Origin of the sequence: Microcoleus sp. MON2_D5, from assembly GCF_036701905.1 — a bacterium.
Classification (GTDB): domain Bacteria; phylum Cyanobacteriota; class Cyanobacteriia; order Cyanobacteriales; family Microcoleaceae; genus Microcoleus.
This window is the reverse complement of sequence record NZ_JAUBRM010000020.1, coordinates 1-86,506: the sequence shown is the minus strand read 5'-3', so window position 1 is coordinate 86,506 and position 86,506 is coordinate 1. Positions and strand designations below refer to the sequence as shown.

Here is an 86,506-nt window from a genome sequence, read left to right as displayed (position 1 = left end):
ACCATTGCCGTTCTTGATAACTGTTCGCTAGTCTCACAGCGATCGCACTTTTTGACCTGCTTAGTCTAAACTCCAATGCAATAGAGATTTGCCGCTTTTTGGCTGTTCTGGAATTTCCATTTTTTCGCCACGAAACCACAATTCATCAAAACTGGTGTCTATTCTGCCGTTATTTTTTTCCAGTATCGCCAAAGCTTCTTGGGCGGGAGCGTAATCTTGCAACATCATTCGCTTTTCATTGATTTCGGCGGGAGTTAGTATCGGTTCCATATTATCAATCGCCCGTAAGTTACTCAAACAATTTTGATGTAATATTATACCAGTCATGACTTGCGCGCTCCGCCAAAAGAAACCGGGTTTTTTTGAGAATCTGCGGCTCGCAGCGAAGGATTTCGGAAAAACCCGGTTTCTGGGCCACCAACTACGCGCTCCGACAATCTATAAGATCGCGTTCGATCGAGATTTATCGTTGGGTGGGGTTTGTGTGTATTTAATTAGGGTCGATCGAACTCGCTTTCTGAATAGCTGAAAACCAGTGTTCCGGGCACTCATCACCCGTAAGCTCTCGCCAAATTATCTTAAACTGACTGTCTCCCAACTGTTTGATCATCCGCCCTAAATCTGTAATATCCGAGTCCACCCATTCTTCATTATGATCGATGTCAATGGCTAAGGCGTGGAGGTAAATTTTCGCGGCTTCAGTCCAATTCGATCGGGCTTCGAGAGTTTCGCCCCATGCAGCTAGGGTAGAGGATGCTTTGCGCCAATCATTTGCTGCTCTTCTGGCTTCAAATGCTGTTTGGAAACAGGCAACAGCAGTCTCAAAATCTCCTTGCTCTTTGGCAATTTTTCCTAGTCCTTGATACTCGTCGGCAGCACTGTAGAAATCCCCCGCATCTTCATAAATTTGGAGAGCTTTATTGTAGAAGGTGATCGCACCGTCAAACCGCCGTTGCAATTGGGCTACTATTCCTAGTTGGTGATACTCCCTAGCAGCACTGTAGAAATCTCCCGCATCTTCATAAATTTGGAGAGCTTTATTGTAAAAGGCGATCGCATCGTCAAACTGCCTTTGCTCTTGGGCTACCCCTCCTAGATGGTGATAGTCGCTAGCAGCACTGTAGAAATCTCCCGTATCTTCATAAATTTTGAGAGCTTGATTGTAAAAGGCGATCGCATCGTCAAACTGCCGTTGCTCTTGGGCTACCATTCCTAGATGGTGATAGTCGCTAGCAGCACTGTAGAAATCCCCCGCATCTTCATACATTTGGAGAGCTTTGTTGTAAAAGGCGATCGCATCGTCAAACTGCCGTTGCTCTTGGGCTAACGTTCCTAGATGGTGATACTCCCTAGCAGCACTGTAGAAATCCCCCGCATCTTCTTTAATTTGGAGAGCTTTATTGTAAAAGGCGATCGCATCGTCAAACTGCCGTTGCTTTTGGGCTACCCATCCTAGATGGTGATACTCCGTAGCAGCACTGTAGAAATCCCCCGCATCTTCAAAAATTTTGAGAGCTTTGTTGTAGAAGGCGATCGCATCGTCAAACCGCCGTTGCTCTTCGGCTACGATTCCTAGATGGTGATAGTTGCCAGCAGCAGTGTAGAAATCCCCCGCATCTTCATAAATTTGGAGAGCTCTATTGTAAAAGGCGATCGCATCGTCAAACTGCCGTTGCTTTTGGGCTACCCTTCCTAGTTCGTGATAGCCGCTAGCAGCACTGTAGAAATCCCCCGCATCTTCATAAATTTTGAGAGCTTGATTGTAAGAGGCGATCGCATGGTCAAACCGCCGTTGGTCTTGGGCTACCATTCCTAGATGGTGATACACCCTAGCAGCACTGTAGAAATCCCCCGCATCTTCATAAATTTGGAGAGCTTTATTGTAAAAGGCGATCGCATCCTCAAACTGCCGTTGCTCTTGGGCTACCCATCCTAGGTGGTGATACTCCCTAGCAGCACTGTAGAAATCCCCCGCATCTTCATAAATTTGGAGAGCTTTATTGTAAAAGGCGATCGCATCGTCAAACTGCCGTTGCTCTTGGGCTACAATTCCTAGATTGTGATAAGTAGCAGCAATACTGCCATTCACGGAGGGGTCATTTAAGGCTGTCAATTCATCCCGAATTTCTTGATAAACGGCTCTTGCTGTTTCCAAGTCAGCACTTTGAGCAGCTTCATTTGCATATACTAACCGCAGATACATCCAAAAATTAAAGGCATCTTGGCCCTTTGCCTTTGCTTGTACCAAGTCGATGCCAATTTGGTTCAGCGCCCTTTCTCGCAGGGACTTAAATTCCGGTTTGCGCCCCCATCGATCGTATACCTCACCCAAGGCTTCCAGAATGAATTGAGCATTACCCCAATCCTGCTGCTGTTCTGCTATTCGTAAGTGTTGCAATAAATTCGGTTCTTCCACTCGCAGCACAAAGGTTGCCAATTCCGCATTGCTGATAAGTTCTTTATGGTAGTAATTCGCCAACCTTGCGTAGAAAACCAGCAACTTTTTTTCTAGGGTATTGATTACCTCCTGCGAACCTTTTGTATCTAGCTGTTGTCGCAAATACCAAGGCAGTGCCGGATGAATTTTGTATATACTTTCTCGCAGATATTCCACAATTCCTGCGGCGGCAGCTTCGTTGAGCAATCCTATCCAATCGGATTTCTGCAAGTTTTCTCCAAACACCGCCCGATATGCTTGTCCATATCCATCATCAGGACTTTCCGATAAAAGATGAAGCCAATGTGCATTAACTCGATCGCAAAATAGCCCTAAAAACGGCAAATGCTGCCGCGCCCGTTCCGACAAATTCGCAAACGAATAATCCAGCGACACCGTGAGAGATTTCTCTCTCCCTTCCTCCTGTGCACCCTTAAAAGTATCCAATCCCCGCCGCAGCGCCTCAATCAACTGCACCGGAGATTGCCTTTTCAAATGCCGCAACACCACCCTCAGCGACAGCGGATGTCCGCCCAACAGTTTCAGCAACTCCAGATATTCACCAGGCAATTTCGCCCTATCAACCCCCGCTTCCTGCAAAATCCGCGCCGCCAACTCTTCCGCATCCGGCTTTACCAATCCCTTTAACTCCCGCAGCGCGTAACCGCAATCCAACCAATTTTCCTCGCGCCGGCTGGTAATCAAAACCCAAGATTGTCCCCCGCGCAACTCTTTAAGAAATTGCTTCAAGCTGTCTCTTTCCGCAGCCGGTAAAAGCGGCTGATTCCCCTGGGGAAACCCATTCACCGGTTCAAAATTATCCCAAATCAGCAAACAAGGATTAGTTTGCAGATACTCCAGCACATCTTCTCTTTGATCTTCTAATAAATCCTTAGAGAAATCGTCGCCCCAAACTTCCCTACCCACTTGATTCACAACATTACTCAGCGGCGCACCTTGTTCAAAGGAAGTGAAGAAAACCCCTCCCGCACGGCCCTGAGTATCAGCCAACCACCGCGCAAACCCGTTGACCAACTCAGTTTTCCCGACACCACCCATGCCTTGCAACAGCACGATCTTGTTTTGGCGAAACGCCCGTTCCAAAAGCAAAATATCGTAATCTCGCCCAATAAAGCCGTAGCTTCCTTCCTGTGGTAGATTGCTCAGGCGGCATTTAGCTCGCTGTATTGGTTTGCCTCTCTCCTTACGGCTTGTGGGAAGTGTGCTAGGAGTAAACGGCTGATAAGGTTCCTGCTGGTACAATACCGGCACCAGCCAATCTTGCAGCGGTAACAGCCCTTTGGGACTGGGGCGCTGTTTGTCTATCAACATAGATTTGCGCCCCGCAGCCACCGCAGAGGCGATGTCTTGTCCCCGCACCAATTCCCCGTACAGCCGTCCCATGAAGTGTTTCGCCCCTGTCGCGTAGACGGAATAAGCCATGGCGACAACGCCTTTCGCACCCAATTTCACCAACTGTCCCGCGACGGAAGAAAAGGCTTCTTCCCCAGCTTGTCCCGACTTGCAAGCATTGAGAACAAACACCGGCACGCGGCAATCATTCAAATATTGAGCAATTTCCCTAGCAGTAACAATTTCCGGGTTGCCATCAGCATCTTCAAAAACTAAAACGCCTTCACCCAATTGGCCGTACTGAGTTTGCACAATGTTGCTGTCAGCTTGAAAATCGCCGTGCCCGTCAAAATGAACGATATGATAAAAGCCTTTGCGGGCGTTAAGTTCAGCTTCAAACTGGTTTAAACTGGGGGGACGCAATACAGTAAGATTTACCTGTTTTTGAATCGGTTTGAGCGCCTCTAGCATCGGGCGGGCGATAGTTTGAAAATTAATATCGCGCTCTCCGTAGGGTCGAGCAATTACGAGTAAAATATTTAATTGTTTGTCAGACATCGTTCCCAATTCTGCCCGAACTGCATAGTTGCTAAGACTGCGATACATCCCCGCCAGCAAAGGTGCCAGAAATTGATAATCTGGGGAAAACAGCAATTCCCAGGGCAAATTGAGGACTGCCGGATCGTCGGAAATAATGCTAATTTCGCAGTTATCCAAGCCGGCGCTCGTCGCTTCCTGAAAAAACTCCCGCGCCTTGTCGCTGCTGCGAAATACTAAGTTAAATAGCTGCTGTCCCCAAGCTTGCAACTGCTGTTCAATTTTTTTAGCATTTTCCGGTTCGAGTCCGTAGGGAAAGCGCAGATACTCTTCGAGATACCACCGCAAATCGGCTAGAACTTTGCTGTCAAAGGGATGTTCAAAGGTAACGGGAGGGGCAAATCGGGGTGCTGAGTTTCTCCGCTGCCAGAATAGTTGGATTGAATCGTCAACATGGTTGATGCGTAGGGAGTTTTCTGCCATTTTTTTGCGGCTTGATTAACTTATAATTATATGAGGACTTACGCAGGAGTAGTCCGAAACCGGGTTTTTTCGAGAATACTTCGTTACAGTCGCAGAAACTGCCGAAAACCCGGTTTCTTGCGTTTTGATGCGTAACTATCTTATATATTTCCAAGGTGTTGCTATTGATTCCGGATCTTCTGTAACTGTATGGCGATCGCACTCAAACGTCAATTGGTTGCGAGACAGCCCCCATTGCTAAAATCCCCAAAATTTTATTCACATCTTTGAGGTAATATTCAGTCAGATCGATACTAATTACACTTCCTTCTAATTTCATAAATTTCCAAATACTCCCAGTTGTCACCGCCCCGTAAATTGTTGAAACTTCATTGCCTGCACGTTCGTTAAATATCCTTGCTGCTAACATTTGGGCCACGCATTCTCCCAAGCCAGCCGTGATATTTTCTTTTTTTGCTTCTTCCACGAGGGTAATTACGGGAGCGCTGACAAATAGTATTTCTGGTGAATAGCTGATAAGAAGATCGCAAATCCCATTTAATCCCTTTTCGCTATCCACGTCAAACTCTATTCCCGAAAATAAGTTAATTCGTTCCTTTAACTGTCGTCGGAGGTCGATTAAAATTGGGGAAACAATCATTTCCGAGCGAGCTTTGTCGCTGTTGCTGGCAAGGGCTAAAGGTACATTATAACGGAGAGTTTCTGTCAATAGGGCGCTGCCTTCTAAGTCGGGTACATCTCCAAATAAATCGACGGTTTATGAAGTTGTCAGTTGAAAGGTTCCCTTGACTTTTTCTCAACTAAAATCGCTGTAAGGCATTTTGCTTGTCTTGCGAGAATTTTCCAGATTAAACAGAATATAATTTAATTGTACTCCTTGTGAAGCAGACTGGATGAATCTCAAAGAACGCTTGCACAGCCATCTGATTCAAATTGTACGCGATCGCAACCCATACCTCGCATCCCAAGGGCATTTTTATGTCCAGCAATACATCCGCGAACAGTTGGCACAGTGGGGAAGTGTAGAAATTGACGATTTTGCGGTGCGCGGCCGAATTCATCACAATTTGATTTTGGATTTACCCCCCCTCAGTCCCCCCCTTGCTAAGGGGGGGAAGCAAGAAGAATCACCCCTTGCTAAGGGGGGGAAGCAAGACAATCTAGGTATTGAAAAGCAGATTAAGAAGCGGTTGCCGCCGATCGTAATTGGTGCTCATTACGATACTGTACCCGGATCACCTGGGGCCGATGATAATGCTACTGGTGTTGCTGTTTTGCTGGAACTCGCAAGGGATATCGCATCTGGGCCGCTCAAATATCCTGTGCAATTAGTCGCCTTCGATATGGAAGAATACGGTTATTTGGGAAGCAGTCATCATGCAGCTAAATACAAGCAACAGCAAGAGTCAATCCGGTTAATGATTTCTTTGGAAATGTTGGGTTATTGCAACCACAATCCTAATTCTCAAAGCTACCCCGCTGGCTTGAAATATTTTTATCCAGATAGTGGTAATTTTATTGCTTTAATTGGCACTTTGCGGACGGTGCCCGATTTGATTAATTTGAGTGGCAAAATTCGCAAATCTGGTCAGCCCTGCGAGTGGCTACCGGTGCCGAATCGAGGTTTAATTGTGCCGGATACTCGCCGCAGCGATCATGTTCCTTTTTGGGATAATGGTTATCCGGCTATCATGGTGACTGATACTGCTAATATGCGAAACCCCCATTATCATCGAGAAAGCGATAAGATTGAGACTTTGGATTTGGATTTTCTGACTGGTGTTTGTCAGGGATTGGTTGAGGCTATTCGATATATATAGCAGTTTTATTTTAACGAACCGCGAAGGCGCGAAGGGCGCGAAGGAAGAAAGAAGAAGATGAGATAAAAACATATATGATTTTTATGAGTTTGAATTTATGAATTTTATGAATTGACTTCCAGATAATTTTGTAGAATAATTTTTATGGATTCACATAACAAAATTTAGGAAAAATATATGAATGCTGATTTTCCCGATCGCACTCGCTGGCAATTTTGGATCGATCGCGGCGGTACTTTTACCGATATTGTCGCCCAGCGCCCCGACGGTAAATTAGTCATTCACAAGCTGCTGTCGGAAAACCCGGAACGCTACACCGACGCCGCAGTCCAAGGAATTCGCGATATTTTAGGAATTGGCGCAGATGTTCCCATACCCGCGGCACAAATTGAAGCGATTAAAATGGGCACGACGGTGGCGACAAATGCTTTGCTGGAACGAAAGGGCGATCGCACAATTCTGTTAATTACTAAAGGTTTCGGCGATGCGCTGAGAATTGGTTATCAAAACCGCCCGAATATTTTCGCCCGCCACATTGTTTTGCCCCAGATGCTGTACGATCGAGTTATTGAAGTTGCGGAACGCTACAGCGCTCAAGGTGAGGAGTTGACTGCTGTCAATCCTGATTTTATTCCGTCTTTGCAGCAAGCATACGATGAGGGAATTCGCAGTTGTGCGATCGTATTCATGCACGGCTACCGCTACTCGGAACATGAAAAACAAGTTGCTAAAATAGCGAGAGAAATTGGCTTTACTCAAATTTCAGTATCTCACGAAGTTAGCCCGCTGATGAAATTAGTTTCGCGGGGAGATACTGCGGTTGTCGATGCTTATTTATCTCCGATTTTACGTCGATACGTCGAACAAGTAACCAGTCAGTTATCTCCTGTAGGGGCGGTGTCCCCGTGCCCGCCCTCCCCGTGCCCACCCCCTAAATTAATGTTCATGCAGTCAAACGGCGGCTTAGTGGATGCGGCACAATTTCAAGGAAAAAACAGTATTTTATCGGGGCCTGCTGGGGGAATTGTCGGCGCAGTTCAAACGAGCAAAAAGGCAGGTTTTGATAAAATTATTACCTTTGATATGGGCGGAACTTCGACAGATGTTGCCCATTTTAACGGCGAATACGAACGCGAATTTGAGACGGAAATTGCTGGGGTGAGATTGCGATCGCCCGTGATGGCAATTCACACTGTAGCAGCAGGCGGCGGTTCAATTGTCTTTTTTGACGGGGCTCGCTACCGCGTCGGGCCGGAGTCTGCAGGGGCCAATCCTGGGCCTGCTTGCTATCGCAAAGGCGGCCCCTTGACGGTGACTGATTGCAATGTGATGTTGGGGAAAATTCAACCGGATTTTTTCCCGAAAGTATTTGGATTGAATGGAGATTTGCCGATCGCCCCTGAGGTAGTAAAGCAAAAATTTGGGCAACTAGCGGGGGAAATTGGGGGCGAGAGGACACCGGAACAGGTGGCGGAGGGTTTTTTGGCGATCGCGGTGGAAAAGATGGCAAATGCTGTCAAAAAAATCTCGCTTCAGCGCGGTTACGATGTTTCGGAGTATACATTGTGCTGTTTCGGCGGTGCGGGCGGCCAACACGCTTGTGCGATCGCCGATGCTTTGGGGATGAAACGGGTGTTTATTCACCCTTATGCGGGTGTGTTGTCGGCTTACGGTATGGGTTTGGCTGATGTGCGGGCTATTCGCGAAAGGGCGATCGAGCAACACTTAAATGCAGAATTATTAGCTGATTTGCATCATATTTTAACTGCATTGGAGGCTGATGGAAAGAGGGAATTGAACCGCCCAGACGCAGAGGACACAGAGAAAGAGTCAGAGGTTTTAGTTATTAGGAAGCTGCGCTTAAAATATCAGGGAAGTGACTCGGTTTTGGCGGTAGATTTTGCTGACAATATTGAGGTCATGCAGGCTGAATTTGAAGCAGCCCACCGACAGCGTTACAGTTTTATTATGCCAGAAAAACCGCTGATTGTGGAAGCGGTTTCGGTGGAAGTTGTAGAAAGAATGGATGTGCCGGAAGCATCCACAATTTCCCCCTCTTGTGGGACGGACATCTTGCCTGTGCAACCAATCTCAACGGTGCAAATGTATGTTGGTGGCGGGTGGCGGGCAACGCCTGTTTATCACAGAGACGATTTGCGATCGCACCACTGCATTAGCGGCCCTGCTATGATTGTTGAGGCAACGGGAACCAATATCATAGAACCGGGCTGGGAAGCGGAAATCACCGAAAATAATGATTTAATTTTGAACCGCCGATGCACGCCGATGGAGGCAGATAATATCCGCGTTCATTCGGGTTTATCTGCGGTTAAATCCGATCCGGTTTTGCTGGAAATTTTTAATAATTTGTTTCGGGCGATCGCCGAACAAATGGGCGTCACATTACAAAACACAAGTTCCTCCGTCAACATCAAGGAACGTCTCGACTTTTCCTGTGCAATTTTCGACAAAAACGGGCAATTAGTTGCCAACGCGCCGCACATTCCCGTGCATCTCGGCTCGATGAGCGAAAGCGTTGAAGCTTTAATTTTAGCACAAGGCAATGCGATTCAACCGGGCGATGTTTATGTTTCTAACAATCCCTACAACGGCGGCACACACTTGCCAGATATCACCGTTATTACTCCAGTATTCGATCGTGATTCCTCCCTTCCTTTGTTTTATGTGGCCTCGCGGGGACACCACGCTGACATCGGCGGCATCACTCCCGGTTCCATGCCTCCTAACAGTACAACAGTAACCGAAGAAGGTGTATTGCTTGACAATTTTCTGTTAGTAAGCGAGGGCAATTTTCGAGAAAAAGAATTACTAGAACTTTTGACAGTGGGGAATTTTCCTGTTCGCAATTACGCTCAAAATATAGCAGATTTGCAAGCACAAATTGCTGCTAACAAGCGCGGCGCAGAAGAGCTGATCAAGATGGTAGAACATTATGGATTAGAGACTGTGCAAGCTTATATGGGCTTCGTACAAGACAATGCTGAGGAGTCGGTGCGGCGGGTAATTGAGGTTTTGAGTGATGGCGAATTTACTTATCCGATGGATAGTGGCGGACAAATTAAGGTAGCGATTACAATTGACCAATCTGCGCGCAGTGTAAAAGTAGATTTTACTGGCACTTCAGGTCAACAAGCCAACAATTTTAATGCTCCCGCTGCGGTGTGCAAAGCGGCTGTTTTGTATGTTTTCCGCACCTTGGTAGATGACGATATTCCTCTAAATGCGGGCTGTTTGAAACCTCTCGAAATCATCAATCCCGAAGGCTGTATGCTGAATCCTCGCTATCCAGCAGCGGTGGTTGCAGGTAATGTGGAAACTTCGCAAAATATTACCGATGCTTTGTATTGCGCCTTGGGAGTGATGGCTGCTTCTCAGGGAACTATGAATAATTTTACCTTTGGGAATCAGCGCTATCAATATTATGAAACTATTTGCGGCGGTTCGGGCGCTGGTGCCGATTTTGAGGGTACTGATGCGGTGCAAACTCACATGACTAATTCGCGTTTAACCGATCCCGAAGTATTAGAATGGCGGTTTCCGGTGTTGTTAGAAAGTTTTGAAATTCGGGCTAATAGCGGGGGGAATGGATCTCATCGCGGCGGTAATGGAGTTGTGCGGCGAGTACGGTTTCGGGAGGCGATGACGGCGGGAATTTTATCGGGGCGGCGGGTGATTTCTCCTTGCGGTTTGAATGGGGGGGAACCGGGGAAAGTTGGGCGGAATTATGTTGAAAAAGTTGATGGAAAAGTTGAGGATTTGGCGAGTACGGCGACTGTGGAAATGCAGCCGGGGGAGGTGTTTGTAATTGAGACTCCTGGGGGCGGAGGATATGGTTTTCCTAGCGAGGTTCACCGTTGATAGCCTTCATCGGCTGGTAAGTTTTGTTGATTGGCTGCTTGTTTGGAAATATAATTGCAGCGTTGATACTCTTGGTTGCCCGCATATTGCTTAATTCTAATAAACTCAACGTCGTGTTGCGAACAGAATTGGAGTAGTTGCTCCCACAAATCTACGTTAGCAGTAGGTTTCTGTTCGCTATTCTTCCAGTTATTAGCTTGCCAGCGCAGCGCCCAATTGTTGGCAATAGCCTCTACAAGGTAGCCGTTGTTATTATATAGCGTCACTTTACATCTTGTTTTGAGTGCTTTCAGGCCTTCAATTGCAGCAATAATATCCATACGATTGTTTGTAGTTAAGTGAAATCCGCCGGATAGTTCCTTTCGATGATTTTCATACAGCAAGATTACCCCATATCCGCCAGCACCGCTCGCCGTAGTTATACCGCGAGTATAGATGCTAACTTGTTTCAAGGTGCTCATGCTTGTGGGAATCCTTCAGGAAATACAAACATTTTTGGAAATAGAATGGAGGTCATAAAATTAGAATAAAATGAGAAGGTCTTTACCCTTGATATAACAAATTAATTCAATTTTTAGTGGTGCTGAGCTAAGAGAGTTTATATGTACTACTTTACATTAAAATAGCGTCACATACAATTTCAATGAATTTCAATCATATAATTAATTGAGTTAATTATCAACATAATTTGCCAGCACTTGCATCAAATGTATATCGTGTTGTAGAATCGGGCTGCACCAGCATTTATTCTCAAAGCTATTCCATAACTATTGTGCAAACCCCTAATTTTTCCGAACTCAACCATCCTGTGGTCAAATCCCTGTTCCATCACAGCGACCAGGAATTATTGACTCTGTTTCAAAACCATCCCGATCAGGGTCGCTTCTTCACGGCGATTTTTTGCCGCTACGCTCAAATTGTACACTCCCTGATTCGCCATTCCGTGCGATCGCCCGTACAAGGCGATTACCTGTTTGCCCACACTTGGCTGCACATCTATCACGAACTGCGAGGCCTCGATTTGCGCCGCGAGATCCAAGAGTCTGATGGCGGAAATCTCAGTCTCCAAAACTGGCTGATTAATGTCACCGCAGTCTGCATAAATCAAGCTGAATTGCCCCCTGTTGAGTCGATTCACTACTCTTTGCAATCGGCTCCGCCTCCCCTGTGGTGTTACGTCAAACAAGCCTTGGAATTGTTAGCGCCGCTGCCGCGTTTAGTGGTGTTGATGGCTCAGACTTTCCGCTGGAGCGAAACTCGCATTGCAGCTTATTTGCAAGCAGAAGGCGAAGCTATTTCGCCCGCTCAGGTAAAGGCTTTGCTGCAAAAAGGATATCAAAGTTTAGAATCCAACTTGCCGGAGGATATTCGGGCTATTTATCTAGATGAAAATCTCGATTATCAAGAAGCGCTTGTCTAGTATAGCGATCGAGGTTGTGGTTTCTCAAAAACCCGGTGTTTTGAAAATACTGGGTTTTTTAGCTATCATGTATAGCGGAATGTGCTTCGTCCGCACCCTACATTTTGATTTTTTCTGTAAGTTGTAATCATCTATTTTAGTTGAATACCAGCAATCCAAATATAAGAGGTGGAAATGGCTGTTTATCAAGTTCGGTTGGTGAATGAGGCTCTCGCGCTCGATCGCACGATCGCAGTACCAGACGACCAGTATATCTTAGATATGGCAGAAGATGCCGGCATCCGCTTGCCGAATGGATGCAAGCAAGGCGAGTGTTCTGCTTGCCTTGCCAAATTGCTGAACGGTGAAATCGACCAAAGCGAACAAAAGTTTTTGAAGCCGTCAGAATTGCAAGCTGGCTACGCTGTTACTTGTGTGGCTTACCCGCTTTCTGACTGCACTTTGGTAACTCATCAAGAACAAGTTTTATATCAAGCCGCTCTTTATTTTAAGTAAGAGGAAATCAGTTTTTTACCATTTTTTCTTCTAGCCTCGCGGGGCGCGGAATTTGTTTGTAATACCAATTTTAAAAAAGAATGCAACAGTATTCTTGTTCCCCCCCTTTGCAAGGGGGGGCTAGGGGGGGTCGAAGAGTGTTGCAAGATTTTAGAGAAATGGTATAAAAGAGCGAATTATATTCGCCGAGCTAATCGTTATCAAAGCAGATTTTGCGTCATGTAAGGTGCGTGACTCTCCAGCATATCGCTGTTAATTGAGTAACTAAAAAGTCACGCACCCTAATGAGTATAGATAAACCCACCCTTATAAATTCAGCAATTGTAGAATCCGCTTCATCGGAATTTCCGCCCAATCCAAGCGGTAATTAAGTTCGTAGGCTAGCTCGCCAACCGCTTTTTCCAAAATGTAAGCATCCAACAAAACTTGTAGTTCCGGTATAGATTTGGGCAAGAAATTGGCATCGCCTGCTGTTACCAAATAGCTGTTAAGAAAAGTGAGGCTGACCCAGCGGTGCCAAACGTTCGCCCACTGCTCCATCTCCGGGAGATTTTCAGGGCGAATCATGCCACTTTCTACTTCATTGCGGAGTGCCAAAGTAACAGCGTAACTTATAGATTGCAGCATTCCCGCAACATCTCGCAGGGGCGACCTCTTCATCCGCCGCTCGCTTAACGGTCGATTCCGTTCTCCTCCGAAATCAATAATTACAAAGTCTTTGCCTGTATAAAGAACTTGCCCGAAATGAAAGTCCCCGTGACAGCGAATTCTATCGGCCGTGATTCTCAAGTTCAAAATAGACTTGAAACGTTCCATGATCAACTCTTCGCGGTTCAGGAGCTTTTGAGCCGATTTTTGTACTTCTGGCGGCAGTTTGGACATCCGTTTTTTCAGCTCCAGCAAAGTTCTTCCGGCCAGATTTCTCATGTATTGATAAATGGAACGCTGGTAAAAGGAAGTGAAGTTTTCTGGGGCAAAAGCGGGATTTTCTGTGTCAGCAGCTAAAGCGAGGTGAAGTTCGGCTGTCCGCTGACCTAAAAGTTCGGCTGATGCTAAGTAAGAGCCGATGAGTTCGCGAGCTAATGCCGGAATTTCTAGCGATAAATCGGCGACTAGCGAGTTTTGCTGCCGCTGCTGTCCGGTCAAAGCGTTCGGTAAATAACTTTCGGGGGCCGTAGATAAATTCTCACCGGAATGCTTTGCTTCTACTGTCATTACTTGCTCGAAATAGTCGCGCAGTGTGTCTAAGGTATAAGACCAAGCATCTACGCTGTCGGGGATTAATTTTTGTAGGATTCCGACTGTAAGGACTTGTTTTGCTGGTGTGTGATATTCCAAGGCTCCGGCAATTGGAGCGTAGTGTTGGATCGAGTTGCGCTCTGTTAAAAAGCGTCCGATTTCTAATTCGGGGTTGATTCCTTCCTCGACTTTTCGCAATATTTTCAGGACGAAGCGGTCGCCGTAACCTGCGGATGTATTGCTTTGTTCTTTTTTGAACAGGTGAGGGTCGAGGTTGGATAAATCTTCTTCTGAGCTGAATGCAGTGTCGGCAATTCCTAGTAGTTGGCCAGCAGTACCTCTGTAACTGCGAGAATTGGCGATCGCCCCCAGCAGCGCGCTCAGAAAACCTTTTTCCCCAGCAGCATCAAATAGTACCCCGATTTCCTTGTTGGTTTCTGGGAAGTGCAGGCGCGCGATCGCCCGCTCGTCTACATCGCCTTTCATCTCTTCCCAACCTAAAGGCAAAACGTAAGTTTCCGGCATACCTTCAGTATAATTTAACTGCAAAAACAGAATGTAAACTTGAGATTCCTCCCCGGCACTATCTTTACATTCAATCGGTACAATCTCACTTATTTCTAATGATTGAATTGCCCGATCTGTACCGCTAAACCAGCGATTGCGCCGCAGGTATCCCGGCAAAATATTAAGCAGCATATCCCTTAACTGACTTGTAGCAAAAGCAGTTTTCCAATTGCCTATCACCGCCAAAGTAGGCAAGTCTGTGGGAACACCGTGCAGCGAAAAATCTTCGTGTTTGACAGTAAGAGTAAACCAGTAAAAAGTGTGAGGACTCAAGCACAAAAAGTAAGGCGACTCGCCAACTGGAGGAAACTCCGTGCGGCCGAAAATCTCCACTGGAACAGCACCTTTAAAGGGCGCAAGGTCTAATTCTGCCGTCTGGACGAAGCGTGACAAATTAGCCACTACGAGGATGTGTTCGTCTTGATAAGTGCGTACAAAAGCTAAAACTTTGCGGTTTTCCGGGTACAGAAACTCGCAAGTTCCACGGCCGAATGCTTGGAAGCGCTGCCTAATTGCAATCAGGCGTTTCATCCACCACCACAGAGAACTTGGATTCGCCCGCTGCGCGTCCACGTTAATAGATTCGTAGTGATATTCAGGGTCAACAATTGGCGGTGCGTACAGCCGCTGCGGGTTAGCACGGCTGAAACCGGCATTGCGATCGCCACTCCACTGCATCGGAGTTCTCACCCCGTTGCGATCGCCCAAATAGATATTGTCTCCCATGCCAATTTCATCGCCGTAGTAAAGCACCGGCGTACCCGGAAGAGACAGCAGCAAAGCATTCATCAACTCAATGCGGCGGCGGTTATTTCCCATCAAAGGAGCCAAGCGGCGGCGGATGCCCAAATTAATTCTCGCCTGAGTGTCTTGAGCGTAAACCCGATACATATAATCTCGGTCTTCATCACTCACCATTTCCAGCGTCAATTCATCGTGATTCCGCAAAAATAATGCCCACTGACAGTTATTGGGAATCTGCGGAGTTTGCTGGAGAATGTCGCTAATTGGGAAGCTATCTTCCATATACAAAGCCATAAATAAACGTGGCATCAGCGGAAAATGAAAGTTCATGTGACATTCATCGCCAGCCGCGTAATATTCAACCGCATCTTCCGGCCACTGATTCGCCTCAGCAAGCAGCATCCGGTTGGGGAATTTCTCATCTACGTGCTTCCGCAATTGCTTCAAGAATACGTGAGTTTCGGGCAGGTTTTCGCAGTTAGTACCTTCGCGCTCGTACAGGTAAGGCACCGCATCCATTCGCAGTCCGTCTACTCCCAATGCCAACCAGAAATCTACCACATCTAAGATGGCTTGGCGGACGGCCGGATTGTCGTAATTCAAATCGGGTTGGTGGGAATAAAAACGGTGCCAGTAATAAGCTTTTGCTACCGGATCCCAAGCCCAATTAGATGTTTCAAAATCTTGGAAAATAATCCGAGCCTCTTGATATTTTTCCGGGGTGTCGTTCCACACATAAAAATCTCTTTCGTTACTTCCTTTCGGGGCGCGGCGCGCTCGCTGAAACCAAGCGTGCTGGTCGGAAGTGTGGTTAACAATTAACTCAATAATGACCCTAATTCCCCGCTGGTGCGCTGCTTCTAAAAGGTCTTTAAAGTCCTCTAATGTGCCGTAAATCGGGTTGACGGTAGTATAGTGAGATGTATCGTAGCCGTCGTCTCGGAGCGGCGAGGGAAAAAATGGCAGTACCCAAATTGCTGTTACTCCCAAGTTTTGCAGGTAATCCAGTTTTTCTGTCAGTCCTCTAAAGTCGCCTATCCCGTCTGCATTGCTGTCGGCAAAAGCCCGAACTGGTACTTCGTAAATAATCGCGTCTTTGAACCACAAGGGGTCGTCATTTAACATTGAGTTTGGCATGATTTTTAGCGATGATTGGTAATTGAGAATTTGTACTTAAATTTTGGTAATTGGGATTTGTTCGTTCAAATCCAAACTGATAAATCATAACTTATAATTTGACCGCGATCGTCCTGCCAGCGGCAGACTTTTAATCGTAATTTATTAACGCAAAACTTATAACTTCTTAACTATAAAATCTCAACAATCTGTTTTGCTATTTCGGATACAGTTCACAATCCGGGTACTGTGCTAGCTACCGATGCGCGGTAGTGTCCACCCTACCAAGGCGTGTCAACTTAAGCCTGAAACCCCTCTGTATCTCTCGCTGGTAGCCCAGTCTATATCCCCCTAAATCCCCCTTGATAAGGGGGACGAAAGAGAACACTCTTGTCCCCCCCTTATTAAGGGGGGCTAGGGGGGATCGAGCCCTTGTTGACACTAAGCACACCCTACAGACTCAGGATTAGGTGCGGTATTTACTACCTGCCGGACGGTTGCCACGACATTACAGTACCTTGACGTTTATTAATAATTTTCGTTACATTAGTTTACATAAAGCAACAAAAGTTAAGTAAAAAGCAAAAATGACTATTGTAATCGCTCTTTTAATCGTCGGTTGGGTCGCGGCCTCAGTAATTGGCACTCAAGCATATTTCCTCGGGGAACAGTCAAAGCCCATCCACGAGCGGAATTGGAACGATGAATCTTTTGAACAACTAGCAAAATCAGTGACGGGAACAGAAATTGATTACCGCGTTCGCGTTCCTGCCTACAGCATGGATGCCTATGGTAGCAGCACCATGTCTAATTCTTGATAATATATTTCACCATTTTTAATAACAGGCAGGATGCCTGCTCCCCAAGAAAAATTGATTGTTTGTGGAACAGGCATCTTGCCTGTTCCTAGCTGTTTGGCAACTACAAACTGTTACCTGTCAGCGCTGGGCGAGAATCTTTTTTGCGAAATTGCAAAGTGTTATTTTCACAGTCGATCGCAATTGTATCGCCCTCCACAAACGCATTTTCCAGAATCTTGTTTGCCAGCGGGTTTTCCAGCTCCCGCTGGATGGCGCGTTTCAAGGGACGAGCGCCGTAAACCGGGTCGTAACCGACATCTGTGATATGGTTTTTCGCCGCATCTGACAGTTCCAAAGTAATTTTTTGCTCGGCCAACAAACGCTCGATCCGCTTCACTTGAATGCTGACTATTTGCCGCAGTTCCGTCTTGCTCAAAGTGTGGAACAAAATTATCTCGTCCACCCGATTGAGAAATTCGGGCCGGAAGTGCGATCGCAGCGCTGTCATCACCCGTTTTAACATCTGTTCGTACTCTTGGTCTGTCTCCCGTTCTTGAGTCAATAAATTTTGATTTTCACTCTTCTCGGCAGTATCGACTCGCTCGGCCGACACCTCAACAGTACCGTCGGCAGCCACTTTATAATCGGTCTTTTGGCTTGACAAATCTTTCGTTTCCTGCTTGCGAGTAGCAGGTTTTTTGACGGTTTTTTCCTTCTTAGTAAACACGTCTAAAATGTGGTCGCTGCCGATATTGCTAGTCATCACAATTACGGTATTTCTAAAGTCAACCACTCGACCTTGAGAATCGGTAATTCTGCCGTCATCCAACACTTGCAGCAAAATGTTAAATACGTCGGGGTGCGCTTTTTCCACTTCGTCAAACAGCACTACCGAATAAGGATGTCTCCGCACTGCTTCCGAAAGTTGTCCCCCTTCATCGTAACCGACATATCCCGGAGGAGCTCCTACCAACCGGGAAACGCTGTGCTTCTCCATGTATTCCGACATATCGATGCGGACGATCGCATCATCGCTGTCAAACAAAAACTCCGCCAACGCCCGCGCTAACTCAGTTTTTCCGACGCCTGTCGGGCCCATAAACAAGAAAGAGCCGATCGGCCTTCCGGGGTCTTTCATGCCCGCCCGAGCGCGCCGAATTGCCGCCGCCACGGCTGTTACAGCTTCCTCTTGACCGATAACTTTTTGGTGCAAGTGTTTTTCCAATTGCAGCAATTTTTGGCGTTCGGATTCTAACAACCGGTTAACCGGAATGCCCGTCCATTTGGCGACAATTTCCGCAATATCGCCCTCAGTAACTTTTTCGCGCAGCAGGGAAGAACCTTGAGCTTGCTGTTTCAAAAGTTCCGCTTCTTTCGCTTCGCGATCGCGCACCGCCGTTTCCAACTTGCCGTACTTTAACTGTGCGGCTTTATTCAAATCGTAAGCCCTTTCTGCTTGTTCAATTTGCACTCGCAGTTGGTCTTCTTCTGCTTTCAATTTATTGATTGCATCCAACAACTGCTTTTCGCCCAACCACTGAGAGGACAATTTTTCCTGCTTGACTTTTAAGATGTCAATCTCAGATGTGATGCGTTCGACGCGGAAGCCGAGCCCAGGGGCTAGAGCACCTTTTCCTTCCCCTTCGATCGACAATTTTTCCATTTCCAACTGCATCACCCGGCGGTCAATGCCTTCCAATTCCACAGGTTTAGAGGTAATCTCCATTTTCAAGTGGGCGGCCGCTTCATCTACGAGGTCGATCGCCTTGTCCGGCAAAAAGCGATCGGAAATATAGCGGAAAGACAGAGTTGCAGCAGCTACCAGGGCCGAATCAGTAATTTTTACCCCGTGGTGGCGTTCGTAACGGTCTTTCAATCCGCGCAAAATCGAAACAGTATCTTCAACGCTGGGTTCGCCAACAAATACTTGTTGAAATCGGCGTTCTAGTGCAGGATCTTTTTCAATATTCTTGCGGAATTCGTCGAGAGTTGTAGCGCCGATGCAGCGCAGTTCGCCTCTGGCTAACATCGGTTTTAACAAGTTTCCCGCATCCATCCCCGAACCGGAACTGCCACCGCCGCCAGTACCGACAACGGTGTGCAATTCGTCAATAAATAGGACAATTTGCCCGTCGGAATCGATGACTTCCCGCAGAACAGACCGCAATCGTTCTTCAAATTCGCCCCGGAATTTGGCCCCAGCAATTAAACTGCCCATGTCGAGGCTAAATAGCTGGCGATTTTTCAAAGATTCCGGTACGTCGCCGTTGACAATTCGCTGGGCTAAACCTTCGGCGATCGCAGTTTTTCCAACTCCGGGATCGCCAATTAACACCGGATTGTTTTTTTGACGGCGGGAAAGAACTTGTACCACGCGGCGGATTTCCTCATCGCGGCCGATTACTGGGTCGAGTTTGCCGGCTTTGGCGGCTTCTGTCAAATCGCGGCCGTACTTGCTGAGGGCGTCGGAGCTAGCTTCGCCATCTTGCTCTTGGGCTTTAGCGCTGCTGCGGCTGGCTTTCCCAGTTTCGGAATTTTTTTCTTGGGCTTTAGTAGTGGCGCGGACTGATTTGATTGCTTCTTCGAGTTTTGGTCGATCGAGCGTACCGGCTGGGGGTTTGCGATCGTAACCGGGGCGGCCCGGCGGGCCGTCGCCTTTTGTCAGCAACCTGCGACCGACTCGTTCGTCTTCTACTAAACCAATTAATAAATGTTCAACGGCGATAAAATTATCTTGCCAAGCCGCCCTGGTGGCCTCGGCAACATCTAACATCACTTCTAAGCCGCGGCCGAGGTATAGTTGGTCAGCGTTGGCAACTCTGGGCTGTCGTTTGGCAAAAGCATCTAACTGCTGGGCAAAGCGGGCGGCATCGACTCCAGCTTTGCTGAGAATGCTGTTGGCCTGACCTTGCTGTTCGAGAAGGGCGATGGCTAAATGTTCAACCTCTAGCTGCTGATTGGCAAAGCGGCGGGCTACATCCTGGGATTTGACAATGGCTTCCCAGGCTTGATCTGTAAATTTGCTAGGGTCTGTTGGCTGCACGTTAGTTCCTCGCAATCAAGGGGATTCCTGTTGTTATCCGTTAATACATCGTCTCACAACCATCATAATCTTTAAACAGGATTGTGAATTTATGAGTGCGGTTAACTAGGGGGGAAGTTGTGACCTAATTGACCTCTTACAAAAGCTTACAGTCCGCAATCCACCCCGAAATTTGGTGCGGTCAGACCGACTCTGGCGATATCCTTCGGGATAGGTTGGCTGGCCGTACTTATAAAAATATTGCCACAAACAAGATTTTTTACCGGCTGAGATTTATGCTATTTCCCACTTACCAATTTTTAGTATTTTTCCTAATTATTTTTAGCCTGATCGTCTCTGTGAAACCCCAAGTCGATTTGTATAAAATTGTCTTGTTAGTTTCCAGTTTATTATTTTATTCCTTTTGGAGTTTCGACTTTCTCTTGCTCCTCGTTTTCTCTACAGCCTATAACTATATCACTCTTCGGGTTCTGTGCAACAGTAAGTATAAAAAACTTGCTTTAATCTCCGGCTTAGTTTTCAACATTGCCTATCTCGGCATCTTTAAATATTGCAACTTCTTTGTAACTTCTTTATTTGAGATACTGAACCACCTACAAATTCCAGCCAGCTTTCCAGTGTTGCAAATAATCGCCCCCGTCGGCGTGTCTTTCTACACTTTTAGAATAATTTCTCATTTGATCGACTGCTACCAGCAAAAAATACCCTGTCCAAAATTTATAGACTATGCCGCCTACATTACCTACTTTCCGCAAATTGCCTCCGGGCCAATCTCGCGAGCTCCCGAATTTTATTGGCAGCTAAATTCACCGAAAAAATACGACTATCAAATTGAAGAAGTTATAGTTTTGATTTTGTCGGGACTCTTCAAAAAATATACTTTAGCCAGCTTTTTGTTTAACTTCACTGACTTGCCATTCAAAGTCCCCCAGCAGTACAGCAGCATCGATTTAATCCTGGCGGCAATTTCCTATTCCTGTTTAATTTACGTAGATTTCAGCGGCTATTCAGATTTAGCCAACGGCATCTCCTGTTTGCTGGGTTTCCAACCCATTGCCAACTTTAATATGCCATACCGATCGCTCAGCCTGCAAGAATTTTGGAAAAGGTGGCACATCAGTCTTTCCGAGTGGCTGAGGGATTACCTTTACTTTTCCTTGGGCGGCAACAAATACGGCAAGTCGAGAAAGTACCTAAATCTATTTTTAACAATGGCGATCGGCGGATTTTGGCACGGCGCAGGTTTAAACTTTATTTTCTGGGGAGCAATTCACGGTTTAGGATTAATTGTCAACCATTTATGTAAAGATATCCCCCAAGCTATCCACTTTAAATTAGACTATGCCTTTCCCAGATTTGCTAAATTTTGCAGTTGGTTGTTAACATTTAGTTTTGTTACTTGTAGCTGGGTATTTTTCGGCACTCCAAACTGGGAAATTGCGGCGAGTTTTTTTGAAGGAATTGTCAATCCTGCGGTAGCCACTTTTCAATTTAACTTTTGGCAATTGTATTTAGTAATTGCAGTCATTGGCGCGATCAACTTGTGGGGCGATCGCATCGCGAAACTATTGCAAACCTTATTGTCATTAAAAAACATTTTCTTTCGGGTTGTCTTAGTTTCGCTGCTCGTGTATACTATCTTGATGTTGGGGCCTAGTACCGTTCCGCCTTTTATTTACTTTAATTTCTAAGAAATATGAAAGACCGGGAATTTTTGCTAATTGTTACTTCTGTCATTCTCACTTTAATATTTTCCAACTTATCATTATTTCTAAAAAGCTTTGCTTCAACTCCTTTCGCCAGTCCAGAAATCAAAGAAGCCGCGCGCCTGCTCGAAATAGACGGTTTCCGAAAATCCGAACAAGCTTTTTGGAGCCAAATTAAAGATATTAACTTCGATACCCTCCCCCAAGAACCAGAAATTCCTCCTGTCAAAACCGAAACCAAAGCGGCCGTTGAACCCCCAAAGCCTGCTACTGCTAAAAAACAAACCCCAGCTAAACCTAAACTGACCAGACCTTATCGCAGATTTTTATTTATTGGAGATTCCGTAATGTTCGACTTAGGAATTCAACTCCAGTACACTCTTAAGAAAAAATACAATATCGCCGATACGAAAATTGACTACAAGGTCTCGACCGGATTAAATCGGATAGATTATTATGATTGGTATGCCAGAACTCGCCAAATTATTAATAATTACCAGCCGGATGTAGTGATAGTTTTCTTTGGAGCCAATGACCGTCAAAACATCACTGATTTTCAAGGAAAAGCCTGGGTCGTCATGAGCAAACAATGGCAAAAAGCTTATCAAGAAAGAGTTGAAAAATATGCCAATTTACTTGATTCGTCATCGGTGAGAAAAGTGTATTGGATAGGTCAATCCATACCTAACAAATCTTCGTATATCAAAGCTTTTCCTATTATGAACGATATTTATAAAAATGCCAGCCAATCTTCATCAAAAATTGAATATATTTCGACCTGGGAGACTTTTGGACAAGCCGGAAAATTTGTTCCTGTAGTTGCTAATAAATCGGGTAAGCGAGGTTATGTAAAAAATAATGACGGCTTGCACTTTACCTCCCACGGGGCTCAAATTATCAGCGACTTAATCGTTGACCAAATGGTGAGCGACAAAATCTTAAAACTTCCGGCAAAAAAATAAATATAGTAGGTTGGGTGTCGTGACCCAACCTAAAATTTTGACATTTCACCGATCACTGCAAAATTATATATTTAGTTCGGGACGCACATTTGCCTTGCTCAAGCCGGTTTATAAGAAAAATAGGGGCTTTAGTTAGGAGCAATTTACCCGTGAAACCGGGTTTATAACTCCCTAGGCGTCCAGGACTAATATTGACAAAAAGCCCCAGTAGATGTAAAGTTGAATTCAGCATCAAAGAATGGCGTCCATATCTACCAATTGTCATGGCGACCAATTATGACGAGGAATCTGGGGAAAGTCGATCGCAGTAGCATCCCTGAGTCGATCGGGTGCAGCGGCACAGCGCTAATCTTCATTCTCAATAAATATACTCAACCCTGGCAAAGAATAAACATAGTTGAAAAAATCCTGCAACAGTGCGGCAGCGAGCCTTTTGCTGAAGTTGTGGGCGTAGCGAAAAGCGGAATATTCAGAGAAAATATACCCGAACCCGTCAGAAAACCGCATCCGAATTTGCTGTTTCGCGCTTTGGGGATTCAGGCATTGGGGAAGGTGCGAGATGAGCTGAGATCGAGTGAGAGAGAAGCTAGAGCAAGTGATTTTAGCAAAAATCTGCTGGCGGCGTTAGAACAGGAAGCGCGAGGGGGATCGACTCCTTTAATTCGGTGGTCTGCGGCTGTTAGTATTAAGTCCATTTGGTTGGATGAAGCAGGGCAAAGACAAGACAAGGAATGTGCTGTCAATGTCACAATCAATGCAGGGGAAATTGAGCGGCTGGTTGTAGAAGAGCAAATTAAACTGTTAGCAATCAACAAATTTGCTTTGGGCGACAGTAGAAATGATAGCAGTAAGGAATATGAGAATTGTCTAGATTTTTGGGTGTACGGCCCGAGCTGGCTGCTGCCGGGTATGCCAATGGATTGCGAAGAATATCTGTTTTGGATCGAGAGAGTATTTGCGGCGATCGCAGTTACGGGTTCGTACAAATTGAATCCCAAAAAGGATGCAGCAGTAACCAACTTTTTGGAAGCGGCAGAAAATAATTTTAATGACTTGGAATTCTCCAAAATACTTGCCAAAATTTTTGAGTTCCTGCACCACCCGGAAGCGAGAGTCAAAAATCTAGCTGCAATTATTTTAGAACCTTACAAAGACAAGCTTGACCGGAAATCGGCGCTGATTCTGACAGCCCTAGTATATAAATTTAATGTAGTAAAAAATCAGCCCTTAGAATGTCTGACTATTCCCGAAATAGAGGAGTGCAAAGCGTCACTGTATCGAGATAAAATCGAAATTGACAAGGTGTATAGTGAGGCTTTGTCGCTGTGCGGCGATCGGGATGTCGAGATGGCAAGTTTCTTGTCAGCTAAACAGAGTGAAGACCAAAATACGGTAGACGAGCAGATCAACAATCTCAGCAAGTTAGTTAAGTCGATCGTAGATTGCCAGAGCTTGTTAGATGCTAATAGGGAACTTTTGTATTTGACTATAGAGCGGCTGCAAAAATGGGATTACACCCTAGGCCATAAACTGTCTGTGCACCGCAAGAAACTCCAAAACCTCAGTTTTGACAAAAGCACCTCCGAGCAGTGCATAAACCTCGACAACGAGCTAAATTCTATCAGAGATTCTTTGCAATATACTTTGTATGAAGTCATATCCAAAATTAACAGCCTAATTAGAGATGTAGAAGTTTCAGTCTCTAAGAATAATAAGACGGCCACAGATATGTTTAAGTGGACATGGGTATTGTTGGGGGTGTGGTTTTCAGTAGGCCTGCTCTTGTATGTATCGGATTCAGTGATTAACTCAATGTTTACCGTCAGCTACACAAGCGAATTTGTAGTTTATTGGACTATTTTATTTATTGTGATGGTGGTATTTTTGTTAGTATTAGCTGTATTTTTTTCGGCGATCGCTGCTTTAGAAAAGCGCCGAGAATCTAAATTAATTCCTCAATTTGAGAGCTTAAGCCAAATAGGCACCAGTTTTTCTATTTTGTGGCAAAAGAGTTACTTGCAGCAGTTTGTACCGTCGGTGCGATCGAATTAAAAGTGTTGAAAACCCCTAAATCCCCTCAGTAGGGTGCGTCACAGAAAGAGTTTCAGCTTAACTCAAAAAGTTTGTTTCTGACGCACCCTACCAGGACTAGGAGGACGAACTCTAAGATGCGCTCGCCGCACTTACTTTCTGGGCATTGCTACCTTGATTTGCCAGTTGAATTAATTCAACTTTATATCCATCTGGGTCTTGCACAAAAGCGATGACTGTTGAACCGTGCTTCATCGGGCCGGGTTCGCGACTGACTTTACCGCCGCGAGCTTTAATTTCTTCGCAAGTACCGTAAATGTCGTCAACGCCGATCGCAATATGACCGTAAGCATCTCCCAAATTGTACTCTGTGACGCCCCAGTTGTATGTTAACTCCAAAACTGTAGTGTCTGATTCGTCGCCGTAACCGACAAAAGCCAGAGTAAATTTACCGTCTGGATAGTCCTTTTGCCGCAGCAATTTCATGCCCAGAACCTCGGTGTAAAATTTGAGGGATTCTTCCAGATTGCCGACTCGGAGCATCGTGTGTAGTAGTTTCATTTAGCTCACTCCAAATTTTTTAAGCTTCCTCAATTTTAGCGATATCTCGCTGGAAAAAACCGCGCCGGCAAAGTTTACCTGGTTTTAGCTTGCTTTTTACTGAACAAAAACCACCACAGTTCTAAACCAATTAATGTCAATCCGCCTGCTGTTACGCCAATTTTTAAACTTAACGGCTGTTCGATATGCCGAAATTGAGCGGTTGATTTGGCAGGATGGATTGATATTTGATTGGCTCGAACTCCCGATGCAATTCCGAGCATAATTCCTAAACTGCCGAGGCTTCCTAAGATTTGGCGTTGATTCAACATTTTTTAAATTTCTCCTAGTTTATGCAAGAGATGTGCGTTAATAAATCGCGGAATTGTGCGCCTTGCCTACCAGGAGGTTTGGGGAAACTCCTAATTTAGCCACTAGATTTGGCTTGAAAATTCCGCAATCGCAAAGCATTACTAACTACAGAGACTGAACTGAAAGTCATTGCTGCACCGGCGATAATTGGATTTAGCAGCCAGCCAAAAATGGGGAACAAAATGCCAGCCGCAATCGGTATTCCAGCGATGTTATAAATAAACGCAAAAAACAGATTTTCGCGGATGTTCCGCATGGTGGCGCGGGAAAGTTTAATTGCTGTAACTATGCCTTGCAAATCTCCTGAAATTAAGGTAATGTCGCTGGCTGCGATCGCCACATCGGTGCCGGTGCCGATCGCAATTCCCACGTCTGCTAAGGCCAAAGCCGGCGCGTCGTTAATCCCGTCTCCCACCATCGCCACAATGTTTCCTTCCCTTTGCAGGGCTTGAATTTGAGCTGCTTTTTGGTCGGGTCTAACTTCGGCAAAAACCCGAGTAATGCCCACGGATTGGGCGATCGACTCTGCAGTCGCGCGATTATCCCCCGTCAGCATCGCCACCTCCAAACCGAGCTTTTGAAGCGCTTTCACCGCCTGCGCTGACGACGGTTTGAGGGCATCCGCAATGCCAAGAATTGCCTCTATTTTGCCCTCGGAGGCCATCCAAACAACCGTTTTGCTCGCAGCTTCCAAAGCTCTCCCGCGCAGTTCCAGATATTCAGTATCGCAGCCTAGTTCCTGCATCCACCTCAGCGTTCCCAGGGCGATCGACTTTCCGCCTACAACCCCTCGAACACCACTTCCCGCGATCGCCTCAAAATCCTTAACATCCGTCAAATTCACCTCTTGAGATTGAGCGTACCTCACAACAGCTTCCCCCAAAGGATGCTCCGAATTTCGCTCTACAGACGCAGCCAATTGCAGCAACTTTAACTCATTGCTGTTCGCCGTTCCCCTAATTGTCACAAAATCAGTTACAGTCGGCTTGCCTTCGGTGAGAGTTCCTGTTTTATCTAACACGATAATTTGGATTTTGTGAGCCAATTCTAAACTCTCGGCTCCTTTAATTAAAATTCCATTTTCTGCACCTTTACCAGTTCCCACCATCACAGCAGTCGGAGTCGCCAAACCCAAAGCGCACGGACAGGCAATAATCAGCACTTCCACCATTGTTACCGTTGCAAAAGTGATGTTTCCAGTCGCGTTAAACCATATAATAAAAGTAGCTAAAGCGACGGCAATTACTGCGGGGACAAACCAAGCAGTCACTTGGTCGGCTAACTTTTGAATCGGTGCTTTTGAACCCTGTGCGTCCTGCACCATCTTGACAATTTGAGCTAAAAATGTATTTTTGCCAACTCTTGTCGCCCGAAACTTGAAACTGCCAGTTTTATTAATTGTGGCTCCGATAACTTCGTCGCCAAGCTGCTTTTTGACAGGCAAACTTTCTCCCGTAACCATTGCTTCGTCTACCGTCGAAGCACCCTCCATTACCTCTCCATCTACGGGGATTTGCTCTCCCGGCCGCACCTGCACGACATCGCCAATTTCCACTTGGGCGATCGGCACTTCCAACTCTTCCCCGTTGCGAATTATCCGAGCAGTTTTTGCTTGCAAACCCATGAGTTTGCGAATCGCTTCGGAAGTCTCTCCCTTCGCCCGATTTTCTAGGGTTTTCCCCAACAAAATTAAGGCGACAACGCTGGCGGCAACTTCGTAGTAAACGCTAGGAGTCAAACCTTGGGCAGTCAAGAAACCGGGAAAAAAGGTCACAAATACAGAATAAAAGTAAGCAGCACTCGTTCCCAAGGCAATCAAGGTGTCCATTGTCGCCACCCGCCGTTTTAGGGATTTCCAAGCTCCTACATAAAACGATTTGCCGCACCAAAATTGTACGGGGGATGTCAGCACTAATTGCAGCCAAAAATTGTGCAGCCATGCGGGAATAAATGGCAGGTGCAAGCCGGTCATCGCTGGAATAGCGCCCACAACCAGCAGGATGCTTATGATACCTGCTGTCCAGAGTTTCCGCTGCAAGTTTTGAGATTCCGATTTGCGATCGGCTTGTTCGGAATCATCCTCTACAGCCGCCATTTCTTGAAGTGGCAAAGCTTGGTATCCCGCATCATCAACCGCCGATTGAATTGTTTCTAAGTTGGTTTGCTTGGAGTCGTATTGGATGCTTGCTTGTTCCATCCCAAAATTGACATGACACTCCATTACGCCGGGAACAGATTGAATTGCTTGCTCGATAGAGGAAGCACAAGAAGCACAACTCATGCCCCGCAATTTAAGTGTGAGATTGTCCATATATGCCATCCTCAATGAGACATTTACCCTTTGTCTTTAAATAGTTGGATAGCCCGCCGATGCGATCGCTTTCCTAACTTCACTTTCCGACTTAGCGGTTTGAATCGTGAGCACTTTTGTCTTGAGATCCGCCTCAACCGTTGAGGCTGAGTCAATGGCTTGGACTGCTTTTGTGATTGTAGTCGCACAAGCAGAACAAGCCATCTTAGGAACTTTTAGCTTTAAAGTCATAATTTGAACCTCAGCAGAAACTACTCTGCTCAATCAATGAATTAACTCCATTGTAAAGTCTCCAGTAAACTGGAGAGTCAAGGGGAATTGCGAAATAAATCAGGAATTATGAAAAAACTGGTTTGACACGCTACCCCTAGGGGTAAGGTACGCACTGTGCACCCTACATAATTAGGTTCAAGTCAGTCCTGTAAATCTTAAATTTGAGTGCGATCGGCGGCACAGCAATAATTATTTACAATTGCGACTCATAAATTTCATCCTAATTTCATTTATATGTGGAAAGCTGAAGATAAATGGCAGTTTTCAGCATATAAAAATCTATGAAACCAATTTCATTAAAAACAGGCTTTGCAGCCCTGATATTGACCGCCGCAGCCGCTTTAACCAGCGGAGTGCTTGCAGCTTGTTCAAAAGCCCCTTCCAGCGAAACTCAAGCCCCAAATGTTACGGCTGCAACCGAAGCAAACAAGAAGCAAGACGTGGCACAAGGCGGCGGCATGGGTGGCATGAATCATGGCATGAATCATGGCATGAATCACAATATGTCAATGGATTTAGGCCCGGCTGATGCGGACTACGATGTGCGATTTATTGATGGCATGACAGTACACCATCAAGGTGCTGTAAACATGGCTAAAGAGGTACTCAATAAATCCAAACGTCCTGAAATGAAAAAACTAGCAAATAACATTATTGCTGCTCAGAACCGCGAAATCAATCAAATGAAAGAGTGGCGAAAAGCTTGGTATCCCAAAGCTAGCAGTACCCCGATGGCTTATCACGCTCCAATGGGTCACATGATGGCAATGACTCCCGAACAAATGCAAAGCATGATGATGAGCATGGATTTAGGGGCGGCTGACGACCAATTTGACTTGCGATTTATCAATGCGATGATTCCTCACCACGAGGGAGCTGTAGTGATGGCTGAAGATGCTTTGAAGAAATCGAAACGGTCAGAAATGACAAAATTATCTCAAGAGATTCTGAGTTCGCAAAAGCAAGAAATTGAGCAAATGAAACAGTGGCGGCAAGCTTGGTATAAACAGTAGAAAGTCGGCGCGGGAATTTAGCCTAATATCTGTAGGGCCGGGTTCACTCAAATATAAATCGTAAGTAAAAAAGATAAACCCGCCCCGCCCTGTTGGTAAACCCGTTTCAATCTGCGGTTTTTCGGGGTAGTTTATAACATCATATCGGGTGATATATTCCGCCTCGTGGCGGGTTTATGAATATCAAGGTTGTGATATTAAATATCTTGGTGAACTCGCCCTAGATAAACGATGTTGATTTAACCTATTTCATCCTGATTTCATATTTGTCTGCCAAACTGATCGGTGAGTTCAGATTCGCCCCTACTCAATCATGCACTCTTGCCACTATTTCGCCTCCCCAATAAAGCTCTGCCGCTTTTCTGGCTTACTCCTGAGCCTCGCGTTCCTAACTTCTCACGCCGCTGTTTTTGCCCACGCTGGCCACGGAGATGAATTTCACCAAAGCGGCGAAACAACTCAAACTCCTGCTGCTATTTCTGTTGATGCCGAAACAGCAAAACGATTAGGAATTAAAGTCTCCCCTGCAGCTCGCCAGCGACTAGATATCGGCATCAAAACCACAGGACAAATTGAAACTTTGCCCAACCAAAAAGTTGAAGTGACGGCTCCTGTTGCTGGGAAAGTAGTAGAGTTGCTGGTTAAGCCTGGGGACAAAGTGTCAAAAGGTCAAGCCCTTGCGGTTTTATCGAGTTCAGAATTAGGACAATTGCGGGTTGAATCTCTCTCGAAACGTGCCGAAGCTGAGGCAGATTTGCAGCAAGCGGAAGCGGATCTAAAACTAGCACGAGAAAATTACGATCGCCAACTTCAAATATCCGCAGCAGAAATCGCCCAAGCCAAAACTCAACTGACAGCAGCAACCAAGCAGTATCAGCAAGAGCAAGACTTGGTAAACAAGCGTTCAGTTGTGCAAGCCGCTAAAGAAAACTATCAGCGTCAAGTTGAAATAGCGCAAGCCGAAATAGCGCGGGCAGAAACAGAATTAACTGTTGCTAAAGAACAGTTCGCTCGCGACAAAGAATTAGTGGCATCAGGGGCGATCGCGCGGCGCACAATGCTGGAATCGCAAGCCCACTTCGCCGAAGCACAAGCCGCTGTTGCTAAGGCAAAAAGCCGTCCTGAAGTTATCAAAGCCGAAACCGAAATTAAACAAGCCGAAGTAGACCTCCCAATGCGGGAATTGCGGGAATCTCAAGGCAGAGTAGCAGAAGCAAAAGCTCAACTTACCAGAGCTCAGAGCCGCCGGGAAGTCCTAGAAGCCGAGAACCAACTCAAACGCGGCCAAACTGCCGTCGAAGTCGCTCAGTCGCGCATTCGCTTGGCTGACGCAGCCTATCAAGCGCGGCTGCAACAATTAGGAACTGCTGCCAACGATCGAGGACTCGTTACCGTAGTTGCTCCGATTTCCGGGACGGTAGCCGATCGCGAAATCACCCCAGGAGAGTCAGTAAACGCTGAAAAACCGTTGATGAGTCTCTTAAATGACAGCCGCGTTTTTGCCACAGCCAATATTTACGAAAAAGACCTGAATCAAGTAAAACAGGGTCAGGAAGTCAGGGTAAAAGTCGCTAATTTACCCGATCACACTTTCAATGGAAAAATCGCCTTGATTGGGTCATCCGTAGAAGGAGAAACGCGGGTTGTGCCGGTGAAAGCAGAACTAGATAATATTAACGGCGAATTAAAGCCCGGACTGTTTGCGGAGTTGGAGATTTTAACCGACAAAACTGCAACAAATATTTTAGCAATTCCGACTGCGGCGGTAGTGGATGTTAGCGGTAAAAAAACCGTTTATCTCCAAAATGGCAATGCTTATCAAGCGGTTGAAATTGAACTCGGTCAAACTGCCGGAGATTTAGTTGAAGTGAAGAGGGGTTTATTCGAGGGAGATTTGATAGTAACGCAGCGAGCACCTCAACTTTACGCACAATCTTTGCGGGGCGACAGCAAGCCCTCAAAAGACGAGGCAAAAAAAGAGACTTCTCCCAAGCTAACAGAGGTTAATTTTAATAATTTACCCGTGTCTTTATGGTGGGCGGGAATAGGGGGAGGAGTTGCGATCGCATCCCTGACTTTCACAGCCGGCGTGTTGTGGGGAAATCGGCGCAAATTGCCAGCAATAGCAGCGGATTCTGGAAACAATGCTACAAATAATGGTTTTTCCGCCTCAACATCGACCTGGGACGATGAATTGCTATTACACAATGACAACCATCACGTTAAAACTCAAGAGGCAGAAGTCAAGAGTTTAAAGTAACAGCACGACACGGAAGTCACGGATACACGGATAGCTGTTTTTATCAATGCCCAATGCCCAATTCCCAATGCCCAATTCCCAAATTATTAAATGTTCAGCACAATTCTCAGATGGGTAATTAACCGTCGCTGGCTAGTCGTTGTCGCCACCATTATTGTTAGTCTGTGGACATTTTCTATCATCCCCCAAATGTCGCTTGATGTCTTCCCTCCTTTTGCACCCCCGCAAGTCGAAATTCAAACCGAAGCACCGGGTCTCGCACCGGAAGAAATCGAGTCTTTGGTAACACTACCGATCGAAAGTGCAATTAACGGAACTCCTGGGGTAACAGCAGTGCGATCGTCTTCGGCTGTGGGCCTTTCTGCGGTTAAGGTAATCTTTGATTGGGGAACTGAAATTTATCAAGCGCGGCAGTTGATAACAGAACGGTTGCAGCAAGCGCAAAGCAAACTCCCCGCCGGAGTAGAAACACCGCAAATTTCTCCGACGACTTCTCCTGTCGGCACTGTTATTACCTATGCTTTTACATCAGAAACTACTCCTTTGATGGAAGTGCGCCGTCTAGTTGATTGGCAAGTCACAAATCGGCTTTTGGCAGTGACTGGGGTTGCTCAAGTCGTGGCTTACGGCGGCGAAGAAAGGCAGTATCAAGTATTAGTAGAACCTGCAAAGTTGAAAGCTTTTAATGTGTCCTTGCAGCAAGTTGCCGAAGCGGCGGCGGCTGCGAATGTTAACGCGCCGGGGGGGTATTTAATTACGCCGGATCGAGAAACTTTAATCCGGGGGGTGGGGCGGATTGAGTCTGTGGAAGATTTGCAGCAATCGGCGATCGACTCTCGCCACGGAACGCCCGTCAGAATTGGTGATGTGGCTGATGTCAAGATTGGTGCTGCTATCAAGCGGGGCGATGGCAGTTTTAACGGCAAAAAAGCTGTGATTGTGATGGTAAACAGACAGCCAGTTGCTGATACTCCGACGGTAACGAAAGCGGTTGAGGCAGCAATGGCTGAGGTGCAGCAAGCTCTGCCAAAAGATATTAAAGTTACTGTGACTTTCCGACAGGAAGAATATATTAATTCCTCGGTGGAGAATGTGCGATCGGCTTTAGTTGAAGGCAGTATTATCGTCACCCTTATTCTCATCCCGTTTTTGATGAATTGGCGCACTCTGGCGGTTGTTTTGCTGGATTTCTTTCTGACTTGGCTGTTGGCGCTGCTGGCGATGTATTGGCTGGGGCTGGGGCTGAATACGATGACTTTGGGGGGTTTGTCGGTGGCGATCGGCACTGCGATCGACGATGCGATCGTTTATGCGGAAAATACCTACCGCAATTTGAGAGAAAATACGTCTTCTCTGCATCCGCGCCCGGTGATGGATGTGATTTTTGACGGCAGTCAAGAGGTGCGCGATTCGTTAATTGGAGCGACTGTTATTGGGATTGTGGTGTTTTCGCCAATTTTTACTTTGCCCGGTGTAGAAGGTCGGATTTTTACGCCTATGGGGATTACTTATTTGGTAGTTGTTGTGATTTCTAGTCTGGAGTCGCTGTTAATATCTCCGGCCCTTTGCGCTATCTTGTTGCCTACCAAACGCATGAGTGCTGCGGAACCTTGGCTGCCAAGAATTTGCAAGAAAATATATCATTTTTTTATACAATTGTCAATGCGCTATTCGGGAATTATTTTAGCTTTAGCGGCTGCTAGCATGGTGGCGGCATTAATTATTTTGCCTTCCTTTGGACGGGTGTTTTTGCCGGAGTTTCAGGAGCAAACTTTGGTGAATACTATTCTGCTTTATCCGGGGGTGTCTTTGGAGACAACAGATAGCGCGGCTTTTGCTATTGAAGATGCACTTAAGGATGATACCAGGTTTGAATACGTGCAAGTGCGATCGGGCAGATCTCCGGGTGATGCTGATGCTGCGGGAGTCAATTTAGCTCACATCGATATCGGTTTGAGCGAGGCAGGGATGAAAAACAGGCCGAAAACTTTGGAGTCGCTGCGGCAGGAATTTGCTAAATTGCCGGGAGTTGCACCAAATATCGGGGGTTTTATTTCTCACCGGATGGATGAGGTTTTATCTGGTGTCAGAAGTCAGATTGCTGTCAAAATCTTTGGCCCGGATTTGGAGCAACTACGCAGCATCGGTGCCAAAGTTGAAGAGCAAATGAAAACAGTTGAGGGAATTGTGGATTTGCAACTCGAACCGCAGGTGCCAGTGCAACAAATTCAAATTAAGTTTAACCGTCAAGCGGCGGGTAGATACGGTTTGAAAATCGGAGAGCTTTCTGAAATAATTGAGACAGCTTTAAACGGCAAAGTTGTTTCTCAAGTTTTGGAGGTGCAGCAAACTTTTGACTTAGTGGTTTGGTTGCAGCCTGAAGCCAGAAACAACCTAGAAACTATTCAGAATTTGTTGGTTGATACTCCAAGCGGCAACAAGATTCCCCTCGCCCAAGTTGCGACTGTTAAATACGGTACGGGGCCCAATACGATTAACCGCGAGAATGTTTCCCGGTTGATTGTGGCGGCTGCTAATGCTAAAGGTAGGGATTTGCGATCGGTTGTGAATGAAATTCAAGCTAAAGTTAAACGAGAGGTGCAGTTGCCTTTTGGCTATTTTATCCAGTACGGCGGTCAATTTGAAGCCGAACAAAGGGCTTCGCAAAATATTATGATATTTAGCGCGATCGCCTTTTTGGTAATTACAGTATTGATGTACTTGTCCGTCAAGTCTATCGCTTCAACTGCTATGATTATGATTAATTTGCCGATCGGATTAGTGGGAGGAGTAATTGCGGTAGCTTTGACGGGCGGCATCGTCTCTGTAGCTTCCCTGGTTGGCTTTGTCACATTATTCGGCGTTGCTACCCGTAACGGCTTGCTTTTAGTAGACAACTACAACACTAAATTTGCTGAGGGAATGCCTTTTAAGGAAGCAATTATTAAAGGCTCGATGGAACGGCTCAACGCCATCTTGATGACCGCTTTAACTTCAGCTTTGGGTTTAGCACCTTTAGTCTTAGAAGGCGGGGCGGGCAAGGAAATTTTGCAACCGCTGTCAGTAGTAGTTTTAGGAGGATTATTTACTTCTACAGCCTTAACTCTGTTAGTTTTGCCAGCTTTGTATGATCAATTTGGGAAAATTTTACTACCTCAAGAACCTCAGGCAGTTATTGAAGAGGGGAAGAGAGTTAATGTGTGATATTTTCTAATTAGTGTCAGTCAGCAAGGAGTCAAACCAATGAAATCGCTCAAATCAAATTTAATTGTTCTAGGTAGTGTAGGATTGTTATTTTTGGTAGCCTGTAATAAAGGCGACCAAGCAAGCGATACAAATACCAGTCCAGCCTCCTCTCCTGTCGCCTCTCAACCTGCATCTTCGGCTCCCGCCACTGCTCCTGCAACAGCAACTCAAGGGGGGCAAGTTGTAAAGTCTGGAGCTTACTATTTAGAGTTTGTACCTGAAAAAGAAGCTACCGGAACTCATTTAGATGTTTTTTTGCAAAAAGGGGAGAAAAAGGAAGCAGTTCCTAACGCCAAAGTGACGGCTCAAGTGCAGTTGCCGAATGGAAAGCAGCAAACCCTAGCTCTCAAGTATGATGCTGAGGGCAAACATTACGCTGTGGTGTTTCCCGGCAAAGATGTAGGAAGTTATCCTGTGAAAGTGACTGCGGATATTAACGGAGAAAAAGTTGACGGTCGTTTTACCTTCAATCAATAGATAGCTGATTTCCTAATGCGCTCTAACTTATGGGCGCATTAGTTATTAGCAACAAACAACTGCCTCGTGCATTTCCACTAAAAAGCCGATCGTATTTCGATCGCACTTAATTTCCTATTTCGTTACCTGAGTTTTTTTTGAACGGGAAAAACACTCGACCTGCCAAACTTTGAAAGTAAATGCCGCCGACGGTAATTAAAAAGACGAAATAAGCGATCGCCTGCACGACATAGAGCTTATCCGTGTAGCCAAACAGCGCACTCAACAACAAACCTGGAAACTTGTCTTCGGGAAGCAGTTGCGAGGTATTCCAGACCATCGGCCCGAGAATGCAAGAGTGGATTTTAGTAAATCTTTCGTAATAGAAACACAGTGCTGCTGATTCGCGATTTGTTTGCGATAAAATATTCATCCCGCTGTCAAAAAGTCCCAAAGTAGATACCACTAAGCCTGCTACAATGAAGAGCAATAAAATGCCCATATATTTGAAAAACAGGCGGATATTAATTTTGACTCCCCATTTAAACAGCAGGACACCAAGTCCGGTGGCTGAGAGAATGCCGCCCAAAGCGCCGAGGGCTGGAATAATGCCTTGTTGAAACTTGGCGACGACAAACAAAACAGTTTCAAACCCTTCGCGCAAAACAGCAATAAAAACTAAACTAAATACGCCCCAACCGGCATGAGAGTTTTGCGTTAAAGCAGCACTTACAGCGCCTTCAACTTCGGCTTTCATAAATCGCGCTTGCTTGGTCATCCAAATCAGCATCCAGCTCAGCATTGCGATCGCTATCAGCCCAAAGATTGCTTCTAGCAGCAATTCCATAATCGGTGCAAAAGGCTGATTGGATGCGGACAAAATTTGCATCGTCCAGACCAACAGTACACCTATCAAAGCGCTGGCAATAAGTCCAAGCCCAACACCCCCAAAAACCCAAGGGCTTAAATAGCTTTGTCCCGACTTTTTGAGGCAAGCGAGAACGATTCCGACAACTAAGGCGGCTTCGACTCCTTCGCGGAGAGTAATTACAAATGTGGGCAATGCTTCGCTAAAATTCATCTTTTTAGTTGAGGTAATATCGGGAGGTAATTGGTATTTTTTTTACCAATTACCGTTGGCGGTTTCAGTTAACTTTTTTAAGAGGCTGGTTTGAGAACTTTTTGGCTGTCGTTCTCGATCGCTTTAACTAGCTGGTTGACTTGTTCCGTGGTTTTTACGGGGGCTGCTGGCGCGATCGCAGTTGGCCAATTTGCCTTAAGTTCATTCATGTTGGCAACAATTGCTTTGTCGGTTTCGGGGCTAGTTTTAGCCACTTGCTCGGCGATATCTTTGTACAGACTTTCCGCGTACATGACAAAACCCCGCGAATCTTGGTATTCAATAATTGCGGAAATTTTGCCGTTAGCAACTGCCGCTCCGTATTCGGAATTAGCTGTATCCAACAAGCCGTTAATCACTTGCAGCACGAATTTCGGATCTTTTCGCTGCGTTTCGGGAAGGGCGGCAATTGCTCCATCAACTGCTTGCATTGATGTGGTAAATTCCGCCTTCACTTGAGCCGGATCTTTTGCACCCGCTTTAACTAAATCCTGCAATTTAATTAAAGTAGCCTTAAATTCAGGAATTTTACGCTCGTTTAGCTGATCTTCCACATCGGCATAAATTTCTTCGACTGGATGCCCGATGTGCGGTTCTGCCTGGTCGGGTTTGCCTTGATCCAAGAGTTCTTGGGCTACGAAAAGATGCCCTTTCATCAAGCCAAGTTTAGTCATGTAATCTACATCTTTGGGTTCGCCTGTCAGCACCACATTTTCAATAGTTACCAAGTCTTTGATTTGGTCGAATTGCGCTTGAGTAATGACATTTTTTGAAACCAATTCTTCGACTTTTCCGTAAGGGCGGCTGGCTTGAATTTTGTTAGAAAGTGCCGGCACTCCTAACTTGGCTTCGAGTTTATCTAACTCTGAAAGAATGGCAGTATTGATGTTGATGCCGCCTTTGCCGCCGTGATGCCCGCTGTGACCGCTTGTGGATGCGGGACTGGCTGTGGCAGCGGGTGAGGGTGTGCTGTCGGTGTTGCTGGCTGTGGGGGAAGCGCAACCAGCAAGAGCAACGAGGATGGCTGTAGCAGTGACTGTAGGTAATAAACGAAATGTGGATAACATGGCAGTTGCTAATTTTTACGTTATGTGCATTTGGTCTCACAAGTTATTAAGAATAATTCTCAATTATTTGCGAGCTATTCATTCTACCTATTTGCGATCGAGCTTGTCAAATAATTTCATACTTTATTTGAATCGGCGCACCCTGGTAGCAGGATGTGGTTTAAGTGATGACTTCAAATACACCCATGCAGCCAGCTTCGGCGATCGCATCTTGATGGGGATGAAACATAAATTTTCCAGCGTAGCCGTAGGTAAATTCTAAAATATGCCGTTCAGCTACTCCCATTGTGATTACATCGGTTCTTTCACTGGGAGTCAAAGTCATTCCCGTGCGATATACGTCAAAAAAGTTGGCGTGCAGGTGAAAAGTCACTGCCGCTTCGTACTCAATCAGGTTGAGAACGTACAGCCGGATTAGCTGATTTCGGTAAATAGGTATCGGGTTGTTCATGTAATAATTGGGCAACCCGTTAAAAGCGTAAAGTTCGTTTTTTTTGTCGTCGTTTACGTCATATCCCCCCATGATTAACAGGATTTCATCGGCGGGAGGACGAGGTTTTGGTGGATCGATGATGAACATTCCATAGAGTCCTTTACCTATATGGCGAGTTACGGGCTCAATATGGCAGTGATATAGATGCACTCCGTAGGGATTGGCATCGAATTCATAAATAAATACCGAACCGTGTTTCACTGGTTTAACGCCATCCATTTCGCTGGTATGAACGCCGTGAAAGTGCAGCGAATGAGAATCTCCGGCTTTGTTATAAAAAATGACGCGGATACGATCGCCCTCTGTTGCCCTTAATGTCGGCCCCGGCACGCGATTGTTGACGTTCCAGGTGTTGAAAGTGACCGCGCTGTTAAGTTGGACGATCGAAGTATTAGCTTCCAGGCGAAACTCGCGTACCGTGCGCCCGTTTTCGCGCGTCACCGTGCCGTAATCAAAATCCCGCGCAATTTGCATCGGGTTGATATTGCTGACGGTGAGTGCATCTGCGGGGATGGGCGGTATTCTCGCGGCTGATGTCGGTTTGCGAGTCAAATTTTGAAGTGCGATCGCGCCGCCCGCTACCCCAGCCCCAGCTATTCCTAGCTGTAGCAGTTGGCGGCGACTCCAGCGCCCACCCTTTTTAATGGCGGGACGATCGGATAAATCTGTCATACTTATTGAAAATTTTTCTCAAAAATTCACTGGTACTTGATTATAAGACATTACCAGCTTGTTGTCAATCATTGTCAACAGTTCTCTTTTTCTGCGAATTCAGAATATTTCATGCTGATTTCATCTCAGTATGTGAGCTTAAATGTTGGGGTAGATGCTGCCGATCGCTAACAATGTATAAGGATTTAGCGCTATAAATTAGAGTTATGAGAGTTTTGCTAGTTGAAGATGAGCCAGATTTAGGGAAAGCGATCGACCGCACTTTAAAGCAGGAAAAATATATAGTTGATTGGGCCCTAGATGGCAATGAAGCTTGGGAATATTTAGACAGTCACTGGACGCAATATAACCTGGCTATTTTTGACTGGTTGCTACCAGGATTGTCAGGGTTGGAACTGCTGCGGAGATTGCGTGCTAAAAATAGCGCTCTGCCCGTTTTGATGCTAACAGCCAAAGACCGAATGGAAGATAAAGTTGCCGGACTAGATGCCGGGGCTGACGATTATTTAGTTAAACCGTTTGGGATGGCGGAACTGTTAGCAAGATTGCGGGCTTTGCAAAGGCGCGCGCCCCAAATTCAACCGCAACAGCTACAAGTAGGAAATCTGGTTTTGGACTGCGGGAATCGAACTGTGTGGCATCTCGCTCGAAGTGGCAACAGCCAGATAATTGCTTTAACAAACAAAGAGTTTCAACTGCTAGAATACTTGATGAAACATCCCAACCAAATTATCACCACTGACCAAATTCGGAATCAGCTATGGGAGGCGAGTGCAGATACCTTTAGCAATGTGGTAGCAGCTCAAGTGCGCTTGCTGCGGCGCAAACTTGAGTCGGTAGGCGGCGCGAATTTAATTGAAACCGTTCACGGCGTCGGATACCGCATGAGAAATTAAAGCTGTAGGGACAACGGCGGGCGGATTATATCTCGTTTCCAGTATCTGGCTATAATCCAATACGGTTCAGATAAGACCCTCATGGAGACAAAACTCTGTGAAAAACAGATACTGCGATTGCTTCGTTATTCGCTCGCAATGACAAAAAAACATTAACTGAACCGTATTGGGCTATAATCTAGAAAACTCGATCGTAAAAATGACTGCTATGAAAGATTTAATCCAACAAGAGTTAGAAAATCTCGATCTAGAACAACTAAAACAAGTATTTGAATTTATTGCCTTCCTAAAATTCCGTGCCAGATTAGCTACTATTGCAGCAATCGATGAAACTAACTTAGCTGCACTCTACGGCGAATTTGCCGAAGAAGACCGACAACTTGCGGAACTCGGAATAAGCGAATATGCAGAACTCCTAAAACATGAAAATTAACTGGTTTCCAGGCTCTGCCTGGAAACCGATTTACCGAGGATCTGCCTCGAAGAGATTCCCTGAAAATTGGAGGCAGAGGCTCTGGATATGAGTTACCAGGCAGAGCCTGGCAACGAGTAAAATGAGTAAAATTTAACTTTGTGGAACAGGCATCTTGCCTGTTCTTAACAATTATATAAAATCTAAGTTTAAATGAATCAAAATAAACTATTTAATCGAACTCGCTGGCAATTAGCCATTTCCTATGCGGCTGTAATGGGTTTGATTTTAAGCTTGTTGGGATTTGGCGTATACAAGGCGATCGCCCACGCTCACTGGGTAGCCATAGACCGGGAATTAGAATCCGTAGCGGGGACGCTACACGACAGCCTAGAACTCAAATTGCAGCAGCCCGGACGCTTGGAGCCAATAGTAAACGAACTTTTGCCCAACCTCCGCCTAATTGGAGTTAAAGGCATTAAAGAACAGTTGCCAACCCGCCATATTTTAAGCGCTATCAACCAAGGCTATTACTATATTCGTTTATTTGATTATTCCGGGAAATTAATTGCTACAGCAGGCGCTTATCCCGAAGAATTACCCCCAGAATTTAACTCCCAATACTGGCAAACAATAACTGACAACAAAGGCAATGTTTACCACCAAATTTCTGTAGCGCTACACACCCAAACACAGCAAGATTGGGGATATTTTCAAGTTGGGCGCAGCCTGCAAGACTTCAATGATTATCTCAGTACAGTGAAATGGGTTTTGAAATTAGGATTGCCTACAGCATTGATTTTGATAGGCTTTGCTAGTTGGTTGTTGGCAGGATTGGCCATGAAACCGATTTATTCTTCCTACCGACAAATCCAACAGTTTACAGCGGATGCCGCCCACGAATTGCGGACGCCTTTAGCGGCTTCGCAGGCGACTGTAGAATCGGCGCTGTTGACGCCTCAATTAGATGAAAAAGAAGCGCGGGAAATTTTGCGGACGATCGATCGCCAAAACCGACGATTGACTCAGTTAGTTGCTGATTTGCTGCTGCTGGCTCGCATGGATAATCAAGCGATACGCGATCGCCCTCAATTGTGTTGTTTGAATGACTTGGTGAGCGATTTAGTCGAGGAATTGGCTGCAATGGCGATCGCTTCTAAGGTAGCGTTAACATCCGAAGTGCGAGTGCAGCAGCAATTAAATGTTGTTGGCAATTCCGACCAACTTTATCGCTTAGTTGCTAATTTAATTGTTAATGCCATTCAATACACTCCGGCGGGCGGGAAAGTAACAGTTATTTTAGATTGCAGCCACCAAGAGGCGATCGTTCAGGTTCAAGATACCGGTATTGGGATGGCGGCGGCAGATTTAGAGCGAATATTCGATCGATTTTACCGAGTCAACAGCGATCGATCGCGCCATACCGGCGGTTCGGGACTGGGATTGGCGATCGCCCAAACCATAGCCCGCGCCCACCGCGGCAGCCTCAGCGCCCGCAGCGAATTGGGTTCCGGCAGCACCTTTCTCCTGCAGTTACCTTTGTGAGCTACTATGTGAGGGAAACTGACATCTTGCACGATCTTCGCTTAACAGGTCTTTCTGGCCTGTTCCACAAAAAGTGAATTATCTTGTGGGGAGTAGGAGTTGGGATTTTCTAGCCAGCCCGTGAAAGGCTTATTGAGAATTGTCCAAGATGTGGGGAAAACCGAATCATCTTTTTGTGGTAATCCCTTTTGCACAAGAGAACAGGATCGCCGAAAATCATTAAATAGCTATTTCTAAGCAATTAGCAGTCATCAGAGAGAAAAATTATGACAGTTTTAGAACAGGGAACAATCTCAATCCATACCGAAAATATTTTCCCGATTATCAAGAAGTCGCTATACACTGACCACGAAGTCTTCTTGCGGGAACTAATTTCTAACGGCGTCGATGCCATTGCCAAACTCAAAATGGTTTCCCGTTCCGGCGAATACGGCGGCGACATGGGCGAACCGCAAATCAACATAGCGATCGACAAAGAAAACAAAACCCTCTCAATTTCCGATAACGGCATCGGCATGACCGCCGATGAGGTAAAAAAATACATCAACCAAGTCGCTTTCTCCAGCGCAGAAGAATTTATTCAAAAATACCAAGGAAGTGGCGACGACGCAATCATTGGTCACTTCGGCCTAGGTTTCTACTCTTCCTTCATGGTGGCGAAGAAAGTAGACATTGACACCCTTTCTTACCAAGAAGGCTCCCAAGCAGTACACTGGTCTTGCGACGGGTCTCCCGCTTTTGAACTATCAGAATCTTCCCGCACGGAACGCGGCACTACTATTACTCTTACCCTCCAAGACGAAGAACAAGAATATTTAGAACCCACTCGCATTAAGCAGTTAATCAAAACTTACTGCGATTTCATGCCAGTTCCCATCAAATTTGAGGGAGAGGAACTCAACAAGCACAAAGCAATTTGGCGGGACTCAGCCAGCAATTTGCAAAAAGAAGATTACTTGGAACTCTACCGCTACCTTTACCCGTTCCAAGACGAGCCGCTGTTGTGGGTACACCTGAATACAGATTATCCTTTCATTGTCAACGGGATTCTTTACTTCCCCAAACTGCGCCCGGATGTCGATGTTACCCAAGGCAATATTAAGTTATTCTGCAACCAGGTTTTTGTCAGCGACCACTGCGAAGAAATTATCCCGAAATTCTTGATGCCGCTGCGGGGCGTTATTGACAGTACCGACATTCCGCTGAACGTTTCTCGCAGTTCTTTGCAAAGCAATCGCACTGTGCGGAGAATCGCTGATTATATTGCGAAAAAAGTGGGCGATCGCCTGAAAGAACTCTACCGCGACGATCGTGACGAATACATCCGCTGTTGGCAAGATATCGGCACTTTTGTCAAGTTTGGAACTCTCAACGATGACAAGTTCAAAAAGCAAGTCGAAGATATTTTAATCTTCCGCAGCACCTACGAACCAACAGCCGAGAAGCCAGAAACTGTAACGCCCGAAGTTCAGGTGCAAAGTGAGGAAGGAGATTTGTGGCAGGATGTGACTCCGAAGTCGGAAAATTCTAGTTCCACGCAGCCTTACACGACTCTAAAAGAGTATTTGGAACGCAATCAAAAAGGCCACGAAAATCGCGTGTTTTATTGTACCGATCCTGCCTCTCAAGCAACTTACGTGGCAATGCACAAAAGCCAAGGTTTAGAAGTGCTGTTTATGGATTCTTTCATCGACACGCACTTTATCAGCTTCCTGGAACGAGAACACTCAGATGTCAAATTCTCGCGGGTTGATTCCGACATCGACGAAACGCTAATTGACAAAGAAAAAGAAGCGGAAATTGTCGATCCGGCGACGAATAAGACTCGCAGCGAACAAGTTAAAGAGATGTTCCAAAAAGCTCTCAATAAGCCGAAAGTGAACATTCGCACAGAAGCTTTGAAGTCTGACTCTGCGGAGGCGACGCCACCTGCGATCGTACTTTTGCCGGAAGCTTTGCGCCGGATGCGCGACATGACGGCGCTTTTGCAGCAGCAAGCCGCCGAATTCCCCGAAGACCACGTTTTGCTGGTGAATACGTCTCACCCGCTGATTCAAAATCTGGCTAGTTTGAGTCAGGGTGCGATTATTCAAGGCGGCGGGGAGTCTCCGTCAAGTCAGTTGGCGAGTATGATTTGTCACCACGTTTACGACTTGGCTTTGATGGCCCAGAAGGGTTTCGATGCTGAAGGGATGAAGGATTTTGTCGAGCGCTCTAATCAAGTCTTGACAAAATTGACTGAACGTGCAATGTAATTACCCCCCCCAACCCCCCCTTGCTAAGGGGGGGAGTAAGAGTTTATTTCTATTGCTGAGCGGGCGATCGGGTGTTTTTTGTCCCCCTTTAACAAGGGGGGCTAGGGGGGTTCTGCGCTGTTGCTATATAATAAAAGGCTGCACGCAAAAAACGGTAATCTGGAGCGCAATATGTCACGGAAATGTCAGCTAACGGGAAAGAAGGCTAATAACGGTTTTGCAGTTTCTCACTCGCACCACCGCACTCACAAATTGCAAGACGCCAATTTGCAGTGGAAGCGGGTTTGGTGGCCGCAGGAGAAGCGCTGGGTAAGATTGCACCTTTCTACAAAAGCGATTAAAACCTTGCAAAACAAGGGTTTGGAAATCATGGCGAAGGAAGCTGGAATTAACCTGTACAAGCTTTAAAAAACTTGGCTAAATTAAAATGAGGGCGATCGCACACTTGAAAGTGCGATCGCCCTTACTTTTAGACAAAAACCTTTACTAAAGCTATTTTCGGCATTTCAGTAAATAAGTAGTCATCTGCCCTTTGCCTTTAACTTCGATCGCGCCACGGTTTTCAAAGGAATACTTTTCTCGCAACTGCTGATAAGTTGTCTCTGTTACCTGAATACACCCCGGCAAGCCGTGAGATTCCATGCGGGAAGCGGTGTTAACGGTGTCTCCCCACAAATCGTAAATAAATTTTTTAATACCGATGACTCCGGCTACAACCGGGCCTGTGTTGATGCCAATTCTGATGCTGAAAGCTTGGCTGTGGGTATTGCTGAAGTCAATAATTGCTTGCTGCATATCCAAAGCCATTTCTGCGATCGCTTCTGCGTGATCCGGGCGAGGAATGGGGAGGCCTCCAACTACCATGTAAGCGTCGCCAATCGTCTTAATTTTTTCCAATCCGTGCCTTTCTGCTAGGTTGTCAAATGTCGAAAAGATGTCATTCAGCAAGGCAACTAATTGCGTTGGAGAAACTCGCGAACTGAGTTGAGTAAAGCCTACTATGTCCGCAAATAAGACAGTAACATCAGCAAAAGTGTCTGCGATCGTGCTGTCTCCCCGCTTCAACCGATTTGCTATTTCTTCAGGCAAAATATTCAACAGCAAGCGATCGGATTGTTCCTGCTGATATCGCAGTGCTTTTAAAGTATCATTGAGAGCATTAGTCCGTTCTTCTACTCTAAACTCTAACTCGTCATTCAGCTTTACAAGCTGCATTTCAGCCCGCCTGCGGTCTGTGATATCCGTACCGATTGCCAGCATTCCCGCGAAGTTTCCTGCCGCGTCAAACAGCGGTTTATTTGCCCACGATACCCAAACGCGATCGCCGCTGCGCCGGATACTTTCATTTTCATTTCCCGTGTATTGTTCTGGGTTTTGCAAAATATCTCTCAACTTTGCTGCCAAGTCATTTCCTCTTGTATCTCTCTGGGGAATGATGGTTCCCACTGCGTTTTTGCCAATTATCTCTTTTTCATCGTAACCAAAAAAAATCTGTGCGAATTCGTTAAAAAAAGTAATATTTCCTTCCGTATCTAGTTTTAAAATAATGCTGTTAGCATTCTCGACTAATTCCCGATACTTAATTTCGCTTTGCCGCAGCGAATCCTCTGCTGATGCGCGTTCGGCTACAGTGGTGGCCAACAGCAGCGATGTAACTACAATTACGCTCATAAAAGCCTGCAAAAATAAGATTGCCTGATTGATATTTTCGGCTTTTGAAATAAAGGGACCGCCTCCCTGAGAACCGCCCCAAATGGCGATAGTGGAGACAATGAAAGATGCTAAAACAGCCCCCCCCTGGCCGAATTGAATGGTTGCCCAAATTACTAAGGGAAATGGCAAGTATTCGAGGGGATAACCGGAGAGACTACCTTCACTTTTTGAGTTATATACTAGCCAACTGACTGTTACTAATAACAGCAGGCATATTGCGGCACCGATGCGATTTACAATGGTTTGAGAACCTGTAATTGGTGAAGGGCTTGGCGCTTGTTGGCGGTTGTATATAATCAACAGCAGGGGAGTAAAAATTAAAACTCCTAATGTATCTCCGAGATACCAATTCCATCGAATGTGCCAATATTCGCTCCAGTCAACTAAACCAGTTACACAGAGGCGAAGCGTGCCGAGAGTGCAGTTAATTTGAGTGGCAACTACAGCACCGCAGAAAATTAAATTGACTACATCGATCAGCCGATCGAGTGAGGGGCGAAACTTTAGCTGTTGCAGCAAAGTAAAGGCGCATAAAGCTTGTAAACAAGCGCAAAAGGCACTAATCGTTGCAAGTGTTAAGGATACCTTAAGGTTAATAGTCTCGTAAAAAACTACGCCTAAAGCTATTCCCGGCCAAACACGTCGGCCAAATAATAAAATTGCCGCTTGTGCAATTCCTGCGGGTGGCCAGACGCAGGTAGCTAATTTATTTACCCCTGGGATTGAAACTGCTATTTTTGCTGCCAAAGCGTAAGCAAAAGCCAGGGCAGCTACTTTTGCTAAGTCTTGCCAATTTCTAGATTGAGGAAATCGCAGAAACTGATTTTTTTGGGGGTTCATACTGAGTGTTATATTTTTTTAACTAACTATAGCAACCGCGCCCGAAGAGCAAGAAATTATTAATTCTGAAATAGGATTTCTTATATTGCTTCTTCCTTCTTCATTCTTCCTTATGCTATAACTTGATACCTGTAAGAAAATAAGTCTTCATCTGGCTTTTGCCTTTGACTTCGATCGCGCCGCGGTTTTCAAAGAAATACTTTTCTCGCAATCGCTCGTAAGTTGGCTCTGTTACGTGAATACACCCCGGCAAGCCGTGAGATTCCATACGGGAAGCGGTGTTAACGGTGTCTCCCCACAAATCGTAAATAAATTTTTTAATACCGATTACTCCGGCGACAACTGGGCCGCTGTTGATGCCGATTCTGATGCTGAAAGTTTTGTTGTGGGTATTGCTGAAGTCAATCATTGCCTGCTGCATATCCAGGGCCATTTGGGCGATCGCCTCTGCATGATCGCTGCGGGGCATTGGCAATCCTCCTACTACCATGTAAGCGTCGCCAATCGTCTTAATTTTTTCCAATCCGTGCTTTTCTGCTAGGCGATCGAATGTGGAAAAAATATCGTTAAGCAAGGAAACTAATTCGGACGGAGAAATTTGGGAACTAATTTGAGTAAAACCGACTATATCTGCAAATAATACTGTTACTTCGGCAAAAGTATCGGCGATGATGCTTTGGTCTTGTTTTAATCTATCGGCGATCGCTTGCGGTAAAACGTTGAGTAGGAGACGATCGGATTTTTCTTGTTCTAAGCGTAAAGCTGCCTCAGCTTGTTTGCGAGTTGTGATATCTTGAACAGTACCTTCGTAATAAAGCAAATTTCCGTAGGAATCGCGCACGGTATAAGTATTTTCGGAAATCCAAATTATGCTGCCATCTCGGCGGTAAATTTGAGATTCAAAATCCGATACTTTGCCTTGTTGTTCTATTAAGCGGACAACCTCGGCGCGGCGATCGGGGTCAACATAAAGTTGTTGGCTAATATCAGTTAGTGTGCCCACCAATTCCTCGCGTGAACTATAACCGTAAATGCGAAGCAAAGCAGGATTGGCGCTGAGATATTGCCCATCTGGGGTAGTTTGAAAAATGCCGACGATCGCATTTTCAAAAATGCTGCGGTATTTTTCTTCAGCTTGCCGCAGCGCTTCTTCAGCCCGCTGGCGTTCTCGCGCTTCCATTGCGAAAGTTACAGAGTCTGCTAGAGAAACAGCGAAACTTTGTTCTTCAATCGTCCAAGGGCGGGGGATTCCTACGTGTTCCAAACAAATAACTCCTGCTGTTTCTCCGCCTATTTGAATCGGCGTATCTAGCATAGAAGTGATGCCCAAGGGAATTAGGTAAGATTCTGCAAATTCTCTAGTTCTAAAATCTTTTTGCGCGTCAAAGGCAGCAATTGCGCGTTCTTCTCCCAGTGCTTGAAAATAGACAGGATAGTCTGCTGCTGCTAATTCCAAACCGTGTGAGTGCTGGTTGAGAGTGCGATCGAACAAATCCAGGCACTCCATCTTGGATTTAGTGCGATCGTACAGCCATACGCTCGATCGGGCAACTTCCAGAGTACGGCTAGCAGTTTGAGTTATTTGTTGAAGCGCTTTTGTTAAGTCGCCTTGATTCAGCGCTTTATTTTTGGCTAAATCAATTAATGCCGATTTCTGTTTCTGTAGCTGAAGTTCGCTTTGTTTCAGGGCATTTGTCCGCTCTTCAACTCGGATTTCCAGCTTTTCATTCAGCTTTTGCAGCGCTATTTGAGCTTTTCGGCGATCGGTGATATCTGTGCCGATGCAGAGGATTCCCAGGATTTCTCCCGCTGAACCAACCAGCGGTTTATTTGCCCAAGATACCCAAACGCGATCGCCACTGCGCCGGATATTTTCATTTTCATAGCTGGTAAAGCGATCGGGATTTTGTAAAATTTCATTATAAACCAACTCTAAGTTCTTCCCTTCGAGGTCTGTCTGTGGAATAATTGTTCCCAGTGCATTTTTACCAATGATTTCTTCCTGAGTGTAGCCAAAGAATATTTCCGCAAATTCGTTAAAAAAAGTAATATTGCCGTTAGCATCCAATTTCAGAATAATGCTGCTAGCATTTTCCACCAATTCTCGATATTTAATTTCGCTTTCTCGCAGGGAATTTTCTGCCTCGGCGCGTTCAGCTACTGTCGCTGCCAATAAGAGCGAGGTAATTGTAACTACAGCCATAAAAGCTTGCAAAAATAAGATAGCCTGAGTGATATTGTCGGCTTTGGCTATGAACGGCCCCCCTCCCTGAGAACTGCCCATAATTGCGATGCTTGAGACAATGAACGATGCTAGGACAGCGGCTCGTTGACCGAATTGGAGTGCCGACCAAATTATCAAAGGAAACGGCAAATATTCCAGGGGATAACGAGAAATAGAAGCTTCATTTTTCGAGACAAAGACCAGCCAGCTCATCCCTATTAATAATATTAACCATACTGCCCGCCAAATTAGATATCTTTGCTGGCGGTGTGTTTGTCTTTTTAAACGAGCGGCGGTTACTTTAGGGCGAAAAAGTATTAGGATTAAGGGAGTTAAAATTAAAACTCCCATTGTGTCTCCCAACCACCAATCCCATCGAACCGACCAATATTCTGCCCAATCTACTTTGCCCGCTAAATATAGGGAAAACGCGCCAATAGTGCAACTGATTTGAGTACAAATTAGACCGCCAAACAAGATTAAATTAACTACATCTTTCAAGCGCTCGAGAGATGGACGAAACCCCATCCAGCCCAGGGCAGTTACTGTAACAATAGCTTGCAGAATGGCCCCGGCGTTTCCTCCCAGCCAAACCGCGAATATCTGTTCATTTGGGTTAACAAAATTTAGCAGAAATGTACCCAAAATTATGGCAGGCCAGACTTTTCTTCCAAACAATAAAAGTCCAGCTTGTGCAATTCCTGCGGGCGGCCACACCGAGGAAGCGAAGGGACTAACACCTTGAATTGACATTGCTAGCCTCGCCCCCACGGCGTAAGCGACAGCAACGACAGTTACTTGAACTAAGTACCGCCCAATTCGGGATTGAGGGAATCGAAGAAACTGATTTAGGTTCAGATTCATACCGAGTTTTAAGTTTTAGATAATTTCACATCTCAAGGAAGTTCGGCAACGGATTCTGTAACGGATGTAACGGATGTAACGGATGTAATGGATGTCAGGAAGAGGGAAGAAGGAAGAAGGAAGAGGGAAGAGGGGGGAGCATCTCATATTTGTAAAAACACTTCTTGTGGCTTCTTCTTTCTTCCTCTTTCCTCCTGCATTCTGCCTCCTGCCTCCTGTCTCTTGCCTCCAAACTCCAATTTCTAGCTGGAGTGCTTTCAGTGAGATGCTCCCAAAAGGGGAGCTAATGTAGGGTGTACACCGCGCAGATTGCGATCCTAAATCTAGGTGCAGCGCGCACCTTACTGCTTAAAAAGTCTTAGCTGACGGCGGCTTCAATCCACTGTTTCAACGTAGAATTTACTTCATCAATGAGAATTTCGTGGGATTTGTGAGTTGCTCTTTCCACGACTTCAACTTTGCCTGCTTTCAGCGAACGACCCGGAACAATCCGATAGGGAATGCCGATTAAATCGGCATCTTTGAATTTAACTCCGGCCCGTTCGTCGCGGTCATCTAGCAAGGTTTCAATGCCAGATTGGTTGAGTTCTGCGTAGAGTTTTTCGGCGACTTCTACTTGTTGGGCGTCGGAAATATTGGGGATGCTAATGATGGCGTGATACGGGGCGATCGCCACTGGCCAAATTATCCCGTCTTTGTCGTAGGATTGTTCTACGGCCGATTGAGCTAGCCGCGACACGCCGACGCCGTAGCAGCCCATCATAAAGGGCATTTCTTCGCCTTGTTCGCTGGTGTAGGTGGCGCCCATTGCTTGGGAGTATTTTGTGCCTAATTGGAAGATGTGGCCGACTTCGATGCCTCTGGCGCTTTGCAAGGTTTGTTCGGGGTTGTGCACGGCCCGATCGCCCTTTTTGGCTGTTCTGACACCCACAACCGTTGCTGGCAGGGGAAATTCTTTGTTCCAATTGGCCCCGACAACGTGATATCCTGATTCGTTTGAACCGGTGACAAAGTTTGTCAGGTCAACTGCGGTGCGATCGACTAAACGCAAAAACTTAGAGTTTACCTCCTTGCTCCCAGCGATATAATCATCAGCAACATCGGGAGCCATATAACCGAGAGGTAAAGATTTAGCAGCCCATTTCCGCTGAGCTTCCGCATCCGGAACAGTCAAAAATAAAACTGTTTTAGCTTGATAATTGCCCGCTAACTTCGTCAATTCATTCAGCAACTTTACCTGATTCACCTCTTGGTCGCCGCGAATGCTTACCAATACCAAGACTGTAATGCCATTATCGTAAACAGCCTGGTAAAGCACATTTTTGACAACTTGCGTCGGAGAACATTTCAAAAACTTGCAAAGTTTATCAATTGTTTCAGTTCCCGGCGTTTCCCGCTTTTCAAAAGTTGCAAATGGCGACGGTTCCGCATCCGCAGGCATCGAGACAGCCTTTTCCACATTAGCTGCATACTGACCGTCTTCAGTATAAAGAACTTCATCTTCTCCCGCTTCAGCCAACACCATAAACTCTTGGGAACCAGAACCGCCAATTGCTCCCGAATCAGCATCTACGGCTCGGAATTGCAAGCCAGAGCGGCGCAGCATATTGCTATAAGCTTGAGCCATATCCTGATAAGTTTTTTTCAGGCTTTCTTCGTTAGTGTGGAAAGAATAGCCATCTTTCATAATGAATTCGCGACCGCGCATCAACCCGAAACGCGGGCGAATTTCATCGCGAAACTTAGTTTGAATTTGATATAGATGTACAGGCAATTGCCGATAGGAACGAATCATATCTTTAGCAATTGTAGTAATTACTTCTTCGTGCGTTGGGCCCAGTCCCAATTCTCGCTGCTGCCTGTCTGTCATTGCAAACATAATACCTTCAGCTTGAGTATAGGTATCCCAGCGGCCGGATTCCCGCCACAAATCGGCTGGTTGCAATTGCGGGAGGAGGCATTCTTGAGCGCCGGTAGCGTCCATTTCTTCGCGCACAATTTGAGAGACTTTTTTGAGAACTCGCCACATTAATGGGAGGTAAGCGTAAATACCGCTACCGATGCGCCGGATGTATCCGGCACGGAGTAATAGTTTGTGGCTGGGAATTTCTGCTTCTGCCGGGTCTTCACGCAGGGTAACAAAAAGCATTTGAGAGAGTCGCATGGCTGATTTCCTTAAAATACCGGATGATTGTAATCTTAGATTAACTTCTGATATTATCAGACGTGAGCCGGATTTGATTAAATATATGAATAAAATTTGGGCAAACTACGAAAAAGGTATGGCAGTATTTGATAATTGTCACTCTCCTACGGTGCAATCTCAGTGGCGGGCCTTAAAAGATGAAATAGGAGAATTTGTTCGAGAACCTAATTTAAGCGAAATTTGGGATATTGTTCATGCTGCTGGTCGATTGTTTTACAAACTAACCGGAATTCCTTTCAATTTACTGGCCTATCCTACTGTTCGCAAACACAGTCAACGTTTCGAGGAGTACGGCTGTATTCGCAGCATTCGGAACTGTGAGGGTAAATGCTGCGGCAAAAATTCGTAGCCTAGGCGGCGGCGCACCCGATATCATGTTTGTTGAATTGCCTGTAATTAGATTTAGAAACCCTCGATCGCACGCGGCTAATTATCCAGATCGAGCGCTCGGAATTATTAGCTCGTTTTGAGCCTAAAAATCAAACTGAATCCTAAATCGGTAACGCACTATACGATATCTGGGTGCACCGAAGATCACTTTACTACTATTGATAATGGGTGGCGATCGCCCCCCGCCTCAAACTTGCCCCTTTTATGCGAACTCTGCTGCTACCAGTCGCATAAAAACTAATTTCTGACTTTAGACGGATTTATTTTTTACCTTCTGCAGGCATAATAACAATTAAGGATGAGATCACTAGAGAAGTGATTTACGGCTCATCCAAATTTCACTAATAAGGGCTTCCGTAAGATTAAGCCTGACCAAAACAAACCACAATCTAAAGATTACAAAATCCCCTCTAAAGAAAGTTGGGGTCAAGTTTTGCTATGCCTAACTCGGCATAAAAGTGTAGGAGGTAATTTATGTTAGAAAGCGAGTTATTAATGTCGCTGTACAGTCCCAAACTCAGTATTTCCCAAATGCCAGTAGAAATAGATGTGCCATTTGACCACCCCGATATCGGAGGGCTGATGTTTTTAAGCCCTCAGTTTTTCGTGGCATTAATCGCCGGAGTCATTATGGCTTTCGGCTTCCAATTCCTGTTAACAAATTTCTCGATCGCCGCCAAAATCTCAAATTGGGACGAGGCTTTACCCGACGGTGACGATGATGATGAGTCCGAAAGTTTAGGCACTAAAGTTCGGAAAATCGAAGGTTTAGTTGGGGGTTGGATTTTAGTCACCGTTAACCTGGCTTTATTTTTGGCTTGTTTTCTGGCCGTCAAACTAACTTCAATTGCCTCGGTAGACGGAGCGGCAATTATTGGTGTAGTCATTTGGTCGGCGTACTTTTTAACGCTGGTGTGGCTCGGTTCTAGCGCCGTCGGTTCCATGATCGGTTCCTTGATAAAAACTGCTTTTTCAGGGGTTCAAGGTGTCATGGGTACTGCTGGTGCTGCGATCGGCGGCAAGATGGCCAACGACCAAATGGTCAATACTGTAGAGGCATCTGTTGCCGCTGTACGCCGCGAGTTGAGTTCGGCGGTAGACCCGGATAGCATTCGCGAAACACTGCAAGATTATGTGGGTTCTTTGCAGTTACCGAAACTAGATGTTAAGGAAATTCGCGGTCAATTTGAAAAGTTGCTGGGCGATGCAGATATCAAATCTCTTGCGGGAAGCGACCTTCTGAAGAATGTTAACCGCCAGACTTTTGTGGATTTAGTTAAGAGTCGCACAGACTTTTCTGCCGAGGAAATAAATCAAATTTCTGACCAACTCGAAGGCGTTTGGAAGCAAACTTTCGGCAAGCAGCAAGAGCAGAAAGACCCGAATTTCGAGTTGGTTGATTTTCTCAAGTTTGCGGCTCCCGATTTGCTGAAGTCTGACGAACTCAACGCCAAGCTGTCTCAAATTCTGGAAAGTAGGGAAAACAAATCGGAATCCAGCAGCGGCATGAAGCGAGCAATGCAGTTGGGTGTGGGATCTCTTGTGAACACTGTTTTGTCGCGGACAGATTTGTCTGATTTGGATGTTGAAAAAATCACTGGTCAGTTGCAGCAACTGACAGCCAAAGGGACGGAACAAGCTAAATCTTTGGCTTCTAAGGTGGGCGACAAAGTGCCTGCGCTGCCTTTCAATACAGCTAAGGCTGATGTGGAAAACTACTTGATGAATGCCCAACCGTGGCATCTCAACCGGGAGACAATCAAGCAAGAATTTAGGGATGTGATTTACGACCCGGAAGCTTCTCCCGGAGCCGTTTTGCGCCAGTTAGAGCTGTTTAATCCAGATTATTTTGTAGGGATTCTGGGCCGCCGCGAGGGGTTTGCTCCGGAACAGGTGACGGAAATTGCCGAACAGCTTGAAGGTGTCCGCCAAGAAGTGTTGGAAATAGTGCAAGCTGCTGCTGGTGAAGAACAGTCTCAAGATTTGCGGAGCCGGATTGAGAATTATTTGCGATCGACCGGCAAGGAAGAATTGAATCCTGAAGGTATCGAGGGGGATTTCCAAGCGCTTTTGGAAGATCGGGATGCTGGTTTTGAGGCTTTGCGCGATCGCCTTTCCCAATTTAACCGCGATACTTTGGTACAGTTGCTGGGTCAGCGAGAAGATTTCAGTCCAGAGGAAGCCGATCAGTTAATCGGGCGGCTCGAAAGTTCGCGCGATCGCGTGATTTCTAAAGCTCAAGAATTGCAAGAGCAAGCGCAATCGAAAGCGCAAGAATTGCGGCAAAAGGTAGAAGAGTATCTCCGCAATACTAATAAGGAAGAACTCAATCCTGAAGCTATCGAGCGCGAGTTTCAAACCCTGTTAAGCGACCCGGAAGCCGGATTTAAATCGCTGAAAGAACGCTTGTCTCAATTCGACCGCGATACGCTGGTGCAGTTGCTGTCACAGCGCCAAGACCTCAGCGAAGAACAGATAAATCAGGCGATCGACCGGATTGAATCTGTGCGCGATAACATTATCCACGCGCCGCAAATGGTGGCAGATAGAGCTAAGCAACAGTACGAGGAAGTTACTGCAAAAATTGGCGAGTACCTGCGGAATACAAACCTGGAAGAACTCGATCCAGAAGGTATCACTCGGGATTTGACCAAATTGTTTGAAAATCCCAAAGAGGGTGCTTTGGCACTTCGGGATAGACTTTCTCAGGTCGATCGCGAAACTTTAGTCAAGTTGCTGTCGCAGCGGGAAAATTTGAGCGAAGAACAGATCGATCGGACGATCGATCGCGTGCAAGATTCGATTCGCAGCATCGTGAAATCGCCCCGCCGCTTGGCTTCTCGCGCTCAAAAAACAGTCCGGGATTTCCAAGGAAGTTTGGAAAATTACTTGCGGAATACGGACAAGGAAGAACTCAATCCTGAAAGCATCAAACGCGATTTGCAGTTGCTGTTTAGCGAGCCGGGAATGGGGATGCAAAGTTTGGGCGATCGCGTGAAGCACTTCGATCGATCGACTCTGGTAGCATTGCTGTCGCAGCGGGAAGACATCTCGGAAGAGGAAGCTAACAGAATTGCCGACCAAATTGAATCTGTCCGCAACCAAATTGTCGAACAAGTTCAAATGGTTCAGGACAAGTTTCAGTCAGCAATGGATGGTATCTTCGGGAAAATCCGGGATTACCTCAATTCGCTCGATCGACCAGAGCTCAACTACGAAGGCATCAAGCGGGACTTCCGCAAAGTGTTTGACGACCCGCAGGCCGGATTTGACGCGATTAAAGAGCGTTTAGGCGAGTTCGATCGCGGTACTTTAGTTGCCCTGCTGAGTTCTCGTTCCGATATTTCCGAGACTGACGCGCACCGGATTGTTGACCAAATGGAAGGAGCCCGGGACAGCGTTTTATTGCGATCGGAGCGCCTGCAAAATGAAGCCAAAAAACGCATTAAACAGCTCAAGAAAAAGACCAAGCAGCAAGCAGAAGATGCGCGCGAAGCCGCAGCAACTGCTGCTTGGTGGCTGTTCGGTACGGCTCTGACTTCTGTGGTGGTTTCGGCTTTGGCTGGAGCAATAGCAGTCAACGGTATTTCTGGTTTGTTTAGCTAGATTTTCAACGAGTTTGAAATAAAGTTCTCCTGATTCTAGGCTGGCTGTTTGCCAGCCTATTTTCTTTGGAATAATATCAGAGTCCTTCAGGATTCTATAGTTGGCGGAAACACTCTCGATAAATCGAGCGCCAAATCGTGAAAATAAGGCAGATTAACAGACTCGTTGGGCAGAAAAATCAGCGTCCTGCGATAACCAAATTGGCCAGGGGCATTCTGATACGGCTCGCTGTAACATTCCAAGCAAGTTTGTGATAAATTAAATATCCAATAGTTAGAGATTCCGGCTTCAGCATAAAGGGGGAGCTTAACCTGTTTGTCGTAACTCAAAGAAGAATCTGCAATCTCAATCAGCAACAGTATATCCCCTGGACAGGGGTGAGAGGATAGATAGTCGTCAGGGCGATTTTGTACGAGCGAAAAATCAGGTTCAGGTTCGCTGTTTGTCGGTAAAACGATGGGAGATTGACACTGTAAAGTTGCCCGCTCTGCTACTATGGCGCTTAATTCCCGCAATAATCTTCTCAGACAGGTTTCGTGAGCGGTACCTTTAGCTGCCATTTTCACAAGTTCTCCATTAATTAACTCAACTCGATCGTCCTCACCAAAGAACCCCAGTTCTGTCAGGCGGTGATATTCCGCTATGGTGAAGCGTTTTGCAGTTGCGATCGACATAACAGCCACCTCTATACAGGTCTGTTGCGATTATAGGCGATCGTCGATCGGCTAAACAATGCTAATCTGGAACACCGCTCACAACAATCTTGTCAAATTTGCCTCATCCTTTGGTTGCAAATTTCCCAAATTTTGGTGAGTTTACTCGACGAACTTATGTCCGGGATCATATCTGCCTTAAGCAAGATTCTAGCATCACTATTTATTAGGTACTTTAACTAAGTAGCAAAAAAAAAAGTTTTCTAACTAAGAAAGCTGAGCAATACATATTATTTTGGAGGCTTGAATGACATTTACTACTTCCGGTGCTTACGACCAAGGAAAAGCAGATATTCAGAGCTTGAGTGTAGACGACCAATTAGCTTTGCTGTGGTTTGTTTACACTGAAATGGGCAAGTCAATAACGCCAGCGGCTCCCGGTGCTTCCGGTTCCGAAATCGCTCAGGGTTTGTTCGATCAAGTCAAACCGCTGCCCCACGAAGAACAACTACAAGTAATGCGCGACATTGCCTCAAAAGCCAATACTGAAATCAGCCGGATGTACGGCTCAATGAGTCCTGAAACCAAGCTGGCTTTTTGGTATTTTCTAGCATTAGGAATGGACGAAGGAACTATTATACCCATGCCTCCCGACTATGAATTTCCAGAAGCAGGAAAAGCTTTATTAGGAAAGGTTCAGGCGATGGACTTTCAGCAACAAATTGATTTCCTTCGCGGTACAGTTTTAGTAATGGGTGCTGAAGCCGCTCCGGGGGCTGGCATTTAAAAATAGGACTTACGAAAAAAACCCGGTTTCTCGGAGAATATTGGGTGCGGCAACGACGCATTTAGGAAGAAACCCGGTTTTTAGCCGTTTGATGCGTAAGTCCTCAAAAAGATTAGTAAGTAGCTCAAACTAATACGCCACGCCAGAAACCCGGCTTCTTTAAGAAACCGGGTTTCTGGCTGTTCTGTTTTTTTAGGTTGACGGCGAAGCTCCGCACTTTACAGCTAATAACTGAATTCAAGGGATCTGTTTCCCACAACTTCCGGCGCACCGACTGTTAAACGCATATCTTCGCAGGCAACTGTTAGCAAGGGCTGGCCTAAGTTTAAACTGGCAAAAGGACTTTCTTCTGCCACCTCTAATTCGCCTTTAATCAAACCGCTGCGAGACTGTAATCCTCCTTTAAACAACAGCAAATTGCTGCGGTCAGCGCTGAAAACATTTCCGCTAAAAGGCACCGGTAAGGCTAAAGTTTGCTTGCTGTAATTGAGGCTGCACAGTTGACGGTTTTCTTGGCTAACTGTGACGCGGTAGCCTAGGGGTGCGGCCTTTACCGAATCGCTGCCTTCCCAACTAAATTGAGCTAATTCTTTAGGAAGTCCCCAAATTTCCCGTCCGCCGGCTACCGAGTTAGGGTTGTCTACGTAGATATGGGAAATCCAAGCGCCCCATTTTCCTGCATAATTGGCGATCGCGCTAACTACAATTAACTCATTGTACTCCATCACCGAACCCAACCCGTAGGAGGATATATAAATGCCACCTAGGGTTTTTCCTGGCAATAAAGAGACTATTTCTAACTCAGAGGGAACCAAGGGGCGCACTCGTGCCACATCTACCAATTGTAAAGTCTGAACAGCATAACCTTGCAGATTCCAAGGTGCAGGTGGGTATACCATTTTCAGTGATTAAATATCTGAGATTTTATCTTTATTTTAGCTTAGGGTCTCAAAAGCGACAGCCCTTTGCATTTTTTCACACCTTGTTAGTAAATTTAGTCTATTTAAACAAATTAATATGTGGGCATAAATTAGATGAATATTTGAATAGGGAATTTAGCTGCTAAAAAGTATGTATTTTACGGCACTATCGGGACGTATAAGCTGTTGTGCATTTAAATTATATGTTGAGGGCGGGATCTCCTGCCCCCCCACAAGAGTGAAAATTTATTTTACCATGCAATTTAAATGCGGATTAGCTTAATACTAAAGTGTGGTGGGAAATTATTTTTATATATAACTCGGCGATTTAAATCGAAATCTCAACTTTCCTGCTATCTGTAATAGCAGGTTTTACCCACAATACGTGGCTGTAACTAAAGATTTAAATAAACCCGCCCCCACAAAGCGGTAAATCATCCTGTACATTTTTTGGATGAGTATCGAAGTAAAAATTGACGTGGGTTATCTGTTGTGTGGGGGCGGGTTTAGTAATATTGTTAGTTAAAATTAGATATTATTCGTAAAACCCGCCCTACAGACACTATCCGCGTTAATCCGCGTTCATCTGCGCTTAAAGACCTGCAAATCTACTTACTAGCATAACCCGTACTTACCAAAAACTCCCGCAATTTCCCAAAGAATTCAGTGCGATCGCGTCCTTGATAAACCCTCTCCAACAACTGCCAACCTTCCGCCTCCTGACCCATGACATACTTGTTCGCCATGAAGGCCGCCAAAACCCCCTTCACCTCCCCATTTTCACTCAAACGCTTGTTAGATTCCAGCCAAAGCTCAGCAGAATTTGTGTATACTTCCACCGGATACTCTTTGCTAACATCTTGCATTTTACCTTGGCGGTACTGCCAAATTTGCAGCGGAAAGCGAGAATCAGCGTAATTTGTAAAAGCCTCGGAAAATCTGCCGTCCTGACTCTTAAACTCTGGGATATCATTTTTGCCAAAATCGACTATTTCGTAACTCACATTGCCCCAGAAATGCTTGACATGAGTGTATTTGTTAGCTGCCGAGTCGTAGCGGTAAATAAACGAATAATTGCAGCAGCGGACGCCGCTTTTGATTGACACTAAATCTGCCAGCACTTCCGGTTCCTTGTCGCCGTCCAAATCACGGATTCGCAGCGATAAAAAACGTCCTTCTGATATTTCTTCGCTGGCTCTTTTGTCTGGATTATCTACTAGAGAACGAGTCGGAATCAGCACGGGTTCTTCTAATAAACTTTTACCGTCGCGGATAATTCTGATGCGGAGATTTTTAGCATTTTCTGCTTCTTTTACGAAAGAAACTTCCGCCCTAACTTTCCCCGCTTCCGAGATTTCTGTTGTTCTCGGCGGGCCGATATTCGCCGGAACTTGGGCAATATATTCGGCAGGAACTAAGGCAGTTTGGCCGGGTTTGGCCAGCGCCTGACAGAAAAAAGTTGCGACTTCGGCGCGAGTAACATTCCGAGTAGGTTCTAGCTGTTTAACAGCAGGATAATTGACCACAAGTTGTTTTTCTGTGGCGGCGGCGATCGCATTTCTTGCCAGTTCGGGAATTTGCGACGCATCTTCAAAAGTGGCCTCCAAAACCTCAGCCGCCGACCCCGTAGGTGTATATTTCAAGCCGCTGGTTAAAGCTACCAAAGCCTGCCAGCGGGTAATATTCAAAGTCGGGTTAAAGATACTGCCACTGTATCCAGACATAAAACCCGTCTGATAAGCTTCTCGAATTGCTTTAAAACCCCAGTAATTTGTAGGAATATCTGCAAAGTCGATCGGAGCGCGGACGGTTTTGGCATCGGGAAAAGCCATGCGAACCATCGCCGCAAACTCAGCGCGGCTGACGGGGCGATTCGGGCGAAAAGTGCCGTCTTCGTAGTAGCCACTGATGATTTTTTTCTGCGCTAACTCCTCTATGCAAGCTTGCGCCCAATGTTCGTTAACATCCTTAAATTTGGCTTGAGCAAATGCCGGCGCTACATTCAGGCCCGGAAACATTAAATTCCCGATGATTATCCCCAAAGCTACGACGAAAGCAATTACAGCTTGACTTTTGTGCGATCGAACCATATAACAGCCTCCTCATAATTCGCAAATATACCAAAACCTACAGCACTAATGCACTCATATTAAAGAAACCGGGTTTTTTTACGAAAATCTTTGGCTGTAGCCCTCAAATTAGGTGAAAAACCCGGTTTATTTGGTGGGAATGCGTAAGTCCTATTGTAAAAAACCCTCGTTTCTGACTATCTCTGCTAAAACAAAGCAGCAGTAGCGCCTGATACACGGAACCGTGGAATAGAATAGCTGATAGCAACTTTGTCACCTGCGATCGCGATGTTATCCCCAAAGGAACTAGCTGGTTGAACATTACCCAAAACGGAACCAAAATCTGTACCCAAATAAGTCTCGATCGGGTGTCCTGTTGTACTGTTAAAGCGATATACAGCGCCTTGAGACTCGTACGAGCTGGCTCCAATCAGAATATCACTGCCTGTAACTGCCAAGCTACCTCCGAAACCATCGTTTGTGTATAAGTTGGAATCGGGGGGGTTTGGGTTGGAAAATTTTCGGATTAATGAGCCTGTATTCCCGTCAAACAGGTACGCTGCACCCCTACCGCGATCGGCAAATGGCGCTCCTATGAGAATATCGTTACCAACTGCTGCGATCGCTATACCGAAAGTAGCACTATTGTCAGCAGGATCTGGGCTTGGCAAAGTTTGGAGGAGTTGACCTGTTATGCTATCGAACAGATAAACTGCTGAATTAATGGATGTTTCCAACGGTTGTTTTGATGAGGCTGCGATCGCAACTTTGTTTTCGACAGCATTTGCATATTCAACCGGAAAAAGATTTCTAGGGATGGGACTAAAAAAGCTTTGCAGTAGCGCGCCTGTATTGGAGTCAAACACGTATGCAGGAGCCACTGTTTGATAACTGAAAGGTAAGTCTGGAGTGGGAGAAATCAGGACGTTGTTACCCACAAAGGCGACTTTTCTAGCAGTGCCGGAGCTAAAAGGTTTGGTATCCCCAGTGCTGAAGCTTTGCAGTAGTGCACCTGTATTCGTATCAAACAGGTATGATTCGTTGCCGCCAGATGAAATCAGGGCTTTATTATCAGCTATAGCGACGTTGTTACCAAAGGAAACAGATTGTGTAGGTGGCCCAAAAGTCTGGAGGTACTTCCCCGTATTAGTGTCAAACAAGCGAGCAGATCCTGGAGCTTTGTTGTCAATGCTTATGCTTCCGAGGAGCAGTCTATTGCCGTCGGCTGCGATCGCATTGACGAAATCGAAGGTTTGAATCGGAGAGGGCGGTTTGTTATCGTCGAGAACTTTTAATGTAGCTGTATTCTGCGTGCTAATATTCGTGATGCCTGTGGGTTCGGTCAATGTCAGCAAAGCCGATCGAGGATAATGACGAATTGCATCATCGACTAAAGGAATATTAACAGTTTTAGGTGTAGTGTCTCCAGCGGCAAAATTGACCGTACCTAACTTGACTGGGAAAAAGGCAGCGTTTAAGTTTGAGGGGCGAAGGCTGGCCCCAACAAATGGATTGGGATAATCCAGCGTTACTGTTGCGCTGACCGCAACGTCGCTGCCGTCTGTGCGAGTCACGGTGACAGTATTGGAAATATTGCTTTCATTGGTTATGAAATCATTGGCGCTAAAAGCTAACCTGCCGGGAACGAGAAAGTCCGAGCGCTCTAAAGTGCTACTGCTAACATCTTTTACAACTGCCAAAAACTCCCCTGTATCTTGCTGAATTACAGTATCGTTTGGATTTTGAGAGTCCGGCAAAATTCTGATATTTTCAAACACAAGCGCCTCTGCTAAGGCAATTTTATCCTCGCCCTTGTCAAAATCAGTAATAGTATCCGCTAGAGCAACAGTAGAACCGCCGAGTTTATTTGTGAGTACAAATACGTCATTACCTTCGTCTCCGGTGAGAGTATCTACACCAGTATCGCCGTTGAGAGTATCGTTGCCGAAGCTGCCAAACAGTGCATCGTTACCTTTGCCTGCCCGCAAAATGTCGTCGTCGGCTAAACCGATAAGAGTATCGTTATCTACTTCGCCTTTGAGTAAGTCATCACCATTTTCTCCTAACAGCGAATCGTCGCCTTTACCGCCGTAAAGTGAATCGTTGCCGTCATTGCCAAAAATGCGATCGTCACCGGCATTCCCCAGAATCAATTCTGCATCTGAGGAACCCGTTACAGTATCCTCTGGACCCAACAACCAGGCTCCACCAGGAAAATTAGCAAGCTGTCCCACGGAAAGCGTAAGATTTTCCGATGTGTCGTCTCCTACCAAGCGCGGCGGGTTATAAAAAGTGTCTGCTTTTAGTGCCATCTTCGCGTCCTCTTTGCTAAATTGAACTTTTGGCAAGAAACCGGAGTTTTTAATTACAATACTTGCTGAAACCCCTTAATCTCGGTTAAAAAACCCGGTTTCTTTGTTCGGAGTAGCGATCGCACTGACACAATTAGGCAGAAATTTGTTGCCACAGGCGATCGACTGTCACGAATTTGTAACCTTTATACAAAAGCAATGGAATTATTTTATCCGCCGAAGCTGCAACATCTTCGCCGCCGCAATAGCCGTCGTGCAGTACAATAATAGATCCGTTTTCAGTTTGCTGCACGATGCGACTAATAACTTTCTTAACCCCCGGCCGCACCCAATCTTCCGGGACGACACTCCACATTACAGGGCGATATTCCCACTGTTGCAATAACTCTAATGTTCGCGGCGTAAAAATGCCGTTGGGCGGCCGCACGTCCAGGATTAATTTTGGGTCTAAATCGCAAGCTTTGGCAATTGCTTTTTGCGTGTCTTCTAAACTTTGTTTTAGTTCGTGTGTTTTGAGTTTTGGAAACGATATATGCTGATAGCCGTGGAGGCCGACCCAGTGTCCGCGCTCGTACACTTCTTTAGCCGTTTCTGGATGCCTGTCCACGCAAAAACCTAGCCAGAAAAAACTAGCTTTGATGTCGTATTTATCTAAAATTTTTAACAGTTGAGGTGTGTGCTGACGGTGCGGCCCGTCGTCAAATGTGAGGGCAATTTCTCGGCTGTTGATATCTCCCGTCCACAGACATCTGGGAAAAGCAGATTTGAGGATGGGATGAACGACAGGAAACAGGGGTGCTAGTGGCATTGATTAACCTTGATAAATGCGATCGGGTAGAAATGAAGCTGCGTTACAATAGAATAAAGTTAACTCAATCGAGGTAAATATGACAACTACCGTTGAGATTGGAACGCTAATTGTCACCACGCCGGGAACTGGCGACTGCCGCCCCCTCATTGCCAAAACCCGAATAACCGTAAAAAATATTGCTATTGATTTTAATGCTGGGCTGACTCCAGAAAAAATCCTTGATGAAAAACCGCATTTGACTCGATCGCAAATTTATGGTGTACTAGCCTAATATTAGGCGAAGCCAGACAAAATTGACGCAGATATAGCAGCATAAAACGCTGATAAAAAGTGCTTGTAATCGGAATGTACGATAAATTTGAGCAGTTAAAATATAATAAAACAGCAATAGTTAAAAGGTTATATTATATCTGAATAACTGTCTCTAATAGATGAGAAATCGCACTTCAAAAAATCTTTAACTCTTTTGATAGATCCTCAAACTATATCCGATAAATCGACCTCTATCTCGCGGTCGATGCGATCGCCCTACCGTGTCTTCCTATACTGAACACTATCAAAACTAATCGACCAATCATCAAGGAGGAAAAATGACCGAGGAATATTTAGCCGAACGCACAGTTTCAGCCGTCTTTAAGGAAGAAGAACAATTAGACGGTGTAATTCGGCGGTTGCTCGATCGCGGAGTTTCCCGCGACCACATCTCAGTCATGGGAAAAAACTTTCAGTCTAAAACTAGAATTGCCGGCTTTCTTACTAAAAAAGATGTGATTTTAGGCGGTCTGCGAAGCGGGGCGATTTTTGGTTCCTTATTCGGTTCTTTTTTGGCTTTGCTAACTGGCGTCGGCCTGCTGTTTATTCCCTTTGTCGGTACAGTAGTCTCGGCGGGCCCGCTGGGCGCTGCACTGTTGGGTGCAGCTAGCGGGGCGATCGCAGGTTCGGCCGGTGCTGGTCTAGTTTCCGCTTTAGTCACTTTGGGAATGCCCGAAGACAAAGCAACTATCTATCAAACCCGCGTTGAAGCAGGCGAATTTCTCGTGATGGCAGAAGTCCCCGCAGATAAATCGGGCGAATTTCAACTCTTGCTAGAAAGTGCAGGCGGCGAAGAAGTTTCAGTTAGCGAGATGACCCTGCCGCGCGCAGTTAAAGGTCGCTGCAATAGTCCGGCAGATTTGTCTCCAGAAGTGCGATCGCACCTGTCGGAAGCAGCTCAAAAAACCTTTATGGAATCATACAACGCCGCATTTGATGAAAGCAACGACTCGATACAAGCCGAACACACCGCTTGGGACGCCATTCACCAGCAGTACGAAGAAGATGAAAACGGTGTTTGGACTAAGCCTTTAGCGAAAGTCTAGTCTGGCAATCGCACTAAACTAATAAAAAATACAATCAAGCCTCTAGAACGGCGGTTCTGGAGGCTTTGACGATTTTAGATTTTAGATTTTAGATTTTATAATTGTGCAAGACTTACTTCGTAAAGACTTGGAAATTACGGAAAGTCTCATTACTTTTTGAAAGTGGTATAGCAATCCTCGCATCATTTGTGAATTTCTTACTCCCGAGCGAGCGGGTTCGAGGAGGGTTGGGGTGGGGTAAAAAATTTACGACTCATTTAGTAGGATTGCTATATTGCACTAGGTTGCGTTGTCAAGTACAATCTATAGGCTTACAATATAAAATTGAGTTAAGCAAATGCAAAAATACGTTTGTACAGTTTGCAATTACGTCTACGATCCAGAAGTAGGCGACCCCGACGGAGGCATAGAGCCCGGTACTGCCTTTGAAGATATCCCCGACGATTGGGTTTGTCCCACTTGTGGGGCGAAAAAATCCGATTTTGAACCAGAATAAGCGAGAAAAAATTTGTCCGATCGAATCCTCAAAATTACAGTTATCGGCGGCGGTGCTGCTGGTTTTTTTAGTGCAATTACCTGTGCCAAAACCTACCCGCAGGCCCGCGTCACTTTACTAGAAGCTGGCCGACAACTCCTGGCCAAAGTTCGCATCTCGGGCGGCGGGCGCTGCAACGTTACTCACGCTTGTTTTGACCCTGGTGTTTTAGTGCAGAATTACCCCAGAGGTGGGAAAGCTCTGCGCGGTGCTTTTACTCGATTTCAACCGCGCGATACTGTAGAATGGTTTGCAGGTCACGGTGTGAAGTTGAAAACAGAAGAAGACGGGCGAATGTTTCCGACCACAGACGATTCGGGGACAATTGTTAACTGTTTGATCCGGGCTGCTGAGGATGCAGGCGTAAAAATTCGCACCGGCGATGCAGTAGTTTCTGTAAAGAAATTAACAGGAAATACGGCAGAGGGCGAATACGGAGACACCGCCCCTAGGTTTGAAATTGAGTTAAAGTCGGGGGAGACATTTAAGTGCGATCGCATTCTTCTGGCTACAGGCAGCAATCCTTCGGGTTATAAGTGGGCAAAAGAGTTAGGTAATACTGTAGAACAGCCCGTTCCTTCTCTATTTACTTTTAATATTTCCGACAGCAGAATCAAAGAATTAGCTGGAATTTCTGTTCCTAATGCTAAGGTGAAATTGCCGGGAGCTAAATTAGAACAAAGCGGGCCTTTGCTCATTACTCACTGGGGTTTAAGCGGGCCTGCTGTACTGAAACTTTCAGCTTGGGGTGCGAGATTTTTGCACGATCGCCATTATAAAACACCTGTGCTGGTTAATTGGCTTCCCCAGTACAATGCGGAAGTTTTGCGGCAGCAACTGCTAGCGGTTAAGTCGCAGTTGTCGCACCGATTGATTGTCTCTAGCTGTCCGTTTCCGGTGCCGCGCCGCCTCTGGGAACGTTTGACAAGTTCGATCGGCATTGATGAGCAAAAACGCTGGGCAGACTTATCTAACAAAACCCTCGATCGCCTCCTGCAAGAACTCGTTCAAGGCGAATATCAGATAGCAGGAAAAGGGGCATTTAAAGAAGAGTTCGTCACCTGCGGCGGTGTCAACCTCAAAGAAGTCGATTTTAAGACAATGGAAAGCCGCCGCTGTCCCGGACTTTTCTTTGCTGGCGAAATCTTGGATATCGACGGCGTGACGGGCGGTTTCAACTTCCAAAGTGCTTGGACTACGGCGTGGTTGGCCGGTTTGGCGATCGGCAAATGAACTCGATTTAGACGGGCAATTATTAAATTTTGTGTTATTTTTGAATGAAGAGGCACAAAATGTGATTTCTGTTGAGCCTGTAGAAGAAATTCGCAGTTTTGCCTCCTTCCACATCGGGGTCAAACACATGAAAAACTTTAAGCTGAAAACCCTAAAATTCCCGAACCCCACTGACAGCCATCTGGACTCACCTTTGATAGAAAAAAATGGCTTGGTGGAACTTAACCCAAAATTTACAAATCCTGAATTTTTAACCAACTGGATTTTTGAGACAAACCTGTACGGCGAAGCAGTTTCAATCGACCACTTTGTCATCACATTTCCCAGCCGAACCGAACTCGAAAACTACGCCGCATCTTTCCGCCCTTTCGGCGCCAAAACAGTTGAAGGCCCCGACTTGTTCCCGCTCAACTTTTGTGCGGAAAACATTAATGTTCCCTCCGACTTGTGGCTGCATTTAATGACCTTATTAATGCCAGCAGGCGGCTTAGTAGTATTAGATGCGCCCCACGCAGCCGACGACCAAACAGACCGCTTCCAGCAAGAAAGAGGATTAGAAGCAGTTCACCACGTCGCGATTAGAGTCGAAAACGTGCAGAATGCTGCTAAAATATGGCAAAACAAAAACTTTAAACCGCTATCAGAGCGTCCTTTAAACTCCGGCTCATTAACCCAGTGGTTTCTGCAAAACCCCGCCGGACAAATCATCGAATTAATAGAACGTCTCCCCGGCAACAACGCTACCTTTGACTGCAAAAACATCGCAGGTTTGCGCCTCAGTGAAATCGCAGGTTAGTACGGCAGGCAATATCCCGGCCCCACAGTTCCCAATTCAAATTTCCCAATTCAAAATTTATCTCGTTCCCAGTCTCTGACTGGGAATGCCGATTCGGAGGCTCTGCCTCCTGTCTTTTCACTAATAAAATATATGGTTGCCATAAAAATCCCCAAAGTCACTTTTCAACCCCCAACATTCAACTCACTTGAAGAAGAACGCCGCCACCGCAAACAGCGTTTAGCCGCCGCATTCCGATTATTTGCCCGCTTCGGATTCAGCGAAGGAGTGGCCGGACATATCACCGTCCGCGACCCCGAACACCTAGACCATTTTTGGGTCAATTCTTTTGGAATGCACTTTAGTTTAATTCGAGTCAGCGACCTAATTTTAGTCAACCACAAAGGCGACGTTGTTGAAGGAAATAAACCCGTAAACGAAGCAGCATTTGCCATTCATTCCCAAGTGCACAGCGCCCGCCCCGACGTAATCGCAGCAGCCCACGCTCATTCTCCCTACGGCAAAAGTTGGTCGAGTTTGGGCCGCCTGCTTGACCCGCTGACGCAAGATGCTTGTTCTTTTTATGAAGACCAAGCTTTATTTGACGATTACACCGGAGTTGTTTTGGAAATCGAAGAAGCTAAACGCATCGCCAAAACTTTAGGTGAGAAAAAAGCCCTTATCTTACAAAATCACGGACTGTTAACAGTAGGTCAAACAGTAGATGAAGCGGCTTGGTGGTTTATTTCAATGGAACGTTCTTGTCAAGCGCAGTTAATGGCCGAAGCAGCGGGAAAACCAATTCTCATCAAGCCAGAATGTGCGCGTTTTACACAGCAGCAAGTAGGGTCTCACCGGATGGGATGGTTTAGCTTTCAACCGCTTTATGACATGATAGTGCGCCGGGAACCTGACTTATTAGATTAGAAACTCGGCGGTTGAAACCGCTATTACACAAACACAGTTGGCCTGCGGCAAATAAATAATGAAGGGGGTATTAAAGGCGGATTTAGTATCAGGAGTGCAAAACTTATAAATTCATGCTGAAGCCGAGTCCAACCAAGCTATCAAATCCTCTTGAGTGGTAAAGTCTAACAAGATTTCTCCTAAATCCTGTAGTTGTTCCAGAGATAACTGCTGGATGCGAGTTTTAATTTCTGGTGGGATTTCGCCAGTGCGCCGCGCGATTTGACGCAGGATTAATGCTGTTTCCCCCTCAATTATGCCTTCTTGGCGGCTTTTAATAATAGCACCACGTTGGTCTTCAAAAAACATTTCCCGCTTTTCCAATTCCTCTAATTCCTTAAGGGTTAAATTAGTTCTGCTGGCGATGGAAAAAGCTGTTTGAATTTCGGGCATTGATGCAAATTTTTCGGGAATTTCCTCGAAGAGGGGAGCATTTTTGATAAAATAAATCCAGCTTTGAATTAGGTTTTCGACTTGTTCCAGTTCTTTGTTAAACTTGGGAAGTTCGACAAACACTAATTCGATTTCTCTGTTATAATACTCGAAGTTTTCTTCGAGTTCTTTAAATACAAAATGGGTGAGAAATTTTTCGGTATTCTCAAACAGAACAAAATCCGTAATTGTTAAAGCAATCAGAGGATTTAATTTCGAGTATCCTTCTCGGGGCCTGAGTTGAGTTGCGTAGGTTTTGGCGGCATTGTATACTACCCGTTTAGTAAAAGCTTCTACATTTATTACCTGCATTTCGATAATCACAGTTTTGTTGCCTGTAATTTTGGCTTTAACATCCAGGTAAGTGTCTTTTAATCCAGTAACGCTCGGCGCGGCGTAAGGGTCAATAATTTCTAAATCTTCAATGGTTGGCTGTGCGTCATAGAGCATAGCATTGAGGAAGCTAATCAAAATGTCTTTGCTCTGGGGCGAACCAAAGATTTTTTTGAAACCAAAATCTGTTTTAGCACTGATGAAAGGCATAATTAGTAAATGGTAATTAGTAAAGGGGGCGTTTAAATCACAAAAGTCCTTCCATTTCTAAGTCTTCAATTATCTGCAATCCGCGCGGGTCGCCGACTCGCAATAGCGAAGATTTAGCATCTTCCCGCACGCCCATGTCTTCATCTTCTTCTAAAGCTTCAATTAGACCATCAATCGCCCCAGCGTACACTATATTATTCGGCAATTCCCGGGCCAGTTGCCCGATCGCCCAAGCGGAATTACTTCGCACAGCAGATACAGAATCTCCCCGCAGCGCTTCAATCAACGGCGGAATCGCAGCAATCACCACAGAGTAACCAACTTTTGCCATTTGACCCAGAGAACTCGCCGCCCACAAACGCACCGCCGAAATATCAGTTTTCAGAGCATCAATTAAAGATGGCAAAGTGCGGTGGTCGCTGCAATTTCCCAGGGCCCAAACTACCCCTTTGCGAACGTAACCGTTCCAGTCGCAGTTAAGCTGAAGAATCAGCGGTTCCACAGCATCGGGACTCGGATTTCGCCCCAACGCATAAGCTGCGCTCACCCGCACCAAGGGGCAACCGTCTCTCAACAAATTAATTAAATGCGAAATTGCTCGATCGTCCTGCAGTTCGCAAAAAGCCCGCGCCGCAATCATCCGGTGCTGAGGTTCCGGGGATTCCAGCAAAGGCAGCATTTCCTCGGGATCTGGCAGCGGGGGTTCGGATTCATAAATTTGATCCAAAGGGCTTTCCAGTTCCGTGTCAGTATCAAGGGCGTTGGAGTAGTCGTTATTGTGCATAAAAAAACTTTACCGCACTGAGGATGCTCCTGAGCAACTCAGACAACGGTCAACAGCAACTAGGATAATACCAATAAAAGTATTCCGAGGGAGGACTTCATTCCTCATGTGGTTCATAGTGAGGACTGAAGTCCTCCATAAAGTTCGCAGTCAAGACTTAAGTGCCAATAAAGTCACAAAGTTTTTAGCTTCTTTCTCTATCAAAACTCTTCGTCCTTACTACAAACATTACCTTTTATTTTTTAAAGAGACTTGAGCATCGAGACGGAATGACTTTGATAGCCTAATTTTTGATAGAGATTCACCGCAGGCTGATTGCTCAGAAATACTTGCAAACCAATTTGCCGATCGCCCCTTTCGCGCGCCCAATTTTCAGCATGAATAACTAAAGCTGCACCGATCCCCAGACGGCGATGTTCCGGTGCTACGTACAGCAAAAAAATGTGAGCGTAGCGTTCTCCGGTGGTTTGGTCGATCGCATTTCCCAACCACAAACATCCGACAACCGATGTCAGATTTTGGACTTGAGATTGTGGATTGAGATACTGCGAGGGAAGCACCGGCAAAATTTCTGCCTCTTCCTGGCTGTTTTTCTGGCACTCTACCCACCAAACCGGCGTCTGGTTAGAAAAATACTGCTCGACAGTTTGAGCCAAATGTTCCAATTCCCCATCCGGGTAAAGCTCTCGGTAAGTCCGGTGCATAAACTTTACCAGTTTTGCCCGATCGAGTCCAGATCCTGAGCGCAGCCCGTAGCCCGGTATTAATTGAGCAGACATCAGCTCACCGGACACGCAAAGCGGAATAATTTAGCCCCAAGAAAATTGGATTCACTACTGCCGCTTGCTTTTGGGGGATCGCTTCCTCAATCGGTGCCGGGGCCGCCATGTCAGCCGGCAAAAAGATGCGAGCGCTGACTGCTACCAGAGCCGCAAAAAATACTAATATCGCTATAAATGGAGCAATGTATTGACGAATGATAGCCATAACCGCAAAAACTTGATTCTTGAGTTGATATTATCAAGTCTACCATAAAATCTTGTCAGCTATAATGGCTGCTATTGGGCACTTAGCTCAACAAGAGAGCGATCGCCAATACCAACAAACAGAAAAGATAATATTATGAGTGCCTCGCCTGCTGTTTATGAAGCTCTGGCTAAATCAATTGTTTTTTTGAATCAAAAGCCAAGCGCAGCCAATGAAGTTTCGCGTTTCCTAGATACTAATGGCTACTATATCGATCGCATATTCGACGACCCAGAAACAAACTTTTATGCGATCGGGTTCGGTTCATCCAATCCCGAAAACCCGCCAGCCCTCGTATTTAAAGGTACAGACTTCATCGACGGCGACGCTATCTTTTCCGACTCGCGGGACATTGGTTTACCTGAATTTGAAAAGAACAAAGATAATATCAAAAACTGGCTAACAGAAATCGGTCAAAATACAGGTAAAAACCCCAACAAATTATTGCCCGATGTCATCGGGCACAGTTGGGGCGGAGCAGTCGCTCAAATTGTAGCAACCGAATACACATCTCTGACCGGCGATATCTTTACTTTCAACTCTCCGGGAGTGTCAGCGAGTACATTCACCACTTTTCGGAGAAATCTCAGCAGGGCAGGCAACAAAAATGTCACTCACTACATTGTCAGCGGAGATGTAGTTAGCTTGTTTGGGGAAGCATTTATTCCGGGTAAAGTATTTATCCAAAGTTTTACAGACCCGAGTATTAATCCCTTAACTGTTTTGGCAAAACATCGAACTGAAAATTTGTTAACTACTCCGCCCGTGGGTTTTTTGCAGAGGCAAATTTCCGTAGAACAATTAAACAGTCCCGAATTTACTTATAACAACGACTCGGATTTTAACGAATTTATCGCTGCCCTAAATTTTCCCTTGGCCAATGTGTCAATCCCAATCCGAACCAGAGGCGGTGCAGAGAGTTTGAGAACGGCACCAGAATTTTCTTTTGTGCAGTTAATCAGACAAATGCAATACGGTTTAGCTCCCTTACAACCGAATTATTTATCAGGGGACGATCGCAACAATACTGCTACCGGCGGCCCTGGAGAGGATACAGTTATCGGCAATCGCGGTAACGATACTCTCAGAGGCAATCGAGGTAATGACAGCATCACCGGTGGTGATGGCGAAGACTTCTTGTACGGCGGCAGAGATAACGATTATTTGGACGGTGGCGACGGAAATGATTTGATTTCCGGCGAGTTTGGCAACGATTTTTTAATGGGCGGCGCGGGGCGCGATCGCTTTGTATTGGAATCCGGCGGCGGAACCGATGTGATTGTAGATTTTCAAGATAGTGAAGATTTAATTACACTGTCGCGGGGTCTAACTTTTCCTCAAATTAGAGTAACCCAAGCGGGTGACGGAGCTTTAATTACTATCCCGATTACTGGTGAACTTCTTGCTACTCTCAGAGGCGTAGTGGCAAGCGATATTACGCGGGTAGATTTTGTATAGATTGAGGGCGAGAAAAATTTGTATTTTTGGTGGCGCGAAACCCGGGTGGGTTTTGTAGCGCTATTGTTGTTTGTAACAAAAAAATGGCGCTTGAATTGTCCCTAAAAAGCCACTAAAACTGACCAATAAATATGGTTAATAAACGAAGTTTATTGTAAACTTAGTTAAGTAGCTGAAAAACTAATTCCCCATCAAACGACAGGAAATAAAAAAATATGCCCTCATCCCCCGCCGCTTACGAAACTATAGCCAAGCAACTTGTTTACATAGATAACAACCCCCAGTCTCAAACCTTAGTTCAAACAGGTTTGAGCGCTGCTGGCTACCAAATCGATCGCACTTTTGACGATCCCGCGACTGGATTTCACGCGATCGGCTTAATTTCCACCACCCCAGACAAACCGCCCGTTTTGGTAGTTCGGGGCACCGACTCGCCCGTAGACGATCTTGCCAACGCAGACCAGCGCGGCGCCGGTTTCAACCAATTTGAAGCCAACAAACAAGCCTTAGGAAATTGGCTGACACAAATCAGTCAAGATACAGCAAAAAACCCCAGCCGCTTGCCACCAGACCTTCTGGGACACAGCTTGGGCGGCGCCATAACGCAACTAGCCGCCACCGAATTTACATCTACTATCGGAGATGTTGTCACCTTCAATTCTCCCGGAGTTGATCAGAACACTGTCAATACATTCAAGCAGAAAGTCGGTGCCGGAAAAAATGTAACTCACTACATAGTTAGCGGCGATTTTGTTAGTTTGGAAGGAGAAGCTTTTCTCCCTGGAAAAGTAGTTTTGCAAACATTTACTAACCCGATTATTGACCCGCTGCTTGTCTTAAACAAGCACAACCAAAGGGGTTTGTTAACTTCTCCTCCTCCCGGTTTAACTCAGACAGAAATCTCTGTAGACCAGTTGAACCGCCCTGATTTCACTTTCACAGATTCAGATTATTTAGAGCTGTTAGCTGCCTTAGACTTTGCACTGCCGGCCTTGGGAACAGCGCTGGAATCCCGCAGCAGCTTAGAGCAATTAAGAACCGCTCCGGGAACCTCCTTTTTAGGAAACGTTGTGGCAGTCCAAACTGCTCTAGATCCATCCCAAACTAACCAATTAGTAGGGGACGATGCCAACAATACAGCATCAGGTTTTGCAGGGGACGATATTCTCACTGGCAATGGGGGAAACGACACTCTCAGCGGCAACAAAGGCAACGATATTATCAGCGGTGGCATCGGCAACGACCAGCTATTAGGTGGCAAAGGGGATGACAATTTGACCGGGGGGGAAGGAGACGATACGCTCATTGGCGCAGGGGGTACAGATCTCTTAATTGGTGGCGCTGGACGCGACGTATTGGTGTTAGGAGTAGGTGGGGGTACAGATACACTTGTAGACTTTCAAAAGGGTCAAGATTTAATCGGTTTGAGCGGAGGTTTGAGCTTCAACCAACTGATAGTTACTGAAGGCGATTTTTCAACGACGATTGAAATTGCCCGTAACGGCGAATTTCTTGCCAGTATTCCTAGCATTCTAAGTAGTCCGCTAACAGCCACTGATTTTATTGCGATTTAGTTGGGCGCTGGCAATACAGATATTCCGTAGGGACACAACATTGTTGTGTCCTTATTTTATCTTATGAAGGCACGCACAATTTATACGAGTTAGCGATTAAAAACATCCATATTCCTGTAGGGGCAGGTTCGGCTGAATATCGAAAAAGTAGTGCAGATATTGCTAAACCCACCCCCACCCGAATCTTATAGTTATAACGACTAGACTTGATATTAATCGAAATCGTCCAGTCCAGGCCTGGGCATGGATGCTAATTTTTTCTCATCTTCTAGGGGCAGAAAGAAAATGGTTAGCATACCGGGAATCACAGCCAGCGCGCTCATCAAAAAATAATTTTGATAGCCGAGATTCGTCTGCAAGTAGCCGCTAAAAACGCCCGGAATCAGCACTCCTGCAGCCATAAAAGCCGTTGTAATTGCATAGTGAGATGCTTCGTATTCAGGGCGGACAGTCCGCATCAAGAACACTGTATAGGCAGCTACGCCAAGTCCGTAAGTAAATTGCTCGATCGAATTTACAGCATAAGCCCATTCAATCCCCGGTTGATTGATGGCCAACAGCCAATACAGCACGTTAGTTGAATTTTGCAGAATTGCCGTCGGCCACATCCATTTTTTCAATCCTTGTTTAGCAATCAAATAGCCGCCCAGTAACCCTCCTATTAACAGAAAAATTACCCCGATCGTACCCGATAACAGACCCATGTCCGATGTAGAAACTGCTAATCCTCCTTTCTCCAATTTATCCATTAAAAATGGCGGGGCCATTTTAAACGTCAAGGCATCGCCCAAGCGAAAAATTAAGACATAAGTCACAATCCAACCAATTTTATCTTGCTGAAAATAAGTTTTAAATGCTTCGATAAAGCTTGTTGTTTGTTGGGGGGCGCCGGATTCTAAATCGTAATTTCTAGGATAGGGAAGATACCACCGCTGAAAGAGATATATCAGCACAAACATAATCGCACAAATGCCAAAGGCTGTCGCCCATCCGTAGTTAAGCGCAGACACGCTAAAATCCGAACCGAAAAGTGACAGTGGAATGTTTTGATATATTTTGGTGTCGCCTGTACTTCCGGTGACTAAATGCTGTTCGGCCAGTTTCCCGGCTAAGAACACCAATACACCGCTACCGGCAATGACAGCACCTCTATAAGCGGTGTTGCGAACCCCGACAAACAAGGCTTGCTGGTCTTTATTGAGAGTGTTTAAATAAAATCCGTCAATGGCGATGTCGTGAGTAGCTGACACAAAGGCGATCGCCGTAAAGATAACAAGCGATATAATAATCGGTGCCGGCGTTAATACGCCAAAAGCTAGGAAAGCAAACAGGAAAGCACAAATGATTTCGGTTGTTAAAATCCATTTGCGTTTCGTGGAATACAAATCAACAACTGGTCCCCACAAACCTTTTAAAACCCAAGGAAAAGACAAAAGACTTGTCAAGCCGATGAGTTCGTTGCTGGTTCCCATACCTTTCAAAAAAATCACTGACATTAAATTAACGACGGTGTAAGGCAGACCTTGAGCGAAGTACAATACGGATACCCACAATCCAGCGTTATGCTTTTTTTCCATTGCAAAGATATTTTGGCTAGTTACTTATTTGATTTACTGAGTGCGATCGACAATTCCGGTCAATTAAACCGCTTGCATCACAGTATATGTCATTCCGATGCCAGCGGCAGCCATATAAATAGTGTATTTTAGCATCATTATGGCTCACAAATATTTTCATTTTTGGAATAAGCCTGCAAAAGATGTTGTCCGTTAAAATGAACCAGGTGAGTAGCGTCTTCTGCTACCCAGACATCAGTTTCCCAGGAAATATCAGACAGATATTCTGCCATTGCTTTGCGGCTGAGGAAAGCTGTCACCATCACCAGAGGTACTGTCGAACTTCTAAAAAGATTCTCAAGCTCTGTTTTGCGTTTTGGATTAATCGGGCCGTGAGAAGTAACAGCTTCAATCAACACCAACCAGTTTTTTTCAGTGAAGTGAACAATTACATCTGGCATCTTACCGTGAGCATCCACTGTAACGCCTAATGCAGTTAGCGATCCTTCATTGAAATGAGCAAACTTCTCATCGGTATCTCCGACATAAAGCAGTCTGCCAGCCGGAGTAAAGCGCTCAGCAAACTCACTGACAATCTTTGATATTAAGACGTTATGACCTCCGGGCGAAAGAGTTTTTCTATGACCTTCGATTGTAATGGGAATCCGCGCCATTTCTCGCTCTTGTGCATATCGTTTTTGCAGCGTTTCGACGGAGGCGAGGTAAGCGCGAACATTCTTGTCCCAGTCAGAAGTGTCATAAGTTCGCAGCAGTTCCAAAGCACTTTCTTCTATCTGATATGCAGTTTTTGGACTATTTACCGGACGTTCGGGACTGTCAGGATTAACCACAATTAAACCTGCATCTAGAAACTGATGCACAGTCTGGCGACGCACAGTTTCCCGCGTATTTGGTGCATATTTTTTACTGTACTCCTGCTCCATAAATTCCATAATTGGTGTGATTCCCCGAAGTGGAGATTTCGCCGATCCCCAAGCATCCTTTGGCTTGAGGTCAAGCAAAGCCAGAAGGGTTAAGGCTGAACGTTCGTTAAGCTGACCTTTTGGAAAACCCAGCGCTGCAAGTATTTCTAGAGATTCATCAATACGGTTCTTGATTGTCATTGGGCTATTTTCTAACGGATTAGTCGCCTTCAGCAGTTGTCTCTCGACAAGTTGATCAATCTCCCGCTGTGTAGGAAATATTTCTCCTATTTGAGCGCCAAGTAAAAGTAATTGCTCTAGATTAGGATACTTCAAATTGCGTAAATCCGTAGCATTAACTTGAGTGTGTCCGTTGAACAGTCGGAAAAACGCATCTACCAAGCTCGAATTTAGATAAACGGCCAATCCCCGCGCCAGGGTGAGGTCTAATCCGCGTCCCTGTTGGTGAAAGTAATTCAAATGGTTCTCAAAACCAACGCTAGAACTATTAATTTTATTGGCATCCCAGACTACTGCAACAATTCGCTTTTTCTCTTCCTTTGACGAGAAGCGCTTGCTCAAAACATAATGTTCGTTAGGTACGAGGAGTGCAGCCGTTTTTTCCGTGACAGCTAAAGCTTGATGCTTTCTCGTTGCTGTGGGATATTCAACACCGCCAGCCGAGAAGTGTGCGGGATAAATCAGCGGAACTGTACCGTTCTCAGGTTTTAGCCGCAAGTCAGAGCGAACACGAAAATCTACAACTTTTCCGGTGGAAACTGTTAAGCCTAATTCCTCTAGGCTGCAAGTAAATTGAGCTATTTGCTCGACTACTTTCTGGCTGACAGAATCGGGTAGAATCCGAATAAATTGCTCGGAGTCTTGGGGATTAATTAGGGCGGTATAGGGCAGTTGGTGAGACAAAACCAGGTCATCGCCCACACTGCTGCTTGAGGTAATTAGTACAGTATCTGGCTGTTCTATTTGTTTGGTGGCGCGCACAATAATAGTTTCTTGCAGCACCGCATCATCGCGAAATGGCAACTGTCGGGATTCAAAGATGTGTACTTGGCGTAAAGCCATCATTTGAAGGAATACTTTGCGGAAATCTCGAAAGTATAAACCGTTGCAAAAGCTGCGGGGAGTAATCGATACTAATTCACCGTTTGGTTTAAGCAGGTGAGCAGCAGCAACTGTAAACCCAGCGTAGAGATTGCTGGTTTCTACTCCTATAGAACGTAACAAGCTTCGGAGTTGGGATTTAGCGTCTATCTTGGCATAGGGAGGATTGATAATTGCATGGGTAAATTCCCGTTTTACTGGTTGTGTAAATAGATTGGGCTGCAACATATCGGCGCTGTCTTGAATAAAATCTATTTCGCGAACCTCACAGGTAAAAGATATCCCAAGACGCTGACATTCAATACTGCATAATTCTAAAGTTTGCTTGAGGTATTCAATCAAAATAAGGTCAATTTCATAAGCTGTAACGTGCAGGCTGTGCGGTTTGTTTGGGCGCTGACAAAGCTCGCAAACAACTGCTGCTAACAGCGAACCAATACCAGCCCCGGCATCTAAAAGCGATATATCGGGACAGTTAAATTCAAACATTCCCGCCATCAAACTTGCGACTGAGGCAGGTGTTAAAAATTGTCCTTTTTCTCCTCTCTGGCTTTGCTGCAACTTTCGGGTTGCTTCTTGGCGCCAGCCATCTACTCGATCGAGTAAATTGCTTGCAGTTGAGTAGCTGTTACCCGGAAGGGCTAGGGTTTGAAAGTGCGGTACTATCATTTGTTCAAAAAGTGCGATCGCCAGTTCAGTGTATTTTCGCCCAAACTTTCACCATTGTGCGAAAATGTCAAGCGGACTCTCAAAGCAAAAGTCCGTAAAGGACTGTTAAACGCTCTCTCACACATTTCTGATGCGAAATACCAAAACATTCTTTTTGTCAAGCTTGTTCCTGATTGGCTTAACAATTAGTTTTCTGCTGACTCCTGGTTGGTTCTCCAACTTCCCATTCCGGGCGACCGCAACTATGCCCCCACAAACCCAAACCGCCGAATTTCGCGCCTTCTGGGTGGACGCCTTCAACCCCGGCTTCAAAACGCCTCAAGAAGTCACAAAATTGATCGCAGACGCGCAGCGGGCAAATGCCAACGCAATCGTCGCCCAAGTCCGCCGCCGTGGCGATGCTTTTTACACAAGTGCGATCGAACCCCGCACCCTCGATCCCAACGTTCCGGCGGGTTTCGATCCCCTGCAAGATTTGATTGACAAAGCCCACGCCGCAGACATTGAAGTACACGCTTGGATGGTGACGCTGCCGGTGGTTTCGGGAACCAAACTTCCCGCCGGTCACGTTTGGCAACAACACGGGCCTTCGGCCCCCGGCAGCGACAATTGGGCAATGCTGACTTACGGTGGGGAAGCCCAAGGCTATCTCGATCCCGGTCATCCAGACGCAGTAGATTATACTGTTTCCGTCTATTTGGACTTGCTGAAGCGCTACGATGTGGACGGCGTACAGTTGGATTATGTGCGCTACGGCGGGCCGACTTGGGGCTACAATCCGACTGCGATCGCCCGTTTCAATCAGCAAACAGGTCGATCGGGCAAACCCGCACCCACCGATCCCGCGTGGATGCAGTGGCGGCGCGAACAGGTGACAAATTTAGTGCGGAAGCTTTATGTAGAAAGCCTTGCGATTAAACCGCGCGTTAAAATTACCGCGGCCACGATCGCCTGGGGAGACGGCCCAGCAAACGAGGCAGGGTGGTATCAAACGCAGCCTTACAAAGAAGTATTGCAGGATTGGCGCGCTTGGCTGGAAGAAGGGATCGTAGACATGGCGATGCCGATGACTTACCAGCGCGAGTACAAACGATCGCAAAAACTCGCTTATGACCGCTGGATCGAGTACGCCAAAGACCACCAGTACAACCGCCAAATTGCGATCGGCCCCGGCAATTACCTCAACTACATCGAAGACACCCTAGGCCAGATTCGTCGCGCCGAACAGCCGTCTGCGAAAGGAAATCACGTCGCAGGTACGGTGCTCTATTCCTACGCTAGCAGCAACGTGTACACGAATGTCGAACTGCGATCGGGCGGTAGCGGTGATTTGCCCCGCCAGCCTTGGAAATACGTTCCCCAAAGCAACGATTTGTTTTACACCGCGCTTTCTGTGCCGAGTCAATACGTTGATGCTGCGACGGGTAAAACCTATGAAACTCAGCCTGTGTGGGCGACAGCAGCAGCGGTTCCCGATATGCCTTGGAAGTCGCGGCCGACTACAGGTGCGATCGCCGGAAATTTGCAGCAGTGTACTCAAACTTGCGACGGTGCGAGCTTGACATTGCAGTGGATCGATGCTGCTGGCAAAGTGCGCCAACTGCGCGCGGATGGTAAAGGATGGTTTGGGGCGATCGAGCTTTCTCCGGGAACTTATCAGTTAAAGGTTGATAGCAGTCAGATTCAACAAACTGTTAATGTTGTCGCAGGTGAAGTCACAAAAGTGAATTTCGGAGCCTCTTAATATCTTTTTAGGGTGCGCCGAGGTGCGCTATTGCGATCGACTTACAGCGTATCCCGGGTTTATAGAACCCATTTAGGATCTTTTTGTTGTCTCACAAGCCTTTGAGGTATCTAGGTTGTATCTGGTTTGATGCCTGTTAGCTTAAAGTCCTGACTCTGGTATTAAATCCTCTGGTAAAACGATCCCCTCAAAACCATATAGTTCGCTCAAGAAGATACCAAATGGGTTCTATAAAGTTTCTAAGATTTCTGACTTAGGGAATCTTACTTTTGCGAGTGAAGCATACTTATCTGTTTCAGAGCGATAGCCAGCCGCACAAGCTACGACGGTAGTAAAGCCTTTTGCAGAAAGACCCAACAGGCGATCGTAATTGACAGGTTCAATTCCTTCCATTGGACAGGTGTCAACACCAAGCAATGCAGCACAGGTCATAAAGTTGCCCAGTGCAATATAAGTTTGGCGCGTTGACCATTGATTGATATTAAAACTGCGGGCACCATCCACCAAGTCACTGACGATTAGATTCCGATATCCTGCCATTGCCTCTACGGTCCCGCCCCGCAGCTCGACAGTGCGCGCCATAAAGCGATCGACATCCTCGGCAGTGAGATTCTTTTTAATCGCGAACACGACATAATGAGAGCAATCAGTAACCTGTGACTGATTCCAGGAGAGGGGCTTGAGCTGTTCTTTAAGTTCCGAGCTGGTAATAATCAGAAATTTCCAAGGTTGAAGCCCATAAGAAGATGGTGTTAACACTAACGCATCTTCTAAAGCTGTCCAGATTTCTGGAGCAATTGTTTTGGCTGGATCGAACTGTTTGGTGGCATATCGCCATTTGAGATTTTCGAGTAAGTCTGTCGTAGTGATGTGATTCATTTCTTTTACTTAAGAGATTGCAATTAATCATGGTTGAAACGGATAATTACAGGCTGGTTGCAAATAATCCTGGTTCAACTGAAATGATAACGGAAGCGGTCTGCAAAAAGTAGCGAGCAGGTCGATTTGCTCCCCCGACAGACTAATTTTTAACTAATTCCTAATCGCTTTCCAGAATGCTTGCCAGCAAAGCTTGCTGAGCGTGCATCCGATTTTCTGCTTGATCCCAAACGCGCGATTGACTGCCCTCAATCACGTCATCCGTAATCTCTTCATCCCGGTGTGCGGGCAAACAGTGCAATACAATTGCATTCTTATCTGCTAACTTCAGCAATTGTTCATTTACCTGATAGGGTTCAAACAAAGGAATCCTGATTTTTGCTTCCTCTTCCTGTCCCATACTCGCCCAAACATCAGTATAAATCACTTGAGCATTCTTCACAGCAGCTTCTGCGTCCGCCGTCACAGTAACTTCTGTTTTTCCATTAGCAATATTCTTAGCCTTTTCCACTATCTCAGCATTGGGCTGGAAATCTTGAGGGCAAGCAATTCTTACATTCATTCCCGTCATTGCACAGCCCAACATCAGCGAATTTGCCATATTATTGCCATCGCCCAAATAAGTCAAAGTCACCCCTTCCAACTTGCCAAAACACTCTTTTACTGTCATTAAATCCGCCAGCACTTGACATGGGTGTTCGTCATCTGTCAGTGCATTAATCACAGGAATTTTGGCATAGTTAGCAAAAGTTGCTAAATCCTTTTGCTCGAACGTCCGAATCGCCAAAATGTCTAAATATCTGTCTAAAACCCGGGCTGTATCTACCAAAGGTTCACCGCGGCTGACTTGTGTAACGTTGGGATTGAGGTCAATCACTTGCCCTCCCAATTTATACATTGCCACTGTAAAACTTACCCGCGTTCGCGTTGAAGCTTTGGAAAATAACAAGCCGAGAACTTTATTGCGTTTCAGCTTGACCATTCCCGATTTTAAACTGGCTGCTAGATCCAGCAAATAATTTAATTCATCTATGCTTAAATCTGCCAGACTTAATAAATCTCGCCCTTTTAATGAATCCATGCTTTCCCCCACACACAAATTTTTAATGGTGTCTTAAATCTTAGCCCGCAGAGGTGGGTTTTGTTTTTATAATCCCTAATTGACATCTGCGGGTAAGGTTTATGCGGGCAATTGCTCGATCGCGCGATCGATCGAATCGCAACCTTGTTGAACCGTTTCTACCACAGCCAACACGCCCCGCAATTCCCCAGCGCCGGGGAAACCCTTAGCATACCAGGTTAAGTGCTTGCGCGCTTGGGAGACACCGCTTTCACCTTTATATTCCCACAAAGCCCGCAAATGTTCCTTAGCACATTCGAGGCGTTCAATTGGTGTCGGAGCTATCTTTTCCACACCAGTTTTCAAGAAATAATCAACTTCTCCCACCAAAAAAGGATAGCCCAAAGTTCCCCGCGAACACATCACTCCATCTGCGCCGGTTTCTTCCAGACATCGCATCGCTGCTTCCACTGAAAAAATATCCCCGTTAGCAATAACTGGAATCGATAAAACTTCTTTCACTCGGCGAATCCACTCCCATTTTGCCGGCCCCGTGTAACCTTGCGATCGAGTGCGGCCGTGCACGGTAATCATTTTTGCTCCCGCATCTTCCATCCGCTTCGCAAATTCCAAAATATTAATTTCTTTGTCAGTCCAACCAATCCTAGTTTTAACCGTGACAGGAACATCTACCGCTTCCACAACAGCCCGCACAATTGCCTCGGCCGTTTCCGGATCTCGCAGCAGGGAAGAACCGCCGCCGTTTTTAGTAATTTTGTTAACCGGACAGCCCATATTAATATCAACAGTATCGGCTCCTTCGGCCACTGCTTTCTGGGCCGCTTCTGCCAAGAAATCCGGCCGGCAGTCAAACAATTGAATGCTAATCGGGCGCTCGTTCGGGTCAACTTCCATAATTCTCGGCAGTTGCTTCACGTAGTGCAAACCCGTAGCGTTCACCATTTCCGTGTACATCATCGAATCCGGCGCGTAGCGGCGGACTAGGCGGCGAAATACCAAATCGGTAACGCCGGATAAGGGCGATTGCAGGACGCGGCTTTTAACTTCAAAATCGCCGATTTTGAGCGGAGTTGCTAACCTTTCTTTTAATTCTGGAGATAGAGCAAGCATAGTCGATCGCACTTTAATTATAATATCTGTATATTATACTACACTTCAGATAGTTGACAGTTGTTAATTATATTTTTAGCCGATTATTGAGTGACAGCTAAAAGTATATTTAACCTGACCGCAATGCCTATTTTACACATCCCGATCGCCCTAATTTGAATATTGTGAAACCAGGGCCCAAACGCCAACGCCGACCACAGTTAAATCTCTGTGCCGCTTCGATCTATCTACGGGGTGTGACCATTAATGAGGGATCTACCTACTAAGAGTGTTGCCCAAGTCATATTTTTATTGTTTAATTCTGCCGAATGCTTTGCCGGCCTTCGGCTCCGGCTATCTTCAGAGGACTAATGGTTAAATTTATTGGGATTGTGCAAAAGCCGTACATCAGATCGTTTTAAACTACAATTGGTGGATTCCTGACGACGCCGATCGAACATTAAAAAAATTGTAGAGAATTCCTATGGACGCCGCAGCACTCTGGCAACGCTATCAAGACTGGCTTTACTATCACGAGGGATTGGGACTTTACCTCGATATCAGCCGCATGGGATTCGACGACGCTTTCGCAGCAGCACTGAAGCCCAAATTTGACAAAGCTTTCAAAGACATGGCAGCTTTGGAAGCAGGTGCGATCGCCAATCCCGACGAAAACCGGATGGTGGGCCACTACTGGCTGCGAAACCCCGATTTAGCTCCCACTCCAGAATTAAAACAAGAAATAGTCGAAGGCATAGCACAAGTCGAAGAATTTGTCAAGAAAGTTCAAAACCGCGATATTAAACCGCCCTTTGCTCCGCAATTTACCGACATAATTTCGATCGGCATCGGCGGTTCCGCCCTCGGCCCCCAATTTGTTTCCGAAGCTTTATCCCCAGACATTCCGCCCCTAGCAATACATTTTATCGACAACACAGATCCGGCTGGGATCGATCGAATCCTCAACAAAATCAAAGACAAACTCGTCAGCACCCTAGTAATTACTATCTCCAAATCCGGCGGCACCCCCGAACCCCGCAACGGCATGATTGAAGTTCAAAAAGCCTTCGCCGCCCAAAAACTCGACTTCGCCAAACAGGCAGTTGCCATCACTGGAACAGACAGCAAACTAGACAAATTAGCCAAATCCGAAGGCTGGATTGGCAGCTTCCCGATGGCCGACTGGGTGGGAGGACGCACTTCCGAATTGTCAGCAGTTGGACTTTTGCCCGCAGCTTTGCAAGGCATCGACATTCGGGCGATGCTCGACGGCGCTAAAGTCATGGACGAAGCTACTAGAACCACCGAAATCACACATAATCCCGCTGCCTTGTTAGCAATGTCCTGGTATTTTGCTTGCAACGGACGCGGTGAAAAAGATATGGTAGTTTTGCCGTATAAAGATTCACTGCTATTGTTCAGCCGCTACTTGCAGCAATTAGTCATGGAATCTCTAGGTAAACAGGAAGATTTAGACGGCAATACAGTTCATCAAGGTATCGCAGTTTACGGCAACAAAGGCAGCACCGACCAACACGCCTACGTCCAGCAACTGCGAGACGGCGTGCCGAATTTCTTCCTAACATTTATCGAAGTTTTGGAAGACAGGCATGGCATTTCCCCAGAAGTAGAAACCGGCGTCACTTCGGGAGATTATTTGTCTGGTTTGTTGCAGGGAACTCGACAAGCTTTGTACGAAAATCACCGAGATTCCATTACTGTCACAATTCCCAAAGTCAACCCGGAGACAGTAGGAGCATTAATCGCCCTCTACGAAAGAGCCGTAGGTTTTTACGGTTCCTTGGTGAATGTCAATGCCTATCATCAGCCGGGCGTCGAAGCAGGCAAAAAAGCTGCCGCTGCTGTATTGGACTTACAGCAGCGGGTACTGCAAGTGCTCAAAGACGCTCAAACACCTCTGTCTCTAGAAGAACTAGCCAAAAAAGCAGGAAGACCAGAGCAAATCGAGACAATTTACAAAACTCTGCGGCATTTGGCAGCCAACGGGCGCGGCGTAGCTTTGGAGGGCAAATTAGGACAACCGGCTACTTTAACTGCAAGTTATCAAGAGAATTAAACAGTAGAATTAAACATTAAAAGTGAAATTAGTCACTTTTAATGTTTAATTTTTAATTCCCCCATGCCATTAACTATTCTGGTTGCTGACGACGATTTCGCGACTCGCTTGTCAATTACCGATTATCTGGAAATTACCTGCGGATACTCTGTAATCCCTGCTGAGAACGGCAAAGAAGCTTTAGGTTTGGTAGATGAATTTCAGCCCCACTTGATTGTTACCGACATTACAATGCCCGAGATGGATGGCTACGAATTCGTGCGCCGAGTTCGGACTCGTCCCGCTTTCCGCTTGCTGCCGGTGATATTTTTGACGGAACGCACGAGCACGCAGGAACGGATTCGCGGCTATCAGATGGGGTGCGACAATTATCTGGCTAAGCCTTTTGAACTCCAGGAATTGGGGGCGGTTATTCGCTCTTTGCTCGATCGCTACGCTCTCATCGCTCAGGCACCCTCTCGTTCCCCGGAACCAGAACCGACGCCAACAGGGGCACGCAGCAGAGCCAATGACCAGCCAGAAGAAGATTTTTTAACTCAAAAGTCAAACACCAGCGATTCCCTACGGGATAGCTCCGCTTCACGGGCATCTCCAAGCCAAAATGCCCCGAGTTTGACCCAGCGAGAGCGAGAAGTGCTAGATTTGCTGACAGAAGGTCTTTCTAATATTCAAATAGGCTCCCGACTCCACCTCAGCCCTCGAACTGTCGAAAAGCACGTCAGCAGCTTGTTCAGAAAAACTGACAGCAACAACCGAGCAGAACTCGTTCGCTTTGCGATGGAACACCATTTAGTCAGATAAGCGTCAACGCTCTGGGCAAGAAAATTACCTGCACTTACCACGCTGAATAAATAACATCATGGTCAACAATTACTTAAAAAATCAGAAAATTCTATATGCTGCTGCATTAGCAGCTTCCATAATTTTCTGTATTGCCATGACATCAATGGGAATCAGCAAGTATTACAGCGTTTTACAGGGTGGAGACAACTATAACGATTTCCCTACCAGCGGTTTCAGCCTCATCCGAGTTCTAATTAACGGTTCCTACTTGATAGCAACATTTACATATATTATCTGGTTAATTCAAAAAAAAACGCCCTGTTCCAGCTTTCTAGACATTTGCAAGTATGCAATCCCCTTTCTGGCACTTGCCCTCATAGCTTATTCCCAAAGCAGTGACATTTATATGTACTTGCATTACGGAACGATGAGCTTACATAAAATTAATCCTTATCTGAATAATCCCGATACCTTAATTTCTAACGTATCTCCCTTCCTCCACTGGGGGCAAACTTCTACCTACGGCCCCGTTTCTTTATTCTTTTTTGCCCTATCAGCACTTGGGGGATCAATTAGCCCTTTACTAGCAGTTTATATTTTTAAAATAATCTGCGTGTTGGTACAGGCGCTCAATGGCTACTTAATTTGGCGGTTGCTAACAAATGCTGAAAACCGTAACCTCATAACACTGGCCTATTTAGTCAATCCCATGCTATTGAACGAGCAAATAGCTAATGCGCACCTTGACGTTCTTCTTGCGAATACATTGATCGTTTTAATAGGATGTATTTATTACCAACGTTATGTTTTGGCAATTTTTGCAATTTGGGTAGGTTTTTTAGTAAAAACCTTACCTATAATTTGGCTGGGGGGGTAACAACCAGCCTGAAACCCAGAGGTGGTGAGGATTGAGCCAATGTGTGGTAAAAAAAGATAGGCAG

62 protein-coding genes are annotated in these 86,506 nt (G+C 45.9%); 32 read left to right on the top strand and 30 right to left on the bottom strand.

The window, feature by feature from the left end:
* Positions 1–60: 60 nt before the first annotated feature.
* The 3 genes from QUA47_RS09825 to QUA47_RS09815 form a co-directional block, all read right to left on the bottom strand.
* Positions 61–270 (bottom strand): hypothetical protein, encoded by a 210-nt coding sequence (locus tag QUA47_RS09825; protein WP_333430622.1) that lies wholly within the window; start codon positions 268–270, stop codon positions 61–63.
* A 220-nt stretch (positions 271–490) separates the two neighbouring features.
* A complete protein-coding gene (locus QUA47_RS09820; RefSeq protein ID WP_333430621.1) occupies positions 491–4,810 on the bottom strand; it encodes a tetratricopeptide repeat protein in 4,320 nt (1,439 codons plus the stop codon).
* Positions 4,811–5,012: 202 nt separating this feature from the next.
* Entirely contained in the window at positions 5,013–5,519 is a 507-nt protein-coding gene (locus tag QUA47_RS09815; RefSeq protein WP_333430620.1) for a hypothetical protein, read from the bottom strand.
* A 184-nt stretch (positions 5,520–5,703) separates the two neighbouring features.
* Between QUA47_RS09815 and QUA47_RS09810 the strand changes: the two genes are divergently transcribed.
* Both QUA47_RS09810 and QUA47_RS09805 read left to right on the top strand, forming a co-directional pair.
* Positions 5,704–6,630 (top strand): M28 family peptidase, encoded by a 927-nt coding sequence (locus tag QUA47_RS09810; RefSeq protein WP_333430619.1) that lies wholly within the window; start codon positions 5,704–5,706, stop codon positions 6,628–6,630.
* Between the two features lie 177 nt (positions 6,631–6,807).
* Positions 6,808–10,509 (top strand): hydantoinase B/oxoprolinase family protein, encoded by a 3,702-nt coding sequence (locus QUA47_RS09805; RefSeq protein ID WP_333430618.1) that lies wholly within the window; start codon positions 6,808–6,810, stop codon positions 10,507–10,509.
* On the opposite strand, the gene QUA47_RS09800 is transcribed toward QUA47_RS09805, so the two are convergent.
* Positions 10,500–10,970: an RNase H family protein gene (locus QUA47_RS09800; RefSeq protein ID WP_333430617.1), complete on the bottom strand. Its 471-nt coding sequence runs from the start codon at positions 10,968–10,970 to the stop codon at positions 10,500–10,502. The genes QUA47_RS09805 and QUA47_RS09800 overlap by 10 nt on opposite strands.
* 311 nt (positions 10,971–11,281) lie before the next feature.
* Between QUA47_RS09800 and QUA47_RS09795 the strand changes: the two genes are divergently transcribed.
* The gene (locus QUA47_RS09795) at positions 11,282–11,929 is read left to right on the top strand and encodes an RNA polymerase sigma factor (protein ID WP_006634336.1); all 648 of its coding nucleotides are present in this window, start codon (positions 11,282–11,284) and stop codon (positions 11,927–11,929) included.
* A 174-nt stretch (positions 11,930–12,103) separates the two neighbouring features.
* A complete protein-coding gene (locus QUA47_RS09790; RefSeq protein WP_333430616.1) occupies positions 12,104–12,424 on the top strand; it encodes a 2Fe-2S iron-sulfur cluster-binding protein in 321 nt (106 codons plus the stop codon).
* A gap of 306 nt (positions 12,425–12,730) precedes the next feature.
* On the opposite strand, the gene treS is transcribed toward QUA47_RS09790, so the two are convergent.
* Positions 12,731–16,111 (bottom strand): maltose alpha-D-glucosyltransferase, encoded by a 3,381-nt coding sequence (gene treS / locus QUA47_RS09785; protein WP_333430615.1) that lies wholly within the window; start codon positions 16,109–16,111, stop codon positions 12,731–12,733.
* 566 nt (positions 16,112–16,677) lie between these two features.
* Between treS and QUA47_RS09780 the strand changes: the two genes are divergently transcribed.
* Positions 16,678–16,908 carry a photosystem II protein, Psb35-related gene (locus QUA47_RS09780; RefSeq protein ID WP_333430614.1) on the top strand — a complete coding sequence of 77 codons (231 nt, stop codon included), beginning with the start codon at positions 16,678–16,680 and terminating at the stop codon, positions 16,906–16,908.
* Positions 16,909–17,011: 103 nt separating this feature from the next.
* Here the strand turns inward: QUA47_RS09780 and QUA47_RS09775 are convergent, their stop codons facing one another.
* Positions 17,012–19,933, bottom strand: coding sequence for an AAA family ATPase (locus QUA47_RS09775; RefSeq protein WP_333430613.1), 2,922 nt, complete (start codon positions 19,931–19,933; stop codon positions 17,012–17,014).
* Positions 19,934–20,550: 617 nt separating this feature from the next.
* Between QUA47_RS09775 and QUA47_RS09770 the strand changes: the two genes are divergently transcribed.
* The 3 genes from QUA47_RS09770 (at position 20,551) to QUA47_RS09760 (ending at position 24,653) form a co-directional block, all read left to right on the top strand.
* Positions 20,551–21,624 carry an MBOAT family O-acyltransferase gene (locus QUA47_RS09770; RefSeq protein WP_333430612.1) on the top strand — a complete coding sequence of 358 codons (1,074 nt, stop codon included), beginning with the start codon at positions 20,551–20,553 and terminating at the stop codon, positions 21,622–21,624.
* A 5-nt stretch (positions 21,625–21,629) separates the two neighbouring features.
* Entirely contained in the window at positions 21,630–22,601 is a 972-nt protein-coding gene (locus tag QUA47_RS09765; RefSeq protein WP_333430611.1) for a DUF459 domain-containing protein, read from the top strand.
* Between the two features lie 276 nt (positions 22,602–22,877).
* A complete protein-coding gene (locus QUA47_RS09760; RefSeq protein WP_333430610.1) occupies positions 22,878–24,653 on the top strand; it encodes a hypothetical protein in 1,776 nt (591 codons plus the stop codon).
* Positions 24,654–24,764: 111 nt separating this feature from the next.
* On the opposite strand, the gene gloA is transcribed toward QUA47_RS09760, so the two are convergent.
* The 4 genes from gloA to QUA47_RS09740 form a co-directional block, all read right to left on the bottom strand.
* Positions 24,765–25,193 carry a lactoylglutathione lyase gene (gene gloA, locus QUA47_RS09755; protein WP_006634328.1) on the bottom strand — a complete coding sequence of 143 codons (429 nt, stop codon included), beginning with the start codon at positions 25,191–25,193 and terminating at the stop codon, positions 24,765–24,767.
* Positions 25,194–25,267: 74 nt separating this feature from the next.
* Positions 25,268–25,504: a hypothetical protein gene (locus QUA47_RS09750; RefSeq protein ID WP_333430609.1), complete on the bottom strand. Its 237-nt coding sequence runs from the start codon at positions 25,502–25,504 to the stop codon at positions 25,268–25,270.
* Positions 25,505–25,599: 95 nt separating this feature from the next.
* The gene (locus QUA47_RS09745; RefSeq protein ID WP_333430608.1) at positions 25,600–27,855 is read right to left on the bottom strand and encodes a heavy metal translocating P-type ATPase; all 2,256 of its coding nucleotides are present in this window, start codon (positions 27,853–27,855) and stop codon (positions 25,600–25,602) included.
* 36 nt (positions 27,856–27,891) lie between these two features.
* On the bottom strand, positions 27,892–28,086 hold the full coding sequence (locus tag QUA47_RS09740) for a heavy-metal-associated domain-containing protein (RefSeq protein ID WP_333430607.1): 195 nt from the start codon (positions 28,084–28,086) through the stop codon (positions 27,892–27,894).
* Positions 28,087–28,409: 323 nt separating this feature from the next.
* Here QUA47_RS09740 and QUA47_RS09735 point away from each other — a divergent pair, with 323 nt between their 5' ends.
* From QUA47_RS09735 to QUA47_RS09720, 4 genes are all read left to right on the top strand, one after another.
* Entirely contained in the window at positions 28,410–29,141 is a 732-nt protein-coding gene (locus tag QUA47_RS09735; protein ID WP_333430606.1) for a DUF305 domain-containing protein, read from the top strand.
* Between the two features lie 313 nt (positions 29,142–29,454).
* Positions 29,455–31,401, top strand: coding sequence for an efflux RND transporter periplasmic adaptor subunit (locus tag QUA47_RS09730; RefSeq protein WP_333430605.1), 1,947 nt, complete (start codon positions 29,455–29,457; stop codon positions 31,399–31,401).
* A 90-nt stretch (positions 31,402–31,491) separates the two neighbouring features.
* The gene (locus tag QUA47_RS09725; RefSeq protein ID WP_333430604.1) at positions 31,492–34,605 is read left to right on the top strand and encodes an efflux RND transporter permease subunit; all 3,114 of its coding nucleotides are present in this window, start codon (positions 31,492–31,494) and stop codon (positions 34,603–34,605) included.
* Positions 34,606–34,644: 39 nt separating this feature from the next.
* Entirely contained in the window at positions 34,645–35,124 is a 480-nt protein-coding gene (locus tag QUA47_RS09720; protein WP_333430603.1) for a hypothetical protein, read from the top strand.
* A 106-nt stretch (positions 35,125–35,230) separates the two neighbouring features.
* Here QUA47_RS09720 and QUA47_RS09715 read toward each other — a convergent pair whose 3' ends face one another.
* The 3 genes from QUA47_RS09715 to QUA47_RS09705 all read right to left on the bottom strand — a co-directional run bounded on the left by QUA47_RS09715 (position 35,231) and on the right by QUA47_RS09705 (position 38,455).
* Complete coding sequence (locus QUA47_RS09715; protein WP_333406880.1) at positions 35,231–36,184, bottom strand: FTR1 family protein; 954 nt, start codon at positions 36,182–36,184, stop codon at positions 35,231–35,233.
* 77 nt (positions 36,185–36,261) lie between these two features.
* Positions 36,262–37,290, bottom strand: coding sequence for a helix-hairpin-helix domain-containing protein (locus QUA47_RS09710; RefSeq protein WP_333430602.1), 1,029 nt, complete (start codon positions 37,288–37,290; stop codon positions 36,262–36,264).
* Positions 37,291–37,450: 160 nt separating this feature from the next.
* Positions 37,451–38,455: a multicopper oxidase domain-containing protein gene (locus QUA47_RS09705; RefSeq protein ID WP_333430601.1), complete on the bottom strand. Its 1,005-nt coding sequence runs from the start codon at positions 38,453–38,455 to the stop codon at positions 37,451–37,453.
* Between the two features lie 206 nt (positions 38,456–38,661).
* On the opposite strand from QUA47_RS09705, the gene rppA reads away from it, so the two are divergent.
* The 5 genes from rppA to rpmB all read left to right on the top strand — a co-directional run bounded on the left by rppA (position 38,662) and on the right by rpmB (position 43,971).
* Positions 38,662–39,351 (top strand): two-component system response regulator RppA, encoded by a 690-nt coding sequence (gene rppA / locus QUA47_RS09700; protein WP_333430600.1) that lies wholly within the window; start codon positions 38,662–38,664, stop codon positions 39,349–39,351.
* Between the two features lie 208 nt (positions 39,352–39,559).
* Positions 39,560–39,784, top strand: coding sequence for a hypothetical protein (locus QUA47_RS09695; protein ID WP_333216287.1), 225 nt, complete (start codon positions 39,560–39,562; stop codon positions 39,782–39,784).
* Positions 39,785–39,976: 192 nt separating this feature from the next.
* Positions 39,977–41,308 carry a two-component system sensor histidine kinase RppB gene (gene rppB / locus QUA47_RS09690; RefSeq protein WP_333430599.1) on the top strand — a complete coding sequence of 444 codons (1,332 nt, stop codon included), beginning with the start codon at positions 39,977–39,979 and terminating at the stop codon, positions 41,306–41,308.
* A 266-nt stretch (positions 41,309–41,574) separates the two neighbouring features.
* Complete coding sequence (gene htpG / locus QUA47_RS09685) at positions 41,575–43,563, top strand: molecular chaperone HtpG (RefSeq protein ID WP_333430598.1); 1,989 nt, start codon at positions 41,575–41,577, stop codon at positions 43,561–43,563.
* A 171-nt stretch (positions 43,564–43,734) separates the two neighbouring features.
* Entirely contained in the window at positions 43,735–43,971 is a 237-nt protein-coding gene (gene rpmB / locus QUA47_RS09680) for a 50S ribosomal protein L28 (protein ID WP_015177569.1), read from the top strand.
* An 84-nt stretch (positions 43,972–44,055) separates the two neighbouring features.
* On the opposite strand, the gene QUA47_RS09675 is transcribed toward rpmB, so the two are convergent.
* The 3 genes from QUA47_RS09675 to proS all read right to left on the bottom strand — a co-directional run bounded on the left by QUA47_RS09675 (position 44,056) and on the right by proS (position 51,368).
* A complete protein-coding gene (locus QUA47_RS09675; RefSeq protein WP_333430597.1) occupies positions 44,056–46,116 on the bottom strand; it encodes an adenylate/guanylate cyclase domain-containing protein in 2,061 nt (686 codons plus the stop codon).
* A 115-nt stretch (positions 46,117–46,231) separates the two neighbouring features.
* On the bottom strand, positions 46,232–49,204 hold the full coding sequence (locus tag QUA47_RS09670; RefSeq protein ID WP_333430596.1) for an adenylate/guanylate cyclase domain-containing protein: 2,973 nt from the start codon (positions 49,202–49,204) through the stop codon (positions 46,232–46,234).
* Between the two features lie 358 nt (positions 49,205–49,562).
* A complete protein-coding gene (gene proS / locus QUA47_RS09665) occupies positions 49,563–51,368 on the bottom strand; it encodes a proline--tRNA ligase (RefSeq protein WP_333430595.1) in 1,806 nt (601 codons plus the stop codon).
* Between the two features lie 85 nt (positions 51,369–51,453).
* Between proS and QUA47_RS09660 the strand changes: the two genes are divergently transcribed.
* Positions 51,454–51,759, top strand: coding sequence for a hypothetical protein (locus QUA47_RS09660; protein WP_333430594.1), 306 nt, complete (start codon positions 51,454–51,456; stop codon positions 51,757–51,759).
* A gap of 515 nt (positions 51,760–52,274) precedes the next feature.
* A complete protein-coding gene (locus tag QUA47_RS09655) occupies positions 52,275–55,406 on the top strand; it encodes an MFS transporter (protein ID WP_333430593.1) in 3,132 nt (1,043 codons plus the stop codon).
* 86 nt (positions 55,407–55,492) lie between these two features.
* Here QUA47_RS09655 and QUA47_RS09650 read toward each other — a convergent pair whose 3' ends face one another.
* Positions 55,493–56,080 (bottom strand): Uma2 family endonuclease, encoded by a 588-nt coding sequence (locus QUA47_RS09650; RefSeq protein WP_172186032.1) that lies wholly within the window; start codon positions 56,078–56,080, stop codon positions 55,493–55,495.
* A 286-nt stretch (positions 56,081–56,366) separates the two neighbouring features.
* Here QUA47_RS09650 and QUA47_RS09645 point away from each other — a divergent pair, with 286 nt between their 5' ends.
* Entirely contained in the window at positions 56,367–56,846 is a 480-nt protein-coding gene (locus tag QUA47_RS09645; RefSeq protein WP_242724798.1) for an orange carotenoid protein N-terminal domain-containing protein, read from the top strand.
* Between the two features lie 224 nt (positions 56,847–57,070).
* On the opposite strand, the gene QUA47_RS09640 is transcribed toward QUA47_RS09645, so the two are convergent.
* The 4 genes from QUA47_RS09640 to QUA47_RS09625 form a co-directional block, all read right to left on the bottom strand.
* Positions 57,071–57,745, bottom strand: coding sequence for an acetoacetate decarboxylase family protein (locus tag QUA47_RS09640; protein ID WP_333430592.1), 675 nt, complete (start codon positions 57,743–57,745; stop codon positions 57,071–57,073).
* 629 nt (positions 57,746–58,374) lie between these two features.
* On the bottom strand, positions 58,375–59,856 hold the full coding sequence (locus QUA47_RS09635) for an S-layer homology domain-containing protein (RefSeq protein WP_333430591.1): 1,482 nt from the start codon (positions 59,854–59,856) through the stop codon (positions 58,375–58,377).
* A 185-nt stretch (positions 59,857–60,041) separates the two neighbouring features.
* On the bottom strand, positions 60,042–62,147 hold the full coding sequence (locus tag QUA47_RS09630; RefSeq protein WP_333430590.1) for a M10 family metallopeptidase C-terminal domain-containing protein: 2,106 nt from the start codon (positions 62,145–62,147) through the stop codon (positions 60,042–60,044).
* 133 nt (positions 62,148–62,280) lie between these two features.
* On the bottom strand, positions 62,281–62,955 hold the full coding sequence (locus QUA47_RS09625; RefSeq protein ID WP_333430589.1) for a polysaccharide deacetylase family protein: 675 nt from the start codon (positions 62,953–62,955) through the stop codon (positions 62,281–62,283).
* 79 nt (positions 62,956–63,034) lie between these two features.
* On the opposite strand from QUA47_RS09625, the gene QUA47_RS09620 reads away from it, so the two are divergent.
* The 6 genes from QUA47_RS09620 (at position 63,035) to QUA47_RS09595 (ending at position 67,786) form a co-directional block, all read left to right on the top strand.
* Complete coding sequence (locus tag QUA47_RS09620) at positions 63,035–63,229, top strand: DUF433 domain-containing protein (protein ID WP_333430588.1); 195 nt, start codon at positions 63,035–63,037, stop codon at positions 63,227–63,229.
* A gap of 319 nt (positions 63,230–63,548) precedes the next feature.
* Positions 63,549–64,316, top strand: a complete 768-nt coding sequence (locus QUA47_RS09615) for a ChaB family protein (protein WP_333430587.1) — start codon at positions 63,549–63,551, stop codon at positions 64,314–64,316.
* A gap of 337 nt (positions 64,317–64,653) precedes the next feature.
* The gene (rd, locus tag QUA47_RS09610) at positions 64,654–64,812 is read left to right on the top strand and encodes a rubredoxin (RefSeq protein ID WP_333313874.1); all 159 of its coding nucleotides are present in this window, start codon (positions 64,654–64,656) and stop codon (positions 64,810–64,812) included.
* Between the two features lie 12 nt (positions 64,813–64,824).
* Positions 64,825–66,084: an NAD(P)/FAD-dependent oxidoreductase gene (locus QUA47_RS09605; protein WP_445302497.1), complete on the top strand. Its 1,260-nt coding sequence runs from the start codon at positions 64,825–64,827 to the stop codon at positions 66,082–66,084.
* A complete protein-coding gene (locus tag QUA47_RS09600; protein WP_333430586.1) occupies positions 66,038–66,880 on the top strand; it encodes a hypothetical protein in 843 nt (280 codons plus the stop codon). The genes QUA47_RS09605 and QUA47_RS09600 overlap by 47 nt, the downstream gene beginning before the upstream one ends.
* Positions 66,881–67,012: 132 nt before the next feature.
* Positions 67,013–67,786 carry a class II aldolase/adducin family protein gene (locus tag QUA47_RS09595; protein WP_333430585.1) on the top strand — a complete coding sequence of 258 codons (774 nt, stop codon included), beginning with the start codon at positions 67,013–67,015 and terminating at the stop codon, positions 67,784–67,786.
* 111 nt (positions 67,787–67,897) lie between these two features.
* Here the strand turns inward: QUA47_RS09595 and QUA47_RS09590 are convergent, their stop codons facing one another.
* The 4 genes from QUA47_RS09590 to QUA47_RS09575 form a co-directional block, all read right to left on the bottom strand.
* Positions 67,898–68,800 carry an Rpn family recombination-promoting nuclease/putative transposase gene (locus QUA47_RS09590; RefSeq protein ID WP_333430584.1) on the bottom strand — a complete coding sequence of 301 codons (903 nt, stop codon included), beginning with the start codon at positions 68,798–68,800 and terminating at the stop codon, positions 67,898–67,900.
* Between the two features lie 37 nt (positions 68,801–68,837).
* A complete protein-coding gene (locus tag QUA47_RS09585) occupies positions 68,838–69,584 on the bottom strand; it encodes a HEAT repeat domain-containing protein (protein ID WP_333348192.1) in 747 nt (248 codons plus the stop codon).
* 242 nt (positions 69,585–69,826) lie between these two features.
* Positions 69,827–70,363, bottom strand: coding sequence for a GNAT family N-acetyltransferase (locus tag QUA47_RS09580; RefSeq protein ID WP_333430583.1), 537 nt, complete (start codon positions 70,361–70,363; stop codon positions 69,827–69,829).
* Between the two features lie 4 nt (positions 70,364–70,367).
* The gene (locus QUA47_RS09575) at positions 70,368–70,571 is read right to left on the bottom strand and encodes a hypothetical protein (RefSeq protein WP_190663521.1); all 204 of its coding nucleotides are present in this window, start codon (positions 70,569–70,571) and stop codon (positions 70,368–70,370) included.
* A 135-nt stretch (positions 70,572–70,706) separates the two neighbouring features.
* Between QUA47_RS09575 and QUA47_RS09570 the strand changes: the two genes are divergently transcribed.
* Together QUA47_RS09570 and QUA47_RS09565 are read left to right on the top strand one after the other, a co-directional pair.
* The gene (locus QUA47_RS09570; RefSeq protein ID WP_333430582.1) at positions 70,707–72,068 is read left to right on the top strand and encodes a calcium-binding protein; all 1,362 of its coding nucleotides are present in this window, start codon (positions 70,707–70,709) and stop codon (positions 72,066–72,068) included.
* Positions 72,069–72,283: 215 nt separating this feature from the next.
* Positions 72,284–73,642 (top strand): calcium-binding protein, encoded by a 1,359-nt coding sequence (locus QUA47_RS09565; protein ID WP_333430581.1) that lies wholly within the window; start codon positions 72,284–72,286, stop codon positions 73,640–73,642.
* Positions 73,643–73,854: 212 nt separating this feature from the next.
* Here QUA47_RS09565 and QUA47_RS09560 read toward each other — a convergent pair whose 3' ends face one another.
* Positions 73,855–75,219: an MFS transporter gene (locus QUA47_RS09560; RefSeq protein WP_333430580.1), complete on the bottom strand. Its 1,365-nt coding sequence runs from the start codon at positions 75,217–75,219 to the stop codon at positions 73,855–73,857.
* A gap of 137 nt (positions 75,220–75,356) precedes the next feature.
* A complete protein-coding gene (locus QUA47_RS09555; protein ID WP_333430579.1) occupies positions 75,357–77,912 on the bottom strand; it encodes a BsuBI/PstI family type II restriction endonuclease in 2,556 nt (851 codons plus the stop codon).
* Between the two features lie 244 nt (positions 77,913–78,156).
* Here QUA47_RS09555 and QUA47_RS09550 point away from each other — a divergent pair, with 244 nt between their 5' ends.
* On the top strand, positions 78,157–79,656 hold the full coding sequence (locus tag QUA47_RS09550; RefSeq protein ID WP_333430578.1) for a family 10 glycosylhydrolase: 1,500 nt from the start codon (positions 78,157–78,159) through the stop codon (positions 79,654–79,656).
* A 228-nt stretch (positions 79,657–79,884) separates the two neighbouring features.
* Here QUA47_RS09550 and QUA47_RS09545 read toward each other — a convergent pair whose 3' ends face one another.
* The 3 genes from QUA47_RS09545 to dusB form a co-directional block, all read right to left on the bottom strand.
* Positions 79,885–80,535 (bottom strand): NAD(P)H-dependent oxidoreductase, encoded by a 651-nt coding sequence (locus QUA47_RS09545; RefSeq protein ID WP_333430577.1) that lies wholly within the window; start codon positions 80,533–80,535, stop codon positions 79,885–79,887.
* 160 nt (positions 80,536–80,695) lie between these two features.
* Entirely contained in the window at positions 80,696–81,616 is a 921-nt protein-coding gene (gene argF / locus QUA47_RS09540) for an ornithine carbamoyltransferase (protein WP_333430576.1), read from the bottom strand.
* A 99-nt stretch (positions 81,617–81,715) separates the two neighbouring features.
* A complete protein-coding gene (gene dusB, locus QUA47_RS09535) occupies positions 81,716–82,726 on the bottom strand; it encodes a tRNA dihydrouridine synthase DusB (protein WP_333430575.1) in 1,011 nt (336 codons plus the stop codon).
* A gap of 463 nt (positions 82,727–83,189) precedes the next feature.
* Here dusB and QUA47_RS09530 point away from each other — a divergent pair, with 463 nt between their 5' ends.
* The 3 genes from QUA47_RS09530 to QUA47_RS09520 all read left to right on the top strand — a co-directional run bounded on the left by QUA47_RS09530 (position 83,190) and on the right by QUA47_RS09520 (position 86,442).
* Positions 83,190–84,782, top strand: coding sequence for a glucose-6-phosphate isomerase (locus tag QUA47_RS09530; RefSeq protein WP_333430574.1), 1,593 nt, complete (start codon positions 83,190–83,192; stop codon positions 84,780–84,782).
* Positions 84,783–84,845: 63 nt separating this feature from the next.
* A complete protein-coding gene (locus tag QUA47_RS09525; protein WP_333430573.1) occupies positions 84,846–85,583 on the top strand; it encodes a response regulator transcription factor in 738 nt (245 codons plus the stop codon).
* Positions 85,584–85,641: 58 nt separating this feature from the next.
* Positions 85,642–86,442 carry a hypothetical protein gene (locus tag QUA47_RS09520; protein ID WP_333430572.1) on the top strand — a complete coding sequence of 267 codons (801 nt, stop codon included), beginning with the start codon at positions 85,642–85,644 and terminating at the stop codon, positions 86,440–86,442.
* Positions 86,443–86,506: the final 64 nt, after the last annotated feature.

Coding starts and splice junctions, on each gene's coding strand:
- QUA47_RS09825 (WP_333430622.1), bottom strand. CDS start 270: ATGGAACCGATACTAACTCCCGCCGAAATCAATGAAAAGCGAATGATG.
- QUA47_RS09820 (WP_333430621.1), bottom strand. CDS start 4,810: ATGGCAGAAAACTCCCTACGCATCAACCATGTTGACGATTCAATCCAA.
- QUA47_RS09810 (WP_333430619.1), top strand. CDS start 5,704: ATGAATCTCAAAGAACGCTTGCACAGCCATCTGATTCAAATTGTACGC.
- QUA47_RS09805 (WP_333430618.1), top strand. CDS start 6,808: ATGAATGCTGATTTTCCCGATCGCACTCGCTGGCAATTTTGGATCGAT.
- QUA47_RS09800 (WP_333430617.1), bottom strand. CDS start 10,970: ATGAGCACCTTGAAACAAGTTAGCATCTATACTCGCGGTATAACTACG.
- QUA47_RS09790 (WP_333430616.1), top strand. CDS start 12,104: ATGGCTGTTTATCAAGTTCGGTTGGTGAATGAGGCTCTCGCGCTCGAT.
- treS (WP_333430615.1), bottom strand. CDS start 16,111: ATGCCAAACTCAATGTTAAATGACGACCCCTTGTGGTTCAAAGACGCG.
- QUA47_RS09780 (WP_333430614.1), top strand. CDS start 16,678: ATGACTATTGTAATCGCTCTTTTAATCGTCGGTTGGGTCGCGGCCTCA.
- QUA47_RS09765 (WP_333430611.1), top strand. CDS start 21,630: ATGAAAGACCGGGAATTTTTGCTAATTGTTACTTCTGTCATTCTCACT.
- QUA47_RS09760 (WP_333430610.1), top strand. CDS start 22,878: ATGACGAGGAATCTGGGGAAAGTCGATCGCAGTAGCATCCCTGAGTCG.
- gloA (WP_006634328.1), bottom strand. CDS start 25,193: ATGAAACTACTACACACGATGCTCCGAGTCGGCAATCTGGAAGAATCC.
- QUA47_RS09750 (WP_333430609.1), bottom strand. CDS start 25,504: ATGTTGAATCAACGCCAAATCTTAGGAAGCCTCGGCAGTTTAGGAATT.
- QUA47_RS09745 (WP_333430608.1), bottom strand. CDS start 27,855: ATGGACAATCTCACACTTAAATTGCGGGGCATGAGTTGTGCTTCTTGT.
- QUA47_RS09740 (WP_333430607.1), bottom strand. CDS start 28,086: ATGACTTTAAAGCTAAAAGTTCCTAAGATGGCTTGTTCTGCTTGTGCG.
- QUA47_RS09735 (WP_333430606.1), top strand. CDS start 28,410: ATGAAACCAATTTCATTAAAAACAGGCTTTGCAGCCCTGATATTGACC.
- QUA47_RS09730 (WP_333430605.1), top strand. CDS start 29,455: ATGCACTCTTGCCACTATTTCGCCTCCCCAATAAAGCTCTGCCGCTTT.
- QUA47_RS09725 (WP_333430604.1), top strand. CDS start 31,492: ATGTTCAGCACAATTCTCAGATGGGTAATTAACCGTCGCTGGCTAGTC.
- QUA47_RS09720 (WP_333430603.1), top strand. CDS start 34,645: ATGAAATCGCTCAAATCAAATTTAATTGTTCTAGGTAGTGTAGGATTG.
- QUA47_RS09715 (WP_333406880.1), bottom strand. CDS start 36,184: ATGAATTTTAGCGAAGCATTGCCCACATTTGTAATTACTCTCCGCGAA.
- QUA47_RS09710 (WP_333430602.1), bottom strand. CDS start 37,290: ATGTTATCCACATTTCGTTTATTACCTACAGTCACTGCTACAGCCATC.
- QUA47_RS09705 (WP_333430601.1), bottom strand. CDS start 38,455: ATGACAGATTTATCCGATCGTCCCGCCATTAAAAAGGGTGGGCGCTGG.
- rppA (WP_333430600.1), top strand. CDS start 38,662: ATGAGAGTTTTGCTAGTTGAAGATGAGCCAGATTTAGGGAAAGCGATC.
- QUA47_RS09695 (WP_333216287.1), top strand. CDS start 39,560: ATGAAAGATTTAATCCAACAAGAGTTAGAAAATCTCGATCTAGAACAA.
- rppB (WP_333430599.1), top strand. CDS start 39,977: ATGAATCAAAATAAACTATTTAATCGAACTCGCTGGCAATTAGCCATT.
- htpG (WP_333430598.1), top strand. CDS start 41,575: ATGACAGTTTTAGAACAGGGAACAATCTCAATCCATACCGAAAATATT.
- rpmB (WP_015177569.1), top strand. CDS start 43,735: ATGTCACGGAAATGTCAGCTAACGGGAAAGAAGGCTAATAACGGTTTT.
- QUA47_RS09675 (WP_333430597.1), bottom strand. CDS start 46,116: ATGAACCCCCAAAAAAATCAGTTTCTGCGATTTCCTCAATCTAGAAAT.
- QUA47_RS09670 (WP_333430596.1), bottom strand. CDS start 49,204: ATGAATCTGAACCTAAATCAGTTTCTTCGATTCCCTCAATCCCGAATT.
- proS (WP_333430595.1), bottom strand. CDS start 51,368: ATGCGACTCTCTCAAATGCTTTTTGTTACCCTGCGTGAAGACCCGGCA.
- QUA47_RS09660 (WP_333430594.1), top strand. CDS start 51,454: ATGAATAAAATTTGGGCAAACTACGAAAAAGGTATGGCAGTATTTGAT.
- QUA47_RS09655 (WP_333430593.1), top strand. CDS start 52,275: ATGTTAGAAAGCGAGTTATTAATGTCGCTGTACAGTCCCAAACTCAGT.
- QUA47_RS09650 (WP_172186032.1), bottom strand. CDS start 56,080: ATGTCGATCGCAACTGCAAAACGCTTCACCATAGCGGAATATCACCGC.
- QUA47_RS09645 (WP_242724798.1), top strand. CDS start 56,367: ATGACATTTACTACTTCCGGTGCTTACGACCAAGGAAAAGCAGATATT.
- QUA47_RS09640 (WP_333430592.1), bottom strand. CDS start 57,745: ATGGTATACCCACCTGCACCTTGGAATCTGCAAGGTTATGCTGTTCAG.
- QUA47_RS09635 (WP_333430591.1), bottom strand. CDS start 59,856: ATGGTTCGATCGCACAAAAGTCAAGCTGTAATTGCTTTCGTCGTAGCT.
- QUA47_RS09630 (WP_333430590.1), bottom strand. CDS start 62,147: ATGGCACTAAAAGCAGACACTTTTTATAACCCGCCGCGCTTGGTAGGA.
- QUA47_RS09625 (WP_333430589.1), bottom strand. CDS start 62,955: ATGCCACTAGCACCCCTGTTTCCTGTCGTTCATCCCATCCTCAAATCT.
- QUA47_RS09620 (WP_333430588.1), top strand. CDS start 63,035: ATGACAACTACCGTTGAGATTGGAACGCTAATTGTCACCACGCCGGGA.
- QUA47_RS09615 (WP_333430587.1), top strand. CDS start 63,549: ATGACCGAGGAATATTTAGCCGAACGCACAGTTTCAGCCGTCTTTAAG.
- rd (WP_333313874.1), top strand. CDS start 64,654: ATGCAAAAATACGTTTGTACAGTTTGCAATTACGTCTACGATCCAGAA.
- QUA47_RS09595 (WP_333430585.1), top strand. CDS start 67,013: ATGGTTGCCATAAAAATCCCCAAAGTCACTTTTCAACCCCCAACATTC.
- QUA47_RS09590 (WP_333430584.1), bottom strand. CDS start 68,800: ATGCCTTTCATCAGTGCTAAAACAGATTTTGGTTTCAAAAAAATCTTT.
- QUA47_RS09585 (WP_333348192.1), bottom strand. CDS start 69,584: ATGCACAATAACGACTACTCCAACGCCCTTGATACTGACACGGAACTG.
- QUA47_RS09580 (WP_333430583.1), bottom strand. CDS start 70,363: ATGTCTGCTCAATTAATACCGGGCTACGGGCTGCGCTCAGGATCTGGA.
- QUA47_RS09575 (WP_190663521.1), bottom strand. CDS start 70,571: ATGGCTATCATTCGTCAATACATTGCTCCATTTATAGCGATATTAGTA.
- QUA47_RS09570 (WP_333430582.1), top strand. CDS start 70,707: ATGAGTGCCTCGCCTGCTGTTTATGAAGCTCTGGCTAAATCAATTGTT.
- QUA47_RS09565 (WP_333430581.1), top strand. CDS start 72,284: ATGCCCTCATCCCCCGCCGCTTACGAAACTATAGCCAAGCAACTTGTT.
- QUA47_RS09560 (WP_333430580.1), bottom strand. CDS start 75,219: ATGGAAAAAAAGCATAACGCTGGATTGTGGGTATCCGTATTGTACTTC.
- QUA47_RS09555 (WP_333430579.1), bottom strand. CDS start 77,912: ATGATAGTACCGCACTTTCAAACCCTAGCCCTTCCGGGTAACAGCTAC.
- QUA47_RS09550 (WP_333430578.1), top strand. CDS start 78,157: ATGCCCCCACAAACCCAAACCGCCGAATTTCGCGCCTTCTGGGTGGAC.
- QUA47_RS09545 (WP_333430577.1), bottom strand. CDS start 80,535: ATGAATCACATCACTACGACAGACTTACTCGAAAATCTCAAATGGCGA.
- argF (WP_333430576.1), bottom strand. CDS start 81,616: ATGGATTCATTAAAAGGGCGAGATTTATTAAGTCTGGCAGATTTAAGC.
- dusB (WP_333430575.1), bottom strand. CDS start 82,726: ATGCTTGCTCTATCTCCAGAATTAAAAGAAAGGTTAGCAACTCCGCTC.
- QUA47_RS09530 (WP_333430574.1), top strand. CDS start 83,190: ATGGACGCCGCAGCACTCTGGCAACGCTATCAAGACTGGCTTTACTAT.
- QUA47_RS09525 (WP_333430573.1), top strand. CDS start 84,846: ATGCCATTAACTATTCTGGTTGCTGACGACGATTTCGCGACTCGCTTG.
- QUA47_RS09520 (WP_333430572.1), top strand. CDS start 85,642: ATGGTCAACAATTACTTAAAAAATCAGAAAATTCTATATGCTGCTGCA.